The sequence below is a fragment of the uncultured Algoriphagus sp. genome (genome assembly GCF_963974835.1).
Lineage (GTDB): Bacteria > Bacteroidota > Bacteroidia > Cytophagales > Cyclobacteriaceae > Algoriphagus.
In genome coordinates, this window is sequence record NZ_CAXBET010000016.1 from 1 (window position 1) to 84728 (window position 84728).

General features: G+C 40.1%; 77 protein-coding genes, 1 tRNA gene and 1 pseudogene. 32 read left to right on the top strand and 47 right to left on the bottom strand.

Features of this window, described 5'->3' with window-relative positions; translation table 11 throughout:
- Positions 1-98 precede the first annotated feature (98 nt).
- Positions 99-170, bottom strand: a tRNA-Glu gene (locus AACZ73_RS20305).
- A gap of 189 nt (positions 171-359) precedes the next feature.
- Here AACZ73_RS20305 and gap point away from each other — a divergent pair.
- Positions 360-1370, top strand: coding sequence for a type I glyceraldehyde-3-phosphate dehydrogenase (gene gap / locus AACZ73_RS20310; RefSeq protein WP_339880670.1), 1011 nt, complete (start codon positions 360-362; stop codon positions 1368-1370).
- A gap of 5 nt (positions 1371-1375) precedes the next feature.
- Here the strand turns inward: gap and AACZ73_RS20315 are convergent, their stop codons facing one another.
- The 4 genes from AACZ73_RS20315 to AACZ73_RS20330 form a co-directional block, all read right to left on the bottom strand.
- Positions 1376-2437 (bottom strand): VOC family protein, encoded by a 1062-nt coding sequence (locus tag AACZ73_RS20315; protein WP_339880671.1) that lies wholly within the window; start codon positions 2435-2437, stop codon positions 1376-1378.
- A gap of 26 nt (positions 2438-2463) precedes the next feature.
- Complete coding sequence (locus tag AACZ73_RS20320) at positions 2464-3201, bottom strand: TIGR04283 family arsenosugar biosynthesis glycosyltransferase (RefSeq protein WP_339880672.1); 738 nt, start codon at positions 3199-3201, stop codon at positions 2464-2466.
- Positions 3155-3640, bottom strand: a complete 486-nt coding sequence (locus AACZ73_RS20325) for a DUF6134 family protein (protein WP_339880673.1) — start codon at positions 3638-3640, stop codon at positions 3155-3157. Before AACZ73_RS20325 ends, AACZ73_RS20320 begins: the two co-directional genes overlap by 47 nt.
- Positions 3641-3883: 243 nt before the next feature.
- Positions 3884-4477, bottom strand: coding sequence for a TIGR04282 family arsenosugar biosynthesis glycosyltransferase (locus tag AACZ73_RS20330; protein ID WP_339880674.1), 594 nt, complete (start codon positions 4475-4477; stop codon positions 3884-3886).
- A 360-nt stretch (positions 4478-4837) separates the two neighbouring features.
- Here AACZ73_RS20330 and AACZ73_RS20335 point away from each other — a divergent pair, with 360 nt between their 5' ends.
- Entirely contained in the window at positions 4838-5473 is a 636-nt protein-coding gene (locus tag AACZ73_RS20335; protein ID WP_339880675.1) for a peroxiredoxin, read from the top strand.
- A 68-nt stretch (positions 5474-5541) separates the two neighbouring features.
- On the opposite strand, the gene AACZ73_RS20340 is transcribed toward AACZ73_RS20335, so the two are convergent.
- The 6 genes from AACZ73_RS20340 to AACZ73_RS20365 all read right to left on the bottom strand — a co-directional run bounded on the left by AACZ73_RS20340 (position 5542) and on the right by AACZ73_RS20365 (position 11503).
- A complete protein-coding gene (locus AACZ73_RS20340; protein ID WP_339880676.1) occupies positions 5542-5826 on the bottom strand; it encodes a DUF1330 domain-containing protein in 285 nt (94 codons plus the stop codon).
- Between the two features lie 44 nt (positions 5827-5870).
- Entirely contained in the window at positions 5871-7259 is a 1389-nt protein-coding gene (locus tag AACZ73_RS20345) for a TolC family protein (RefSeq protein ID WP_339880677.1), read from the bottom strand.
- Positions 7256-8611 (bottom strand): HlyD family efflux transporter periplasmic adaptor subunit, encoded by a 1356-nt coding sequence (locus AACZ73_RS20350; RefSeq protein ID WP_339880678.1) that lies wholly within the window; start codon positions 8609-8611, stop codon positions 7256-7258. The genes AACZ73_RS20345 and AACZ73_RS20350 overlap by 4 nt, the downstream gene beginning before the upstream one ends.
- A gap of 4 nt (positions 8612-8615) precedes the next feature.
- Entirely contained in the window at positions 8616-10325 is a 1710-nt protein-coding gene (locus tag AACZ73_RS20355; RefSeq protein ID WP_339880679.1) for an ATP-binding cassette domain-containing protein, read from the bottom strand.
- Complete coding sequence (locus AACZ73_RS20360; RefSeq protein ID WP_339880680.1) at positions 10318-10995, bottom strand: TetR/AcrR family transcriptional regulator; 678 nt, start codon at positions 10993-10995, stop codon at positions 10318-10320. Before AACZ73_RS20360 ends, AACZ73_RS20355 begins: the two co-directional genes overlap by 8 nt.
- A gap of 139 nt (positions 10996-11134) precedes the next feature.
- The gene (locus AACZ73_RS20365; RefSeq protein WP_339880681.1) at positions 11135-11503 is read right to left on the bottom strand and encodes a MauE/DoxX family redox-associated membrane protein; all 369 of its coding nucleotides are present in this window, start codon (positions 11501-11503) and stop codon (positions 11135-11137) included.
- Between the two features lie 89 nt (positions 11504-11592).
- Here AACZ73_RS20365 and AACZ73_RS20370 point away from each other — a divergent pair, with 89 nt between their 5' ends.
- The gene (locus AACZ73_RS20370) at positions 11593-13131 is read left to right on the top strand and encodes a BCCT family transporter (protein WP_339880682.1); all 1539 of its coding nucleotides are present in this window, start codon (positions 11593-11595) and stop codon (positions 13129-13131) included.
- On the opposite strand, the gene AACZ73_RS20375 is transcribed toward AACZ73_RS20370, so the two are convergent.
- From AACZ73_RS20375 to AACZ73_RS20385, 3 genes are read right to left on the bottom strand one after another with little or no spacing between them, the layout of a single operon-like run.
- On the bottom strand, positions 13125-13499 hold the full coding sequence (locus AACZ73_RS20375; RefSeq protein WP_339880683.1) for a DUF983 domain-containing protein: 375 nt from the start codon (positions 13497-13499) through the stop codon (positions 13125-13127). The genes AACZ73_RS20370 and AACZ73_RS20375 overlap by 7 nt on opposite strands.
- Positions 13500-13558: 59 nt before the next feature.
- Entirely contained in the window at positions 13559-13765 is a 207-nt protein-coding gene (locus AACZ73_RS20380; protein WP_339880684.1) for a hypothetical protein, read from the bottom strand.
- Position 13766: 1 nt separating this feature from the next.
- Positions 13767-14285 (bottom strand): DUF4920 domain-containing protein, encoded by a 519-nt coding sequence (locus AACZ73_RS20385; RefSeq protein WP_339880685.1) that lies wholly within the window; start codon positions 14283-14285, stop codon positions 13767-13769.
- 223 nt (positions 14286-14508) lie between these two features.
- Here AACZ73_RS20385 and serA point away from each other — a divergent pair, with 223 nt between their 5' ends.
- On the top strand, positions 14509-16401 hold the full coding sequence (serA, locus tag AACZ73_RS20390) for a phosphoglycerate dehydrogenase (protein ID WP_339880686.1): 1893 nt from the start codon (positions 14509-14511) through the stop codon (positions 16399-16401).
- Positions 16402-16472: 71 nt separating this feature from the next.
- Here the strand turns inward: serA and AACZ73_RS20395 are convergent, their stop codons facing one another.
- From AACZ73_RS20395 to AACZ73_RS20405, 3 genes are all read right to left on the bottom strand, one after another.
- Complete coding sequence (locus tag AACZ73_RS20395; RefSeq protein ID WP_339880687.1) at positions 16473-16919, bottom strand: DUF1572 family protein; 447 nt, start codon at positions 16917-16919, stop codon at positions 16473-16475.
- A 3-nt stretch (positions 16920-16922) separates the two neighbouring features.
- The gene (locus AACZ73_RS20400; RefSeq protein ID WP_339880688.1) at positions 16923-17753 is read right to left on the bottom strand and encodes an N-acetylmuramidase family protein; all 831 of its coding nucleotides are present in this window, start codon (positions 17751-17753) and stop codon (positions 16923-16925) included.
- Between the two features lie 75 nt (positions 17754-17828).
- A complete protein-coding gene (locus tag AACZ73_RS20405) occupies positions 17829-19229 on the bottom strand; it encodes a DEAD/DEAH box helicase (RefSeq protein WP_339880689.1) in 1401 nt (466 codons plus the stop codon).
- Between the two features lie 203 nt (positions 19230-19432).
- Between AACZ73_RS20405 and AACZ73_RS20410 the strand changes: the two genes are divergently transcribed.
- From AACZ73_RS20410 to AACZ73_RS20430, 5 genes are all read left to right on the top strand, one after another.
- Positions 19433-20512 (top strand): carboxypeptidase-like regulatory domain-containing protein, encoded by a 1080-nt coding sequence (locus AACZ73_RS20410; RefSeq protein ID WP_339880690.1) that lies wholly within the window; start codon positions 19433-19435, stop codon positions 20510-20512.
- A gap of 6 nt (positions 20513-20518) precedes the next feature.
- Positions 20519-22387: a gamma-glutamyltransferase gene (locus tag AACZ73_RS20415; protein WP_339880691.1), complete on the top strand. Its 1869-nt coding sequence runs from the start codon at positions 20519-20521 to the stop codon at positions 22385-22387.
- Positions 22388-22444: 57 nt separating this feature from the next.
- Positions 22445-23899, top strand: a complete 1455-nt coding sequence (locus AACZ73_RS20420) for an amidohydrolase (RefSeq protein ID WP_339880692.1) — start codon at positions 22445-22447, stop codon at positions 23897-23899.
- Positions 23900-23970: 71 nt separating this feature from the next.
- Positions 23971-24465: a GyrI-like domain-containing protein gene (locus tag AACZ73_RS20425; RefSeq protein WP_339880693.1), complete on the top strand. Its 495-nt coding sequence runs from the start codon at positions 23971-23973 to the stop codon at positions 24463-24465.
- A complete protein-coding gene (locus AACZ73_RS20430) occupies positions 24458-25843 on the top strand; it encodes a hypothetical protein (RefSeq protein ID WP_339880694.1) in 1386 nt (461 codons plus the stop codon). The genes AACZ73_RS20425 and AACZ73_RS20430 overlap by 8 nt, the downstream gene beginning before the upstream one ends.
- Positions 25844-25981: 138 nt before the next feature.
- On the opposite strand, the gene AACZ73_RS20435 is transcribed toward AACZ73_RS20430, so the two are convergent.
- From AACZ73_RS20435 to AACZ73_RS20455, 5 genes are all read right to left on the bottom strand, one after another.
- Positions 25982-26110: a hypothetical protein gene (locus AACZ73_RS20435; protein ID WP_339880695.1), complete on the bottom strand. Its 129-nt coding sequence runs from the start codon at positions 26108-26110 to the stop codon at positions 25982-25984.
- 157 nt (positions 26111-26267) lie between these two features.
- The gene (locus AACZ73_RS20440; RefSeq protein ID WP_339880696.1) at positions 26268-27935 is read right to left on the bottom strand and encodes a hypothetical protein; all 1668 of its coding nucleotides are present in this window, start codon (positions 27933-27935) and stop codon (positions 26268-26270) included.
- A 38-nt stretch (positions 27936-27973) separates the two neighbouring features.
- On the bottom strand, positions 27974-28552 hold the full coding sequence (msrA, locus tag AACZ73_RS20445) for a peptide-methionine (S)-S-oxide reductase MsrA (protein ID WP_339880697.1): 579 nt from the start codon (positions 28550-28552) through the stop codon (positions 27974-27976).
- A gap of 38 nt (positions 28553-28590) precedes the next feature.
- Positions 28591-28836 carry a DUF3253 domain-containing protein gene (locus AACZ73_RS20450; RefSeq protein WP_339880698.1) on the bottom strand — a complete coding sequence of 82 codons (246 nt, stop codon included), beginning with the start codon at positions 28834-28836 and terminating at the stop codon, positions 28591-28593.
- 10 nt (positions 28837-28846) lie between these two features.
- The gene (locus tag AACZ73_RS20455) at positions 28847-29389 is read right to left on the bottom strand and encodes a methyltransferase domain-containing protein (RefSeq protein ID WP_339880699.1); all 543 of its coding nucleotides are present in this window, start codon (positions 29387-29389) and stop codon (positions 28847-28849) included.
- Between the two features lie 152 nt (positions 29390-29541).
- On the opposite strand from AACZ73_RS20455, the gene AACZ73_RS20460 reads away from it, so the two are divergent.
- A complete protein-coding gene (locus tag AACZ73_RS20460) occupies positions 29542-31467 on the top strand; it encodes an LTA synthase family protein (protein WP_339880700.1) in 1926 nt (641 codons plus the stop codon).
- Positions 31468-31476: 9 nt separating this feature from the next.
- Here AACZ73_RS20460 and AACZ73_RS20465 read toward each other — a convergent pair whose 3' ends face one another.
- The 5 genes from AACZ73_RS20465 to AACZ73_RS20485 are packed head-to-tail and all read right to left on the bottom strand — an operon-like array spanning position 31477 to position 37281.
- A complete protein-coding gene (locus tag AACZ73_RS20465) occupies positions 31477-32658 on the bottom strand; it encodes a hypothetical protein (RefSeq protein WP_339880701.1) in 1182 nt (393 codons plus the stop codon).
- A gap of 9 nt (positions 32659-32667) precedes the next feature.
- Entirely contained in the window at positions 32668-33897 is a 1230-nt protein-coding gene (locus AACZ73_RS20470; RefSeq protein WP_339880702.1) for a YaiO family outer membrane beta-barrel protein, read from the bottom strand.
- 2 nt (positions 33898-33899) lie between these two features.
- On the bottom strand, positions 33900-35363 hold the full coding sequence (locus AACZ73_RS20475; RefSeq protein ID WP_339880703.1) for a glycosyltransferase: 1464 nt from the start codon (positions 35361-35363) through the stop codon (positions 33900-33902).
- Positions 35356-36915 carry a HEAT repeat domain-containing protein gene (locus AACZ73_RS20480; protein ID WP_339880704.1) on the bottom strand — a complete coding sequence of 520 codons (1560 nt, stop codon included), beginning with the start codon at positions 36913-36915 and terminating at the stop codon, positions 35356-35358. The genes AACZ73_RS20475 and AACZ73_RS20480 overlap by 8 nt, the downstream gene beginning before the upstream one ends.
- 3 nt (positions 36916-36918) lie before the next feature.
- Entirely contained in the window at positions 36919-37281 is a 363-nt protein-coding gene (locus tag AACZ73_RS20485; RefSeq protein WP_339880705.1) for a response regulator transcription factor, read from the bottom strand.
- 317 nt (positions 37282-37598) lie between these two features.
- Between AACZ73_RS20485 and AACZ73_RS20490 the strand changes: the two genes are divergently transcribed.
- The 6 genes from AACZ73_RS20490 (at position 37599) to AACZ73_RS20515 (ending at position 45849) form a co-directional block, all read left to right on the top strand.
- The gene (locus AACZ73_RS20490; protein WP_339880706.1) at positions 37599-39296 is read left to right on the top strand and encodes an amidohydrolase family protein; all 1698 of its coding nucleotides are present in this window, start codon (positions 37599-37601) and stop codon (positions 39294-39296) included.
- Between the two features lie 4 nt (positions 39297-39300).
- The gene (locus AACZ73_RS20495) at positions 39301-40686 is read left to right on the top strand and encodes an amidohydrolase family protein (RefSeq protein WP_339880707.1); all 1386 of its coding nucleotides are present in this window, start codon (positions 39301-39303) and stop codon (positions 40684-40686) included.
- Between the two features lie 21 nt (positions 40687-40707).
- Positions 40708-42009, top strand: coding sequence for an amidohydrolase family protein (locus tag AACZ73_RS20500; RefSeq protein ID WP_339880708.1), 1302 nt, complete (start codon positions 40708-40710; stop codon positions 42007-42009).
- A gap of 81 nt (positions 42010-42090) precedes the next feature.
- Complete coding sequence (locus tag AACZ73_RS20505) at positions 42091-43266, top strand: C40 family peptidase (protein WP_339880709.1); 1176 nt, start codon at positions 42091-42093, stop codon at positions 43264-43266.
- Positions 43263-45368 (top strand): M28 family peptidase, encoded by a 2106-nt coding sequence (locus AACZ73_RS20510; RefSeq protein WP_339880710.1) that lies wholly within the window; start codon positions 43263-43265, stop codon positions 45366-45368. The genes AACZ73_RS20505 and AACZ73_RS20510 overlap by 4 nt, the downstream gene beginning before the upstream one ends.
- 175 nt (positions 45369-45543) lie before the next feature.
- Positions 45544-45849 carry a DUF3784 domain-containing protein gene (locus AACZ73_RS20515; protein ID WP_339880711.1) on the top strand — a complete coding sequence of 102 codons (306 nt, stop codon included), beginning with the start codon at positions 45544-45546 and terminating at the stop codon, positions 45847-45849.
- A 21-nt stretch (positions 45850-45870) separates the two neighbouring features.
- Here AACZ73_RS20515 and AACZ73_RS20520 read toward each other — a convergent pair whose 3' ends face one another.
- A complete protein-coding gene (locus AACZ73_RS20520) occupies positions 45871-46785 on the bottom strand; it encodes a WYL domain-containing protein (RefSeq protein WP_339880712.1) in 915 nt (304 codons plus the stop codon).
- 564 nt (positions 46786-47349) lie between these two features.
- A complete protein-coding gene (gene tnpA / locus AACZ73_RS20525; RefSeq protein WP_339880713.1) occupies positions 47350-47811 on the bottom strand; it encodes an IS200/IS605 family transposase in 462 nt (153 codons plus the stop codon).
- 139 nt (positions 47812-47950) lie between these two features.
- Here tnpA (AACZ73_RS20525) and AACZ73_RS20530 point away from each other — a divergent pair, with 139 nt between their 5' ends.
- Entirely contained in the window at positions 47951-49534 is a 1584-nt protein-coding gene (locus tag AACZ73_RS20530; RefSeq protein WP_339880714.1) for a hypothetical protein, read from the top strand.
- An 88-nt stretch (positions 49535-49622) separates the two neighbouring features.
- Here AACZ73_RS20530 and AACZ73_RS20535 read toward each other — a convergent pair whose 3' ends face one another.
- The 3 genes from AACZ73_RS20535 to AACZ73_RS20545 form a co-directional block, all read right to left on the bottom strand.
- Positions 49623-50156, bottom strand: coding sequence for a Rieske (2Fe-2S) protein (locus tag AACZ73_RS20535; protein WP_339880715.1), 534 nt, complete (start codon positions 50154-50156; stop codon positions 49623-49625).
- A 171-nt stretch (positions 50157-50327) separates the two neighbouring features.
- Positions 50328-50882 carry a hypothetical protein gene (locus tag AACZ73_RS20540; protein ID WP_339880716.1) on the bottom strand — a complete coding sequence of 185 codons (555 nt, stop codon included), beginning with the start codon at positions 50880-50882 and terminating at the stop codon, positions 50328-50330.
- A 282-nt stretch (positions 50883-51164) separates the two neighbouring features.
- On the bottom strand, positions 51165-51542 hold the full coding sequence (locus tag AACZ73_RS20545; RefSeq protein WP_339880717.1) for a GxxExxY protein: 378 nt from the start codon (positions 51540-51542) through the stop codon (positions 51165-51167).
- A gap of 403 nt (positions 51543-51945) precedes the next feature.
- Between AACZ73_RS20545 and smc the strand changes: the two genes are divergently transcribed.
- On the top strand, positions 51946-55485 hold the full coding sequence (gene smc / locus AACZ73_RS20550; RefSeq protein ID WP_339880718.1) for a chromosome segregation protein SMC: 3540 nt from the start codon (positions 51946-51948) through the stop codon (positions 55483-55485).
- A gap of 321 nt (positions 55486-55806) precedes the next feature.
- Positions 55807-56253 (top strand): IS200/IS605 family transposase, encoded by a 447-nt coding sequence (gene tnpA / locus AACZ73_RS20555; protein WP_339880719.1) that lies wholly within the window; start codon positions 55807-55809, stop codon positions 56251-56253.
- 140 nt (positions 56254-56393) lie between these two features.
- Here tnpA (AACZ73_RS20555) and AACZ73_RS20560 read toward each other — a convergent pair whose 3' ends face one another.
- Positions 56394-56837 (bottom strand): carboxymuconolactone decarboxylase family protein, encoded by a 444-nt coding sequence (locus AACZ73_RS20560; RefSeq protein ID WP_339880720.1) that lies wholly within the window; start codon positions 56835-56837, stop codon positions 56394-56396.
- 68 nt (positions 56838-56905) lie between these two features.
- Complete coding sequence (locus tag AACZ73_RS20565) at positions 56906-57481, bottom strand: Crp/Fnr family transcriptional regulator (protein WP_339880721.1); 576 nt, start codon at positions 57479-57481, stop codon at positions 56906-56908.
- Positions 57482-57700: 219 nt separating this feature from the next.
- Between AACZ73_RS20565 and AACZ73_RS20570 the strand changes: the two genes are divergently transcribed.
- A complete protein-coding gene (locus tag AACZ73_RS20570) occupies positions 57701-58717 on the top strand; it encodes a glycoside hydrolase family 43 protein (protein ID WP_339880722.1) in 1017 nt (338 codons plus the stop codon).
- A 74-nt stretch (positions 58718-58791) separates the two neighbouring features.
- Complete coding sequence (locus AACZ73_RS20575; RefSeq protein WP_339880723.1) at positions 58792-59700, top strand: pirin family protein; 909 nt, start codon at positions 58792-58794, stop codon at positions 59698-59700.
- Here AACZ73_RS20575 and AACZ73_RS20580 read toward each other — a convergent pair.
- Complete coding sequence (locus AACZ73_RS20580; protein WP_339880724.1) at positions 59697-60188, bottom strand: SRPBCC domain-containing protein; 492 nt, start codon at positions 60186-60188, stop codon at positions 59697-59699. The genes AACZ73_RS20575 and AACZ73_RS20580 overlap by 4 nt on opposite strands.
- A 229-nt stretch (positions 60189-60417) precedes the next feature.
- On the opposite strand from AACZ73_RS20580, the gene AACZ73_RS20585 reads away from it, so the two are divergent.
- Positions 60418-61392, top strand: a complete 975-nt coding sequence (locus AACZ73_RS20585) for a helix-turn-helix domain-containing protein (protein WP_339880725.1) — start codon at positions 60418-60420, stop codon at positions 61390-61392.
- Positions 61393-61430: 38 nt separating this feature from the next.
- Here the strand turns inward: AACZ73_RS20585 and AACZ73_RS20590 are convergent, their stop codons facing one another.
- From AACZ73_RS20590 to AACZ73_RS20605, 4 genes are all read right to left on the bottom strand, one after another.
- A complete protein-coding gene (locus AACZ73_RS20590; protein ID WP_339880726.1) occupies positions 61431-62555 on the bottom strand; it encodes an adenylate/guanylate cyclase domain-containing protein in 1125 nt (374 codons plus the stop codon).
- Positions 62556-62614: 59 nt separating this feature from the next.
- Positions 62615-63436: an AraC family transcriptional regulator gene (locus tag AACZ73_RS20595; protein WP_339880727.1), complete on the bottom strand. Its 822-nt coding sequence runs from the start codon at positions 63434-63436 to the stop codon at positions 62615-62617.
- 275 nt (positions 63437-63711) lie between these two features.
- Positions 63712-64008 carry a hypothetical protein gene (locus tag AACZ73_RS20600; protein WP_339880728.1) on the bottom strand — a complete coding sequence of 99 codons (297 nt, stop codon included), beginning with the start codon at positions 64006-64008 and terminating at the stop codon, positions 63712-63714.
- A complete protein-coding gene (locus AACZ73_RS20605; protein WP_339880729.1) occupies positions 63996-64724 on the bottom strand; it encodes an SDR family NAD(P)-dependent oxidoreductase in 729 nt (242 codons plus the stop codon). Before AACZ73_RS20605 ends, AACZ73_RS20600 begins: the two co-directional genes overlap by 13 nt.
- Before the next feature lie 285 nt (positions 64725-65009).
- Between AACZ73_RS20605 and AACZ73_RS20610 the strand changes: the two genes are divergently transcribed.
- The 6 genes and pseudogenes from AACZ73_RS20610 (at position 65010) to AACZ73_RS20635 (ending at position 72951) form a co-directional block, all read left to right on the top strand.
- Positions 65010-65630 (top strand): Crp/Fnr family transcriptional regulator, encoded by a 621-nt coding sequence (locus AACZ73_RS20610; RefSeq protein ID WP_339880730.1) that lies wholly within the window; start codon positions 65010-65012, stop codon positions 65628-65630.
- Positions 65631-65823: 193 nt separating this feature from the next.
- Entirely contained in the window at positions 65824-68994 is a 3171-nt protein-coding gene (locus AACZ73_RS20615; protein ID WP_339880731.1) for a carboxypeptidase regulatory-like domain-containing protein, read from the top strand.
- A 64-nt stretch (positions 68995-69058) separates the two neighbouring features.
- A pseudogene (locus AACZ73_RS20620) lies at positions 69059-70420 on the top strand (ectonucleotide pyrophosphatase/phosphodiesterase).
- 343 nt (positions 70421-70763) lie between these two features.
- Positions 70764-71291 (top strand): ferritin-like domain-containing protein, encoded by a 528-nt coding sequence (locus tag AACZ73_RS20625; RefSeq protein WP_339880732.1) that lies wholly within the window; start codon positions 70764-70766, stop codon positions 71289-71291.
- Between the two features lie 98 nt (positions 71292-71389).
- Positions 71390-72208, top strand: a complete 819-nt coding sequence (locus tag AACZ73_RS20630; RefSeq protein ID WP_339880733.1) for an SDR family oxidoreductase — start codon at positions 71390-71392, stop codon at positions 72206-72208.
- Positions 72209-72663: 455 nt separating this feature from the next.
- Positions 72664-72951 (top strand): hypothetical protein, encoded by a 288-nt coding sequence (locus AACZ73_RS20635; RefSeq protein WP_339880734.1) that lies wholly within the window; start codon positions 72664-72666, stop codon positions 72949-72951.
- 751 nt (positions 72952-73702) lie between these two features.
- Here the strand turns inward: AACZ73_RS20635 and AACZ73_RS20640 are convergent.
- A complete protein-coding gene (locus AACZ73_RS20640; RefSeq protein WP_339880735.1) occupies positions 73703-75460 on the bottom strand; it encodes a beta-xylosidase in 1758 nt (585 codons plus the stop codon).
- A 478-nt stretch (positions 75461-75938) separates the two neighbouring features.
- On the opposite strand from AACZ73_RS20640, the gene AACZ73_RS20645 reads away from it, so the two are divergent.
- On the top strand, positions 75939-76148 hold the full coding sequence (locus AACZ73_RS20645) for a hypothetical protein (protein ID WP_339880736.1): 210 nt from the start codon (positions 75939-75941) through the stop codon (positions 76146-76148).
- A 76-nt stretch (positions 76149-76224) separates the two neighbouring features.
- A complete protein-coding gene (locus tag AACZ73_RS20650) occupies positions 76225-76413 on the top strand; it encodes a hypothetical protein (protein ID WP_339880737.1) in 189 nt (62 codons plus the stop codon).
- Positions 76414-77065: 652 nt separating this feature from the next.
- Here AACZ73_RS20650 and AACZ73_RS20655 read toward each other — a convergent pair.
- The 4 genes from AACZ73_RS20655 to AACZ73_RS20670 all read right to left on the bottom strand — a co-directional run bounded on the left by AACZ73_RS20655 (position 77066) and on the right by AACZ73_RS20670 (position 78878).
- Positions 77066-77248 (bottom strand): hypothetical protein, encoded by a 183-nt coding sequence (locus tag AACZ73_RS20655; RefSeq protein WP_339880738.1) that lies wholly within the window; start codon positions 77246-77248, stop codon positions 77066-77068.
- Between the two features lie 218 nt (positions 77249-77466).
- Positions 77467-77694: a hypothetical protein gene (locus AACZ73_RS20660; RefSeq protein WP_339880739.1), complete on the bottom strand. Its 228-nt coding sequence runs from the start codon at positions 77692-77694 to the stop codon at positions 77467-77469.
- Positions 77682-78128, bottom strand: coding sequence for a DUF5675 family protein (locus tag AACZ73_RS20665; protein WP_339880740.1), 447 nt, complete (start codon positions 78126-78128; stop codon positions 77682-77684). Before AACZ73_RS20665 ends, AACZ73_RS20660 begins: the two co-directional genes overlap by 13 nt.
- 3 nt (positions 78129-78131) lie before the next feature.
- Positions 78132-78878: a hypothetical protein gene (locus tag AACZ73_RS20670; protein ID WP_339880741.1), complete on the bottom strand. Its 747-nt coding sequence runs from the start codon at positions 78876-78878 to the stop codon at positions 78132-78134.
- Positions 78879-79495: 617 nt separating this feature from the next.
- On the opposite strand from AACZ73_RS20670, the gene AACZ73_RS20675 reads away from it, so the two are divergent.
- On the top strand, positions 79496-82018 hold the full coding sequence (locus AACZ73_RS20675) for a thiopeptide-type bacteriocin biosynthesis protein (protein WP_339880742.1): 2523 nt from the start codon (positions 79496-79498) through the stop codon (positions 82016-82018).
- On the opposite strand, the gene AACZ73_RS20680 is transcribed toward AACZ73_RS20675, so the two are convergent.
- Entirely contained in the window at positions 81934-82767 is an 834-nt protein-coding gene (locus AACZ73_RS20680; protein ID WP_339880743.1) for a LytTR family DNA-binding domain-containing protein, read from the bottom strand. The genes AACZ73_RS20675 and AACZ73_RS20680 overlap by 85 nt on opposite strands.
- A complete protein-coding gene (locus AACZ73_RS20685) occupies positions 82739-83815 on the bottom strand; it encodes a histidine kinase (RefSeq protein WP_339880744.1) in 1077 nt (358 codons plus the stop codon). Before AACZ73_RS20685 ends, AACZ73_RS20680 begins: the two co-directional genes overlap by 29 nt.
- 43 nt (positions 83816-83858) lie before the next feature.
- On the opposite strand from AACZ73_RS20685, the gene AACZ73_RS20690 reads away from it, so the two are divergent.
- A complete protein-coding gene (locus AACZ73_RS20690) occupies positions 83859-83996 on the top strand; it encodes a hypothetical protein (RefSeq protein ID WP_339880745.1) in 138 nt (45 codons plus the stop codon).
- Between the two features lie 153 nt (positions 83997-84149).
- Here AACZ73_RS20690 and AACZ73_RS20695 read toward each other — a convergent pair whose 3' ends face one another.
- Complete coding sequence (locus tag AACZ73_RS20695; protein ID WP_339880746.1) at positions 84150-84353, bottom strand: hypothetical protein; 204 nt, start codon at positions 84351-84353, stop codon at positions 84150-84152.
- Between the last annotated feature and the right edge of the window lie 375 nt (positions 84354-84728).

Below are 84728 nucleotides of genomic sequence, written 5' to 3' on the forward strand. Positions count from 1 at the left end.
ACCCGTGTTTCATCCGTGAAAGGGACGTGTCCTAACCCCTAGACGAACCGACCATAATCAATAAAAATTCACAACTTCCTGAAATTCAGGCGACAATGTAGTCGGTACGGGAATCGAACCCGTGTTTCATCCGTGAAAGGGACGTGTCCTAACCCCTAGACGAACCGACCATTAAAACCCCAGAAAACGTGCTTTTCTGAATGGTTGTGCAAATATAGAGGGTTAAGTTTTTAAAACCAATCTGACTTCGAAAATTTCTTCTGATTTAAGTTAAAAAGCTGAGTCCAAAGGAATAAAATTTTCTTGGAAAGGTTTGTTGTCAATTTTCCTATTTTTGATTTCGAATTTGAAGACTATACATGGAATCAACCAAAGATATTAGGATAGCAATAAACGGCTTTGGACGAATAGGAAGATACACTGCCAAATTGATCTTGGAAAATAAAGGGTTAAAGCTGGTGGCCATTAATGACTTGGCTGATCAGTCAGCGATAGCCCACCTATTGAAATACGATTCCATCCACGGGAAATCTGAAAGTAAAATAGAACTTCAGGATTCAATTTTGATGGTAAACAACCAGGAAATTCAACTCTTTGGAAAATCAGATCCAGAAAAATTACCATGGGAGACTTTGGATATTGATTTAGTGATCGAGTGTACGGGAAGATTTACTGATCGGACTGGAGCAGAAAAGCATCTCACAGCTGGCGCGAAAAAAGTTATTATATCTGCACCTTCACTTGACCCAACTATTAAAATGGTGGTGTTGGGAGTCAATGATTCTATTTTAACTGGGGAAGAAAGAATAGTTTCAAATGCTTCCTGTACCACCAACTGCCTAGCTCCTATGGTGAAAGTGTTGAATGATAATTTCGGCATAGTAAAAGGCTTCGCTTCAACTGTGCATTCCTACACCAATGATCAAAACCTCCATGATGCGCCGCACCGTGACCTTCGAAGAGCTCGAGCAGCCGCGTATTCTATTATTCCTACGACCACCAATGCCGGAAAAGCATTGGATTTAGTATTACCGGAATTAGCTGGAAAGATTGAAGCCTCTGCAATGAGAGTGCCCGTACCTGACGGATCATTGACAGATATGATCGTTGAGCTGGATCAGGATGTCACAGCAGAGCTAATTAATGAAGCATTTAGGGATGCTTCTGAAGGTTATTTAAAGGGTTTTCTGGAAGTGGAAGATTCCCCTATCGTGTCCATAGATATTATTGGCAATACGCATTCTTGTATCATAGATTCTGCCTTAACTTCTGCCAAAGGAAATATGATCAAATTGGTAGGGTGGTATGATAACGAAGCGGGCTATGCCAACCGTTTGGTAGACCTAGCCCGCTTCATTTCCAGAAATTGATTACATCAAGCCTTTACTCGATTGAGCGATAGCAGTTTTACGATAAAGTTTGGAAGGTTTTTGGTATTGTCTCTTTTATGTAAGTTCAAATACCAGCCTAATTTCTCCATTATAGGGACTTTGAATGTTTCAACCATTTCTATCCATGTACCATCAGGATCTTCTAAGTAGGAGAATCTCCCTGCTGCTTTCCCCATGTCAAATTCGTTTCCGCTATCTACAGTGAGGTTTATGCCATCTTTCGCAAGTTTTTCTTTGATGGCTTCCATACCATTTACATCAAAACAAACATGGATAAATCCTAAATCACCCCAGTTTCTATTTTCAAATACTTTATTTCTTGGCTGACTTTTAGTTTCTATAAGTTCTATCTGAGTCTGACAAAACAACTTGCCAAAAGCGCCAGTCATTACAGATGAGCCCTGAAGAATTGCTCTTCTGTATTCTGAGTTTCCTTCTCCTACCTGAGAAAAGTCTTCCCAAACACCGGTTTTATCAAAAAGAATTTTGTTTTGCATCAAATGCTTTTGGTAGGTAGGCAAAGCCGCATCCACAGAAGACACTCCAATCACTACACCCAAGACTCCACCGGTGAGGTCTTTGCTTTTATTAAACCAAGAATCATTTTCTATCACTTCGAAAATATTCCCGTAAGGATCTTTTATATAAAAATGCCATATCCCTAAAGGATTTTTCACAGGCTCACCCAGCATAGTTGCACCTACACTTTTCACATGATCGTAGGTTTTCTGAATATCATGGCAACGCATTTTCACAGCCAAAATCCCTAAATCTTTCCAACTTAATTCCTGCTCAGATGCGAGAGGTTCTTTGGAAGTATACTGCCAAATCTCAAAACCACCACCACCTTGCATATTCAACGCGAGGATAGCATGTCTGCTTTCCACTTTCCCTGAAGTATAACAAGTCATTAATTTAGCCTCAGCACTATCCTGAAAGATAGGCACATCCATCTTAAATGCCTTTCTATACCAAGCCCACGCCTGGTTTGCATCTTTTACTCCAATACCTACTTGCTGGATGCCATTAATTGTCGCTTGATTCATTCAACTACTGTTATTCTGCTATATGTTTACTTTAAAAGATTTAAATATAGACTTTTGATTGAAGCTGGTTTAACTTTTAACAAAAAAAGACAAAAAGCTACCGAATTAGCCAACTGAACTTTCAACCAGCTGTTTTCGCGATACTTTCGATCAGAAACCAAAATGTTTTGCTGAACGACATGAAAATCAGTTTTTTGACGGATTCTTCTTACTAAATCAAAGTCCTCCATAACCACATAAGATTCGTCAAATTCTCCCAGAGAGAAAAATTGATTTTTGTCAATAAATAAACTTTGGTCTCCCCCGCCGGCAAATACTCCATTGAATCTAGTAAACCAGGAATTAATTTTCAGCATACTTTTATCCGAATCAAACCTATATCTAAAGCATCCGGGAGACTTTCCTGCTTGATGGCAATTCCTTATAATCTGAGCAAAATTGGATACAGGTCGTGTGTCTGCATGAATGAAATAAAGAATATCACCGTTAGCTGATCTAGCGCCAAGATTTAGTTGAGATGCTCTATTGGTAATGGACGAATGTATCAGTAAAGCCCCAAATGAAGATGCTATAGCTTTGGAATCATCCTCAGATCCTCCATCAACCACAATAACCTCCGAAAAATTTTCATCACTATTTTTAAGAAGATAAGGAATCAGTTCCTTCAAATTCTCAGCCTCATTCAGGCATGGAATTATTACAGAAATTTTGACTGGCTTAATCAATCCTTCGCTTGATCGAATAGTTTTTGATATTGTTTTCAAGTACCACTTTTTGCAAAACTCCGCCTTCATAGTAGAAGCGATTCATACTGCCGTTTACTTCGATCTCGTATACACCCTTTTCGATTTCACGTACAGTGGTTGGCATACCGAAATTTTCGGAAATTATAATGTCTCCGGCCTTTGGCTCGTGGAAATACAGTCTTGCAGTGCTTCCCTTAATCACTTGGTTAATGGGTTCTTCATTATGAAATTTGTAAGAATTGGCATCCACATCATAATGATCCTTATTCCATACAACAGTGGTTACGAAGTTTCCTCTATTAGAATCTGAATTCGTGTTCGCTTTCATCAATTGCCCTTTTTCATAGTGTGCTTTCTGTAAAAATTCAACATGGATTTTCCCGAAAAACCAAAATTCTACATTACTATGTAGTTGATAATCTTCCCCATTTGAAGCAGTGGTTTTGTCAGCTTTCATGCTGCCTATGGTAAATCCGGCAAGTACAATATCATAATTGTTCGTTTGGGTTTGACTAAAGCATTCCAGACCAAATCCAACGAATAGGAAAAAAATAAGTAAAACTAAACTAGACGGCTTACAAGCTTTTTGCAACATAGGGCATAATCAGTTTTTAAAACGGGAGCAAATTCCGGTGTATGAATTGAGAAGTAAGATCGGAGGATTACACTTAATTCCCCAATTATTGTAGAAACATTAAGATTAAAGTTTATGCTTAAACTTGTTCCAATCCTCTTCAAAATCAACATCGGAAAGCACGGGAAGGAGTGCAAAAGAAATCTCATCTTGAGTCAGATACTCCTTGGTTAAAGCTAAAACTTGATCCGTGCTCCATGGTATACCTTTGAACAATTTGGGAATAAATGAGCGCATTCCAAGCAGATAATAGCCTCCGTCTTGTGCTGGACCAATCACCACTTCATTTGTCATTAGTAATTCAAATGCTTCCGATATCAATTCTGAGGTAATCTCTGCACAATCCGTTCCTATTATCACTAATCTTTCATACCCCTCATCAAATAACATTTGAAAAGCGTTTCTCATCTTATCACCCAAATCTGATCCCGACTGAAGTTCGAATCTATAATCTTTCAAATATTTAGATTCATTTTGCTCGAGATGATTGGAAAAGAAAAGTATCTTTTGAGCGCTGCTTTGAGCAACTACATCATGAGTATATTGAATCAAAAGATGATAGGCCTCTAATGCAGCATGATCACCAATAGTGGCTGCAAGTCTAGTTTTCACTTGACCTAAAGCTGCGTTTTTTTGAAAAATCAATATTCCTTCTTTCATCTTGTAGTAACTGGTTTTTTAGAATTATCTGTATAACTCTTTGGAAAAATCCAGGATATTAAGCCTCACTAATGCACTGATTCAATCAAACCATTTTTTTAAACCCAAACCTTTCAGAATATGGTTTCTCCCCTTATCCTGCTTTGCAATAATGTATAAATACTACCAGATCCTGGGAAGTTTTTACATGAGTTGACATTTATATTTACGAAGTAAATGCATAAGTCGGACTTATAAATTCTTTTTTTAAATGGGTTGAAGATGGTTAAATATTTCACAAAGATTTTGAAAAGACGAACTGAAAAAATGACTGAGCGTTATAATCATGTATTGAAAAATAACTTTTAAACAATAAACAAAATGGCATTACGACTAGGCGACACGGCCCCAAATTTTACGGCCGACACCACAGAAGGAAAAATTGATTTTTACGAGTATTTGGGAGATGGATGGGGAATTCTGTTCTCTCATCCTGCCGATTATACTCCAGTATGTACCACAGAACTTGGTGCAGTTGCAAAACTGAAGGAAGAATTCGCAAAGCGAAATACTAAAGTAATGGCGCTAAGCGTAGATGGACTGGAAAATCATAAAGGCTGGATCTCAGATATCAATGAAACTCAAGGCACTGAAGTCAACTTTCCAATTATTGCTGACCATGACCGTAAGATCGCTGATCTTTATGATATGATCCACCCAAATTCCAACGAGAATTTTACAGTGAGATCTGTTTTTGTGATCGGTTCTGATAAGAAAATCAAATTGATGATTACTTATCCAGCAAGTACTGGAAGGAATTTTGAGGAATTGCTCAGAGTAATAGATTCCTTGCAGTTGACCGCAAATTATTCGGTGGCTACTCCAGCCAACTGGAAACAAGGAGAAGATGTAGTAGTATCATCTGGTATTAAGACAGAGGATATTCCTGCTAAATTCCCAAAAGGACACAAGGTGATCAAGCCTTATTTGAGAACTACTCCTCAGCCAGATTTATAATCTACTGATATTCAATATAAAAAGGCTTCCATTCGGAAGCCTTTTTTCATTATCTATTGAGCAAAAAATCACGATTCTATCAATATAAAATTAGCTTTTGCAGCACCTTCTCTGACAGATTTGGCGTGCTGATATCCATCGGAGTTATACCAAGCTTCCGCTTTTTCTTTGGTAGGAAACTCTAACATTACTAGGCGTTCATGATTCCACTCCCCTTCCAATACTTTCACCGGATTTCCTCTCAAAACAAACTTTCCTTCAAAAGGCAAAATTGTCGCTGGAGTCAATTTCTTATATGAATTATATTTCTCAGAATCTGTAATATCAATTTCCACTATAACAAATGCAGGCATAAAATCGGGTTTTGGTTATTAATCAACTTTCGCAAATATCAGAATCATTCAAATCCCACACCAGCAGCAAATCGGGTTTTAGCATAGGAAATTTTACGTTTGGAAAGTAATTCATTCAGCGTAACCTTGGAATTAAATACAGAAACTTCCCTGGTGTTAACCAAAAACAAACTGCTCTCTCCAATCTCAAACCTTCTTACTTCTCCCTGTAGAAGCATTTCCAAAGCGGCGACATTTGCAGAATATGTATTGATCTGAGAATTTACTGCAATCCAGGAATTGATCTCATTTTCCAGCTTTGTCCTTAGCTGAAGCTCCTTCAGTTTTCTGGAATTTTCCTTGAGGTCAATTTTAGCTTCAGCCAGTCGCATTCCTCCCCTAGCCTTTCTCCACATCAGGGGAGTGTAGATGGAGAGTCCCCATTTATAGTTGTTTTCGAAAAATCCTGCTTGATCTAACTGGTTAAATTCTTCCGAAAGAAAATTGTATTTCAACTTCACTACAGGAATAATTGATTGGGCTTTTAATCTTCTATCCACATCCAGGCTAGCTATTTCATAATCTGCCAGCATAAGTTGGGGATGATTTGCTACCAAAACCCGCAATTCTTCCTGATTTATGAATAATGGCTCATCTGAATAAAGCCTTTCAGGAATAGTTTGTAAATCCAATGCTATTGGATTACCTGATTCATCCCAAAGGAAATTATTTAATTCCTGAGTTCTGGTGAAGAGTTCATTTTCAGCTTTCTGAAGATTGTATACTCTGCTTAGCAATTGTGTAGCTGCCTCTACAGTATCTATTGCTGGAAAATCTCCCTGTTCATAACTGATTTTAACAGCTTGAAATCTTGTTTCAGCAAGCTCGACTCCTTCTTCCTGTAACGCTTTATTGGCATAGGCAAGAGACCAATTCCAATAAGCATCAGAAGCTTGCAGGTATAATTCATTCAACAAGCTTTTCCGTTCTGATTCCGTGGATTGTTGATAGATCTGAGCCTTTCTCAAACCTGCTCTTCTATCATCCAGGATTAATCCCTGCCCAAGATTAACTGATGCTCCTGCTGAAAACAATCCTCCTGAAGGAACGGAATTTTCAGGATTCAGATATTGACCTGTATTCTGCTCAAATACACCATTCAATTCTACTCCTGCCCACGTGGGAATCGATATACCGGCCTCCCGCTTATCGTAATAGGTATATTCATCATAGCTTTTCTTGTCGAGATTTCCATACAGAAGAGGATCAAATTCACCTCTTGCAGTGCGCACTTCCATGTCGCCCATAGTCAGCATAATTTCAGCTTGGGCGGAAAGTGGATGGTATGATTTCACCCAAACCAGAAATGTGTCAAATGTTAAAGTATCATTAATCTGAGCATGAAGATTAATGGTACCGATTAAGAGAAAGAAAGTGATTAGTAGTTTCTTCATTTCTTAACTTCTTCTAATTGGTCCTTTTGCTTTCGGGTGTAATAGTCCGCTGGGAATCCATTCAGTTGACGCCATATCTCGTACCACACAGGTACATCGTTAAGAAGCGCAATACCATCTGCTCCTGATCCTACACGCAATACTTCCGGCCAAGCTTCCTCTTCAGTATCCTCTGCTACCAATACTCTGTATTGATTGGTTGTACCAGCAAACTTATCGATTGCCACGATCACTCCTCCGAATGTACCGTTGGACAGTTTCGGCCAACCTGAAAAGACGATTGCTGGCCATCCGTCGAAAATGAAGCGTACCTTTTTCCCTACGGCCATTAAAGGTAAATCCACCGGAGACACATACATCTCCACGGCTTTCTCTCCGTTGGAAGGAACAATATTCACGATCTGATCACCTTCTTTAATAGTCTCTCCCAAACCTACCTGGATAGCCTCGGCAATGTAGCCATCCTGTGGTGCCAATATGTGTCTAAATCCTCTTCTTGCTTCATAATTTGAATACTGATTTTCAAGTTTTGAAGCAGAACCTTCCGCATCATATTGACTGGATTGCGCCGTATACATATCCGATTCTGCCTTGGCCAATTTATCCTTGAAATCATTGTCAATAGCATCCAGCTCCAGCTGTGCAGAAATGAAGGAATTCCTACTGCTTAATAAACTGTTTTCAGCTGCTATTACGCTTGCCTGTACTTCTTGAAACTTCAATCGTCTGGTCTCCAGATCTGTCAGAGATCGCAGACCTTCCTCATACAGTTTCTCCGCTCTTCCAAGCTGCTTAAGACCAATTTCATAATTCACTTTAGCTTGCTCATATCGAATACTGTCAGACTCTACCATCAAATCGGCCATTTCAAGTTTATTTCTGCCTTGCTCTTTTCTCAAAATGTTATTTCTTTTCAAGGCTGCTATCTGGCTATCCAAAGCCTTTACTTTTTCCTTGTAAGAAAGTGCGGAGAGATTTTTGGCATTTACTTGCAGCTGTGTTCTTGGTAGTAGTAAGGAGTCAAAATATTCGTCTTTCACTTCAGAGATACTCACAATTGTATCTCCCTTTGTTACGAAAGCCCCTTCATTCACATACCATTTCTCAATTCTTCCGGCAATTACAGAGTGTATAGTCTGAGCCCGGTGCTCAGGTTGTAGCATGGTCACATATCCTTTCGAACGGATGTATTGAGTCCATGGAAGAAATAACATGAGAAAGACCACACAGCAAGACACAAAAAGGATTCTTACTCTTCTCTTTTTTTCCTCACTTGCTGCTGTCATTTTAAGACTTTCTGAATGCTCAAAAGGCCTCCTATCTTTGATTTTGTTTTCAGAGATGTTTAACATGATCTTACGAGTTTAGGTCCAAAAAATGCTTATATCCTGATTGATTTCCTAAGTAAACGATATGGCCTTCATCCATCACTATAACCTGGTCGGCTTGGCTAATAACCTCCTGATCCTGTGTTACCATTACCAGGGTCCAATTTCCCTCAAATAAATACTTCATCACTCTAGCCTTCACCTCTTTGTCGATATGATCTAGCGCATTTTCCAATATGAGTGCCTTAGGCTCCCCTACGAGAGCTCTGGCCAACATAATTGACTGAGCCAACTTTCTGGACAATCCTCTTCCTTCAGGGAGAAGTATGGTCTCCATATCATCTGGGAGATGATAGATGAATTCTTTTAAACCAACCAATTCGATTATATGCTGAACTTGCTTTTCATCAACATTGCGTCCCAATAAGATATTTTCTGAAATACTTCCATGAAAAATCTGCTGCAATTCCATGCAGTCACCGACGACAGTTCTGTATTTATCCAGATTTATCATCTCCAGGCTAAGGTCATTTACCTTAATCTTTCCTTGATAGTTCTCATATAGCCCGGACAAAAGCGCTAGCATGGCACTTTTACCACTTCCACTTTTGCCAGTTATTACTGCTTTTGAGCCAGGTTCTATGGTCAGACTGACTCCTTTTAAAATGGGAATGGTAACATCTCTGGGATGGAAAATAACATTTTCCATAGCAAGTTTGATCCCTGCATTCTGTGCGGTAACATCCTTTTCGGATTCGTTGATTCCCTCCAGTTCCATATCCATGATGTGCCCAAGTTTCTCAGATGCTACGAGCGTATCATACACTGTTTCAAGAGAAATGATCAACTTTTCTACTGCATTGACCACCATAACAATGATTACCTCCGCAGCCACGAATTGACCAATACTGATTTGCTCGTTAATCAAAAGTAAACTACCCGCTATCAAGAGGCTGCTCACTATCAAAACCTTGAACCCTATGAGAACTTTGTACTGGAATACTAATACAGAAAAGTGATGTGTTCTGAATTCCACGTAGCTCTTCAGGAGTTTATCCACGCGCAGAATTGGCAATTTAGAATTGCCGCCAACTAGTTTAAATGTATTGAGAGTTCTTCCGATTTCCTCTAGCCAATAAGCTGTCTCGTATTTATAGGTCGACTCTTTCATTGCCGTAGCCATACCCTTTGGACTGGTGAAATAGAATATGGTCAATAAAATAAGTACCAGAACTATCCCGAACAATATGAAGGTTGCATGGTAAAATGATAACAATATCAGTCCAAAAACTACCTGAATCAGCGCTGTGGAATATTCTACTAAAATTTTTGAAACCCCCTTTTGAAGATTCACGGTATCAAAAAAACGGTTGACTACCTCCGGCGCATATTTTCCATGAAACAGTTCCGACTTGATTTTCGGAAGTCGGTAGGCCAAAGAAAGTCCGGATTTGGCGAAGATTCTCTGCTGTAGTTTCTCTGTGATCTGTAACTGAGAAATCTGGAGAAAACCACCAAATGCTATACCTGCAGCTACAATGAGTACAAGGACAACCCATGATGTTGTAATTCTTCCACCGAGCACAAAATTCAAAATTGCCTGAATGCCCAAGGGCAGCGATAGTGCCACAAGACCATTCAATATGGCGTAAAAATAGATGGAATAGACTTGGTCTTTTTCCTCTTTTAACAGGCCAAAAAACCGCTTTAGAGGTGTAATTGTCTTTATATCATTCATTGGTAATAGCCTTTACAATTAAATCTTCGAAAAAGACCAGACGATTTTCTGAGTCTAAAGATTGCTCAGTCATTCCTGGTAAATGCTTGGCGTTAAAAGCATGGAGTAAACTCGACTCCATCACTGTGTAGGCCAAGGTTTTAGGATAAGGGTAAGATGGGTTTATTTCAAAAATTAGTTCGGAAATCCGCTCACCAAAATTATATACCTGAGCGAAAATTCCACTTTCATGTTCTATATCTACAGTCTTGGTCAAATATCCTTTAAGTGATTCATTAACAACAATATTTCTTAGATCTGCAGGGTTGATATGAATATTTTTAGTAAAAACAGGGCCATTCACAAGTAGTTTCATCGCTATGGAAAGGCGTTCATTACTACTTTCAAGGTTTGCCGTAGCGTATACGTAATTTACTTCCATCCACGCCCAATACCAGGCAGTAAGATAGAGCAGCAGCATATGCTTATTTTCGAAATAACGATAAACTGCAGCTTCTGTTACCCCTATGTCCATAGCAAGTTTCTTAAAAGTAAAGTGCTCCATACCCAAACTTTGGATTAGGATGGCGCCCTTTTGGACGATAGAACTGCCCAAATCTGAACTGAATGGTTCCTTCAAATAGAGATTATCGTGCACCTCCATCTTCATATTGCTCAATAGATTATCCATAGAAAAGCTTTGTGATCTTCCTAGAAACGCCAAAAAAAGAAAAAAGTTAAGAAAACTATCGAATAGTTAGTATTACTAACAAATTCACGAATACTAAAGATTTGGTATTATGAAAATGTTCACAAATTATATTTTGCGTCTATACAGATATGCCCATCCTATCAGGTACTGGATGAATAATCAACAGTCTAACCCATCCCGTCCAAGGCGGCAAACATATACTTTCATCTATACAAGAATCTACTTGGACGAAATAAATATGCACCGGAAGGAAGGCAATAAGCATCGCGATAATTCCCCACGCTGAATAAACTCTGCTCACTCGAAAATGTAAGCCCAATCCCAAAACTATTTCAGCTATTCCAGCTAAAATATTCATTAATTCATGGGCTGGAATATATGGAGGTATAATTTTCAGGTAATTATCCGGTCGAAGGAAATGGTTTAATCCAGCCAACATATATAATGTGGCCATCAGATGTAAGGAAACTTTATAAAGTTTATTCATGTCCTTTAAGCTATCGAATTTTAAACTGTTAGGAAAAGTAACTAAATAAGATTTTTGGGCTTCCATAAAATCAGGTATCTTAATTTCATATGAAGAGCAAATCCGTTTTTTTTCAATTCAATATCCGCACTTGGGTATTTTGGCCACCGTTTATACTCTTAATAGTTGCAGTAGTGACCAGCATTTTTTTTCCGGAATCATTTATTGAGTCAATCAGAAATATCCAACAAAGTATACTTAGAAATTTTTCCATTGGCTTTAGTTGGGTTTCTTTTGCGATGACCTTATTGGTGATTACCGCCTTTTTTTCCCCTCTTGGAAATTATAAGATTGGTGGACCTTCATCCGTACCAAGGCTGAATAGAATAAGCTGGTTCGCTATCGTATTATGCACAACCATTGCCGTGGGAATCTTGTTTTGGGGAAGTGCAGAACCTCTGTCCCACTTCCTCTTCCCTCCAGATTTTAAAGGTTTTGAACCAAATTCAGAGAAAGCTAAATCATTTGCTTTAGGTGCTTTATATTTTCACTGGGGATTTACACCTTATGCCATTTATGCTTTACCAGCGTTAGTTTTTGCCCTGATGTATTATTCAGGTAAGAATAGATTCAGTCTTGGCATCATGCTGAGCCCCGTGATTGGTAATTCACCACACAGGTTTTGGGAGACTGGATTGGACATGTTGAGCTTATTTGCATTAGTCACGGGAATGGCCGCTGCCCTTGGTGCAGGTATTCTAAGCCTTTCTGGAGGATTTCTGGCTTTTTTTCCTGATTTCAATCCAACTTTTCTTACTGCTCTGGTCACATTGGGAATTCTGATCACATTCATTATTTCGGCATCTACAGGTATAGAGAAAGGTATAAAAAACCTGTCCCTATTCAACTTGAGCTTCTTTTTTCTGATTGCGATTCTCTTTGTGATCTTCGGCGATAAGTCGAAAATAGGAAATTCTGTTTTTACAGGATTCAGAGAATACTTTTCAAATTTCACTGATCTAAGCTTGCAGCTAAGCGGAGCAGGTAATAGTTGGACGTACGATTGGTCCACATTCAATTTTGCTATGTGGATGGCTTGGGCTCCGATGACAGCCCTGTTTCTAGGGAAAATAGCCATAGGAAGAACAGTCCGGGAATTCCTATTGGTTAACTGGTTTCTTCCTGCACTTTTTTGTCTGATCTGGATGGGAATCTTTGGGGGAACTACTCTCGACTTTGCATCTGCCGATTCTCAGGTTTACAAGAACCTCTTTGAAAATTCCGGTCCAGAATCAATCATTTACAAAGTATTTGAGGACATGGGGTATTTCAAACTATTTGCTCAGCTTTTCATCCTTGGGATTTTTATATCATATGTGACCGCTGCTGATTCTAGCACAGATGCTTTGGCAAGTATCAGTATGAAAAAACAGGATGCTGATCCCTTTCGCTCTGATACCAATCTTAAAGTAATTTGGGGAGCGTTGATAGGCTTTTTGTCTTGGACTATGATAACTTATTCTGGTATCGATGGAGTCCGTATACTGTCGGTTATCGGGGGATTACCGGCGTTGTTTTTTTTATTGCTGGTTTCAATTTGTCTTATGATGATTATTTTATCACCTAAGAAATATCTAAAAAATCAGTAACCTCTATATTTCAACTTACCTACATTGTATAAGTACAGAACTTTGGAATAGCGAAGCATTAATGGTAATAAAATTACGTTTGATACTGCTACCGTGGTTAGGTACATCCAAAGCTCAGGTCTTTCCATTAACACATTCAAAGCAACCATCGTAGCTATAACCAAAGCAACAGAAAAAGCATAACTCACATACATTGCTCCGTAGAAAAAATCAGGTTCTGCATGAAAATTAGCTCCACAAACGGAGCATGATTTATTGACATCTGATAATTTTCGGTAACTATTTACAGGCACAGAGAATAAATCCCCTTCATGACACTGAGGGCATTTCGCTCCTAAAATTGCTTTAGCTGTATTTTTATTACTCATTCTAATAATGTCTTACCCTGCTGATATTGAAGAAATATATTTGACTTAAAGAAAAACTGCTATCGAAATATTTCATCGATATCATAGTCTTTTCCTATTCCCCATTGTAATAGTTCCTCTATGGTATAAAGTTCCAGCGTATCGAGATCCTTTACTTTAAAGTTTGCACCTCTCAACCGGGCAATAATCTCCAACTTCCTGACCTCGCCCATATTCACGAGTTGATATTTTCTGCCTACACGCAGGTTATCAAGAGCTATCGGCATATTACGCTTTGTCTTGAATTTTCACTCCCACCGCCTCAAATGTAATCTCACGCTTAGGCTCTGTAATCTTCTCCACATCCTCCTTACTCATTCCTCCGTCCTCAGCGTAATGTCTAAGTGTTTCCACATCCGTTTCCGTCAAAATCGCGACTCCATCCAAAATCACAGGATATCCCTGAGAAGTCGTAGGCACAAAAAATTCATAATCTTTAAATGTAACGCGCATCGTTTCTCCATTGGGAAGATCCATTGTTAGCCAACAGCCCTTTTTGGTACAAACTTCCTTTATCTCTCCGGTGATTTTTCCTTCAAAATTCCCATCCTTTTCTATTATTGAAATCATCTGAGAAGGAGAAACTACACCATCTGGTTCTACCATAGCGCCGTAGTTTCCGGGAATGGTATCCGTAACAGCTTCGGTTGAAGCTTTCTCATGATCTACTGAATCAGTCTTTTGATTTTGACAAGCTGCGCAAAATGCTACTGCTAAAGTGAGTATAACTGCATAGGATTTTTTCATAGCTCTTTATATTTCTTCCCAAAAATACGTGTAAGAATCATAGAGTAAAAGCAATGTGTGAATCTTTGGCAAACTAATCCTAATTCGAAATTCCCGTCTATTTCGGCTGTTAATTGCAAAAAGATCGATTGCGAAAAAGAATTGAAACAATTCTTTCAATAAAACTTCAATTTTTTTAACAATCCTGTAATTTTGCAACCTAATTAACCTATTGACCCTGCACATGCCTCATCCGACCAAGTTTATTATTGATTTTGACAGTACATTCACTCAAGTTGAAGCCCTCGATATTCTCGGCGAAATCAGCTTACTGAACGATCCCGAGCGGGAGACAAAACTTAAAGCGATCAAGGATATCACCGACAAGGGAATGGAAGGCAATTTAACCTTCCGTGACAGCCTAATTCAACGAATAGCTATCCTAAAGGCAAACAAATCCCAAATTGCTGACTTAATCGCTGCCTTGAAGAAAAAAGTTTCAAAATCATTTGAGCGTAACAAAGAATTTCTTCAGGACAATTCTTCAAACATTTACATAGTTTCCAATGGTTTTAAGGATTTTATCATTCCTATAGTAGCGGATTATGGCATCCTTCAAGACAATGTTTTCGCAAATGAATTTGTGTACGACGATGCAGATAATATCATAGATTTCAATCGTGAAAATCCACTTTCGCAGAATAACGGTAAAGCGGAAACTATTAAAAAAATCAATCTGGAAGGTGAAATATATGTTATCGGAGATGGTTATACTGATTATGAAATCAAAAAATCCGGCTTGGCAAATAAGTTTTATGCATTTACTGAAAATGTAAACCGTCCAAAAGTAACCAGAGAGGCTGACCATATTGCGCCAAGTCTGGATGAAATCCTATACGTCAACAACTTGAATACGAAATTCTCTTATCCAAAAAGCAGAATCAAGGTATTACTCCTTGAAAATGTCCACCAAATCGGTGTTGAGCTACTCAAAGAAGAAGGCTATGAAGTAGAAGTAATTAGCTCAGCGATGTCCGAGGAAGAACTCTGCGAAAAAATCAAAAATGTATCCATCATCGGCATTCGCTCCAAAACTAACATTACCCGTAAAGTATTGGAAAATGCAAACCGGTTGATTGCTGTAGGTGCATTTTGTATCGGAACCAATCAGATCGATTTGGAAGCGTGCCAGGAAAAAGGTATAGCTGTTTTCAATGCGCCTTTCAGCAATACTAGATCTGTCGTGGAAATGGCCATTGCTGAAATCATCTTTCTGATGAGAAATTTTGCTGATAAGACTGTATCCATGCACGATAGCAAATGGGATAAGTCCGCATCGGGAAGTTTTGAAATCAGAGGAAAAAAATTGGGTATCATCGGCTATGGTAATATTGGCGCTCAGCTATCAGTTCTCGCTGAAAGCATGGGACTCAATGTGTTCTATTACGATGTGATCGAGAAATTAGCTTTGGGAAATGCTACTAAGGTAGATTCCTTGGATGAGCTATTAAGCACTTGTGATATTATTTCACTTCACGTAGATGGTAGAAAGGACAATAAAAATATCCTGAGCAGAGAAAAAATCGAATTGATGAAGCCTGGCTCCTACCTCCTCAATCTCAGCCGTGGTCATGTGGTGGAAATCCCAGCTCTTCGTGACGCCATTCTTTCAGGTCGAATAGCGGGTTGTGCAGTGGATGTATTTCCAGAGGAACCCAAAAACAATACTGAGCCGTTTGTATCTGAGTTGATTGGTCTACCAAATACCATTTTGACTCCTCATATTGGAGGTAGCACATTGGAAGCACAGGAAAATATTGCAAGGTTTGTTCCTGGAAAAATCATGGAGTATATCAATACGGGCAATACCTACAACTCAGTAAATTTCCCAAATATTCAACTGCCATTTCTTCAAAATGCACATAGGCTTATCCATATTCACCAGAATGAGCCCGGAGTTCTGGCTAAGATTAATCAGATTCTTGCAAACTTTAAAATTAATATCGTAGGTCAATATCTTAAGACAAATGAGAAAATCGGATATGTCATTACAGATATTGACAAAGCATATTCCAGTGAGGCAATCGATACCCTAAAACATATTCCGGGCACGATTCGCTTTAGAGTTCTTTACTAGGATTGAAAGTTTCCTAAACTATAAAAAGTCCCGTATATGTGGGACTTTTTACTTTAAAAGCTTTTCTACCTCTAAATATCAAGTAATCTTCTGTGGTAATTCACCTGTCCTAAATGATAACTGAAATGACCAAATAAGTGAATCAAAAAGAAACTATAACTCATTTTATAACCAAATACCTCCAGCGGGTAATCTTTTTGAAGCATGTTTTCATCTAAACCTTCTAGACTTGCTATCACAATGTTTTGAAGTTTTTCTATGCTAGCGACCAACTCTGATCTGGGGACATCCTTCCCTGCAAATTCAAACTCACGATCCCTAATGTAGTCGAAGCCTCCAATTTCTTTCCCTACGAAATGAGACATATTACCAACCAAATGCAGACAAAGGTTTCCCGCCGAGTTAGTGATATTATGTGCCACTTTCCACAAATTTTCCTCTTTTGAATAGGAGTTGATTTCCAGTTTCAATTTCTCTGTATCACGCTCAAAAAGTCGTATGAATTCATTAAGCACCATAAATTATTTTTGTGTTGAAAATTTTAAATACGCCTTAGCCAACTTTTCGTCATATTTATTCTTGGCATATCCGGCACCGTTATAACATTTCGCAAATTTTGACCAGCTCTTATTCTGCAAATGGACCAAACAACGATTTTTCAATATATAACGACCGAATGCCTCCAAATGATCTCTTTCATGCTTATTCATTTCAGCCACAAACTGTTGAACTGATGAATATCCTAAGGATACGGCATGGAAGCCCATTACCTGATAACTTCCCCAAGATGCCGAAGCTAATGCTGCCTCACGGAATTTAGGATCGGAAGAAATTGTAGCTGCCTTCTCCAGGCGTTCATATTCTTTAGGACCTCCCAAATAGTTTTTGTGGGTAGCATCCTTATATAAAACAGTTTGGTTGGATGAATTGGCAAACTCATCTGGCTTTATAGATCTTGAGATCAGTTCCTTCCAAAAGACATGGCCTTCAAATAGTATCTTTGGTCTGCCATCAACCAAAAAACCTTTTCCAGAACTTTCTACTTCATTCACAGCTTTTACAGCTGCCAATTCCACTTGATATTTATCAGCAAAATCAATAAGGTCTTCCTCGCTAAGGAACTTATCACCTAAAGAGTTGGCTGGCTTAGTTTTGTCAAATAACAACGTCCAGGTTTTCACTCCCACCTCACCATCTACCACAAGCTGATTTTTCTTCTGGAAATCTTTTACGGCAGTTTCCGTTTCAATTCCAAAATAGCCTGATGAAGGTATTTCATATCCAATTTTTGCCAATAGCTCCTGTAAAAATGCCACGGACGAGCCCCTCGACTTGAGTCTTATGTATTGCATCACTAATAGGTTTAAAAATAAAAAGTACTTCAATTTAATTGAAGTACTTGAAATTATCAACCACATTTAGATCAATCAATCCGGGTCTATGACATTTTTTCTAGCACCGAATTTACTTGGCTTTTGATCTTTAGCGTCTGGGGAAACCTTAGGTTTTGCGGGCTTTTTTACCTCCTCTGGTTTAGCTTGAACTACCTCTTTATTCTCCGTGGTGGCTTTTGAATTTTCTCTTTTTGGAAAAGGCTTTCTTTTACCACTAGAGTTCGACTTTTTGTTTTTACTGAATCCTGATTTTTTGTTTGAACCTTTTTCAGACCTGCCTTTTTGGGCCGATCCAGTGTATATTGGGCCCTCCTCAAATCCTTCAGGAAGTGTGTTTTGGGTGATTTTCATCCCAATCAACTTTTCAATATTGTCAAATTTATATTGATCCTTAGGGTTTACGAAAGTTATAGCTTCTCCTTTTGCATCCGCACGGGCAGTTCGTCCGACTCTGTGAACATAATCTTCCGGGTCAGAAGGCGTATCGTAGTTGATCACCAATTCTATCCCTACTACATCAATACCACGAGAGATAATATCTGTTCCGATTAGGATTTTAACAGATTTATTTTTGAAGGCAGACATAATCTTCTCACGCTCTACCTGCTCTAGGTCTGAGTGAAAAGCTTCGATTTCAAATTGCTTTCTTAATACTTTAAAAAGCGACTTTACCTTATCCTTGGTAGAAGCAAATATGATGACTGCTTCATAAGCTTTCTGAGAAAGAATATTTCTGACCAATTCCTCTTTCTGCGTATCATATACAGAATACATAGATTGCGTCACTCCCTCAGCAGTCTTGCCAATGGCTATCGAAATTTCTGCAGGATTATTCAAAAATTTCATACTGAACTGCCGGATTTTAGGAGGCATAGTAGCAGAGAACAGTACTGTTTGTCTATCCTTTGGGAGGTAATTGACAATCTTCAGAATATCATCTGAAAATCCCATATCCATCATTCGGTCGGCTTCATCCAGAATCAAATGCTCCAACGTAGAAAGATTGATTTTTCCTCCAGCGAGGAGAGCAATAAGACGACCTGGAGTGGCAACAATAATTTCGGCACCCGTTTCCAATGCCTTCTTCTGTTGCTCCCAGACTATTCCGTCTCCCCCTCCATAAATGGGAATAGAGCTTATTCCTAAGAAATAAGCAAAACCTTGTATTTGCTGATCGATCTGAATAGCAAGTTCACGTGTAGGCGCAAGAATAAGAGTATTAAGCGTACTCGACCCTTGTTTGCTAATCTTATTTAAAATGGGAAGTATAAATGCCGCTGTCTTACCGGTACCCGTCTGGGCACAAGCGATGAGATCCTTATTTTCCATTATGACCGGAATGGCCATTTCCTGGATTGGAGTTGGTTTTTCAAAACCCATTGCGTCCAGTCCTTCCTGAAGCGAGGTTTCGAAATTAAATGATGAGAAGTCCAAAATGAGGTGAGTGAAGAATTGTAAAAAGCAGACGAGACTTTTTCGTCTTGCCAAATATAGCCCCTAATTGTACAGAAACACAAATAGTTGGATTTTAAGAATGTAGTAAAATCACCATTTTGTCAATTCAAGGCAATTCGGACTGGTTTCAATCCATCTTTTAAGTTATATTTCATTCACATCGAATAAATCCATTCTGTTTTATGCTTAAAAACCTTACTCGAACATCTTTCTGCTATTTTTTCGTAGTATTTTTTAGCAATATTAATTATTCATCTGCCCAGACATTTGAGCTTAAGGGAAGGATACTTGACGCGGAAACTCAGGAATTTGTGGACGGAGCCAGTGTCACTTTGAAAGGAACAGCTTTCGGAAGTCTCTCCACAGGAGGAGGTTATTTTAACTTCGAAAATATATCTAAAGAGAAATACACCCTAGCCATTAACTATGAGGGCTATACTACCTACGAACAGCCGATAGATCTAAAAAAAGACTTGGATTTAGGATCAATTTATCTCGTAAAAAAAGGGGCATCAGGAACTGGGGCCGCGCTACAGCAGACAATCAGGGCGACTAATATTACCCGCTTATTCAATGAAAGGCCAAATATGATTGGGGGAAACATGATTTATGGTATTCCTCCGGAAGCCACAAAAGTGGAAGGCAACAACTATTTGGATAGTAAATGGAATACTGCTTCCCTCCTCTTATACAGAGATCAAAAACTGCTGGAAGGCTACAGAGTCCGGTTTAACATCACTTCAAATCTCTTTGAGGTGATAGCGCCTGAAAGTTCCCAGGTAACTACCATGCCAGGGCTCCGTGTCCAAAATTTAGTTTGGGTTGACTCTATGTATATGGTTCCTAGGTATTTTGTAAATGGAATGGATTTTCTGGATGAGGGATCGCCAATTTCAGGTTTTTTTGAAATTTTAGTAGATGGGGAATTACCACTGATGAGAAGAACGATGGCGATTTTCAAAGAATCTAACTACAATACCGCTTTGATGATGGGAAATAGAAATCACCAAATTATTAAGCGAAATATATATTATTATCTCGTAGGGAAAGATGTGATAGAAGTGCCTTCAAACCGGAAAAAGCTATTTGCCATTTTTGGTGATAAAGAGGAAGAAATGAAAGAGTATGTGAATTCCAACGAACTTTCGATAAAAGACCCAAGTACGCTTTTTAAGCTTTTTACGCACTACAATTCCCAATATCCAAATTTTAAACCCATCATGACCCAACTTTTGGAAGACAATCAAAGAAAAACTTACTGATTACTAATGAAGATAATTTATTCAATTGCCCTTTGCCTCATCACCCTATATGTACACGGCCAAGGACTCCCGGGTTTAGGAGCAGGAACTACTCCAAACAACAAACCAATTTTACATGGCAAGAACTGGGTAGCCATCACAGGAAAGCCACTTGGAGCAACCGCGGGTGCTGCTATTTTTCAGCAGGGAGGAAATGCTGTCGATGCAGCTTGCGCTATGATCGCTGCAAGTTCTACCATGTGGGATGTTTTGTCATGGGGTGGAGAAACACAGGCTTTAATCTATAATCCCCACACAAAAAAAGTAATTGCCATCAATGCGCTAGGTTATGCACCTTCGGGTGCCACAGTGGAATTTTACAAATCACAGGGAATGGACTACCCCCCACAATATGGACCATTGGCGGCTACTACTCCAGGCACTCCTGGAGGAATCATGACTATGCTGGCAGAATATGGCACTATGAGCCTAGAGCAAATTCTGCAACCTTCCTTACAACTCGCCCAGGGATATGCGATCGAAGCGCAGACAGCAAATGCTATGGAAGCTCAAAAGGAAAGAATCAAGGAATGGCCTTATTCCAAAAAAATATTTCTGCCGCATCTCGGAGAAGAGAGAGAAGCTCCTGAAGCAGGTGAAATCTTTGTTCAGGAAGATTTATACCAAATGCTATCTAAATTGGTAGCTACTGAAAAAGAAGCATTGGCATCTGGGAAATCCAGAAAAGAAGCTATTTATGCTGCCTATGATAGATTTTACAAAGGTGATATTGCAAAAGAAATAGTCAGGGGTACCAGAGAGCAAGGTGGGCTTTTTACAGAAGCTGACTTAGCCAATTGGAAGGTGAAAATCGAAGAACCTCTGCATGTGAATTACAAAGGAATAGATGTATATAAACTTCAGGAGTGGACGCAAGGTCCCGCTTTACTTCAGTCACTCAATATTTTAGAGAATTTTGATCTCAAGTCTATGGGATATAATTCTTCAAACTATATCCATACTGTGTACCAAGCCATGAGTTTAGCTTTTGCTGACAGGGATTTTTATTATGGAGACCCTGCCTATGTGGATTCTCCAATAGAAGGCCTGCTTTCCAAAGAATATGCTAAAGAGCGTGCTAAACTGATAGGCGAAGTAAATGATCCAAAAATTGCTGCTGGCGATCCTTATCCTTTTCAAGGGGGGGATAATCCTTACTTAGATATTTTAAGGAAAAATAATGAGGCTATCTCCTCACTTTCACCTGACCAAATTAACAGCATATTAGATGAGCAGTTTATAGCTGACTTTCAAAGTGGAACCACTTCAGTAGAAACTGCGGATGCGGAAGGCTGGGTAGTTTCGGTTACTCCTAGCGGCGGATGGATTCCTGCTGTAGTGGCTGGTAATACAGGTGTGGGACTATCCCAGCGTATGCAAAGTTTTGTTTTGGATGAAAATATTAGCCCCTACAATCTTCCTGAGCCTGGTAAAAGACCCAGAGTTACACTCACCCCAAGTTTAGCTATGAAAGACGGCAAGCCTTTATTGGCGTTCGCAGTGCAGGGAGGGGATTCTCAGGATCAAAATCTGTTGCAGCTTTTTCTGAATATTGTAGAATTCGATATGGATGTTCAGGAAGCTACCGAAGCACCTAATTTTAATTCTTATCAGATGCAGAGTTCCTTTGGCGATCATGAGATCCGTCCTGGGGCAATAGTTATGAGAGACGATACACCAGAGTGGATTCGTAAATCTTTAGCGCAAAGAGGCTATCATCTGGAATTCTGGAATAAAACTTCCGGTCCCATTAATGCCATCTGGTTTGACTGGAAACATGGAAGTTTCTGGGGAGGAAGTAGTGATTACGGAGACGATTACGGCATTGCCTGGTAAGTTATTTTTACCCAAACTAACCTTATTTTAAAACATCAACTATTCAATCCTAACACAGTGAACAAAAACTATTTAAATCTATTATTAATACCCACACTACTGGCGACCGGAGCTGTTTATGCACAGAAAAAAAATAAGCCCGACCCACTCAAAGCCGAAGTGGTACAATCCATAGATTCCCGATTTGAAGACTTAACCGACCTAAGTGACAAAATCTGGTCGTTTGAGGAAATCGCTTTTCAGGAAATCCAGTCAGCTGCAGCCCTCTCGGATTATGCTGAGAGCCTAGGCTTCAAAGTCACACGTGGCGTAGCGGAAATTCCAACAGCTTTTGTTGCAGAATACGGATCAGGATCACCTATCATAGGAATTCTAGGCGAATTTGATGCCTTGCCTGGACTATCGCAAAACACAGTTCCTACCAAAAGTCCTTTGCATGATGGAGCTCCAGGTCATGGTTGCGGTCACAATCTTTTTGGAGTGGCATCACTGGGTGCAGCCGCTACCATTAAAGATTTGATTGAGGAAGGCAAGATCAAAGGGACAGTTCGCTTTTATGGCACACCTGCAGAAGAGAAGTTCTTTGGCAAACTATGGATGATCAGGGCAGGTCTCTTCGAGGATGTGGATGTGATGATGGATTGGCACCCTGCTGCCGAGACCAAAGCTGCAGTTCAGAAAGGTCTTGCATTAGTTGATTTTCAGGTAGAGTTCTATGGTCAGGCTGCACATGCTTCCGCTGATCCTTGGAATGGTAGAAGTGCATCTGATGCTTTGGAGCTATATACTAATGGAATTAATTACTACCGTGAGCATATCAAACCAACAGTAAGAATTCATTACCACATACAGGACGCAGGTCAGGTAGTCAATGTAGTCCCGGATTACAGCAGAATATGGGTAAGGGTAAGAGATTCCAGTCGTGAAGGATTGATGCCAGTGTATGAACGTGTGCAGGAAATGGCCGAAGGAGCAGCTATTCTAGCCAATGTGGACTATAAAGTCAGCCTTATCTCAGGCATTCATGAGGTGTTAGTGAACAGAACTGGTTCAGCTGCATTGCAAAAAAATCTGGAAACTTTGGGAGCTATCTCTTATACGGAAGAGGAACAGGTTTTTGCTAAAAAGATTCAGGAAAGCACTGGAAAGCCGCAGATTGGTTTAGTCTCTAAAATTGAACCTATGGAGGAAACAGAAGAACATTCCATGGGTGGATCTACTGACGTTGGAGATGTCAGCTATGTAGTTCCCACCATTAGATTAAGTGCAACAACTGCACCTAATGGAACGCCATGGCATTCGTGGGCAGTGGTAGCTTCCGGTGGAATGTCCATAGGTCATAAAGGAATGGCTTATGCAGCTAAAGCCCTATCTATGACTATGGTAGATCTATTTCAAAATGAAGAGTTGGTCACAAACGTGAAAGCTGAATTCAAGGAGAAAAAGGGAGATTACGTATACAAAGGTATTATTCCTGATGGCCCGCCACCCATCAATTCAAATTTGCAATAGACAGCAACTCTTTTATAAGATGCCATTCTTAAATTTAGGATGGCATTTTTATTTAATAAACTTCGAGCCAAATGATAGATCCAACTATTCAACATCTAACGGAGATCAAACTCGTCGGTAGTAAATTTCAAATGAGTTACATGAACAATAGAACCCGGGAGCTTTGGCAAAGCTTTATGCCTAGGAGAAAAGAGATCATCCATGTTATCTCTTCTGATCTGTATTCTGTTGAATTGTATCCAAGTATAACCTATTTTGAACAGTTTAATCCAAATAGCACTTTTGAAAAATGGGCGGCGGTTAAAGTTTCTGAATTTGAATCAATACCAAAATCAATGGAAATACTGACAATCCCGTCTGGACAATATGCTGTATTTCCATTCAAAGGAACTGTAAATGAAGCAGCAGCCATGTACCAGTACATTCTGAATACTTGGATTCCGCAGTCAAGCTTTATGTTGGACCACCGCCCGCATTTTGCTGTTATGGGGGAAAAGTACAAAAATAATGACCCGGATTCTGAGGAAGAGTTTTGGGTTCCAATCAAATCCAGAAGCAATGACTAAAAGTGACTATAGTTTCGGGATTTTCGCCATGATTTTGACTCTGATTACAGGTTTTATTTATGCAGCGGCTTATATAGGTATCGGAGCCCAGATTTTTTTCCTGGATGTTTATGGTTATTATTTCCTTCTCTCCAATATTGTCTATTTATCGTCTATTGCTATTCTAGGTAAATATTTCTTCCAAAAAGGCTATAAACCTGCCTTTTATGCCATATCTCTTACTGCCTTTTTCACCTTAGTTCAGATGATTGTCTTATACAAGATGATATCAAATCGAAATCTTGAAAGTTTATACTTTACAATAGTAATTTTATTACTATGCTCCTCACTGGTCTTTGGTTTCACCCTAACCTTCTCTAATGCTTCCCGACGAAAATGGTTTAAACCAGCTGGTATTCTTAACATCATCACTATTAGCCTTTTATTGTTTTTAAGCTTATATGCTTTGACTATTAAAGAATACTCAACGCTTTGGATGCTAGAACAAGTTTCCCGATGGATATCCCTTAGCACTACATTGATCCCAGTCTTTTTTGTGCTGAATTTTCAGGAGGAATTGGATGGCACGGTTAAGGTCGCTTCTCAAAAAATAGATAATCGATTTGTGATTTTTAAATTTCTATTGCTAGTAGCGTTTGTAGCAAGTGGCTTCCCCTTTCTGAGAGATAGTTATATGTCACATTATTGGGAGGGAAAGAATCAGGAAAAAGCAGATCAGTTGGTGGAGATTTCTGATAAAAGGACATTTGTAGGAAGTCAGGGAGATACGCTACAGTTTCTCGTGCTTTTGCCTGCTCAGTTGGATTCTTCCAAATCATATCCACTTGTAGTTTCGCTTCCTTATAATGGCTATCACGCCTCAGCGGCACAGGAACTTTCAGAAAATGTAAATCGCATTCAATACCCGGCTTATATCATGGTTCCATTTTGTCCTGAAGGAGCAGGCTGGGGCGGTGTTCCTAATGTTCCTACCGTAGATCAACTGGTGTTTGAAGCAATAGAATCTCTGGATGATGCAGAAAATATTGATCCAAATAGGCGATACATCACTGGAGTATCCCGTGGTGATTATGGCACTTGGCATTTTATCACGGCGAGACCTGATTTATTTGCTGCGGCTATTCCAGTTTGTGGAGAAGGAGAGCCCAAATTGGCTTCTAGGATTAATAATGTGGCAGTTTGGGCTTTTTATGGGGAAAAGGACATCAACGTACCTGTATCAGGATCTAGAGATATGGTAGCCGCAATGGAAGCTGCTGGTAAGTCTCCTAAATATACAGAATACGAAAATGTGAGTCATAACATCTGGCATTTTGTAAGTAAGGAACCTGATTTGTGGCCTTGGCTATTTGCACAGAGAAAAAGCGAAATGCTATAAATTAGTCACTCCAAACTTTAAGGGACCAAAATTATATTAAATAATTAGTTGTTTCGAGGGGGTTGTTGATTGGATCCAGTAAATCCAAGTTGTATAATTTTACCCTTTTGATTTGCTGGAACTTTCATAATTATACGGTCAAAAGAGTGATTCACAACCTTGCTGAACACCATCTCCTGTAATGGATATGACTTTTGCTCCCTTCACTCTTTGATCACTCAGGTACTGCTCAACAGCAGATTTGGTTTCATGTTTAGGGTTATTCACACTTATGCTCCATTTATCAGAACATCCCTTTGATCCCAATAGAACTCAAGCGTATGTAAGGAATTGTCATCACTATAGCCTTGAGCTAAATAGTATTTCATTTTGAGCTTTTGTATTACGGCGAAAAAGCCTAAAGGCTACAGTCTACCCTATAAATTTATCCAAACAGCTTCTCCAAGATCTTATAGGTAATCAAATAAGTTGGCCTCACTCCTTCCATCCCTAAAGCTCCAGAAGCCAAAGTACTCCCAGTTTCTAAGGGGTTATCTGAAGCATAATATGCATAAAGCACTTTTACATTGGATCGAATTGATCTCCTGATTTTAGAGGCAGATTGTATCGCTTTCTGATAGTGGGCTCCTTCCATCTCCAACCCTATGGCATTCCAGGAAGACTCCATAAAGTAGGTAAGAATGTCTTTATTCTGAAGTGAAGTACCCAATACTGAAATCATAGTTCCGGAATAAACTCCTAAACCGAAACCTTCAAAATCTGCTTTTTTCAATTCATTTTTAAATGGGTAATTATCCGCAGTTCCTTCAAACACATGGGCATTTGGAATCATTAGATCACCTTTACCTCCATATAATATTCCCGCTTTGCCCATTATAGAGGTGGAAACCACATCTAGAGGAATTGATTTACCATCCTTATCATACGGCTTGAGCAACTCGTCAAAGCATTCATAAGCCTGCTCACCAAAAGCATAATCCATTACCACAAATACGGGCCTCTTTAATTTATCAAGCGGAAGTTTTACTCCGGGTATCAGCTCATCTTTCTCCAAAAGTGCAGTATCGATAATTTGAGCTCCTATGTTTGTTCCCGACTCATCCGGCAAATTGATAAAACCATGCTTCGCAGCATATTTCTCTATAGCCTCTCCTTTATTGTTTTTTGCTTTGACAGAGATATCCATCACCACATTTTCCAGCGACTCGTAATCCTTTAATTTTAAAAGTTGGGTGCCGTATATCGTATTAACTACGGAATGAAGATTAGCTGAAATGATATGAATAGGCCGTCTAAGCAAATCATGTTTATCCAATGCAGTTTTAATTCTCCTTGCCCACATTTCACCATAGACATGGTGACCGATTCGTTCTCTTAAAGTAGTTGAAAAGGAAATTTCACGATCCAAATGTTTAGTAGCTTCATCCTGTGCCAGTTTCCCCATATGGTAAACAATTGAAAAAAGGCTGTTTGAATTGCTGCTCTTCTCAAATTTATCCATCGCCAGTATAGTTTCTTCGTATGTTCTACCAATAAGATGACTCAAATAGGCGCTTGCGGCTTCCTTCTCAAAGTCCTCCCCCGCTGCTTCTTTCTGTACGAATTCCTCCAGCATCAGCCAATTGGTAGAAATCTTACCTTTTTGATCAGTGCTGTTGTTGTATATTTTATTTGACTCTATGTATAAAAATGTCAGGTGTGTCAAAATATCATATATATCCGAACGACCTCGGGTCATCTCCACATACATGATGTTTTCATCCAATCTATAGCAGTTACGTTTCCTTTTGGAAGGAATAATTGCATTTAATTTTGACGTCTCATAACCCTCCCGGCTGATCAGACGAACAAAACGGCATTCTTCAATTCCTCGGGGAAGACGCTCCATCACGTAGAGTAAACCATCCAATTCGATCTTTTCATGATCTGTCACCAAGCCATAAATCTCAGGACTCAATACACGTAACGCATCGACAAGGCTTTCTCCTGATACTCCCATTGGCTTGTAACTGCCTCTGGTAAAAAGATGCCTCATCGTGATATACAATCGCTCGATAGCTGCTCTGGATTCGTGTGCTCTAGTTCTCTTCATAGTTGCAAATGGCTTTTGCGAGACAAAAATACTAAATACTATTTTAAGCGCCCTGCAAAGAATTTCTTCAGTTTATCAACCTTGGGTTTGACTACAAGCTGGCAATACGGTTGAGCTCCATTTTGATTGTAGTAATTCTGGTGATAATTCTCCGCCGGATAAAAGTTGCTAAAGGCAGAAATTTCAGTCACAATCGGAGAGTAAAAAACCTTGGATTTATTCATTTGTTTCTTAAGACTTTGTGCCAGTCTCCCCTGATCTGGATTGTGATAAAATATAACAGATCTATAATGCGGACCCTCATCTGCACCCTGTTTGTTTAAAGAAGTAGGATCATGAGTAGCCCAAAAAACTTCCAGAATTTGTGAAAAACTAATTATAGAAGAATCGTAATAGACCTGAATTACCTCTGCATGGCCTGTGGTTCCTCTACTAACTTCCTCATAGGTAGGATTATCTACAAAGCCTCCTGAATATCCCGAGATAACTAATTCCACTCCATTCAGCAGTTTAAAAATAGCTTCTACACACCAAAAACAGCCTCCTCCTAATGTGACGATAGCTAATCCCTCAGGAATTTGTGGCTCAGTAGAAGGCAATTTCAATTCGTTATGCATAGTTGAATTCTTATTGCCAGAAAACTACAGTGATTTTATTATAGTTTATTTGGGGATGATATTTCCAAAGTAAGAGCATTTGCTGGGTCAGAATCTACCTCAGACTTATCAGTACTGATAGTTATCAATCCTTCCCTGCTAAGTGATTTAGCCTCGTCGTTTACGTCTTCCAAAAATTGCTCCCAGTCCTCAGGAAACATCTGGCGGACAACTTCGGATGAATTAAAAGTTTTACCCTTTTTTCGCCTTAACATATCCAAAATGGCTGATCTGAGAACTTCCATAGCTAGCCTTTTATCTGCATACCATCACAAATGCCGGAGGTATATTTTTTAATGTAAAGCTTGTGCTTACATTCCCAAAATGTTTTTTGAATAAATTCTTCAATAAATAGGAATAACATCCCTGTATAAAATATCCACTCTGGGTAAGTGCTGTTTTGCTCTGGGAGAGAATTTGATCCCTTACATCGGGCGAAAAAAAACTAAATGGCAAACTGGATAGTACATAATCGGCTTTTTTTCCTTCTATGTAAAGACCTATATTTTCAGCGGAATCATTAATTATTCTTACGTTTTTTTGAGGAAATTGCTTTTCCATTGACTCACAAAAAGATTTGCTGATTTCAAAAACCAATAACTCAGTGTCAGGATCCAACATATTAACTATTCCTTTTGTGATGCTTCCGTCTCCTCCTCCTAGTTCAATGATCAATTTGGCACCTTTAAAATCAACGTGGGTAAGCATTTTCTTTACCAATGTTTTTGAACTGAATGTCACAGCCCCTGTTGTGCTTAAATTGGAATACAGTTCCAACAACAAATCCGATTTGCCCATATAATATTTAATTCTCTTCTTGAAGATACCTGATTTTGCCCTATCTTTTCAGACTTCACCCAAAAAGTTAACGCACAAATATGGCCCAAAAGGCTGAAATTCGATCAAACCTACCGGCAAAAATTCAAACTACTCTGAGCAATTTCTGGAGTATGTCACTGATCTTCTCACTCTTAATGCTGCTAGTTAGGGGAGTTGAATGGTATTTAGTTTTTCATAATCATCCCATTAGAATCAGTTTCAGTGAGGTAGTCTTTTTTGGGCTTTTTGAAGACATTCACTGGATTTTATATTTTCTGGGTCTGCTTTTTATACTTCATGTAATTACTAGTTTACTATCCATTACGCTTGCTAAGTGGGTTACCAAGATGTTGCTAATACTTGCTCTTTTGGTACAGATTGCTTTGATTTTTTACTTTCTTAAAACCCTATTACCTCTGGGCAAAGATCTGTTTGCTTACAGTCTGGATGACCTCATCCTAACTGTAAGGTCCTCCGGCCAATTGAACTACACTAACCTAGGTGCAGCTTTAATTTTTAGCGGTATTATTTATTACATTTTTAGTCTTGCTACCAGATATTTAAAATTGAGCACAAAAGTATCTGGAGTATTCACAGCCATTACGTACGTCTTGGTGACCTTCTTTTTCATTTATCCTTTCACAGACTCCGATACGCTCGATGATGTAAAAGTGAATGTGGAGATGAATAAATCAAAATATCTTTCAGAGCAAGCATTCGACTATTTCACCTATAAAAATGAATACTACTTTGATTTTTATCTTCGATCCATTGATGATACCTCCTTTATCAAAAAGGAATACGTAGATCCTACTTTTCCTTTTCTCCACACCACAGAATATCCTGATGTTCTGAGTCCCTACTTTGATAGTCTTGCTTCACCCCCTGACATTGTTTTTGTGCTAATAGAAAGTCTGGGCAAAGCCTATTCTGGCAAGGACGCTTATTTGGGAAGTTTTACTCCTTTTCTGGATTCTCTGGAGACTCATAGTCTTGTCTGGACTAATGCCATCTCATCAACCGGTAGAACTTTTGGAGTCCTTCCTGGAGTCTTTGCGGGATTACCTTTTGGGGAAAAAGGTTTTCAGGAGATGTACCAAAATTTTCCTCATCATGAAAGTTTGATCAGCGTACTGGACAGAAATGGATATGAATCAAGCTTCTTTACTGGAAGTGATGTGAATTTTGATCATCAGAAGGAATTCTTGGAATATGCAGGAGTATCACAACTGATTGATATCGATGACTTCGATTCAAAGTACAGTAAAATGCCATCTGCCAGTGGTTTTACATGGGGATATGGTGATAAAGAGACTTTTAGTAACGGCCTTTCCTATTTTCCAAAAAATAATGACAATCCACAATTGGGAATATTTCAAACGATCACTTCCCATGATCCTTATTTGGTTCCGGAAAGAGAATTTTATTCCAAAAGATTTGAAGATCATTTAGAAAATACTCTGCAGCTAGACGAAGCGAAAAAATCAGATTACAGAAGCTATCAGGATATTTATATGACTATCCTCTATGCTGATGATGCCATTAAGGAATTTATCACATCCTACAGCAAAAAGCCTGAGTTCGCGAATACCATATTTGTTTTTACCGGAGATCATCGTTTGCCGGAAATACCGATGGCTTCCAGGCTGGATCGATTTCATGTTCCTCTGATCATATATTCCCCGTTGATCAATAGACCATCTTACTTTAAAGGAATGATAAGCCATTTTGAGATTACTCCTAGCATATTGGCTTTTTTGCATGCCCAAGTTGGCATCAATCTTCCTAAGGAGGAAATCTGGCTGGGCCAGGTGATGGATACTTCACAGACCTTCCAATCCAAGATTGCAATGCCGTTGATGCGGAATAAAAATCAGTTAATGGAATACATAGATGGAGAGTATTTCCTATCAGAAGATCAACTTTTTGTAATCACAGACGGATTGAACATAGATCCAATAGAGGATCAGAATCTTAAGAATAAGTTGTCTGGAGAATTTGAAGATTTCAAAAACAAAAACAATTATATCATTCAAACCAAAAAATTATTGCCCTAAGCTTCTGTGTCAGTCTGCAGTCTTTTCGCTATAGGTTCTATCCAAAATCTGCGAAAGTAATGGGTAAAAATAATTCCAGTAGAAGCTTTTTCTATCTGTATAATCAGAGACTAGGTGAAAGCCTCTCCAGAGCTTGGGGAGGCCCTTGAATCTGGGAGATCCTAGGGTGCTTTGCATGTCGGAGAAATCACCTGCGAAATAGTAATATTGTCCTTTTCCCACATCCCTTACAACCGCTGCGGGAAAGTACCTAGGCAAACCCATAGCTCTGAGCTTTTCTTTCCCCTCATCTGTAGGATCTATATCGTAATAGGAAATGACCTGATAATCCCGCTCGATAAGTACGATATCAAACCAATCTGGATACGGAACCACTTCAGGAAGCTTAAATCCGTGTTGATTGATTCGTTGTGTACGTATCTTCGGCGTTGCGCCCCGATAATCCAGATTATTGGAAAAAACTTCCAAGCTGCCATCCTGATGTACAAAAGCAAGTCCAGGTCCTGGTGGAACCCAAAAGTTATTATGCTGCTCCACATATTGATTAATAAACCATTTTGGAATATCATGATTGATGGTAGTATCCATTTCATCGAAATACCTTGCAATCCAACCTGTCCATTTTAGTCCCATCAGGTTTTCAAACTCACTTCTGATACCTTCAGAGGTAGGTGATGCCATGGTATTAAATTCAGCTATAATAGTTTTATGCTGTGCCGCTGCTTCTCGCAGCAAATTGATATCGCCCCTGTTTAATCCTCCGTAAATTTTTTCAGAGATTTCTTCGGAATTCACCTTTGTGAAATCATCCTCATACACTCCATATGTATCTGCATAGTAAAGCACATCGAGATTGGTAGCTTTTTCAAGTATTTCACTATCTGATAATTGTCCTGCACCGTTGAAAGTACCAAATGAAGGAGAACCATCCGGGAAAAAACCAAGATAGTCTTTATTATCTCTGTAAAATTCACCTTCCCTTTTTTGGAATTTTAGGTATTCCAAAGCCCAAAAAATAGATTGATGTTCCTGATATCTACCATTGGGTACAGTTTTATCCACTACCACTATGTCCATCTTTCTGGATGGGTAAATTATCCAAATCAAGTAGCTGATCAGTGGAATAAAGATCAGAATAAGAAAAAAAGGCAGGACCCGTTTTAATACTATTTTTGATTCTTCCGTTAACATTCTCACCAATTAAAACCGGTATTCTACACCCAGAGAAAAATTAAGGTTGTTTCTAAATCTATTGGGACCAAGCTCATCATGGCTATATCCTGAATAGGCATAGATCATAAAACGATCTGTTAGCAATTGCTGGTATCCTAAGCGTGCCCGATAGGAATTCAGAAGTTGCGTAGGATCGCGGGTTTCCTCATCCGGCGATACGCCAGAGCTGAGCTGCACGGAAAAGAAATCCTCCCCGGTTTTGAAATAATACCTTGCCTGCAAATTAGCCGATGTTCCAAGGCTGTTTCCTGTTCCCGGTATTAGATTTCCACGAAGGTTGAACCACCAATTACCTAGATATTTTCCTACCGAGGCAGTGTATATAGTAGTGGTTTCAGAGAATTGCAAGTATCTGAAACCGCCTTCAATTTCCCACGCTTTTGGTAAGTTGTAATAGACAGATGCTCCGAACCGAAACTCAGGGAAAAAACTTGCAGAAGATCCGCCAACATTCACATATGCATAAGCCTTTTGCCCCAGCGAAGGATAAGCGTCCAACTCAAACAAAGTTCCATAATCGTCATATCTTGAAGATTGGGTAACTCTTCCAATTAACGTTCCGGTGAATTTTGTCCTAGTTCTGGCATAAAATGAAAAAGTATTCCAGGGTGAGATCGCTCCTTTGAAGGTATCTGAATCATAGGTCATTCCCAGTGCATTATTTCTTCTATAGCGCTGCAAAGTCTGCATATAATCAAGCAAATCATCTTTCTTGTATTTGTTTTCGAATAGCTCCTCTGCTATCCTATAGGCAGCATTATAATCTTCTTTGTAATACAGCAAGCGTGATTCCTTATAGCGTAGTTCGTTGGGAAGTGGCTCGCCAAAATTCTGTTTAGCTTTTGATAAGACTTCATCCGCTTCCTCATACTGCTCTGCCCATGACAAATTATCCAGATAGGCGGAATAGCCATCTACGTAGTCAGGATCCGCAACTATTGCGCGCTCAAGATAAACCGATGCAGAATCATTCTTTCCTTCCCAAGCATAACTTCTGCCAACCAAAATCAGTATGTCTGCATAATCTGGATACTTGGAAAGTGCTCTAAAAGCAATTTCTCTTCCTTCAGCGTATTTTCCATCAATAATCAAAGTCCTGGCTTCCGCTAGCAATTCATCTGGATCGAATGAATCTTGAGCCTTGATTTCAACAGAAAATACTATAGAAATTATCAGAAGTGTAAATGCTTTTTTCATAATCAAGTGTTCGTGGTACTAGGCTCCATATTCTTCTTATCCTCTGATTTTTTAAAGCCAGTCCGAATCATATTTCCCCAGCCACCTTTACCTTTAATAAAGTCCCAATGCCCACTCAATCCCCAATAAACTATCTTCGGATGTATAAATAAAGGCTCGAGAAAGGCAGTGATAATCAGACTATTCAGGTCCTTTTTCTCCTTATAGTTATTGTATGAAAGCTGCTCATATAAAATACTAAACGAGGATATGAGAATAGAAAGTAGGTAGAGTACTACAAACAAGGCAATAAAATAGAAGGCGGAGAAATCACCTATAACGATGAGAATCAACGTGTATATCACACCAAGAAGCTCCAAGACAGGAGCCATTTTTTCATATACGGTCCAGTAAGGATAGGACAGCATTCCTAAAATGCCATACTTAGGATTCATTCCTATCACTTTGTGTAACTGTAATGTTTCGATGGTACCTCTAATCCATCGGTTTCGTTGACGCGAAAGAACCTCTTCTTTCTCAGGCACTTCTGTCCAGCAAAGTGGGTCTGGCACAAATGACACCTTATGCGGAATATTTTGCTCCTGCATATGTCGTCGCATACGCACCACAAGCTCCATGTCTTCCCCAACTGTCTTTGGAAAATATCCTCCTACTTCCACCACTAAATTCCGCTTAAAAAAACCAAAAGCTCCTGAGATAAGCATAAGTCCATTAACTCTGGTCCAAGCCATCCTTCCCATCAGAAAGGCTCTACAGTATTCTATAACCTGAAATTTTCCCAATAAAGTTGTCGGCACTCTATACTTGGTAACTGTTCCATCCTGCACGTCACAGTTGTTTGCAATACCAATTACACCTCCTACTGCTATGACTTGCCGGTTTGTTTCCTCCATAAATGGACGGACCATCTTAGTGATGGACTCGTGGGATAGAATGCAATCCACGTCTATGCAGGCTAGCAGTTCATTGCAGGAAACATTGATGCCGGTATTGAGAGCGTCAGCCTTACCACCATTCACCTTGTCGATCACCACCAATCTGTTATAGGAGCGGTTTTTGGATTTATATATCCCACGGACAGGCTGAGCGGGAATTTCTTCACAATAAGCAAAATCAGTAATGTCTAAGTCAAAAGCATTGATCAGCTTAGAAAGCGTATCATCTTTTGATCCATCATTGATAACAATCACTTCAAACTTCCCATAGTGTAATGACAACAGACTTTTCACATTCTGAACTATTGACTCCCCTTCATTGTAGGCAGGAGCCAAGATAGAAACACTTGGAGCAATGGGAGAAGTAATAATATCCTGATAATCAGCAAATCTATCTTTCTTCCTATGATCCCGCATTTCCAGTGCACTTAGGACCATTATAAATAAATAAGTCACGATCACAGAGAAACTCAGGAATAAAAATATAATCCCCAAAACCTCCATAATGACGTAAAACAAGAAACTATACATCTTTTAGCAAGGGATCTACTAAGTGTCTGTCTATTCTTTGTAACTGAGAACTAGAATTTTCTTCTATATACTGACTATAAAGTATTTTATCAAGATCAAGAAGGCTTTTCAGCAAAATCATCCTAAGTTTGAAATCAGGTGAATCATCTAATATCTCACAAATCAGCCTGGCAGAAGTATCGTCTCCTATTGATCCTGCAGCCTTCGCTGCCGCACAAACCAATTCACTGTTTTTACTTCTTAAGCTACTGTTTATTAATTCTGTCTCTGTTGGGATTCCCAAATATTCAAATGTTTTGATAATCTCAATTTTCTCTATGTCTGAGACAGATACAAATTTCTCTTCAAGTTCTGCCAGTAATTCTACTAGGCCTAATACCCTCACCAACATATAGCCGAACAAGCGAACACTCTGATTTTTGGAACTGAATAAACTATTTATGTTGAGGTCTCTCGAGGAATTTAAGTACTTGATGATCCGCAAGTAATTCATTTGTTGCCATCGCGAAAGCGGAAAATTCTGATCTCTCAGAAAGGATAGATCAGACCGCGAGGAAATATTTAAGACTGTCGCCACTGCCTGGGTTCGAATTTGGAAATTGGGGGAGTTTACCAACTTCTTCACAGCTTGCTCAGCCTCGGTCAAATCCATTTCGTTTATTTCCACTAATCCCATCACCACCTTATCCCATTTATAGCTATGTAACTTTTCAATGGAAACCTTATCTAGCTGCAGCCTTTTGTAAAGAGCTTTAAGTTTCAGCTTAAAATCCCCTTTCATCTTTTTGTTCAAAGCCAATATTCTTTCCACCAATACATCTACATAAAGTGGTTTCTTAAGCTGTTTTGCTGGAAAACTTTTCTCCAACTCCTCATCACTTAGGTGCTCCAATTCTTCCAGGCTATTTTCAAATAAAATCTCCGTGAGTGGACCTACAATTTGCTCATCGTATTGTACAAGTAACTTTTCCTTTCTGTTACTCCTCGCTTTTAGAAATAGCATAAACAGAATCATTCCGAATGCAAATACTATAAAAAGGGTAATCGTAAGCGTTACGACAAAAAGCTTAAAATCCCCAATGAAGGAGAATGCACCTGAGATGAGTGGAGAATATCTATATCTACTGGCAAGGGAAATCAAATCCGAGCGATACGAGTTGTCTGAAGATTTGAGTTCTATATCTCCATTTCTTAGCAGATTGGAGACGTATTCTTGAGTAGCCTCCAAAGTATTCGGATCATTGTAAACGACAAACTGTATTGCGTAAAAAACAGAGTCAGTCTTAAAAACACTATCACGCAAATCAATTGCCTTACCGTAATTGGATATTAGCTTCGGCTGATATACATTATCAGTGCTGCTATCCGAAAAAACAGTTCCTGAGGAATCTATTAATAGGTATTTCAATCCGGGAATATCTCCCTGATTGTTCAAAAAATCTATGAACGCAGTTGAATCTTCGAATACCTGCTCTTTCTGACCGAAAACCACCTCTGATTTGGCCAAAAATAAAAGCAAGAACACGAATGTGAATGCGCTTTTACTAAACATGAATTATGACTTAAGTACGCGCTTCACGCGAATTGCCAATTCATTTGGGTTGAAAGGTTTTGGAATAAAATCCGAAACACCTAAGTTAAAAGCTTCCAGGACAATCTTTTCTTCCTCACCTAAGGAACTTAGGACGATGATAGGGACATTTGGCCTTGTATGTCTGGCGTGGTGGATGATTTCGATCCCGTTTTTGAACGGAATCATCACGTCAGTGATAATCAAATCTAAGGCTTCAGTATCGATTGCAAATATGCCTGCATTACCATCTTTCACTAGTACGGTATCGTATCCATCCTTCTTAAGACGAAACTGAACCAGGCTGGAAATAAGCAAATCATCCTCAATAATTAGGATTTTTTTCATTCTTATGTGGGTAACTCTGATCTCAAATATAAGATCTAAAGCTTAAAACAAAGCCGTATTTACCAGTCAAATAAATTCATAATTTTTAACATGAATCTTGTAGAATTGAAAGAGTATTTCAAAGGTAAATTCTTGCCATTGATCAAATAATTAGGTGTAAAAAATAATTCCAAAAGGATTCTGAAATCGCTTTTATTAGCTTGCTTTTGTAAAATCAACCATCAACCCAGGGGAAATTGATGTCATATTGACCATTGCTACCGCAATAAATATATAGCCTGAACCTTTCCTCTTTACTTTAAAACCAAACACACCATATGAAAAAAGAACTACTGCGTGCAGGTGTTTTTTGCTTGTTGGTAGCAGGATGGTTTTCATCCACCTTGGCTTACGCTCAAAGCGATCCATCGGGGAAGAAGCGAATCACTGCCACCTATGCAATTACGAATGCAACTGTTTTCACAGCTCCCGGTAAGTCAGGTATGAAAGCTACTGTCCTTATCAAAGATGGACTCATCCAGGGAGTGGGAAGTAACATCACTGTTCCTAAAGAAGCCAAATTAATATCGGGCGACTCCCTGTTTATTTACCCAGGCTTTATTGCCGGGGGAAGCGATACTGGGATCACTAAACCAAAAGATCCTGAAAAACCGGAAAACTTTGTCTCTTCCAATCCTTCTGATGAAATAGCTGGAATTACTCCGTGGAGATCTGCTGTTGATCAGTTTTCGATTACTGATAGCAAAGTGGATGATCTTAGGAAACTAGGGTTCACTGTTGCTCAGATCATTCCGGATGGAGGCATGATTGCTGGCAAGAGTGCCATTATCCTCTTGGGTTCTGAAAACTCGACAAATTTATTGATAGAGAATACTGCATTGGCTGCTAACTTCAATGGATCAAGAGGAATGTATCCTGGGACAGCAGTCGGTGTGATGGCTAAGTTTCGTGAAGTGTATGATAACACTGAACTAACCACACAGAGATCTCAGAAATATACTACCGTAGCTGGCCTGAAGCGTCCGGAGATCACTCCTACTTATAGCGCCATGCAAGCAGTGACCTCAGGACAGATTCCAGTGTTGTTCTCTGCTCCATCCGATCTGGAAATCAGAAGAGCTATCAGTCTGCAGAAAGAGAAAGGATTCAAACTTGTTCTGACTGGTCTGGAAGACTACGAAGGAGTGATTGACCTGATCAAATCTTCAGGTACGGCTGTTTTGATCAAATTGGAAATCCCTGATGACAAAGCTGTCAAAGCTCAGAAAGAGGACGCAAAAGATGAAGTAAAGGCTCTTAACGCAAGAGTAAAAGAAGCTTACGACAAAGCACTTGCCCAAGCCAGCAAGCTTGAAGCAGCAGAGATTCCATTTGCTTTCACTACCGTTGGAGTGAAATCTGGAGATATCAGTAAAGCACTTCAGACAATGATTGCAAATGGTCTTTCTGAAGAAGCTGCTTTAGCTGCGCTAACTACAAATGCTGCATCAATTCTAGGTATCAGCAAGGCAGCAGGTACTATTGAAAAAGGGAAAATGGCCAATCTGGTAATGAGCACCGATTCAATATTCAAGGAAGATGCACAAATCAAACATGTCGTAGTAGATGGTTATGTTTTTGACTACGAAACCAAAGCAAAAAAGAAAGCTTCGAAGGAAGGTGACGGAAATGGCACTGTCAAAATCGAAGGTAACTGGGATTACACTTCAGAAAGTCCGGCGGGCTCATCCGGTGGAGTGTTAGTGATCAAAAAAGAAGGCTCTGAATATTCAGGTACAATCACTTATGATGACCCTTCAGGTTCTGGTAAAGCTACTTCCCCTATTTCTGATGTTAGTTTAGACGGTAATTCACTTTCTTTTTCATTCGAAGTAACTGCAAACGGTATGACTATCAATGTAGATGTCACCGGAACAGTGGAAGAAGGTTCATTTGACGGTACCATGACCGTAGGAGAATTTGGATCTTTTCCATTCGAAGCTACACTCAACCCAACTCTAACCGCAACTAAATAAAGACATGAAAAAAGTAAATTATTTTCTTGCCGCCTTGTTGGGACTGAGTATACAGTTTGCCTCAGCCCAGGTTCAGAAAGGCAGTGTTTTGATCAAAAATGCCACAGTCCTTACAATTACCAACGGCACTTTAGAGAATTCTGATGTTTTGGTAGAGGACGGCATTATCAAAAAAGTAGGACAAGGTATCAATGCTCCAAATGGAGTAACTACAATAGATGCATCCGGAAAATATCTAATGCCTGGTATTATCGATGCACACTCACACTTAGGTTTGGATGTCGTAAACGAAGCCACTTCTCCGATAGTGGCTGAAGTTAGGATGAAGGACGTTGTTAACCCATTTGAGGTAGGTCTGTATCGTGCACTTGCAGGTGGGGTAACCATATCTCATGCGATGCACGGATCTGCCAACGTGATCGGTGGACAGAATGCAACTTTGAAACATAGATGGGGATCTTCAGATCCTGCAGATATCATCATGCAGGATGCTCCCCGCACGATCAAATTTGCATTGGGAGAAAATCCTACTAGAGTTCATGGGAGAGGAAATGGCATACAGCCAAGAACTCGTATGGGTGTCGAGGCTGTTATAAGAAATGGATTTAACGAAGCTCTCCAGTACAAAAAGTCCTGGGAAGAATATAACAAAGCTGCTTCACAGAAAGGAAGTACTGCTTTGCCTCCTGTGCATAATGAGAGATTGCAGATCCTTGCAGACATTCTGGATGGCAAGATCATTATACATTGTCACTCCTACCGTGCGGATGAAATATACATGCTGATCAATGTAGCAAAGGATTTTGGGATCACTAAATTGGTTTTCCAGCATACCAACGAAGGCTTTAAAGTAGCTCCGGAAATCGCAGAATACACAATGGGTGCTTCAGTGTTTGCCGACTGGTGGGCATACAAGTTTGAAGTATACTACTCCACTGCATACAATGCAGCTATCTTAACTGAAAATGGCGCGATCACATCTATCAACTCAGATGATGCAGAGCTTATCCGTCACCTGTACCACGAAGCTGCTAAGACTCAGCGCTACGGTGGCATGACTGACGAGCAAGCACTCTCCATGATCACAATCAACCCTGCCAAACAATTAGGTATAGCTGATTTAGTAGGGTCTATTGAAGAAGGTAAGCAAGGCGATTTGGTGATTTTTGAAGGTCACCCACTATCTTCCTACGCCATTCCACAGATGACTTTCGTAGATGGTGTGAAGTACTTCGACATCAAAGAAGACGCTGATGACCAGAGACAGAAAGTCAGTCCTACACAAATGGTAGAAGAGGTAATGATCAGCGAAGGACATGACAGTCGCTGTATGCAGGATACCGAGAGTCTATTTGAGACTACGAATTCACTATTCCAGTTAAATCAATAATCACCCGTAACTAAAGAAGACATGAAAAGACTGAACAAAACCTTTTTCGCCTTCCTCCTTGCCCTTTTGCCCATGATGGCAATGGCACAGATTGACGGGGAATTTATCAAACCAAGAACAGGTAAGTTTCTACTTCAGAACGCCACGGTAGTCACGATTACCAAAGGTGTATTGAATAATACTTCCGTATTGATAGAAGATGGAAAAATCAAACAGATAGGTGCAAATATCTCAGCTGATGGAGCAGAAGTAATCGATTGTAATGGAATGTTTATTTATCCTGGGATGATCGACGGCGGTACCAAGCTGGGCTTAGTAGAAGTAAGCTCTGTCGCTGAAACAGTAGACTATGCAGAAGTGGGAAATTTCACTCCAAATATGCAGGCATTGACTGCTGTCAATCCTAATTCTGTGGCTATTCCGGTGACTAGAGTATCTGGAGTAACTACCGTGTTAACCGTACCTTCGGGAGGTTTATTTCCTGGAACAGCTGCTCTGATCAATCTAAATGGATACACGCCAGATCAGATGTATGCTGGTTTCAAAGCTGTAGTAATGAACTTTCCTAGCTCAGGCCGAAGAGGCAGATATGACAGAAGATCAGATGAGGACATCAAGAAAGCAAATGAGAAAGCATTGAAAGAAGCGAATGAGCTTTGGGAAAATGCTAAAAGCTATGCAACCCTTACTGCTAATGGAGCAGAGCTTGAATATTATCCTGAAATGGCTCAGTTAGCAAAGGCAACTACAGGCGAACTTCCTCTTCTAATAGAGGTAAATACTGCATCGGATATTCAGGCAGCTATCAAGTGGATTGAGGGAAAAGGTGCCAAAGTAATCTTTGAAGGAGTAGCTGAAGGCTGGAGAGTTGCAGAGGAAATAGCCAAAGCAGGTATTCCTGTAGTTACAGGGCCTATCCAAGCTTTACCCACTAGAGAATCTGACCGCTACGATGCAGCTTATGCAAATGCCGGGAAAATGGCTAAAGCTGGCGTGAAAGTAGCTATTCGTACCAACGGGGAAGAAAACGTGAGAAACCTACCTTTCTTCGCTGCATTTGCCGCCGCTTATGGAATGGGAAAAGAAGAAGCTTGGAAAGCAGTGACGATCACACCTGCGGAGATCTTTGGAGTTGCGGATCAATATGGCTCAGTGGAAGAGGGAAAAGTTGCCAACTTGATTATCTCAGATGGAGATCCTTTTGAGACCAAGACTCAGATCATGCATGTTTTTATTGATGGTTATAGAATGCCGCTTTCCAACAGACAGATCAGACTATATCAGGAGTTTCTTGAGCGTTCTCCTGGATTGAAAATCAATTAACAGATTTATTATAATCAGAAAACCACAAGAAATGCTCTATAGTGAGCAAATCTTGTGGTTTTCTTTTATTTTGTACCACCAATGAAAAGACTGTATTTACCTGCCACTATCCTAATTTTAAGTTCGCTTTTAGCCTGCGAAACGCCTCCAAAAAATGATGAAGTGTCTCCCATTATTGAGGAGATGCGTGCTGAGCTAGCCCCGGACAAAAGAGTAGCACTTTGGGATTTAAGCTTTGAAAATGATTCTTTAAAAGGAGAGACTGATCAGTTGACTGGTTTGGATGAATTGATTTCTGAATTAAAATCCAAAAATATTTCCTTTACTGATGCCGTAAAGAGATTGCCCGAAGAAGGACTTGGAGACCAGAACAAAGCCATAGTCACCATCTCTGTCGCAAATATCAGAAGTCAACCTAAGCATTCTGCGGAACTTGCAACCCAAGCACTTATGGGTACACCACTTAATGTGTTAAAGGAAGAGGATGGTTGGTTTCTGGTGCAAACTCCAGATAGATACCTTTCCTGGGTAGACCGCGCAGGAATACAACTGATGACTTCCAAGGAACAAGAACAGTGGCTATCACGTCCAAAGCTGGTATTTAACAAACTCTACGGACATGTTTGGAAATCTGCCGATCAGAAAGATATGGTATCCGATCTGGTGGCGGGAGATATTTTAACTTTCGAAGGTGAAAATAATGGCTTTGTAGAGGTCAGCCTTCCAGATGGAAGACTTGGATATATACCTTCAGAAGAAACTATGATGTGGGAAGATTGGATTTCCAGCAGAAGCACTGCTCCCGAAAAATTGATCAGCACCGCCAAGCAAATGATGGGCGTACCCTATCTGTGGGGAGGAACCTCAATTAAAGGAGTAGACTGCAGCGGGTTTACTAAAACAATTTATTACCTCAATGGACAAATCATTCCACGTGATGCCAGCCAGCAAATCAACGAAGGAGAACTAGTCGATGCAGAAAAAAACTGGGAGAAACTTCAGGTAGGAGATTTACTGTTTTTTGGAGTAAAAGGTACGCCTGAGAAAAAAGAGAGGGTTGTCCACGTAGGAATGTGGATAGGAAATGGTGAGTTTATTCATTCAAGAGGGCTCGTAAGGATTTCGAGCTTTGACCCAGAAAACCCCAATTTTGACGAATACGAATTAGGAAGGTACTTGAGAACCAAGAGAATTGTCAATGTGCCTTCAGAGCATATCTTATCAGTTTCAGAACTTATCACCACCAATCAACCATGACTATACACAAGCCTATTTTAGGGTTTGCTTTGGCTATAGGCTTCAGCTTACCCACATTCAGTCAGCAAGTCACGGGATTTTATCCTAAAGACGCTGCTTCCGAAAAAGCGATAGAGGAAGAATACCTCAAAGCTGTAAATTTTGCTCGTTTTAAGGTTCACTTGCAGGAACTCACCAAAGCCCCACACATCGCTGGAACTCCAGAGAATGAAGCTGTCGCTGCATACATGACCAAAGTTATGAGTGATGCTGGAATGGATGTGACCTCCTACCCTTACGATGTTTATTTGCCAAATGATCCTGGAGAATCACTTCTGGAAATTATCACTCCTGAGAAAATACTTCTTTCCCAACAAGAGGGTCCTATCGAAGGTGATCCATTTTCTACTGATTCGAGACTTCACAAGGGATTCAATGCCTACTCTGGATCGGGAGATGTCACCGCAGAAGTAGTATATGCAAACTATGGAGTAAAAGCAGACTTCGAGAAACTTGCTGAAATGGGAGTTGATCTCAAAGGTAAAGTGGTAATAGCTCGCTATGGAGGAAATTTCCGGGGGTACAAAGCGCAGTTTGCGGAGCAATATGGTGCTGCTGCTTTGATCATTTACACTGACCCTAATGATTCTGGATTTGGCAAAGGTGACGTCTACCCAGATGGTCCATTTTATAATGAAACTACTATCCAAAGAGGCTCTTTATTGACACTGGATTATACCGGTGATCCTTTGACACCATTCGAACCGGCTTTACCGTTGGATGGTGATAAAAAAGTAAAACGCCTGGATCCTAAAGATGTGGCTTTTCACACAATTCCAGTTTCCCCAATAGGATATGGCGCGGCAAAGGAGATTTTAAGTAGAATGAAAGGCTCCTCGGTGCCGGAAGAATGGCAAGGCGGATTGCCTTTTGAATACAAATTAACTGGTGGCTCTGATCTAAAAGTACGTGTGAAAGTGGAGCAACAAGTTGATTACATCCGTGCAAATAATATAGTAGGAAAGTTTGAGGGCAGTGAGTTTCCTGATGAATGGATCATTCTAGGAAGCCACTACGATGCTTGGAGTTTTGGAGCTACAGACCCTAATTCAGGTACTGCGATGATGTTGACCTTGGCGGAGGCAATAGGTGAATTGGTGAAAAACGGGGAAGTTCCAAAAAGATCTATATTGATCGGGCACTGGGATGCCGAAGAGCAAGGTGTAATAGGTTCTACAGAATGGGTGGAGCAATTCAAAGATGAATTGGGTGCCAAAGCTGTCATTTATATGAATTTTGACGGGGCAGTATCAGGTAGAAACTTTGGTGTATCAGCAGCTCCTACTTTGAAAAATCTGATCATTGAGGCTTCCAAAGAAGTCGCCTATCCAGATTCTTCCAAGACCGTTTTTGAGGTCTGGGCTGGAAGCAATGAAGAACCAAGAATAGGTAACTTAGGTGGTGGATCAGATCACATAGCTTTCTACATGTATGCCGGGGTGCCAAGTATGAGTGGTGGAGCTGGTGGTACATCTGCCTACCATTCCAATTATGACAACTTTCATTATTACAGCAAATTTGTAGACCCTACTTTCAAAATGGGTGGAACAGTAGCTTCCGTGATTGGCGTCCTAACTCTGAGATTGGCAAATGCCACCATCATCCCCTATGATGTGCCGCGGTACGCTCAGGATCTAAGAATGCATTTTGACAATGCAGTGAAATCAGTACAGGAAATCGATCCTGGATTTACCGCCTTTGACAAAGTAGATGAAGCAATAGATAAACTAAAAACTAGCGCTGCAGCATACGAATCTGCTATGAATAAAGCGTTGTCTTCAAAAGAGTTTTCGGAAAAAGAAATTCATTTATTGAACAAAGATTTGATATCTCTTGAGAAAAGCTGGATTGATCCTAAAGGAATGTATTTCGGAAGCTGGTATAGATCACTCTATGTTAGTACTGATCCATTCTCTGGATATGCTTCCTGGATTTTGCCAGGTATCAAATATGAAGTAGAAACCAAATCTACAGAGCGTCTGGAAGAATGGGATGCCCGCTATTCTAAAGCTATTCTTGACTTGAGTAAAAAAGTGGATAAGATGACTAAGATCCTGCAATAAGTTGACTTACAGACTAAATACATTGAAAAAGGGCTTGGATTAACTTTCCAGCCCTTTTTATGTTTTACCTTTTGATCCTCAAAAGAACTTCATTAAATCAAACTAAACTACTTGTTAATACTACCCAAAGCCGCTATATTACTTTACTGATTTTTACACCTTAAATCTAACAATCATGGCAAGTATTTACATTGGGTTACTTTTTTTAGCAATAGCCGTCGCAGTCAAATTCTACCCTGGTCTCTTAGCTGGCTATAATAGCATGTCCAATAGAGACAAAGAAAATGCTCAGGCAAATGGATTACCCACCTTTGCCTCTATTGTATTTGGAGTCATGGGAGTGATAAGTATTGGAGGATATTTAGCTTCAATTTGGCTAGATAGGCCGTCATTAAGTAATATATCCATTCTTGTGACTATAGTTGGAATGATCGTAATGGTAGTCTTTGGTAATTTACTTACCAATAGACAATCTAGGTAATAGAACACGTTTAGCTAGAACTTAGCCTAGGGCTATTCTTGCTCTTTGCTCCTCCAGATATACTTTCATCTCCTCTCCTTCTTCCACTTTAATCTCACCCGGCAAACCTAAAATAAATCTGGCTAAACCTGGAAGCTGGGGGATTTCGCCATGAAAGTAAAATTGATTTCTATTCTTTACGGACATAAAAGGACGCGCATTTGGATGCTCTTCCATCATCAAGTGATATGCTTTTTTGCTTAGCTTCAATTTTACCTGAAATTTATTTTTACCTGTAAAACCAAAAAGCTGAGTCCCTGGTAACTGATGCTTAGTTTCATATTTCCAATTCAACTGACTTAAGACCACTTCCCCAATTCTTTCAATTTTGAAGACTTTCATACTTTTGCTTGCTGGTTCAAAGGCATGTATGGTTTCATAGTTTGAAGAAAATGCAACTGGCTCCACCAATCGGTCGCTGGTTGTATCAGAGCTCAGGGAATAATAATCCTTCAGCCAAACCTGCTTTTTCAACTGGATTCCTAGCCCTATTTCATCGACCAACCTGCTAAGGTTTGCTTTGAACAATTGCTCAGTGCCCTGCTTTACCTCCGACCTAACATCCAACTTTTTAATAATTGAATCATGCAGCAAATTTCCTTTGCCCTGACTTTCTATCATAGAGCGAAGCCATTGACTTTCCTCTTGGGAGAAAGTGCCGTAGTTCAATGTCTGGTCCATTCCTGGCTTTTGGTGAATCTTATATTTGCTGAATTCCTTCACCACCTCAAAACCTAGTGCCTCGAGCAATTTGAAATAGCGATAAATAGTGCGCTCATCCGTTTCCAACAGTTCTGCAAGTCTATGCACAGGCTTACCAATATTGCTTTGAAGCAAATTGATCAATTTGAAAACGCGTAGTATTTTTTGCTGCTCGATCTTTCCTGCCTGACTCATAGTAAATTGTGAATTTGGAAAGCTAAAAGTAAACAAAATCAGAAAGGGATTTTAATATTTGACGTGTATTGTCAAAAAAATAATTGACAAAATGTGTCATACCCACGGCATTTCAATCATTCCAACATCTCATTCCTATCAAGCTAGTGTGCCTCTGGCACAAATTATTGGATTACAATTATCCTAACAGGAATGTTCGCTTCATACCAGAGGAATTAAGGCTTGGTGAAATCAGAAACCGAACAAAGTCCCAACAGGAAAAAAAAAACATCCCAGCGAAATGAAAGCTTGGTAAAAGTGTATGCTGGAAACGAATCGTAGCCCCAGTTTGGCGAGAGATTACATAAATAGTCGTTTTTAATAAATAGACATATTAACAACTAATGTGTCATGCCTACGGCATTCCAATCATTCCAACATCTCATTCCTACCAAGCTAGTGTGCCTCTGGCACAAATTATTGGATTATAATTACCCTAACAGGAATGTGCATGTCATCCCATAGGGATGAAAGCTTGGTAACAGCGTATGATGGAGTTGAATCGTAGCCCCAGAGGGGCGACACCTACTCAGGTTCCTTAAAAATATATTCAGGATTATAATCAACCTCAAAACCATTGAGAATCTTCAGGTACTCCTGCTTAAAACTAGACTTTTTGTGATGATCCTTTTGGTTATTGATGTAGTTTATCACCTTTGGTAAGTCTGATTTTGCATACGAAAAGGCCCCAAAACCTGCTTGCCATGCAAATTTAGAGGAAGTGAGTTTCTCCTCATTAATCCACTTTGATGTAGATGATTTTACTATTTGTACCAACTCACTTACTCCCTGCTCAGGCCTATGACCAGTCAAAATATGCACATGATCCGGCATACCATTTATAGCTAACACCTTATGACCATAATTATGAATAATCGCAATCATGTATTCATATAGTCTTTTTTCCCAGATTTCAGAAATTAAAGCATTCCTAAATTGAGTAGCAAAAACAAAATGAATATGAATTTGGGAATAGGTATTAGCCATAAAAAATAGAGTTATCCTTAAAAATTTAGCTTACAATAAATATAATCTCTAAAGCTGTAATTCACTTACTATTTATTAGGGATTTAAACTTTTTAATACGTGCAGAGATTAGAAATTAGGTATTTTTGACCTAACCCTTATGAACTTATCACCAGAGCACCATACGTTCAAAATTGCTTTCAAAACCCCATTTTTAGCTGGTCTCCTCTTCCTATTTGTCTACTGGCTCATTGGGTTTGATGGCATCACGTTCAGTGATGACGTCTACTATTTGCTGGCGGGGCAAAAATTCTGGGAAGGCACCATGGAGGTCAACGATTACCATTTTTCCAGTCGCTGGGGAGCTTATGTTCCAACGGGATTTATCGGATATATCCTAGGTTTTGATGCTCATAAGATCTCTCTGATATCACTCTTAAGCTATGGGCTGACTCTTTTCCTATTACTGAAAATTCTTCCGAAGCCTACTCCTGCTTGGGTATTGGTGCTCTGGTTTTGTACACAGGTATATTTCCTACATTTCCTGACAAAAGTCTATCCAGACAGTTTATTGGTCCTTTGGACTTGCATAGTTCCTGTAGCCTCCGTTTACCGCAAAACTAATCCAATACTTGCAGGCTTTGCGCTGGTAGCAGCATTATTTATGGGTTTTCTCACGAAGGAAACCATCGTCCTTTTTGCGCCATTTCCCATTTTGTTATTTTACGTTGATTGGAAAAATAGGAGTCTTAACAAATCATTTTATATCGCAATCCTGATCACGGGTATCCTGCTTTCGGTAGCCTATCTTGGCTATTTCTGGATCAAGTTTGGCGACCCTCTACATAGAATCAGTTCCATCAATGCTGGTCATTATATCTCGGAATTCACCTATGCTGACAAGGGATTTTGGTCCATAGTTAGAAGACTCACTATTCTTCCAATTATCACTTTTGTAGAGCGATCATATTGGGCATGGATGGTGTTTGCTATACCTGGAATAGCAATGGGTTTAAAGTCAGGGAGAACTCGCGCATTTGAGTTTTCGCTGGCTTTCCTATGCATGTTAATAGGTTTCTGGTTTATGACCTCTACTCTGGATTTTTACAATCCTATATACCTAAATCCACGGCATTTAATCATCTTAATTCCCTTGCTGAGTTTTCTGATTGCTTTTGGGTGGAAAGAATGGAATAGCTCTCTAGAGTGGAAAGTGATTTTGATCTTTCTTATGCTACTTGGTACCGTTATAAGTCTAGTTCAGCTGGATTTAAAAATGGCAACATTTAATCTGGCTTTGGCAGCAGGTATTTGGTTATCCAGCTGGAAGTTCTCTCCGGTACTTTTAATCTCAATCTTAGTTGCGCCTGCATTGATTGCTGTTCCTTACCAACAGAACTTGAAGCAATACAAAAACTTAATCAACACCTTAGATAAAGAGACCCAAAACGCTAATAAAAAGCAAGTTATTTATACACATAGTTTTCTGGATTTTAGTAAACAAGTCTTACTTCCTTATAACAGTATATCGCAGGGATTGATAGTTCCAATGTATCAGTTCCCAAAAGATTCCAGCCAATTTCCGAGTCGGCTTAAATTATTGGTTTACGATTATTACTTACATGCTTATCCTGAGGAGCAGGAAGATTTAGATGAAATTAATTATACACTTAGCAAGCACTATGGGCTAATCAAAACTTATAAGACCGGAAATATTACTGTGAATGATTATGCCAGGAAGTGAGAAGTTTGGAGTAAGAATTGTGAGGCTGGAGCGCTATAGAATCTTGACTTACCTCCCTCAACAATCAAGAAAATAAGGGCAAATCGCTTTATGATTTGGTGACTTTTAAGGAAGTTCCACTAAGCGTAGTAGCATAAGATTTCAAAGGTTGGGTGGCAGGACCATTAAGCACATTGCCAGAGGTATCAAATTCAGAACCATGGCAGGTACAGGTAAATTTGCTATTTGAAAAAGTCCAGTTTCGGTCGCATGCAGAATGGGTACAAACCGAAGTCATGGCGAAATATGCTCCGCCAACATTGACTACCAAAGTCTTTGCATCGGTGATCAAAAGCCAACCGCCTGCATCTGCCAATGCCACTTGAGCAGTCAAATCAATTTGAATAGTATTTCCTGATATAACTATTCCATTGCTAGTGGCTGGAGGAGTAGTAACTATAGGGCCATTGATTTGGGGATCCTGATCCTCAGAGTCACCGCAACTAGTAAAAAAGCCTAGGCCAAACGTGGTCATAACTGCTGTCATTCCTGCACGCTCAATAAATTCCCTTCGTGAATTGCTAAGTTTTCCTTTTTTTGAGTTCAACACTTCCATAATTCTCATTTTGCAGTAATTACGCATTGAGAACTAAGGTTGGATTCAAATGTTTATAGACTAGTCTTATCTCCTTTAAAAATCACATTCAAATGAGTTTACTCCCTTTGAAAAAAATGACGGATGCATTGTAAAAAGGTAAACTTAAAAAACACTAAATAATTTAAAATTTGAAATCCCTAAAATGAAATCGACATCCTAGAAATGCTTTCTATCTAATATTTCCTTAAGCACCACAGCATCTCGGATAGATTGAGGATTCTTCAACATTCGTGCGTACCTACTTTTTGAAATGTAAGAATTCTCTTCTGCCACTTCTTTCAACGAAGGAATTTCAGGAATACCCTTAGAAGTTTTAGTAAGCTCAGATTTAGTTCTCTCAAAAGCACCCTCATAATGCTCGATCTCATCATCGTCTTCCTCCAATTTTCTGGTTGGGAATCTCTTCACCGCTGGAGCTGGATCAGCTCGCCATTCAGGTCGTGATGAGGTATCTCCAGCACGCTCATAAACCACTTCTCTAGGTTGATTTGCAGGCAAAGGTTGCGCTCTCGGTTGTGTCGGAGTCACTGGTTTGGACTTTTGGGCATCACGGATTTCCCGCATCAGATCCTCAAAAGAAACAGGTTTTTGCTCAGGCACATCAGACATCTGCTCTGGATCTGCACCCTGATTTTTTTTCTTGCCTTTGGTAGCCTGATAGATAAAATAAGCCAAGACGGCGACGATATAAACTATATTTCCTAAATCCACTGGGGTAAGTTAAATCATTTCGGTAATTAATACATGTTTTTTAACCGCAGAGTTAATGGACTAAACCGCAAAGAGCGCAGAGTTTGACGCAGAGACCGTAAATCAATTCTTCTCAACTTGATATTTGCCCATTGAATTTGAAATTTGATTATTGATAATTTCCAAATCCTGAGGTTCCGTTCGTGAGATGAACAATGGCGGCGGTTGCATATTCAAATTTCTTTTTGACCGCAGAGACGCCAAGGTCACAAAGTAGGGTCGCAAAAGCTAATATCATTTGGTTTATAAATTATTGACCACTCGTTTTAGTCCATCGACCATTTTGGATACATTAAAATTCAACAATAATCCTAGTCTATGGTCAGAAAGCTTTAAGTAAGTTAGAATCTGGGCTAGATGTATTTCTGAAAATTCTTCAACCACTTTAATCTCTACAATCACCTTGTTTTCTACAAGTAAATCAATACGATAACCAGCTTCTAAATTCACTTCTTTGTAAATAACGGGTAGAGCAACTTGGGTTCTAACTTCTAACCCTCGCTGATTAAGTTCATATGCTAGACAAATTTCATAACTGCTTTCCAATAGCCCTGGACCTAAATGCTTATGCACATCTATAGCCGCTCCAATTATGATTGATGATATCTCATTTTCAGTCATTTGCTTAAAAAAATAGTATAGTTAAATTTCAATTTTTTTCACTTAAAAACCAACTAGTTAGCCACTGTTAAGATATCAAGTATGAATCCTTAAAAAAATAATCTTAGCGCCCCTCCTTTCCGTACTCAGCGTCTCTGCGGTTAAAGAATAAACATTTATCATAGCATTGTGTCATTCCGTTCGATGTTAAGTATAATAATTCTATTTATAGATCATAAAGGCCTACTTGATTCCGAGCACAGTGACTGAACTCTGATCACTGCGACTATCAACAAACAACTATCTACAATCAACTAATTTTAAATTCCTTAACCACTCCCAACTGAAAACTGAATAATGAAATCCTTGGACAATGCCGCAAATGATCTTATTTTGTTTAATTATTTAAGACAATTTCAAAAGGATGCTGCTCAGTAAGCTGGAGATCAAAGGGTTTAAGAGTTTTGGGGATAAAATGGTGATTAACTTCGACAAGGGAATCACCGGCGTGGTTGGGCCAAATGGCTGCGGAAAATCCAATGTGGTCGATGCCATCCGCTGGGTGCTCGGAGAGCAAAAGACCCGAATGCTCCGCTCCGACAAGATGGAGAATGTGATTTTTAACGGTACCAAAAACCGTAAAGCTTCCAATCTTGCCGAAGTATCCTTGACTTTTGAAAACACCAAAAACCTACTTCCTACCGAGTACACCTACGTCACAATAACCCGTCGCTATTATAGATCTGGCGACAGTGAATATCAGATCAATGGGGTTACCTGCCGATTGAAAGATATCACGAATCTCTTCATGGACACCGGGATCAATTCGAATTCATATGCTATCATCGAGTTGAAAATGATCGATGAACTCCTGAATGACAAGAATAACTCACGAAGGGATTTATTTGAGGAAGCTGCTGGAATCTCCAAATTCAAAAACAGAAAGAAGGAAACACTACGCAAACTTCAGGACACAGACGATGACCTAGACCGGGTGGAAGATGTACTTTTTGAAATAGAAAAGAACCTGAAAAGCTTGGAAAAGCAGGCAAAGCAAGCTGCCAAGTATTTTGAGATCAAAAAGGATTATAGACTGGCTAGTATCAATCTGGCGAAAAAAAGCATAGAGAAATACAGTAAGTCATTGATTGAATCCGGCCAGAGAATTCAAGAGGAAGGTGATAAAAAACTACAGCTTCAAACTCAGGTTGCTGATCAGGAAGCCCTACTTAGCCAATTAAAGTCTGACTTAATCCTTAAAGAAAAATTACTTGCTAGCCGTCAAAAGGCACTAAACGAGCATGTCAATAAGATTCGAACTTTCGAATCTGAGAAAAAAATAAAGAATGAGCGCCTTCGCTTTCTGGAAGATAGATCTCAGAAATTGCGGGAGCAAATAGATACTGACCGAAAGTCAAACGATCGTGCAGGCTTCAGTATTCGCTCCCTACAGCAGGAAAAAGAGTCAGCTGAAAAGATGCTGGCAGAGAAGGAAATGATCGTCTCAGAACTTCGTGAAGCCTATGAAAGCCAGAAACTAGTCCAAGCAGAAAAGCAGCAGGCGCAAAAGACCATTACTCAAAATTTTGAAATACTTAAGGAGAAGGTATATCAGCTCAGCAAAGACATAGAAATCAAGCAAATTCAACTTTCTACACTAAAGCAGGAACTAGAGAGAACCTCAAGTGATGATTCCTCACAGGAAGCTAGCTTGGTGGATTTTGAGGAAAAGTTGATAACCCTGAAAACCGAGCTTGATGAGTCAAACAAAGGCTATCAGGAGCTAAAAGCCAAGCAGGAAGATCTGGATCAAAAGATCGAGGAAACTAATCGGGTAATCGAAATGATTCGTGAGGAACTTACGCAATCGTCCCGAAAGCTTGACTCTAAAACCAACGAGTATAACCTTACCAAATCTCTGGTGGAGAATCTGGAAGGTTTCCCGGAGGCCATCAAATTCCTGAAGAAAAATTCAAGTTGGGGTAAGGATGTCCCCCTACTCTCCGATCTACTGACAACTTCGGAAAAGTATAGGGTGACGATTGAGAATTACCTGGACAGCTACATGAATTACTATGTGGTTGATACCGAAGCTCAGGCTATTGCTGCGATTCAACTACTGAGTGATTCGGCGCGAGGCAAAGCAAATTTCTTTGTTTTGGAACATTTTGAGCGCTTTAAGCCTAGCCAAAATAAGCTTTTCGCCAATGCCACTGCAGCAACGGAAATCATAGAATTTGATGTCAAGTATTCCCGTCTGATCAACTTCATTCTGGACAATGTCTATATAGTACAAGGCGAGCATAGGGATTTTCCGCAGGACACAGAGGCTGTCTTCATCTCAGAAAATGGTAAATACACCAAGCGAAAATTCAGTATTTCAGGAGGTTCTGTAGGCCTTTTCGAAGGAAAAAGAATCGGTAGGGCCAAGAATCTGGAGAAGCTGGACAAGGAAATCAAAGATCTGAATAAGAAAGTCAGCAGCACCAGAAACAACCTGGATAATAAGCTGTCTGAACTGATGAAGCTGAAGGAAATCAGCTATAAAAAGACACTGGAAGAGTGGCAAAATAAGATCAATGCCATCAATCAGGATTTCGTATCTGTGCGTACCAAAAAGGAGCAACTAGCCGAGTTGCTTAGCTCCAATGCCAATAAGCGCGAAGATATTTTGGATAGAATCGCTTCCATAGAAGAAAGTTTGACCGAGATTCAGCCACAGCTTTTTGATGAGCGAGCGGAGTTCGAAGCCATGCACGATGAGCTCGAAGAGCTGAATGAAACCTACGAAAAGGAGTCTGCCTTGCTCTCTGAAAAGTCTCAGGCTTTCAATGCGGAAAACATCCTTTATCACCAGCATCTGAACCGGGTGAGCAGTTTGGATCAGGAAATTGAATTCAAGCAAACTGCCTATGAGAATTCGAAGGAGCGTATTGGGAAGTCCCAGTCCGAGCTTTCCTCACTTGATACGGAAGTGAAATCCTTGCTCGACAATAACGAGGTCAAGGATGATGAATTGATCGAGTTGTACTCGGAAAAAGAAGGTATAGAAAAAGGAGTGCAGGAAGCGGAGAAAGATTACTATGCTTCTCGGGGATTTATAGATGAGACTGACCAAAAAATCCGAAGCATTCAGAAATCCAAGGAAAGCTACGATCAGCTGATTCATGAATTGGAAAATGCAGTGAATGAGATCAAGCTTAAAATGGCTGGAATGAAGGAAAGACTCAGCGTAGAGTTTGAGCTGGATCTGGATGAGCTGATGGAGGAAAATCCTGAGATTGACGAGGAATTCAAGGAATTTGCTGAGGAAAAGCTTAGAGAACTGGTAAGCCGACAAAAAGAAAAGCAGGAGAAGATAGGTCCTATTAACCCGATGGCAATGGAAGCCTATGATGAAATCAAGGTTCGCTACGACTTTATTACGGCTCAAAAAGAAGATCTCATCAAAGCCAAGCAGTCATTGCTCACCACGATTCAGGAGATAGATCAGGTAGCCAAAGAAACATTTTTGGATGCTTTTGCCAAGATCAAAGAGAACTTTGTGAAGGTATTCCGCTCACTCTTTACCGAGCAAGATGACTGCGATCTGACTTTGGTGGATCCTAGCAATCCTCTGGAATCCGCTATAGAGATTATGGCCAAGCCAAAGGGCAAAAGACCATTGACGATCAATCAACTTTCCGGGGGTGAGAAGACGCTGACTGCCACTTCCCTACTTTTTTCTATTTATCTTTTAAAACCTGCGCCATTTTGTATTTTTGATGAGGTAGATGCGCCACTGGATGATGCCAATATTGACAAGTTCAACCAGATTATACAGCAGTTTAGTGGGGAGTCTCAGTTTATCATTGTCACGCATAACAAGCGCACCATGGCCAGCACGGATATTATCTATGGCATCACGATGATCGAAGCGGGAGTGAGTAGAGTGGTTCCGGTGGATTTAAGGGAGTTAGTATAAGGATGTAGAATTGGGCTAAAGCCCATCAAATAATTTCGATTCCCATTGCCTCCAGCTAAAGCAGGAGGCAATGCAAAAAGAATGTTATAATTCAATTGAATAGGAATGGCGCTTTAGCCCATTTTATAAGAATTTTACGAGTCAAAAAGGCTTTAGCCCAATAATTTTTAGTTAAATCCGGAATATTCAATGGCATTTTATTGAATATAGGATTGTGATTTTAGACAGTTCCATTTAGAATTTTATTTTCAATTAAATTGAATTGGGATAATGGTTTTGCCTATTCATTTAGCCCAAATTCTTTTCTTAAATTTTTCAATTATGGCATTTGCGAAAGTTTACATTCACCTTGTTTGGAGCACAAAAACCCGGCTACCCTATTTGACTTCCAAAGAACTTAGATTAAAGGTTTGGAATCATATCTGTGAAAATGCCCATAGAAAAGGAATATTCGTGGATTTCATCAATGGTTATTCCGATCATTGTCACTGTTTGATTTCCTTGGGAATGGATCAAACAATACAAAAGACAGTTCAGCTTATTAAAGGAGAATCCTCATTTTGGATCAATAAAAACAAGTTGACTCAGGAGAAATTTGAATGGCAAGATGAATATTTTGCGGTTTCAGTTTCAGAATCTCAGTTAAATAAGGTTCGAGAATATATCAAAAACCAAGAAGGTCATCATCGAAATAAGTCCTTTCAGGAGGAATATGATGAATTTATAATAAAATTTGGTTTTCAGAAATTAACTGATGAATTGGGCTAAGGCCCTCTCTAAATTTAAGATTTTGATTGCCTCCCGCTAAAGCAGGAGGCAATCAAATGATGTAAAAGGATAAATATGCAGAGCAATCCGGTTTAGATTTCTCGACTGTTTTTCTACTTACTTTCAAACCACTAATAAATCTACTCACCAATTAGCAGGTGAGTGCTCACTGCGATTCTGTTCCAGGAATTAATGATCACTACAGCCATAATAATTTCTGCAAGTAAGTTGTCAGAAAAAAATCTTGATGCTTTTTCATAGGTCTTCTCTGATAATCCATGCTGGCTAATTTGGGTTATTTCCTCTGTCATCTCCAAGATTAGTTGCTCTTCTTCTGTAAAGATCCCGATAGCCTCTCTCCATGCGCTAATAAGAAATATTCTATTGGCAGTTTCCCCATTTTTTAGAGCATCTTTAGTATGCATATCAATACAATACGCGCAATTATTGATTTGAGAAGCTCTGATTTTTATCAGTTCTTTATGGGATTTTTTAAGTTTTGCTTTTGCCAAAAACCCTTCCAATCCAAGCATTGCCTTATATGCCTGAGGTGCTATTTGATCGATTTTAATACGTTTTTCCATGACTTTGAATGTTTTTAATTTAATACTTCAAAGATCTGGATCAGGAATCCTGCAGAAGTTAAACTGGTTTAAGAAATGCTTTTTCTGCGAATTTCACTTAAATACTCTGGGGTGAAATTTAAATAGGATGCGATAAGGTATTGGGGAACCCGCTGCAAAAACTCAGGTTGGCTAGTGCTGAAATGATGGTAAAGATCCTCTCTGGAATAATTGTATATAAATTTTATTCTCATCTGAGTGGCTGCAAAGGCTTTTTGGTAAATACACCTAAAGTATTTCTCCAATTTAGGATGCTCCTCAAGGAGATTTAGATAATCCTCCCGCTTTACCTGCATCACTTCCACAGGCTCAACTGCCTGAATATAAAAATCTGTCTTTGACCCATTGAGAAAGGAAAAAGTGTCTGTCAACCACCAGTTTTCAATTGCAAATTCCGTAGTCTGCTCCACTCCTTTTTCATTGATAAAAAATTTGCGGAGTATGCCCTTTATCACGAAAAAATTCGATTTACAGATCTGACCCTCTAGGATGAGATTCTCCTTTTTCCGATAGCTAACTCTCTTGAAGTAAGTAACGATTTGCTCCCATTCTTCATTTGAAAGGCATACAAATTTTTCCAGATGAGCCTTTAATTCTTCCTCCATAGCTAGTTAAAAATGATAGTGACCTCTAAGGTAATTTATAAATTTAAGTTTGCTTGCGAATTGAATGGTAAGCATATTCATATGCCTGCAAAAGAATGGTTTCTATTCCTTCAAACATCACATATCCCTAGGGGTCAAAAATCTTCCCTCCTTACGAATTATTCGTATTTTAGGAACTACTCTCAATTAACTTTTCCCAAAATTCATTTTGCCTTCCCTATGAACTCACATCTGCAAACCTCATTAATAAAATTCTCAATTACCTCATTATTCTTTCTTTCTGCTATCCTTTGTCAAGCTCAGCAAGGTCCAACCGTTCGAAAAGACGTTCCTTTGGATTCTATCCGGCTAAGTGATCCCTTTATTCTGGCTGATCAGAAAACACAGCAATATTATATGACAGGAACAGGTGGGATGCTTTGGAAAAGCAAGGACCTGAAAAGTTGGGAAGGGCCATATCGGGTCACCGAAACTGATCCTGATTCCTGGATGGGACCTAGACCAATGATCTGGGCAGCAGAGCTCTTTGATTATCAGGATAAGTACTACTACTTTGCCACCTTCACAAACAGGGATGTGAAAATTGATACAGTTGCAGGAAATGTCATAGAACGGCGGGCAAGTCATGTATTGGTAAGCAATGAAGCGGCTGGACCATACGTTCCTATGGAAGATCCCACGTACCTGCCAGCTGACAAACCTACACTTGACGGGACGTTTTGGATTGATACTGATGGCAAGCCTTACATGGTGTATTGCTATGAATGGCTGCAAAATCTCAATGGAACTATGGAAAAAATTGAGTTGAAACCTGATTTAAGCGGTTCTGTGGGTGAAGGGAAATTACTTTTTAAAGCTAGCGATTCTCCCTGGAGCAGGGAAAAAGATGCAAATGGAAATGACGTCCCCAACAAAGTGACGGATGGTCCTTTTCTATTCCATACAGGTACTGGTAGACTTGGAATGATATGGACAAGCTGGATTTATGATACTTATGTTCAAGGAGTAGTCTATTCTGAAAGTGGCACCTTGGACGGTCCTTGGATCCATGAAGAACAACCTATCACCCCGGCTAATTTTGGTCATGGAATGCTGTTTACCACTTTTGACAACAAAACCCTGATGAGTGTTCATAGCCACAAATCAGTTAATGGCAGGACAATCAGAATTCCTCACTTATTTGAGGTGGATTTAACTGGTGATAAGTTGGCGGTAGTTGGACCTTATGTTCCATAGTGGTAAGTTGGAAGTCGGGAAGTAGGAAGTTGGAAGTAGGTAGTCAGAAATCTTAAATTAAACGTTTAAAACCAATGCTTGATATTATAATTGATACACGCCAAGCGGTTATTACCCCTGGATTTTCGGTAAAGCGTATACTGCCCTTTCAGTTGAGAAGAATGGTGGGGCCATTTATTTTTATGGATCATGCAGGTCCGGTAAGTGTTCCGGCTACAACAAATCTGGACGTGTTGCCTCACCCTCATATAGGACTTTCAACTGTGAGTTACCTCTTAGATGGGAATGTGACCCATAGAGATAGTCTTGGTGTGGAGCAAGTAATCAAACCTGGGGAGGTAAACTGGATGACAGCTGGAAAAGGGATTTCCCATAGCGAACGCTTTGAGGATCCCAATGTCTTGGCCGCGGGAGGTCTGGAAATGATTCAGACCTGGGTTGCGCTACCAGAAAAGGACGAGGAAACTGACCCAGCCTTTAAAAATTATGCTGCAGATGAATTACCTGTTTTCACTGATAAAGGAGTTTGGATGCGGCTGATAGCGGGTGATGCCTTTGGATTAAAATCTGACGTAAGGACCAGCTCACCACTTTTCTATTTACATGTAGAACTGCAAGCAGAAGCTAGATTTGGTATTCCCACCGGACATAGCGAAAGAGGCGTTTATATCGTGAAAGGAAGTCTGGAGGTGAATGGAGTAAGCTATCCTGCCGGTAAATTATTGGTGTTTTCCAAAGGAGTAGATCCATTGATTATTGCAAAGGAAAAAACCACGCTGATGATGCTGGGTGGAGAGCACCTCGGAGAACGATTAATCTGGTGGAACTTTGTATCCAGCCGCAAGGAGCGTATTGAGCAGGCCAAGGAAGACTGGAAACAGGGAAGGATTCTGTTACCTCCCAGCGATAATCAGGAATTTGTGCCCCTGCCTGAAGATAAGTCAAAGCCTGCCGGAGGACCAGCTCCCGGGATTCTATCTTAATGTAGCTGCCACTTATCTGCCAATTCTTTGTTAAACCCCTCTCCTTCTTTGGGGTTTGGTTCTCCTTTTCCTGTTGTTATCAACTTATAAAGACTATTTCCAACATAATTATTCCACCCATCTTTACACACCTGATAGCATTCATAAGAATCTCTTAGGCCTTGTTGTGTGAAAGTCATTCTCGTTTTTGGGCCTTCTTTGCTTATTTCAAAAACTATCCGATTGCCTAACCATTCCTTTTCATCTTCAATGAAATTGAATTTATTTTCAACTACTTCCCAAACCACCAGCTCAACAGGTTTTAAGCTGACAACCTTCATCTTACAGAGATGAATATCCTTATAATGGTAAAACCATTCCTTATTTAGTTCGTCCGTAGGTCCTTCTATTTCCTCAGACCACCAGCCTCTAACATAATTTATGGCTTCGTAAACTTCCAGTGGGCTTTGATCTACTAAAATTGATGTAGTGTAATCCTGATTGTCCATGATAATGTGATGTTACTTTTAAGGTTTGATAATAACTCAATCAACAACTTCATATAGCCTTAAAGCTTCTGCGGTTTTTACAATGAACTTTAGAAGGAAAAGAATTTAGCTAATTGGTTGATCAAATTTACATTTCCAAATCACCTACTAAAAGTGTGTATTTAGACATTCTAGCAGGTTGATTTAGACAACTGCTGGTTGTAATTTTGACAAATACATACCATTTCTCATGAAGCATCTCAGCATATTAATCCCCAATGGCCAAAACAATTTGAGTAGTATTGTGGGACCCTATAAGATCTTCACACGTGCCAACGACTATTTCGAATCAAAGGGAAACAGCCGGCAATTTCAGATCGAATTAATTGGAACTGAGGAGAAAGTAGATTTCTATGAAGGTTTGTTTACAGTAAATCCTCACAAAAAACTTCATCAAATCTCCAAGACTAATTTGATCATCATTCCTTCTTTGAATCATAATTATAAGGAAGCCATCAGCGGTAACCAGGAAATGATCTCTTGGCTTTCTTATCAATTCAAATCAGGAACGGAAATCGCCAGTATATGTACTGGAGCATTCTTGCTTGCAAGCACCGGTGTTTTAGATGAAAAGAGTTGCTCAACGCACTGGTCAGCTGCTGCAAATTTCAAGGAAATGTTTCCCAAGGTGAATCTTAAGGAAGATCAATTGATCACAGATGAAAATGGTATATACACCAATGGTGGCGCTTATTCCTTTCTAAATCTGATGATTTACCTTATCGAAAAGTTTTATGACAAAGAGACTGCGATTCATTGCGCGAAGGTTTTTCAAATTGACTTTGAAAGAAACTCCCAATCCGAATTCTCTATTTTTCAAGGATATAAAAAGCACGGTGATGTAGACATTCTAAATGCCCAAGCCTTCTTGGAAAAGAACTATGCGGATAAAATTTCCATGGAATCTCTTTCTATAAACCTGAATTTGGGAAGGCGGAATTTTGACCGAAGGTTTAAAAAAGCTACCTCCCTCACTCCTATTGATTACTTGCAGCGTGTTAAAATTGAGGCTGCCAAAAAGTCCTTTGAACTAAGCCGGAAAAACATCTCCGAGGTGATGTATGAAGTGGGATATAATGACAGCAAAGCCTTTCGGGAAGTTTTCTGCAAACTTACCGGGCTTACTCCTCAGCAATATCAAGGGAGATATTATAAAAGTATCTGATTAAAACACCGATTCACTGTAAGGATTTTAAAAGCAAATCAATCTGGATTTTGTATGCTGAAAATCTCAATTTCATCTTTCTTACCCCTTAGATTAATCATCCCCAGAGAATCCGCACTTATCCTCAAATCACCCCGCATCTGCCCAAGCAATACTCCCGACACCAAGAAGTCCTTTTGATACTCATTGCATATACTTTGTATTCGCGCAGCAGTATTTAAAGTATCCCCATGATAGGCAATATCCTTCTTTACCTCACCGATTTCAACGGCTGTTACTTTACCAAAATGGGCACCTGCTTTGAATTGGGGCAAAAGCCCGTAACGTTCTAAATAATATGAGTTACGCTGCTCGAATTTCATCCTGCAGGCAAAGAAAATACGGATGCAATTTTCATTTACTATCCCCTCTTTTTCTGGCCACATCAATACAATTTCATCTCCTACATACTGGTAAATCTGGGCTCTGAACGCATAAATAACCTCATTGATATCCGCAAATGCATCTCTGATAAAAGCACTGTACTGTATATGGCCCAGCAGCTCTGCGGTGGAAGTGGAAGATTTCAAATCCATAAACATAAATATCCTATCCTCTTCCCTGGGATTTTGATACCTACCAAATAACAAAGGAAGCAATACTCCCGGTCCATACTTTTTATTCACCAGATTGATAAAATTGATCAGTAAGGTCATAAAGAAATAGTAGATCATAATCAGGCCAAATAAATAATCCCAAGAACGCAAAGACAATCTATCCACCTCCAAAATTCCAAAACCAAACAATATATCGTTCATCCATAGCAGGCGAATTAAAATCAAAAAGATGATAATTAACCCCAGCCCAAGCACTGCTTTGATCAATATGGATTTGCCTAAAGAGCCTTTTCGTAACAGACTTTTCTCCAACTGATAATCAGCAAATCCTGAAAAGAGTCCATAAAAAACCCCGAAAATCACTGCCAGTAGAAACCCTGAATTAAGATTCACGGCAATTGTGTCTTCCAATACTTCAGATAAAAAGCGGGTATATAGAAACAGGATCCCCATCAACATACAGTTCGCGATGATCCAGAAATTGATCTGGATACCAACATAACTGAGCCTGGGAAAGCTGGCAGTGATTCGGTGAGCTACGGTGGTATATTCTATTTTTCCGGACATAGGAATCAAAATTTAATTCAAAAACTAATAGAATTTTAATTAGAATCCTGCATCAGATGCTACAGTAATCTAGAGTTACTGTTGATTTGTGTCGGTGGGTAACCGTATTGCTTTTTGAAGGCAAAAGAAAAATGGGACAGATTTTCAAATCCACTCTCATAGCAGACCTCAATAGGCTTTTTGTTCTTTTCCGCAAGTTGAAAATGTGCTAGTTCCAATCGCTTTAACGTCAGCCATCGCTGTGGGGGTATATTAAAAGCCAGCTTAAAATCCTTTTTAAAAGTAGTGAGGCTCCTTCCTGTGAGATAGGCAAACTTTTCCAAAGCCATGTTGAACATGTAGCTTTTCTCCATAAATCCGATTAAATCCACCTTGTGGGGATCATCAAAATTGGAGAGTATCCCATCTATTTCCGGATCGATTGTCCTCAGGATATTGATGGCTTCTTCTATTTTTAAGGCAGCCAATTTTTCAGGGAAAGGCTCCTTCATATGGAAATAGGGAATCAGGGAAGCCATGCAACTCTCCAGCAAAGGATGATTTGAAAAACTCTTGATCTTTGGAACAGGTGTGACCTTTACCTTCAAATCCATTTCCTTATAAAAATCCCTCAAAACATCTTTGGTCAATAGCATTACCACTGTTTTGTGAGGCAAACCATCTTTAGGGTAATTGATCATGGTGGCCGGCTGATTTCTGGGAATAAGAAATATGTCCCCTGTTTTAAAGTGATGAACTGCGTCAGTTTGGACAATTTTTGTCTCTCCTGAGATAAACCAAATCAACATATGATGATCAAAAACAATCTCAGAAATAAAGAATTTATCTTCATAGCTGGACAGTTTAATTTCTGGAGTGAGGTAATTGGAAATATGATCCATAGGAGAAGTTAATCTAATAAAATTATGCAATTCGAATGTACTCAATCATTCCAGAGGCCTTTTTTGAGTAGTTTGGCATCCCGATAATTGTATAGATGGGAAAAGCGGTAACAACACTAATGATAGTCTGGGAAAGTTCAGCATTCCTTCAATGGAAAAATTCTTAGCACAAATTAGAATCAAAAGAAGCTGGTCTTTCTTTGAGAAGGACAAAAAAAGACCAGCTATGTGGATGTAACTAAACACAGTTCCTGTGCTTCATCCATTCACTGCAGTCAGGAAGTTACCTTTTCAAATTCAGGAATTTCAAATTTCAGACCTAACAATAATTCGCTGAGTTCCCATAATCGTATGGCTTTGGTTTCATCCAAAGAATAGGGTTTTACTCCAGCGCCGGGACTGTTTCCTACATTTAATTCAGCGACATCACAATCCTCGCAATACACTCCACCTATATCCTGAAGTAAGGGACTGGTAGCGCACCAAACCGTGGTCGCTGCACCTTGAGGGATTGTTTTCAGACTTGCCAGTATTTCCGGCGGCATATTTCCATCTTTATCTACAAAACCCATTTTTTGAAACAATTCCAGAGGAGCTTCTCTAACTCAGTGCCTCCAATGGATCCAGGATGCAATGAATATGCGCTCACGCCCTTATTCTTCCCCCGCTTGTCCAATTCCATAGCAAAGAGATTACAGGCTGTTTTGGATTGGCCGTAGGCAAGTAAGGTTTCATATTCCCTACTGTCAAAGTTCAGATCCTCAAAATCCAGATCCCCAAACTGATGTCCACTCGATGATACATTTATTACCCTGGCTCCCTGAGCTTTAACCAAAGTAGGCCAAAGTCTGGCTACCAAATGAAATTGGGCTAGGTAATTCACCGCAAACTGAGATTCTATTCCCCTTCGGTCTTTCCTAAGGGGTACCCACATAATTCCTGCATTATTGATCAACACATGAAGTGGCCTATTTGAAGCGAGAAACTTATCCGCAAATGCATCGATGGATGAGGGATTGATCAAATCCAACTCCTCAATTTCCACATTCCTAATTCCTTCCAGATTCTTCCTGGCTTTTTCAAGATCTCTAGCACCAACAATCACCTTTGCTCCTGCTGCAGCTAGGGTCTTCGTGGTTTCCAATCCTATTCCAGTATTGCCACCTGTGATTATTACCGTTTTATCACTTAGGTCTATACCACTGATGACTTCGGCGGCTGTTGATTTTCCGTTAAATCCAGAGCCTATAACATGTTGCATTGCTCCTTGATAATTGCTCTTTTCCATAGCTAATGATGTTTTGTTTTGACAAATTTAGCTAGTGGGGAAAGGCCCCACTTTGTTTAAAAGTCGGATGTTACTTTGTTTAAAAGGCAAGTTTTGCGAGGGAAAAAGGTAAGTTCAAAATGAAAATGCTAATGTGAAATACCGGTAGTGGTAGTTCCAGACATTTGGCAAATACCGGAAGTAGATCATGCTCCACCATTAACAAAACATAAGGATTACTTTACCCACAATTAACCTCTGCCACTTGGCAAAGAAGTACTTTTAGTAAAGTAATACCCTATTAAAATGTCCATCCCTGTTCGGCCTATTAACGAGTCCTATTTAGACTTTGATTTTTTTGGATTTATCTCAAGCTTACCTTCCTCCAAATCCCTGGGAATGTATCGGGAAATCCTTGTTAAAAAGAACGAATACATATACAACCCTTCTACTGATCATCTCTACATGTATGAAATTCTGGAAGGTGCTGTCAAATTAGGAAGCTATACCGATGATGGAGAAGAATTTACCTTTGATGTGCTTTTTAAAAAGGACTTTTTTGGGGATTTAAAATACCTGAACAATCAATTTTTTGAGTTCTCCAAGGCTTTAATAGACACCAAAATCCGGATTTATCACCGGGATTTTTTCAAGAAAATGGTAGTCCAGGGCCCGGAAGTTTCCGAATGGTTTATTTCCTACTTGGTTAAACGCTGGTGTAGCACCGAGAAGAAGCTCAAGAAACTCCATGAAAAAAAAGCCCAGGAAAAACTTACATTTTTAACCACTTATTTTGATTTGACTGTTCAGGATAGCCATGGAAAATCATTTATTTTAAATGAGCTATTAACTCAAAAGGACATTGGCGATTTAATAGGTGTTACGAGACAAACAGTAGCCAATTCCAATAAAGTGAAATTGCAATAGGCAATTTGCTTCATCCCAAATTCTTATACTTCCCTTCCTTTTAATAAAAAGTTAAGGAAAATAATCCTGATTAAGCCCCTCTATTTTGTGATTGTTAAGATTCTGTTACCTCTATTTCCAATGTTAATTTTTAACATTTGAGGCTGATTCTGGAATCTAGTTTTGGATAAAATTAAACCATTATCCATTGACTATGAGTTCAAGAAATTCTACCCACCTATTCGCAGGAATCTTACTGCTATTCCTGTTCCTTGGAATAAGAATTCAGACTTATTCCCAGGCGACGAATGCCTCGATTTCCGGTACAGTCACAGATGCAGAGGGGGAACCTCTGATCGGTGCTGCCCTATTGATCAAAAACGAGATGACGGGCTTTACCGCATCTGCAATCACCAATCTTACAGGTTCTTACACCGTGAATCAGCTTCCACTTGGAACTGATTATTCTGTTACCTGCAGCTACCTAGGCTATGGCACAAAGGTTTTTACAGGGTATTCTTTCAATCAGGGGGAGCGTATCAAACTGGATATTACCTTAAGTGAGTCAACCCAAAACCTAAGCGAAGTCAGCGTAACTGCCAACTCACTGAGCAATAGCATTGACAGATTCGGTAGTTCCACTGCGGTGACCGCCAGGGACATGTCCACCCTACCTGTAAACGGAAGAAATTTCAATTCCCTGGTAGACTTATCCCCTGTTTCCAATGGTAGTAATTTGCTAGGTCAGTTATACTCCTCGACCAATTATACCATTGATGGGATGACTAACAAAAGTCCACTCTCCAGTGGATCTACCAACAGAGGGCCATTCTCCATATCTATGGAGGCAATCCGGGAGTTTGAAGTAGTAACCAACGACTATGATGTAACCAATGGTAGAAGCGGTGGCGGTATCATTAGTGCAGTGACTAAAACAGGTACGAATGAGCTGCATGGATCAGCGTTTTTATTCAACCGTGCTGATTGGCTGGCCAGTAAATACGATACTAGAGGAAACAAAAGAGAGGATGAATTCTCCATCCAGCAATATGGCGTAACGCTAGGCGGCGCTATTATCAAGGACAAGCTCCATTATTTCATTGCCTATGATGGGCAGCGGGATGCTAGACCTCTTTACATCGCTGACATCAGAACTCCTGAAGACGAGAACAGGTATAATTTATCCCAGGAATCTCTGGATAGATACCTGCAGATAGGAAGAGACAAATATGGTCTTGCAGACTCTCCACAGACAGGAAGTTTCAGTAAAAAAAGATATTCCCATACTGCTTTTGCACGGATTGATTATCAGATCAATAAAACCAATTTATTGACCATCAGAAACAATTTCTCCCGTGACTTAAACAGTCAGGGTGTGTCTGATAACAGTGCGATAAACTTATATGAGGTGTATGGAAATCACCTTTCTACAGCGAACAGTTTGATGGCTTCCTTACGGACAGAAATCAGCAATAAACTGACCAACGAATTAAAGCTTCAGTACTTATATACGCTTGACGATGGCAGACCAAACGACCAATTGCCAAGTTCAAATATCCCAAGAGCAATCGTACAGCGGGTGGAATCCGTGGTGGATGGAAGTGATGTCAATACGACGATTCAACTAGGTGGTCAGCGCTACCTACCTGAGAGATTTGAATCCAATGTTTATCAGTTGGTGAACAACCTTTACTATAACAAAGGAAAAACCAATTACACCTTTGGTATGGACTTGCTTCTAAATGACCTTACCTCACTTGCCACCAGTGAGTTTAACGGAAGATTCTATTTCACCGGACTTGATAATTTTGACAACCTGAAGCCGTATAGATACGCCAGAGAAGTAGCTACAGAAGATCCTACAGTAGAGCAAAGTATTTTTGGTGGCGGGATTTATGGACAGGCTGATACAGATTTAGGAAGAGGAATGAACCTGATCGTAGGTCTTCGTGGAGACTATACTACCTATAAAAACAGCCCAACGTTTAACCAGACTGTATTTGATGAGCTGGGATTGAGAACAGATGTAAAAACTGGCGGATTTCAGATCCAGCCAAGACTGCAGTTTACCTGGGACATCAACGAGAAGCAACAGGATATCCTAAGAATTGGAGGAGGTATCTTTGGCTCGGCCCTGAACAACTACTCTGATGTAAACAACCTACAGTTTGATGGAACAAAGATTTTCGCAGTGGATATCACAGGCGATAACGTTCCTACTCCGGATTTTGAATCCTACAGAAACGATCCGAACACTGCACCAGGCGTGGACTTATTGAATGAGCCGGGCATCACTCCTGTGACCACCATCAACATGAACAGCGAGGACCTGAAAGTACCTACTGTGTATAAAGGTAATGTGATGTACAACCGGGTTTTCAATAACAGATTGAGATTAGGTGTAAACTTTATCGCTTCTATCGCCAGAAACAACTACATGTATGTGGACAGAAATATGGTGGATCAACCCTATTTCAGACTTGCTGAAGAAGATAACAGAGGTGTGTATGTGCCTGCTGAAAGTATCAGTACTTCCAATGGAAATGCAGACTGGACCAAAGGCAGAAAGACCGATCAAATCGGTAGAGTGTTGGAACTGAACAGTGAGGGAAGAAATAACACCTATACCATGGTGATTGATGGAACTTACCGCTACTTCAAAGACGGTCAGATCACGGCAAGTTATACCTGGAATGACAGTAAGGATAACACATCCTATAATGGTAATGTGGCAAACAGTGCAACCTTGAGCCAGATGGTAGTGGATGATCCTAGGGATTTATCCATGATGAACTATTCAAACGGTCAGTATAGAACCAAGGTGGTAGTATATGGCACCCTTCCTACTTTCAAAGGATTTACCGTGGGTGTACGGTATTCAGGAATCGGTGGAACCCGTTATTCCCTTCGCGTTAATGGAAACGTAAATGGGGACTTTGTCAACTCCAATGACTTGGCATTTGTATTCGACCCATCTGCTCCGGGCATATCCGAGACTGTGGCAGAAGCAATGAACAATGTACTGGCAAACCCAGACAACCTAGCTAAGGATTATATCCGGGAAAGTATTGGAAATGTAGCAGTTAGAAACGGTGGGGTAAATGGATACTTTGGAAACTGGGATCTACGTGCTACCAAGAAAATATTCTTTACTGCGGCTAAGAAATCAGGTTTTGAACTTGGTTTAGATATCTTCAACGTGGCCAACCTACTAAACAAAGAATGGGGTACCTCCAAGACCTTAGGTGAACAAAACCTATTGACTATACGGAATTTCGATCCGGTTAAGAAAGCCTACGAATACCAAGTTAATCCAAACGTAGGAGTAACTACTCCAGGAGGAACACCTTATCAATTACAGCTCTCAGGCAGAATATTTTTCTAAAACCACCAATTAGTCCACTGACTCAAAAGCAGCCAGTGGACTTTGTTAAACCCTACTTACACTTATGAAATTATCTTTTATCGGGAAGACATCCTATCTCCTATTCTTCCTAACCTTCTTAGCTACTATTCCCCTAGCAAAAGCACAGACTAGACCTGCAGAGCATGTAGTTTTGATTTCCATAGACGGGTTCCGCCCCAATTTCTATCTGGAAGAAAAATGGCCGGCTCCAAACCTTCAGACTATGGCTAAAAAAGGGGCAAGATCACTCGGGGTAACTGGTGTATTTCCATCAGTGACCTATCCATCCCACACCACCGTGATCACGGGATACCCTCCTGCCAAGCATGGTATATATTACAATGCTCCTTTCGAACCTGAAGGACAAACTGGTAAGTGGTATTGGGAAACAGAACTGATTCAGGTTCCTACCCTATGGCACGCAGTGAGAGAAGCTGGATTGAAAAGTGCCAGTTTCCTATGGCCTGTTTCAGTCAATGCTCCTATAGATTACAATATTCCGGAATACTGGAGTCTGTAAAATGGTGGAAGGATTGAGCCAATGCGGGACATGGAAACTCCAAAAGGACTTATGGCAGAAATGGAACTGCAGGTACTGGGCAAGATGAATGAGAAGACATTTAATGGGGATTATCTTAATAGAGAAGACAGAACCGGGGAAATGGCAGCATATGTATTGGAAACCTACAAACCAAATTTGACTACCATTCACCTGATTGCAGCAGATCATTTTCAGCACAATGAAGGAAGAGATGGACCCATGGTGTACAAATCCATTGCAGCTATCGATAGAGCAATAGGTAAAATTATGGAAGCCGCCGAACGTGCCGGGATTGCAGATAAAACCACTTTTATAATCACGGGAGACCATGGGTTTGTAAATACCCACAGCTCGATCTCACCGAACGTATGGTTGGTGGAAGCTGGTTTGATGGAGGATTCCAAGGATAGAGGGAATTGGAAAGCCGCATTCCACACCAGTGGCGCTTCTGCTTTTTTACACCTGAAGGATCCAAATGATCAGGAATCTGCCAAGCAAGTGGAGAAGATTCTTGCTGATCTACCTGCCAGTATCAAAAAGCTTTTCCGGGTAGTCGACAGGGAGGAATTGGACCGTGTGGGTGCTGATCCAAATGCAGTTTTAGCTTTGGCACCCATTCAGGGAATTTCCTTTTCAGGATCAAGTAGCGGATCTATTCTTAAGCCTGCTAGAGGTGGAACGCACGGATACTTCCCTGATTTCGATGAGATTGAAACTGGCTTTATTGCTTGGGGAGCTGGAATAAAGGAAAACGTGGAAATACAGGAAATGGGATTAGTGGATGTGGCTTCGGTAGTGAAGTATCTATTGGATTTGTCCATGGAGCTACCAGAAAGCAACCTATATCCGGGAATCAAAAAATAATTCTGTCCAAGAAGATCAATGGGGAGAAGTGGGGAAGCCTGCTTCTCCTTTTTTATTTGGGAAGTCCCACAACCCAATCTATAGATTGACTCCGAATCACTACAGATGCCAATCTTCGATCAAAGGACATTTTCGAATAGTACCACCTCTTTATGAGAAGAATCTTCTCAACAAGTAGAATTCTTTCAACAAGTTGATTTGCAATAATCTGACTTTAAAAAAGCAATACCCTAAAACCCTCTCTAGAACTGCATTTGAAGCCGAAATCCATATTGAAGTAGAAATTGGCCAAAGTATTGGAAGATGTTGAAATACACTACTTAACCAACTATTACTAACTATTATGGCAACTCAAACAAAAAGTAAATCCAAAGAGAAAGAGTCCAAATTTAAACAGCTTTTTATCGATGAGATAAAAGACATTTATTGGGCGGAAAAGCATCTGGTGAAGGCTCTGCCAAAGATGAGCAAAGGAGCTACCTCTTCCATCCTTGCGGAAGCAATAGATAAGCACCTCACTGAGACGCAAGAACATGTAAGTCGTCTGGAGCAGGTATTCGAATCCATGGGTCTTAAACCTCAGGCAAAAAAATGTGAGGCGATGGACGGATTGGTAAAAGAGGCACAGTCTATTCTGGAGGATACCGATGCAGATACCATGGTAAGGGACGCAGGTATCATCATTGCCAGCCAAAAGGTGGAGCATTATGAAATCGCTTCCTATGGATCATTGGTAGCACTGGCCAGAAAAATGGGAATGAAGGAGGCTGCAAGCTTACTCTCTGAAACGCTGGAAGAGGAGAAAAAAGCAGATTCGGATCTTACCAAACTGGCAAAGTCTGAAATCAACGAATTGGCTGTTTCCGAATAACCAAAATAAGGGCTGTCTTTAACTTAGTTTGCAGTATGCTCACTATGCTTAAAGGACAGCCCTTTTTTCATTTTAACTAATTAAAAACCACAAAGAACATGAAAGAAGTTTCCGAGAAAGAAATGGATCCCCAACCTGAATATCTTAAAAAAGGATACAAAGGAAGTGAAAAGCTAAAAGACAAAGTAGCAATCATCACCGGAGGTGACAGCGGAATTGGTAAGGCAATCTCTATATTGTTCGCCGCAGAAGGTGCCTCTGTACTTTTTACCTACCACAGTTCGGATAAAGACGCCAAGAAAACCCTGGCTGAAGTGAAAAAATACGGAAATCCCTGCGCTATGATCCAGGGTGACCTGAGTGACAGTAAGCATTCCAAGGAAATAGTGGATAAGGCCATCAGTGAATTTGGCAAGATAGATATAGTCATCAACAACGCCGCAGTACAGTTTCCACAGGACTCACTTACCGATATCACAGATGAGCAGATTCAAAAGACTTTTGCCACTAATATATTCGCATACATGTACCTGTGTAGAGAAGCACTACCGCATCTGAAAGAAGGAAGTTCGATCATCAACACCACTTCTGTCACTGCTTATAAAGGGAATGAAAGACTGATCGATTATTCTTCTACCAAAGGGGCCATTGTAAGCTTTACCAGATCCCTATCCGCCAACCTTGCCCACAAAAAAATTAGGGTTAATGGTGTGGCACCGGGACCTATATGGACGCCGTTGATTCCGTCTACCTTTCCAAAAGAAGATGTGGACGGGTTCGGTAAGGATGTGCCGCTTAACCGCCCTGGGCAGCCTTCTGAAGTAGCAGGATGCTACCTATTTCTAGCTTCAGATCTAGGAAGCTATATGACTGGTCAGGTGCTGCATCCTAATGGAGGAGAAATTATCAATACCTAATATACTATCTGCCTAGAGTACGTGGCTGTTTCACTATATTTAATAAAATTAAAGCTGAGGTTAATGCTATCTAAAATATTAGCTTACAAGTCGTTATATGCTTTTTAGATGAAACAATATATTGAGCTGGTTTTAGATGTTCTTAGATGAATAGCTAGTTTCCGTATTTTCCCAGCTACGTATTACAGGCATTTATTTCTGATGGTATTACAGAGTAATGCTTCAATTGCTAAGACTGATAGTAGAATTTAATTACCTGTATTTCATTCCTCATTCATCATACGATTATCACTCCTAAATACACCCAATATAGATTGTGGTGTATTTTCTTTTATAGATTGAAATCTATTCCTTAATCCCTGTTAAAGTACTTGCTGAAAACTTAAAATATCTAAAACTGAACTTGAAGTTATTTTCCCAAGCTGCATATTGAAGTAACAAACTATAACAGCGTTATGAAAAGATTTCAAGTGCTTTGGGCTAATAAAAAGACGAGAGGACCATTCAAAGGGGAACTCAAACATATAGGAGGAATTGATTCAAGAGGTAATTCCTGGGTTCTTCCCGTACACAAAGCGATTGAAGGTATTAAGGGAGGAAGGTGCGAGTTTTACGTGCTGGAAGATTGGCAGGAAATTCCTGTGACTGTATGCACACTCAATAAGTCGGAGACGTTTCTTACTTCCAAGGGGCATGGTTATCTATATAACTTATTGGAGGAGTTGCCGGAATATGCTTTTTGAAAATGGAAATTTCGCGATTGACTTTTAGCTGATAAATGCGATTAAAAAAGTAATGTAGGGACGATTTGGAGAATGGAGATTGGGCGATGCTGCCATTGTTAGACTAACACTTCGACTTCGCTCAGTGTGACAGGAGTCGAAGGCTTAGGAGAAATTTGAAATGAGGGAATTAATAATTTAAAATGGATAGAGATCTAAATTTTAGACAGCATGCCGTAGGGATGCAATGTCATTAGCCCAGGGTTTCAACCCTGGGTCAATCGGACAAATTAATATAATAGCGCTGGCCCGGAATCGTCCAGCGGAGATGTGTTGTTTTGCCCGTAAGATGGAAACGGAAAGTATTTCAGCTTTAATATGTGTAATTATCTATTTTTCAACCGTTCGTGGAGACACGAACGGTGGCGGAGCCTGACACTTCGACTTCGCTCAGTGTGACAGGAGTCGAAGGCTTAGCAGGAATTTTAAAATGAGAGAATTAAGAATTTAAAATGGATAGAGATATAAATTTCAGACATAATGCCGTAGGTATGCAATGTGGGTAGCCCAGGGTTTTAACCCTAGGATTAAAGAATGAATTATCTGAACAGCGCTGGCCCGGAATCGTCTAGCGGAGATCTGGCGTTTTGCCAGCAAGATGAAAGCGTAAATTATTTTGACATTGATCTGTGGAGATATCTATTTTTCAGCCATTCATGAAGTCACAAATGGCCCCAAACCTTGTCCCTTCAACTCATAAAGCAATATCTGATTACCAAGTCAACCTCACTAGCGATACCCCCTGACTTGGTAAGTCAAAATTTAACTGGGCTTTGCCATCCTCTATAGTAATCCATTTGGGGGAAGTGATCAGATCGAGCTGACCTGCTTCCTCAAGCTGTGAAATCTGTTCCTGGGTAGGATTTTGTGGTGATCCCATAGCCATCCACTCCTCATAGGAATTACTGTAATTTTTGTCTACCCGATAATGATGGACTAATACTTTATCAACTGGAATATTTTCAAGGCTTAAATTTATTGGAGCTGTAGGCATTTCTTTATCGTCATCATGGTAGTTCCAAACCATGACAGCAGCAGACTTAGTATCTACTGTAGCAAAAGCATTGATATCCTGAGATTCTCCCCGTACACTTGATTTGAGGATAGTATCTAGATTATAGGCTAGCGTATCAGTCCCTGGATTTATACCTCCGGAAATTGAAACTCGCTGTCCACCCATCATTCCAAACATGCGGAACACATTCAATACAGGTTTGTCCACCCCATTGGTAGCCATATCCCGGAATCCTGCAAACCATTTCTGATCTTCAAATTCAAAACCCCAGGTCACCGCCCCCATAAAATTAACGCCGTGCCGGTCTGCCAGCTGATATTTTCTTGCAAACGAAGCAGCTGTATAACTGGAATACATAGTTCCATTTCTATATGCATTATGAGGGTAATCCGCCTCCGAACAGGCAGCGCAACCCTCTGGGTCAGATTCACCAATTACTATGGGTAAGTGCTTCAATTCAGGATAGGAAGCGACAATTTCAAAACCTTTGTCTATGTCATTCAATTGATTTCTCAAACCCATCTGGACAATTCCATCTACTACTTTTGGACTTCCCTTGGCATGGAAGGTTATAAAGTCCAGTGGAGAACCCGTTTTGCCAGTTACATAATTTTTACCTGAAATCACATGATCGAGAAAAGTAGTCAGGAATTCCGCCGCTTCATCCCATCCTGGCCCGGTAGTTTCTGGACCTCCGATTTTAGCTGTCGGCAAGGCTCGCTTTACCGCATCGGCGGTGTAATCATAAAGCTTGATGTATTCTTCGGTAGTGCCTCTCCAATACCCGATATTAGGTTCATTCCAAAGTTCCCAGTACCAGGATTCCACCTCTTCCCTACCATATCTTTCCACACAGTGTGTCACCCATTGGAATACCAATTCAGCCCACTTATTATAATCATTTGGAGGATAGGACCAGCCGGTATAAATATCATCGTATTCTGCTCCGGGTTTCCAGTAATGACGATAAGGTTCTGGCTTGGTGGATAATGCTTTGGGCATAAAGCCAATCTGGGCAAGAGGCTTCATGCCCCTTTCTATATATGTATCGAATATTTGATCAATTATGGTCCAATCATAAATTGGATTTCCATCACTGTCCTCAGTGTAGGCATTTGTCGAACCCCATTTCAATGCTGCTCTCGGGCCTTCATCGGTGACCAATAAGCTGTGAGCCCTTACATATACCGGAACGGGGCTTAGATCTGCTATTTCTGAAAGCAGTTTCTTGCCGTCCTTCATGTAGGTATAGTTTGGTTCATCATAGCCCCACCAAGCCCAAGCAGGTTGCATAGGTCCTATTTCTTTTGAAAAATCAATGGTGAAGTTGACAGGCTCTTCGTTTCTGCTTTTAATTTCCTGCGCGATGCTGATGCTAATACTTGCCAGAATGGCTACTAGTGAGAGAAAAAAGACTCGTAGTTTAAAAAGGGAGAGAGTAGCTTTAGGTTGCATAGGGTTATGTATTATTGAGTTAGTAAAAGTAAATGAGTTCGCATAAGTTATAAACATATGTTTTTACCTGTCTAGTTTAGATGATAATTGTCCTAAAAAAAATGGGTTGGGAAGTTATTAGGTTATTTGGAACTAGAATGCTTGGTGTTGCTTGGATTGTTTAGAGCCATTTGAGGAGAATGTCGACGACAGAAATTCTATCTTCAATTCATTTATTGACTGGAAATACTAATGTTAATATTATTTTCCCTGATACTTTTGAGACCAAAAGTATCCAAAAGTCTTGCTGAAATAATGCTTCTACGCGCTAGGCCAGACGCTGGCCCGCTATTTCAGCTTCCCCACGCGCCTGTAGAATGATAATCCTGTTAGTTTAATTATTTTGATTATCCATAGTACCTTTTCTAATAGGGCGAATGTTGATTCGCCCTACATCGGAAATAAATACAATTATGAAATAGTCCCATCGGGACTAACCATGGGTAGCCCAGGGTTTCAACCCTGGGTTAAAAAAGGAGCGTGTTTAATCAGCGCTGGCCAAGAATCTACAATAATGGTTCGGGATTACAAATCCCGAACAGCAGCGACAGCGGCAAGAAATGGTCTGTGTGACACAGACCACGGAGGGGAATTTAAAGTGGTGAGAGACCTAGAATTTGTAGAGCATGCCGTAGGTATGCAAGATTGATAGCACCGGGTTTTAACCCGGTGTATAGATATATATTAGGTAACCAGCGCTGGCCCAGAATCAGAATTCGGAGACGATGCCCAAATACCAGCAAGATGAAAACCGAATCGGTATCAAATGTGGAATGAGTGATCTGGTAAAAAGGATAGTTATTGTCGGATTGAAAATCCTACGATATTGGTTCGGGATTACAAATCCCGAACAGCAGCGAAAGCGGAGAAGAATGGTCTGTATGACACAGACCACAGATGGAAATGCATGCTGAAGGCATGCCATGTGATAGCCCAGGGTTTCAACCCTGGGTTTAAAGAATTATATTCATTCTACAGCGCTGGCCCACAATCATCATATGGAAAGAAGGCGTTTTGCCAGCAAGATGGAAACGGATCCATTGAAAAGTTAAAAGTTGGAGGTTAGGAAGTTGGAGGTTGTTTATCTGAAATTTAAAATTAAGGAATTGAGAATTTAAAATGGAAAGAGATCAGGGATGAGGAGAGCATGCCGTAGGTATGCAATGTGGGTAGCCCAGGGTTTCAACCCTGGGATAAAGAGTTATATTCATCGAACAGCGCTGGCCCACAATCATCATATGGAAAGAAGGCGTTTTGCCAGCAAGATGGAAACGGGGATTATTTTGGAATAGATCTGTGTAGATATTGGTTTTTCAGCAGTTCATGTGACGCTAACATTGGCGAAGCCTCCGTGCACGCTATTTCAGTCTCCCCACGCGCCTTTAGAATGATAATCCTGCTGTTATTAACAAATTCATGGAGGGTATTAATGGAAACCCTATCACCTAATTGGCATTGAAGCTACCTTTTCCAAATGGGCGAATATTGATTCGCCCCTACCCGATTATGGGACAAAAAAACCGGAGAGAAATATCCCCTCCAGTCAATATAAAATTCAGATCGTTTCTATTTCTTCAACAATTTCTCAACCGCACCGTCATCGACTGTCAGTTGAGAGATCGTGACCAGTACTGTCCCTGCCGTAACTGCATATCCTGCATAGGTCAGCAGCATAACGGGAATACTCCCAGGTGCGGTAAGTACAGCTGTGCCTATAGCCGCGATGATCAATCCTGCCTTCTTTACCATTTGGAAAAAGGGCGGTGTGGGGGCGATGGCCCGGTTTTTTACTTCTGTTAGTAGGTTCATTTTTTTTAGTTTGTTAGTTGTTGGTTGTCCGGTGTTTGATGACCGGTGTTTGATGACGGATGACCGATGACCGGTGTTTGTTAGTTGTTTGTTGTTGGTTGTCTGATGACCGGTGTCAGATGACCGGTGTCCGGTGCTCACTTATGTTTTTTGGGAGGTCATGGCCTTCGGGATAGGTTTTGAGCAGGCGGACTTCTGGTGCGCTGAAGTAAGGACTTCATCAACCTCTGCTCGGCTTCCAGCCGGATAAAGAGTTCTTTCAGTTTGGAAAGCTCTGTATTTAGCTGTCTGAAATCCTGAATCAGGAGCTTCAGGAAGTAGGCTATGACAGAAAGGAGGAGCGCGATGACTCCTCCCGTGACTGCCTGAAACATCAGTCCATCCATGCTATCTGATGGAATGTAAGGTTTAGGGCATTTTCCGGATAGCTCCTTATCTCCAGTGTAGCCTTTTCACCTTTTTGATGTGCCTGACCTACCAGTTGAAGTAGTCGTTCCCACGCTTTCTGGCTTGGGATTCCCCTTCCTTCCCCTGTAATTTCAGACACCGGGACGATGTTGCGGTGCAGCTGTCTAATGCAAATCTCCACTTCAGTAGGCCTATTTGCCCTGAGACCGTTCGGACATCTAAACAGGCTAATCCGCTGCATGGAAGTGTCGGGGATTATAGCCAGTTCATAATTACCCTCCGGAATACATGCTGTGCTAGGTTTGAAGTGGGCTGCTGGTGGTTCTATGCATTGGCATAAAGTATTACCATCCAGCAGCAGTGCACTGTTTGTTCCTCCGGGCCAATATTCCCGGTTCAATACCAGATCCATGGTCTAGCTGACAGACAGTATAGCTGCCGGGTTTTGTGCCAAGTCATTCAGATCATACTTATCCCCGTTGACATCCAGAAAGAATTCCAGGGCCAGAGCGAAGAAATACTTCTCCCCTTCGATTGCCGGTTTTGGCAAGGTTAGCGTGACAGCAGGTGCCATTACATTCTGTATAGGCAGTGGTTCTATGGTAGCGATTTCACTGGTATAATCCTGTTGGGCAAAGTCAATACCCGCACGGATCAGTGAAAATCTATAAAACGTAGACCCTTGTGAATACAGAAGGTATTTACTTGGAACCAATTCCGGAATTGTGACTGAAAATGAGCCAGCCTCATCCAAAATGGTCGGCTTTACCTTTACCACATTGTTCAGCACTGCTTTTTCAGAAAACTGGAAGCCTACCATAAGCGACAAGTCGCCTTGGTCAAATTTCCTTTCTCCCCGTACATTCACTGTGTCGGTCTTTACTACTTTCATGACCATGGAATAAAGTCTGTTGTGCAGCTTGCCACCATTGGATTTCAGTTCGATCTCCCGAAAAGCATTCTTCAGGAACTTAGCTGATGCTGCCGACTCAGCAAACTCTATCAGGTTTTCCCTGGTGCGTTGGTATTTGGGGTCATTCTGTATCCTTTTTTTGGTCACTCCCCCTTTCCTTCTGGCGATGAATTTTCCATCGCGGTTTTTGTAAAACGTCAGGTCACCCATGGTGCCTTCGAGTTTGATATATCCAGCTTGTTTTGCCATTTTTTTATTTGTTTTATGTGTGAAACATGGCAGCAAACTGGACTTAACAGATTGAAAATCAAAACGAAAGTGGAATCTGTGGAAACAAAGCGAAACTAAAGTACTCTGTGGAAAATAGAGACAAAACCTAACGTATACCTGACGCATCTCTGACGCAACGGTAACGTATCCCTAACGGAAATATCAAGTTGGGTACCCTTTGTATGGTATATCAAAAATAGGTAGATGTGGTGATTTTGGTAGTTGGTAGTTAGCTATTGGATGTAAGTAATTAATTATTGGTTTTCGGGAATTTCAAAATAAGGAAGGAGATGTTGAAACGGTTGCCTTTGTCAGAATGACACTTTTACTCTCTAAGTGTGACAGGAAATGGGTTTAAGCTGGAGGTGAAACTTGATGGTTTTTGGCTAGATAGAATTTGAAATTAGAGATTTCGAAACCGGTGAGTCGATTTGTATGGCTGCTGAATCATTACTTGTAGAAAGGCGGATATATATACTTAATTAAACCATGCAAAAATTGATCAGGGAGGATCTTACATTCATCAGGTAAAATCCTCTATTCATCAAGGACATTGTGAGAGGAAATATCGTTTCCATAGGATTGGGAAAAAGATTATGGAATTACTCTTCAGATCTCCACTGCTTCAATTTGATATAAACGATCCAAGCGAAGTAAAGAAACACTGGCCTAAAATAATGGAGAGCATCAGGCTATCCAGTATGGATTTATTTTCAAAAATTCAGATAAAACAACCCGATGATCTGACTGAAAAGGAAAAACATGCTGTTTACAAATATCTTCTTCGAGGTAAATACCGTCCCACCCCTTTTGGAAACTGGGCTGGTGTTGGGGTGGCAAGTTGGAGCTCTACCCTACAGGAGAAAATCGAAAGCGACTCACTGAGCGCTATACCCATCCCAATTCTGAAATTAGCGAATCCAGAAGAAAACTATTGGATAAATCCTAGCATGATGCCATGGGGTGATGGATGGAAATTCTGGAATTTTGACAAGGAAAACGAAAAATGGAGATACTCCAAGGCAGAGGACAATCTTTTGATGCAACGACTTAGAAGTCTGGCCTTAGCTGGTAAACCTATTAAACAGGAAAAACTTTTTGCACCTTTCTCAGAACTGCTACAGCGTGATAAACAGGAACTTTGGAATCAGCTACTTCACAATCAATTGCTGGTCTGCTCGTCCAGACCTTCATTAACAAACGTTGGCCCTAATGTCAATATGTTTATTCAAGAGCAACCGGAAGTTCCAATCAGCTTAAAGCATAAACTGGAGAATTTTTTCTCAGATATAGATCATTTAGCCACTCCGGCGGCTTCCCCCTATCTCAAAAGTTTCAAGGAAATATTTATTGCCGAATTTGACGATAGATTTGTTCCCATCAAGATGCTTTGGAAGCTAGTCTCACGTTTAAAACCAACTGATAATGAGCAGGAAGAAAGGAATGTACATCATAAATTATATTACCCTAGTGAGACGGGAGAGCGATCCATTTTAGATTTGCAGAATCCCATTTACCAAAGCAACAAGTCCCATTCTATAAAACACGCACAGTGCCTATTCAGGATTCTGGAAAATGGTCAGTTATTGCTCGATAACCTGGTATTCAACAGGCCATTTGTGTATGGAGGAAGGTTTACATACCAAACGGAAATATTTAATTTTTATGCTAAGCAAACTTTAGAGGAGGACTATACTTTATTAGCGGATGTGGTACTGATGGAGGGAGTGAAAGCAAATCTTATCAGTGCACATAAAAATGTAGCAAAACTTCGAATCAATTGCTTCTCAGGGAGCACTGATAGGGATGAACTTGACTCCTCTGACGTGTATATAGGGATACTGAATGGGAAATTTCATCTGAGTGCTCCAAAATTTGGAAAGTTTATTATTCCTGTATTCCAGCATCCTCTCAATCCCCAGTTTATCACACATCCCCTGTGCAGGATACTGTGGGAAGTTGCCCATCAGGACTTTTTGAGACCTGCTTATTACAGTCCCGGATATTTTCAAAATCAGGATTATACTCCGCAATTAAATCATGGGGATATCATATTACAACCTAGGCAATGGAAGATTAAGTGGGAAGAGCGTTTCCTGCAGTGTAGCAATTTATTGGAGGAACTCTTGAAAAAAGGCGTTCCAAAAAGAATACTAGCCGGAAATCAGGACCAGGAGCTTGGATTGAATTTAGAAAGTAACAAGGACGTAGATATTTTATGTGAAGAGCTTCGGAAAAATAAAAGTATTCGAATCCAGGAATGGCTGTGGGAGAATAATAAGGCTACTGGGGAAGGAAAGAAATTTAACCTGCAATACCTTTGGGGAATGCACCTACCGTATGTGAAGGAGGCCCTTTTGGAAGTTCCATCCCTAAACTACCTGTCGGGTGAAGAAAGTAAGGATTGGTTATCTATTCGTATAATACTAATCCCAGACTATCAGCGGACTGTAGTGATGCAGCAGATTAGATTATTAGTGGATTCGCTGGCCTGGAGTCAGAAGCCTTTATTTTACTTTCTCTATTATGGAATCAGAAGTCCGGAAATTCGCCTGAGAATCAAATTATACCAGCCAGAAGATAAGAATAAATTACTTTCTGCAATCTGTTCCACTTTCCGGAAGGTCCCGGAAGTCGATTATATAAAGTTGCATCCCTACTATCCCGAGAAGTCCAAATACGGTGAGGAAGGAATGTACCTGTCAGAGCAAATTTTTAACTGCGAGTCCCAATTATTGCTTAATCTAAATCCAAGATCCGATGAAGATAAGCTCTCCCTGGCCATGGGTGTGGGTAGTTTATTTTTGGAAATAGTAGACGAGTTGGAGTACTGGATAGATTACTTCAGGAAACTCTCGGGCCAAAAGGCTGGGCATGTTTCTGCAAAATCCTACCTACAAAAATTCCATGAACTAGCCAACTTGGAGTGGCGCAACTATTATTGCTCCCTGATAGAAAGGCATCCGTGGTATAGGGATGGAGACAAACGCCCAAGATGGATTGGAAATCATATCCACATGTTAGTTAATAGGATTTATTGGGATACAGGACTGGAAATGGAAGCCGAAGTAAATGCTTTGCTGTGGTCATTTTTGAGGGATAAAAAATATGCTAGATAAAACAGTAACCTATCCAAAGTCCGAAGAAGTCCCATTGATGGATATCTTTCTGAAAATTTCGTGAAATTCCTTACTGTAACTTCTCCCAAAGGAATGGCACCCCCACCTTCCAGATAAATGGTTTCCAACTTGATATGAAGAATCTTTTTCATTCCTATCGCAAAGGATTTATGTACCCTGTAAAAATTCCTTTTGGGCAATTTATCCATAATGGAGGCAAGGGATGAGAGTATGGTGTATTTCTTATACTTAGTGTGCATCTCCACGTAATTTCCTTTTACCTCAAGGTAGATAATGTCGTCGGTTCTAAGTAAAATCATTGTGGAAGAACCCTGCTCGTTAATGGTAAGGCAATCGGAAAAGTAGTCAGCGTTGACCGTTGGCCTGTTAAATTTTACACTTACTTTTTCTATCGCGTTATACAGGGAGGAAAGGCTGGCAGGCTTTTTAATAAAATGAACTGCATTGACCTGGAATCCGTCATAGGCATATTCATCATAAGCGGAGCAGAAGATGACTGGAATATTCAATTTACCTACCTTATTGGCCAAATGAATGCCATGCATAGTCTCCATGACAATATCTGTAATCAGGATATCCGGGGGATTTTGCTGCATATAGTTTAATGTTTCCACCGGATCTGTGGATAGGTACACGATCTCCAGGTTAGGTGATTGTTCTACTAATTTTTTTAGCACATTCAGCCCTTCATGTTCATCATCAAGAAGCACCAGTTTCAATTTTTCCATAAGGCAGGATCATCAATGTAGAAAATTCATTTAGGTACTGGCCCCATTCAAATATCCCTTGGTAGTGAAAATTATAGTTTACCAAATTCTCAAGGGTAGTCAGTCCATGTTGGGAGGAAAGTCCGGCTTTGACAGGATGGATCAGATTATATGTGGTGCAGGTGAGTTGAATGTTTCCCGAAGATTCACGACGTACGGAAATAGTCATTTCTGCGGGATTAGCAGGATCATCCAACACTCCATATTTAAGGATATTCTCTAATAAAGTACCCAAAGTCAGTCTAGGTATCCGAAGGGATTCCAGTGGTACATCGTGCTCGACCTTCAGCAGCACGCAGCAATTTTTCTTGTTTGAACCTGCAAGAAAAAGCAAAACATGTAAAATGCGGATTTCATCCGAAAGAAAATGCGGATCCTCAGGATCCTTAAAAGATTGCTGTAACAGAGCCGATAATGCGCCTACCTGATGAAACAGTTCATCAGAAAACAATGCGGATTGCCCAGCAATATTGTTGAGTGCATTGAACAATAAATGAGGACTAAGGCTAATATGATCGTGTGAGACTTGGGTTTTATAGAGATTTGATTTCACGAGGAAAATTTTTTTCATCCCAGCAGCAAATTGTCTGAAACTCCAACACATGAAGGCAAAAAAAGTAAATTCCAGAAGCCGCAGTGTTTCATACAACATACCGATTGGTCCTCCTAGTATTTGGTGAAAATCCCCATAGCCCAATAACAGATGCTTTGCCAAAGTGAGTAAGACTACCAGATCGATCAGCTGAAGAGAGCGGTAGCTGAGCTCTCGTTTATTGCTGCAGGCAGGAAAGAACCTGAAAAACAGGAAAAGGACGAAAGGCGCTCCAAGAAAGAAATGGACTAAAGGGAAGTAAACCGAAAAACCTCCTGGTAAAAATGTAGACATAATCAGATCAAAAAGGAAGAAAGTACCATAAAAACCCATTAGGAAGGTAATTGGCTTTTCGATCGTCTGGATAAACACGCAGTTTATAATGCGAAACTGGCTGAATATCCAATTTTTTTTCATGGAAAGGTGGAAGCTCATAGTTTCAGGAAAAATCAAAATCATTATGAAAAAGAAACAATCACTACTTCCGGAGATTGAGCACTTCGAACCAAAAAGAGCCAAATCTCCAGATCAGGACATGGTAAAAGCCACAACTAGCTTTTTCCGTGAGTGCTTACCTCCTTTTACCAGAGCCAGGTAAGCCAACGCTTGCGAGAGAAGGAAAGTCCTTCGAGGTGGCAGACTTTATAAAGTCCGCTTTTTAAAAATGTTGAGAAGTAAAACTAATACCGGATCGAAATTCCGGTGGGCAAGATCCCAGACCAAAACGGATTCCTAAGCAGGGATCCGTTTTTTATTGGGCTCCAACAGATGTCTGCACATCTGACACCGTGATACCATGGAAATCGGCATATTCATCGAACGTCACCAGGTGGTGTTTTGACTTACCTAGCCATACTTTAACCCTGTTCAGGCTATTGTATGCATACGATTTACTTCTACCGGTCAATACCATGATATCTTTGGCATAGATGATCCTTCGTTCTAAAAGCATCATAACACAGCAAATTATTCCAGTCTTAGGCTTGCATATCCTTGACTGTTACCACCTAATTTATAAAACGTTGTGGATTTTCAACTATCAATATCGTACAAAGCAGTTTTTACAGGATTAACTACTCTTATGACATGACATTTTGTAGAGTCAAGTCGCAAATGAGCTTATCAAACTGCTGGAAAAAGTTGGATTCTACCTTCTGAAAAAATGTTGATAGCTTATTTTAATCAGGAAGGACTTGTTGATTATCAGGGATTTTGAGCAGTTTGTCCACTCATTTTTGAAAAGTCTGGGTACTTTTTGATGTTCGGATAAGGGAATGGACCTGCTACATTTGATTGGACAGTAAGTTAAGCCCCCTTAACTTAGAACCAA

Bases quoted from the DNA above. Each gene is read 5' to 3' on its own strand.
- gap (WP_339880670.1), top strand. From the start codon at position 360: ATGGAATCAACCAAAGATATTAGGATAGCAATAAACGGCTTTGGACGA.
- AACZ73_RS20315 (WP_339880671.1), bottom strand. From the start codon at position 2,437: ATGAATCAAGCGACAATTAATGGCATCCAGCAAGTAGGTATTGGAGTA.
- AACZ73_RS20325 (WP_339880673.1), bottom strand. From the start codon at position 3,640: ATGAAAGCTGACAAAACCACTGCTTCAAATGGGGAAGATTATCAACTA.
- AACZ73_RS20330 (WP_339880674.1), bottom strand. From the start codon at position 4,477: ATGAAAGAAGGAATATTGATTTTTCAAAAAAACGCAGCTTTAGGTCAA.
- AACZ73_RS20335 (WP_339880675.1), top strand. From the start codon at position 4,838: ATGGCATTACGACTAGGCGACACGGCCCCAAATTTTACGGCCGACACC.
- AACZ73_RS20340 (WP_339880676.1), bottom strand. From the start codon at position 5,826: ATGCCTGCATTTGTTATAGTGGAAATTGATATTACAGATTCTGAGAAA.
- AACZ73_RS20345 (WP_339880677.1), bottom strand. From the start codon at position 7,259: ATGAAGAAACTACTAATCACTTTCTTTCTCTTAATCGGTACCATTAAT.
- AACZ73_RS20350 (WP_339880678.1), bottom strand. From the start codon at position 8,611: ATGTTAAACATCTCTGAAAACAAAATCAAAGATAGGAGGCCTTTTGAG.
- AACZ73_RS20355 (WP_339880679.1), bottom strand. From the start codon at position 10,325: ATGAATGATATAAAGACAATTACACCTCTAAAGCGGTTTTTTGGCCTG.
- AACZ73_RS20360 (WP_339880680.1), bottom strand. From the start codon at position 10,995: ATGGATAATCTATTGAGCAATATGAAGATGGAGGTGCACGATAATCTC.
- AACZ73_RS20365 (WP_339880681.1), bottom strand. From the start codon at position 11,503: ATGAATAAACTTTATAAAGTTTCCTTACATCTGATGGCCACATTATAT.
- AACZ73_RS20370 (WP_339880682.1), top strand. From the start codon at position 11,593: ATGAAGAGCAAATCCGTTTTTTTTCAATTCAATATCCGCACTTGGGTA.
- AACZ73_RS20375 (WP_339880683.1), bottom strand. From the start codon at position 13,499: ATGAGTAATAAAAATACAGCTAAAGCAATTTTAGGAGCGAAATGCCCT.
- AACZ73_RS20380 (WP_339880684.1), bottom strand. From the start codon at position 13,765: ATGCCGATAGCTCTTGATAACCTGCGTGTAGGCAGAAAATATCAACTC.
- AACZ73_RS20385 (WP_339880685.1), bottom strand. From the start codon at position 14,285: ATGAAAAAATCCTATGCAGTTATACTCACTTTAGCAGTAGCATTTTGC.
- serA (WP_339880686.1), top strand. From the start codon at position 14,509: ATGCCTCATCCGACCAAGTTTATTATTGATTTTGACAGTACATTCACT.
- AACZ73_RS20395 (WP_339880687.1), bottom strand. From the start codon at position 16,919: ATGGTGCTTAATGAATTCATACGACTTTTTGAGCGTGATACAGAGAAA.
- AACZ73_RS20400 (WP_339880688.1), bottom strand. From the start codon at position 17,753: ATGCAATACATAAGACTCAAGTCGAGGGGCTCGTCCGTGGCATTTTTA.
- AACZ73_RS20410 (WP_339880690.1), top strand. From the start codon at position 19,433: ATGCTTAAAAACCTTACTCGAACATCTTTCTGCTATTTTTTCGTAGTA.
- AACZ73_RS20415 (WP_339880691.1), top strand. From the start codon at position 20,519: ATGAAGATAATTTATTCAATTGCCCTTTGCCTCATCACCCTATATGTA.
- AACZ73_RS20425 (WP_339880693.1), top strand. From the start codon at position 23,971: ATGATAGATCCAACTATTCAACATCTAACGGAGATCAAACTCGTCGGT.
- AACZ73_RS20430 (WP_339880694.1), top strand. From the start codon at position 24,458: ATGACTAAAAGTGACTATAGTTTCGGGATTTTCGCCATGATTTTGACT.
- AACZ73_RS20440 (WP_339880696.1), bottom strand. From the start codon at position 27,935: ATGAAGAGAACTAGAGCACACGAATCCAGAGCAGCTATCGAGCGATTG.
- msrA (WP_339880697.1), bottom strand. From the start codon at position 28,552: ATGCATAACGAATTGAAATTGCCTTCTACTGAGCCACAAATTCCTGAG.
- AACZ73_RS20450 (WP_339880698.1), bottom strand. From the start codon at position 28,836: ATGGAAGTTCTCAGATCAGCCATTTTGGATATGTTAAGGCGAAAAAAG.
- AACZ73_RS20455 (WP_339880699.1), bottom strand. From the start codon at position 29,389: ATGGGCAAATCGGATTTGTTGTTGGAACTGTATTCCAATTTAAGCACA.
- AACZ73_RS20460 (WP_339880700.1), top strand. From the start codon at position 29,542: ATGTCACTGATCTTCTCACTCTTAATGCTGCTAGTTAGGGGAGTTGAA.
- AACZ73_RS20465 (WP_339880701.1), bottom strand. From the start codon at position 32,658: ATGTTAACGGAAGAATCAAAAATAGTATTAAAACGGGTCCTGCCTTTT.
- AACZ73_RS20470 (WP_339880702.1), bottom strand. From the start codon at position 33,897: ATGAAAAAAGCATTTACACTTCTGATAATTTCTATAGTATTTTCTGTT.
- AACZ73_RS20475 (WP_339880703.1), bottom strand. From the start codon at position 35,363: ATGTATAGTTTCTTGTTTTACGTCATTATGGAGGTTTTGGGGATTATA.
- AACZ73_RS20480 (WP_339880704.1), bottom strand. From the start codon at position 36,915: ATGTTTAGTAAAAGCGCATTCACATTCGTGTTCTTGCTTTTATTTTTG.
- AACZ73_RS20485 (WP_339880705.1), bottom strand. From the start codon at position 37,281: ATGAAAAAAATCCTAATTATTGAGGATGATTTGCTTATTTCCAGCCTG.
- AACZ73_RS20490 (WP_339880706.1), top strand. From the start codon at position 37,599: ATGAAAAAAGAACTACTGCGTGCAGGTGTTTTTTGCTTGTTGGTAGCA.
- AACZ73_RS20495 (WP_339880707.1), top strand. From the start codon at position 39,301: ATGAAAAAAGTAAATTATTTTCTTGCCGCCTTGTTGGGACTGAGTATA.
- AACZ73_RS20500 (WP_339880708.1), top strand. From the start codon at position 40,708: ATGAAAAGACTGAACAAAACCTTTTTCGCCTTCCTCCTTGCCCTTTTG.
- AACZ73_RS20505 (WP_339880709.1), top strand. From the start codon at position 42,091: ATGAAAAGACTGTATTTACCTGCCACTATCCTAATTTTAAGTTCGCTT.
- AACZ73_RS20510 (WP_339880710.1), top strand. From the start codon at position 43,263: ATGACTATACACAAGCCTATTTTAGGGTTTGCTTTGGCTATAGGCTTC.
- AACZ73_RS20515 (WP_339880711.1), top strand. From the start codon at position 45,544: ATGGCAAGTATTTACATTGGGTTACTTTTTTTAGCAATAGCCGTCGCA.
- AACZ73_RS20520 (WP_339880712.1), bottom strand. From the start codon at position 46,785: ATGAGTCAGGCAGGAAAGATCGAGCAGCAAAAAATACTACGCGTTTTC.
- tnpA (WP_339880713.1), bottom strand. From the start codon at position 47,811: ATGGCTAATACCTATTCCCAAATTCATATTCATTTTGTTTTTGCTACT.
- AACZ73_RS20530 (WP_339880714.1), top strand. From the start codon at position 47,951: ATGAACTTATCACCAGAGCACCATACGTTCAAAATTGCTTTCAAAACC.
- AACZ73_RS20535 (WP_339880715.1), bottom strand. From the start codon at position 50,156: ATGCGTAATTACTGCAAAATGAGAATTATGGAAGTGTTGAACTCAAAA.
- AACZ73_RS20545 (WP_339880717.1), bottom strand. From the start codon at position 51,542: ATGACTGAAAATGAGATATCATCAATCATAATTGGAGCGGCTATAGAT.
- smc (WP_339880718.1), top strand. From the start codon at position 51,946: ATGCTGCTCAGTAAGCTGGAGATCAAAGGGTTTAAGAGTTTTGGGGAT.
- tnpA (WP_339880719.1), top strand. From the start codon at position 55,807: ATGGCATTTGCGAAAGTTTACATTCACCTTGTTTGGAGCACAAAAACC.
- AACZ73_RS20560 (WP_339880720.1), bottom strand. From the start codon at position 56,837: ATGGAAAAACGTATTAAAATCGATCAAATAGCACCTCAGGCATATAAG.
- AACZ73_RS20565 (WP_339880721.1), bottom strand. From the start codon at position 57,481: ATGGAGGAAGAATTAAAGGCTCATCTGGAAAAATTTGTATGCCTTTCA.
- AACZ73_RS20570 (WP_339880722.1), top strand. From the start codon at position 57,701: ATGAACTCACATCTGCAAACCTCATTAATAAAATTCTCAATTACCTCA.
- AACZ73_RS20575 (WP_339880723.1), top strand. From the start codon at position 58,792: ATGCTTGATATTATAATTGATACACGCCAAGCGGTTATTACCCCTGGA.
- AACZ73_RS20580 (WP_339880724.1), bottom strand. From the start codon at position 60,188: ATGGACAATCAGGATTACACTACATCAATTTTAGTAGATCAAAGCCCA.
- AACZ73_RS20585 (WP_339880725.1), top strand. From the start codon at position 60,418: ATGAAGCATCTCAGCATATTAATCCCCAATGGCCAAAACAATTTGAGT.
- AACZ73_RS20590 (WP_339880726.1), bottom strand. From the start codon at position 62,555: ATGTCCGGAAAAATAGAATATACCACCGTAGCTCACCGAATCACTGCC.
- AACZ73_RS20595 (WP_339880727.1), bottom strand. From the start codon at position 63,436: ATGGATCATATTTCCAATTACCTCACTCCAGAAATTAAACTGTCCAGC.
- AACZ73_RS20600 (WP_339880728.1), bottom strand. From the start codon at position 64,008: ATGGGTTTTGTAGATAAAGATGGAAATATGCCGCCGGAAATACTGGCA.
- AACZ73_RS20605 (WP_339880729.1), bottom strand. From the start codon at position 64,724: ATGGAAAAGAGCAATTATCAAGGAGCAATGCAACATGTTATAGGCTCT.
- AACZ73_RS20610 (WP_339880730.1), top strand. From the start codon at position 65,010: ATGTCCATCCCTGTTCGGCCTATTAACGAGTCCTATTTAGACTTTGAT.
- AACZ73_RS20615 (WP_339880731.1), top strand. From the start codon at position 65,824: ATGAGTTCAAGAAATTCTACCCACCTATTCGCAGGAATCTTACTGCTA.
- AACZ73_RS20625 (WP_339880732.1), top strand. From the start codon at position 70,764: ATGGCAACTCAAACAAAAAGTAAATCCAAAGAGAAAGAGTCCAAATTT.
- AACZ73_RS20630 (WP_339880733.1), top strand. From the start codon at position 71,390: ATGAAAGAAGTTTCCGAGAAAGAAATGGATCCCCAACCTGAATATCTT.
- AACZ73_RS20635 (WP_339880734.1), top strand. From the start codon at position 72,664: ATGAAAAGATTTCAAGTGCTTTGGGCTAATAAAAAGACGAGAGGACCA.
- AACZ73_RS20640 (WP_339880735.1), bottom strand. From the start codon at position 75,460: ATGCAACCTAAAGCTACTCTCTCCCTTTTTAAACTACGAGTCTTTTTT.
- AACZ73_RS20645 (WP_339880736.1), top strand. From the start codon at position 75,939: ATGGGTAGCCCAGGGTTTCAACCCTGGGTTAAAAAAGGAGCGTGTTTA.
- AACZ73_RS20650 (WP_339880737.1), top strand. From the start codon at position 76,225: ATGCCCAAATACCAGCAAGATGAAAACCGAATCGGTATCAAATGTGGA.
- AACZ73_RS20655 (WP_339880738.1), bottom strand. From the start codon at position 77,248: ATGGTAAAGAAGGCAGGATTGATCATCGCGGCTATAGGCACAGCTGTA.
- AACZ73_RS20660 (WP_339880739.1), bottom strand. From the start codon at position 77,694: ATGGATGGACTGATGTTTCAGGCAGTCACGGGAGGAGTCATCGCGCTC.
- AACZ73_RS20665 (WP_339880740.1), bottom strand. From the start codon at position 78,128: ATGGATCTGGTATTGAACCGGGAATATTGGCCCGGAGGAACAAACAGT.
- AACZ73_RS20670 (WP_339880741.1), bottom strand. From the start codon at position 78,878: ATGGCAAAACAAGCTGGATATATCAAACTCGAAGGCACCATGGGTGAC.
- AACZ73_RS20675 (WP_339880742.1), top strand. From the start codon at position 79,496: ATGGAATTACTCTTCAGATCTCCACTGCTTCAATTTGATATAAACGAT.
- AACZ73_RS20680 (WP_339880743.1), bottom strand. From the start codon at position 82,767: ATGGAAAAATTGAAACTGGTGCTTCTTGATGATGAACATGAAGGGCTG.
- AACZ73_RS20685 (WP_339880744.1), bottom strand. From the start codon at position 83,815: ATGAAAAAAAATTGGATATTCAGCCAGTTTCGCATTATAAACTGCGTG.
- AACZ73_RS20690 (WP_339880745.1), top strand. From the start codon at position 83,859: ATGAAAAAGAAACAATCACTACTTCCGGAGATTGAGCACTTCGAACCA.
- AACZ73_RS20695 (WP_339880746.1), bottom strand. From the start codon at position 84,353: ATGATGCTTTTAGAACGAAGGATCATCTATGCCAAAGATATCATGGTA.